This is a genomic window from Bradyrhizobium sp. 23AC, from assembly GCF_054863025.1.
The window spans coordinates 227517-342547 of sequence record NZ_JAVAYN010000003.1 but is presented as its reverse complement, the minus strand read 5'-3'; the positions used below and the strand labels follow the sequence as shown (position 1 = coordinate 342547).

Annotated in this window: 102 protein-coding genes (2 of these 102 cut by a window edge); 64 read left to right on the top strand and 38 right to left on the bottom strand. The window is 64.3% G+C overall.

Annotation, left to right across the window (positions count from 1 at the left end):
- On the bottom strand, positions 1-1146 hold the 5' portion of the coding sequence (locus RAD10_RS09930) for a serine hydrolase domain-containing protein (RefSeq protein WP_461617302.1). It extends 129 nt beyond the left edge of the window; only the first 1146 of its 1275 coding nucleotides appear in the window; it begins with the start codon at positions 1144-1146; its stop codon lies beyond the left edge, outside the window.
- A 158-nt stretch (positions 1147-1304) separates the two neighbouring features.
- On the opposite strand from RAD10_RS09930, the gene RAD10_RS09925 reads away from it, so the two are divergent.
- On the top strand, positions 1305-2222 hold the full coding sequence (locus RAD10_RS09925; protein ID WP_461617301.1) for an intradiol ring-cleavage dioxygenase: 918 nt from the start codon (positions 1305-1307) through the stop codon (positions 2220-2222).
- Positions 2223-3587: 1365 nt separating this feature from the next.
- Here RAD10_RS09925 and RAD10_RS09920 read toward each other — a convergent pair.
- A complete protein-coding gene (locus RAD10_RS09920) occupies positions 3588-5324 on the bottom strand; it encodes a bifunctional protein-serine/threonine kinase/phosphatase (protein ID WP_201759872.1) in 1737 nt (578 codons plus the stop codon).
- A 60-nt stretch (positions 5325-5384) separates the two neighbouring features.
- Entirely contained in the window at positions 5385-6224 is an 840-nt protein-coding gene (locus RAD10_RS09915; RefSeq protein ID WP_092259682.1) for a formate/nitrite transporter family protein, read from the bottom strand.
- A gap of 674 nt (positions 6225-6898) precedes the next feature.
- Between RAD10_RS09915 and RAD10_RS09910 the strand changes: the two genes are divergently transcribed.
- From RAD10_RS09910 to RAD10_RS09860, 11 genes are all read left to right on the top strand, one after another.
- The gene (locus RAD10_RS09910; protein ID WP_461617300.1) at positions 6899-8218 is read left to right on the top strand and encodes a CmpA/NrtA family ABC transporter substrate-binding protein; all 1320 of its coding nucleotides are present in this window, start codon (positions 6899-6901) and stop codon (positions 8216-8218) included.
- 60 nt (positions 8219-8278) lie between these two features.
- On the top strand, positions 8279-9175 hold the full coding sequence (gene ntrB, locus RAD10_RS09905) for a nitrate ABC transporter permease (RefSeq protein ID WP_461617299.1): 897 nt from the start codon (positions 8279-8281) through the stop codon (positions 9173-9175).
- A 13-nt stretch (positions 9176-9188) separates the two neighbouring features.
- On the top strand, positions 9189-9983 hold the full coding sequence (locus RAD10_RS09900; RefSeq protein ID WP_018322789.1) for an ABC transporter ATP-binding protein: 795 nt from the start codon (positions 9189-9191) through the stop codon (positions 9981-9983).
- Positions 9984-10319: 336 nt separating this feature from the next.
- Positions 10320-11699, top strand: a complete 1380-nt coding sequence (locus tag RAD10_RS09895; RefSeq protein ID WP_461617298.1) for an MFS transporter — start codon at positions 10320-10322, stop codon at positions 11697-11699.
- Between the two features lie 119 nt (positions 11700-11818).
- The gene (locus RAD10_RS09890) at positions 11819-12247 is read left to right on the top strand and encodes a globin family protein (RefSeq protein ID WP_461617297.1); all 429 of its coding nucleotides are present in this window, start codon (positions 11819-11821) and stop codon (positions 12245-12247) included.
- A 10-nt stretch (positions 12248-12257) separates the two neighbouring features.
- A complete protein-coding gene (locus RAD10_RS09885) occupies positions 12258-13475 on the top strand; it encodes an NAD(P)/FAD-dependent oxidoreductase (protein WP_461617296.1) in 1218 nt (405 codons plus the stop codon).
- A 28-nt stretch (positions 13476-13503) separates the two neighbouring features.
- On the top strand, positions 13504-16200 hold the full coding sequence (locus RAD10_RS09880; RefSeq protein WP_461617501.1) for a nitrate reductase: 2697 nt from the start codon (positions 13504-13506) through the stop codon (positions 16198-16200).
- A gap of 207 nt (positions 16201-16407) precedes the next feature.
- On the top strand, positions 16408-17310 hold the full coding sequence (locus tag RAD10_RS09875; RefSeq protein WP_461617500.1) for an SMP-30/gluconolactonase/LRE family protein: 903 nt from the start codon (positions 16408-16410) through the stop codon (positions 17308-17310).
- Positions 17311-17356: 46 nt separating this feature from the next.
- Positions 17357-18196: an aldo/keto reductase gene (locus RAD10_RS09870; RefSeq protein WP_461617295.1), complete on the top strand. Its 840-nt coding sequence runs from the start codon at positions 17357-17359 to the stop codon at positions 18194-18196.
- Positions 18197-18383: 187 nt separating this feature from the next.
- Positions 18384-19325: a DMT family transporter gene (locus tag RAD10_RS09865; RefSeq protein WP_461617499.1), complete on the top strand. Its 942-nt coding sequence runs from the start codon at positions 18384-18386 to the stop codon at positions 19323-19325.
- A gap of 60 nt (positions 19326-19385) precedes the next feature.
- Positions 19386-20465 (top strand): zinc-binding dehydrogenase, encoded by a 1080-nt coding sequence (locus tag RAD10_RS09860; RefSeq protein WP_461617294.1) that lies wholly within the window; start codon positions 19386-19388, stop codon positions 20463-20465.
- 148 nt (positions 20466-20613) lie between these two features.
- On the opposite strand, the gene ppk2 is transcribed toward RAD10_RS09860, so the two are convergent.
- Both ppk2 and RAD10_RS09850 read right to left on the bottom strand, forming a co-directional pair.
- The gene (gene ppk2 / locus RAD10_RS09855) at positions 20614-21534 is read right to left on the bottom strand and encodes a polyphosphate kinase 2 (RefSeq protein WP_461617293.1); all 921 of its coding nucleotides are present in this window, start codon (positions 21532-21534) and stop codon (positions 20614-20616) included.
- Between the two features lie 96 nt (positions 21535-21630).
- Complete coding sequence (locus tag RAD10_RS09850; protein ID WP_028144303.1) at positions 21631-22092, bottom strand: Lrp/AsnC family transcriptional regulator; 462 nt, start codon at positions 22090-22092, stop codon at positions 21631-21633.
- Between the two features lie 134 nt (positions 22093-22226).
- On the opposite strand from RAD10_RS09850, the gene RAD10_RS09845 reads away from it, so the two are divergent.
- Both RAD10_RS09845 and RAD10_RS09840 read left to right on the top strand, forming a co-directional pair.
- Complete coding sequence (locus RAD10_RS09845; protein WP_461617292.1) at positions 22227-24590, top strand: transketolase; 2364 nt, start codon at positions 22227-22229, stop codon at positions 24588-24590.
- Positions 24591-24914: 324 nt separating this feature from the next.
- Positions 24915-26345: an aldehyde dehydrogenase family protein gene (locus tag RAD10_RS09840; RefSeq protein WP_028144301.1), complete on the top strand. Its 1431-nt coding sequence runs from the start codon at positions 24915-24917 to the stop codon at positions 26343-26345.
- Between the two features lie 182 nt (positions 26346-26527).
- Here RAD10_RS09840 and RAD10_RS09835 read toward each other — a convergent pair whose 3' ends face one another.
- Complete coding sequence (locus tag RAD10_RS09835; protein WP_461617291.1) at positions 26528-27505, bottom strand: SMP-30/gluconolactonase/LRE family protein; 978 nt, start codon at positions 27503-27505, stop codon at positions 26528-26530.
- An 89-nt stretch (positions 27506-27594) separates the two neighbouring features.
- Here RAD10_RS09835 and RAD10_RS09830 point away from each other — a divergent pair, with 89 nt between their 5' ends.
- Positions 27595-28419: an NAD-dependent epimerase/dehydratase family protein gene (locus RAD10_RS09830; protein ID WP_461617290.1), complete on the top strand. Its 825-nt coding sequence runs from the start codon at positions 27595-27597 to the stop codon at positions 28417-28419.
- 219 nt (positions 28420-28638) lie between these two features.
- Entirely contained in the window at positions 28639-29052 is a 414-nt protein-coding gene (locus RAD10_RS09825; RefSeq protein ID WP_461617289.1) for a hypothetical protein, read from the top strand.
- 36 nt (positions 29053-29088) lie between these two features.
- Here the strand turns inward: RAD10_RS09825 and RAD10_RS09820 are convergent, their stop codons facing one another.
- From RAD10_RS09820 to RAD10_RS09810, 3 genes are all read right to left on the bottom strand, one after another.
- Positions 29089-29646, bottom strand: coding sequence for a hypothetical protein (locus RAD10_RS09820; RefSeq protein ID WP_091953754.1), 558 nt, complete (start codon positions 29644-29646; stop codon positions 29089-29091).
- 34 nt (positions 29647-29680) lie between these two features.
- Positions 29681-30844 carry a TAXI family TRAP transporter solute-binding subunit gene (locus tag RAD10_RS09815; protein ID WP_461617288.1) on the bottom strand — a complete coding sequence of 388 codons (1164 nt, stop codon included), beginning with the start codon at positions 30842-30844 and terminating at the stop codon, positions 29681-29683.
- 187 nt (positions 30845-31031) lie between these two features.
- Positions 31032-31715, bottom strand: a complete 684-nt coding sequence (locus RAD10_RS09810) for a GntR family transcriptional regulator (protein ID WP_461617287.1) — start codon at positions 31713-31715, stop codon at positions 31032-31034.
- Positions 31716-31889: 174 nt separating this feature from the next.
- Here RAD10_RS09810 and RAD10_RS09805 point away from each other — a divergent pair, with 174 nt between their 5' ends.
- The 4 genes from RAD10_RS09805 (at position 31890) to RAD10_RS09790 (ending at position 36759) form a co-directional block, all read left to right on the top strand.
- On the top strand, positions 31890-33605 hold the full coding sequence (locus tag RAD10_RS09805) for an IlvD/Edd family dehydratase (RefSeq protein WP_461617498.1): 1716 nt from the start codon (positions 31890-31892) through the stop codon (positions 33603-33605).
- A 55-nt stretch (positions 33606-33660) separates the two neighbouring features.
- Positions 33661-34656 (top strand): TRAP transporter substrate-binding protein, encoded by a 996-nt coding sequence (locus tag RAD10_RS09800; RefSeq protein WP_461617286.1) that lies wholly within the window; start codon positions 33661-33663, stop codon positions 34654-34656.
- 187 nt (positions 34657-34843) lie between these two features.
- Positions 34844-35422, top strand: a complete 579-nt coding sequence (locus tag RAD10_RS09795) for a TRAP transporter small permease (RefSeq protein WP_461617285.1) — start codon at positions 34844-34846, stop codon at positions 35420-35422.
- On the top strand, positions 35419-36759 hold the full coding sequence (locus tag RAD10_RS09790; protein WP_461617284.1) for a TRAP transporter large permease: 1341 nt from the start codon (positions 35419-35421) through the stop codon (positions 36757-36759). The genes RAD10_RS09795 and RAD10_RS09790 overlap by 4 nt, the downstream gene beginning before the upstream one ends.
- Here RAD10_RS09790 and RAD10_RS09785 read toward each other — a convergent pair.
- A complete protein-coding gene (locus tag RAD10_RS09785; RefSeq protein WP_461617283.1) occupies positions 36719-37327 on the bottom strand; it encodes a histidine phosphatase family protein in 609 nt (202 codons plus the stop codon). The genes RAD10_RS09790 and RAD10_RS09785 overlap by 41 nt on opposite strands.
- On the bottom strand, positions 37324-38118 hold the full coding sequence (locus RAD10_RS09780) for an enoyl-CoA hydratase/isomerase family protein (protein WP_461617282.1): 795 nt from the start codon (positions 38116-38118) through the stop codon (positions 37324-37326). Before RAD10_RS09780 ends, RAD10_RS09785 begins: the two co-directional genes overlap by 4 nt.
- A gap of 228 nt (positions 38119-38346) precedes the next feature.
- Here RAD10_RS09780 and RAD10_RS09775 point away from each other — a divergent pair, with 228 nt between their 5' ends.
- Complete coding sequence (locus RAD10_RS09775; protein ID WP_461617281.1) at positions 38347-39567, top strand: NAD(P)/FAD-dependent oxidoreductase; 1221 nt, start codon at positions 38347-38349, stop codon at positions 39565-39567.
- Here RAD10_RS09775 and rbsK read toward each other — a convergent pair whose 3' ends face one another.
- Both rbsK and RAD10_RS09765 read right to left on the bottom strand, forming a co-directional pair.
- Positions 39568-40482 (bottom strand): ribokinase, encoded by a 915-nt coding sequence (gene rbsK, locus RAD10_RS09770; RefSeq protein WP_461617280.1) that lies wholly within the window; start codon positions 40480-40482, stop codon positions 39568-39570.
- 6 nt (positions 40483-40488) lie between these two features.
- The gene (locus tag RAD10_RS09765) at positions 40489-41382 is read right to left on the bottom strand and encodes a sugar kinase (RefSeq protein WP_183258548.1); all 894 of its coding nucleotides are present in this window, start codon (positions 41380-41382) and stop codon (positions 40489-40491) included.
- A 223-nt stretch (positions 41383-41605) separates the two neighbouring features.
- On the opposite strand from RAD10_RS09765, the gene RAD10_RS09760 reads away from it, so the two are divergent.
- The 9 genes from RAD10_RS09760 to RAD10_RS09720 all read left to right on the top strand — a co-directional run bounded on the left by RAD10_RS09760 (position 41606) and on the right by RAD10_RS09720 (position 51248).
- The gene (locus RAD10_RS09760) at positions 41606-42454 is read left to right on the top strand and encodes a VOC family protein (RefSeq protein WP_461617279.1); all 849 of its coding nucleotides are present in this window, start codon (positions 41606-41608) and stop codon (positions 42452-42454) included.
- A gap of 209 nt (positions 42455-42663) precedes the next feature.
- The gene (locus RAD10_RS09755; protein WP_461617278.1) at positions 42664-43371 is read left to right on the top strand and encodes a TetR family transcriptional regulator; all 708 of its coding nucleotides are present in this window, start codon (positions 42664-42666) and stop codon (positions 43369-43371) included.
- 282 nt (positions 43372-43653) lie between these two features.
- Positions 43654-44463 carry an ABC transporter permease gene (locus RAD10_RS09750; RefSeq protein WP_461617277.1) on the top strand — a complete coding sequence of 270 codons (810 nt, stop codon included), beginning with the start codon at positions 43654-43656 and terminating at the stop codon, positions 44461-44463.
- Between the two features lie 53 nt (positions 44464-44516).
- Positions 44517-45509, top strand: a complete 993-nt coding sequence (locus RAD10_RS09745; protein WP_461617276.1) for an ABC transporter substrate-binding protein — start codon at positions 44517-44519, stop codon at positions 45507-45509.
- An 82-nt stretch (positions 45510-45591) separates the two neighbouring features.
- On the top strand, positions 45592-46434 hold the full coding sequence (locus RAD10_RS09740) for an ABC transporter ATP-binding protein (protein ID WP_461617275.1): 843 nt from the start codon (positions 45592-45594) through the stop codon (positions 46432-46434).
- 204 nt (positions 46435-46638) lie between these two features.
- The gene (locus RAD10_RS09735; RefSeq protein WP_461617274.1) at positions 46639-48036 is read left to right on the top strand and encodes an enolase-like domain-containing protein; all 1398 of its coding nucleotides are present in this window, start codon (positions 46639-46641) and stop codon (positions 48034-48036) included.
- Complete coding sequence (locus RAD10_RS09730) at positions 48033-49184, top strand: Gfo/Idh/MocA family protein (protein ID WP_461617273.1); 1152 nt, start codon at positions 48033-48035, stop codon at positions 49182-49184. The genes RAD10_RS09735 and RAD10_RS09730 overlap by 4 nt, the downstream gene beginning before the upstream one ends.
- A 10-nt stretch (positions 49185-49194) precedes the next feature.
- Positions 49195-50385, top strand: a complete 1191-nt coding sequence (locus RAD10_RS09725; protein WP_461617272.1) for a dihydrodipicolinate synthase family protein — start codon at positions 49195-49197, stop codon at positions 50383-50385.
- The gene (locus tag RAD10_RS09720; RefSeq protein ID WP_461617271.1) at positions 50385-51248 is read left to right on the top strand and encodes a sugar phosphate isomerase/epimerase family protein; all 864 of its coding nucleotides are present in this window, start codon (positions 50385-50387) and stop codon (positions 51246-51248) included. The genes RAD10_RS09725 and RAD10_RS09720 overlap by 1 nt, the downstream gene beginning before the upstream one ends.
- A 20-nt stretch (positions 51249-51268) precedes the next feature.
- Here the strand turns inward: RAD10_RS09720 and RAD10_RS09715 are convergent, their stop codons facing one another.
- Positions 51269-51415, bottom strand: coding sequence for a hypothetical protein (locus RAD10_RS09715; RefSeq protein WP_461617270.1), 147 nt, complete (start codon positions 51413-51415; stop codon positions 51269-51271).
- A 436-nt stretch (positions 51416-51851) separates the two neighbouring features.
- Here RAD10_RS09715 and RAD10_RS09710 point away from each other — a divergent pair, with 436 nt between their 5' ends.
- On the top strand, positions 51852-52025 hold the full coding sequence (locus RAD10_RS09710) for a hypothetical protein (protein ID WP_165637131.1): 174 nt from the start codon (positions 51852-51854) through the stop codon (positions 52023-52025).
- 190 nt (positions 52026-52215) lie between these two features.
- On the opposite strand, the gene RAD10_RS09705 is transcribed toward RAD10_RS09710, so the two are convergent.
- The 3 genes from RAD10_RS09705 to RAD10_RS09695 form a co-directional block, all read right to left on the bottom strand.
- On the bottom strand, positions 52216-53511 hold the full coding sequence (locus RAD10_RS09705; protein WP_461617269.1) for a Spy/CpxP family protein refolding chaperone: 1296 nt from the start codon (positions 53509-53511) through the stop codon (positions 52216-52218).
- 663 nt (positions 53512-54174) lie between these two features.
- The gene (rocD, locus tag RAD10_RS09700) at positions 54175-55389 is read right to left on the bottom strand and encodes an ornithine--oxo-acid transaminase (RefSeq protein ID WP_461617268.1); all 1215 of its coding nucleotides are present in this window, start codon (positions 55387-55389) and stop codon (positions 54175-54177) included.
- Between the two features lie 194 nt (positions 55390-55583).
- Entirely contained in the window at positions 55584-56804 is a 1221-nt protein-coding gene (locus RAD10_RS09695; RefSeq protein WP_461617267.1) for a cytochrome P450, read from the bottom strand.
- Positions 56805-56909: 105 nt separating this feature from the next.
- Between RAD10_RS09695 and RAD10_RS09690 the strand changes: the two genes are divergently transcribed.
- The 9 genes from RAD10_RS09690 (at position 56910) to cnbZ (ending at position 68376) form a co-directional block, all read left to right on the top strand.
- Entirely contained in the window at positions 56910-57452 is a 543-nt protein-coding gene (locus RAD10_RS09690) for a phosphonopyruvate decarboxylase (protein WP_028143453.1), read from the top strand.
- Positions 57449-58039, top strand: a complete 591-nt coding sequence (locus RAD10_RS09685) for a thiamine pyrophosphate-dependent enzyme (RefSeq protein ID WP_461617266.1) — start codon at positions 57449-57451, stop codon at positions 58037-58039. Before RAD10_RS09690 ends, RAD10_RS09685 begins: the two co-directional genes overlap by 4 nt.
- A gap of 161 nt (positions 58040-58200) precedes the next feature.
- The gene (locus RAD10_RS09680; protein WP_461617265.1) at positions 58201-58887 is read left to right on the top strand and encodes a TetR/AcrR family transcriptional regulator; all 687 of its coding nucleotides are present in this window, start codon (positions 58201-58203) and stop codon (positions 58885-58887) included.
- A 1-nt stretch (position 58888) separates the two neighbouring features.
- Positions 58889-60082: an efflux RND transporter periplasmic adaptor subunit gene (locus tag RAD10_RS09675; RefSeq protein WP_461617264.1), complete on the top strand. Its 1194-nt coding sequence runs from the start codon at positions 58889-58891 to the stop codon at positions 60080-60082.
- A 71-nt stretch (positions 60083-60153) separates the two neighbouring features.
- Positions 60154-63249, top strand: a complete 3096-nt coding sequence (locus RAD10_RS09670; protein WP_038972774.1) for a MexW/MexI family multidrug efflux RND transporter permease subunit — start codon at positions 60154-60156, stop codon at positions 63247-63249.
- Between the two features lie 155 nt (positions 63250-63404).
- On the top strand, positions 63405-65987 hold the full coding sequence (locus RAD10_RS09665; RefSeq protein ID WP_461617263.1) for a sensor histidine kinase: 2583 nt from the start codon (positions 63405-63407) through the stop codon (positions 65985-65987).
- Complete coding sequence (locus RAD10_RS09660) at positions 65984-66373, top strand: response regulator (RefSeq protein WP_018315558.1); 390 nt, start codon at positions 65984-65986, stop codon at positions 66371-66373. The genes RAD10_RS09665 and RAD10_RS09660 overlap by 4 nt, the downstream gene beginning before the upstream one ends.
- On the top strand, positions 66370-67620 hold the full coding sequence (locus RAD10_RS09655) for an adenylate/guanylate cyclase domain-containing protein (RefSeq protein ID WP_461617262.1): 1251 nt from the start codon (positions 66370-66372) through the stop codon (positions 67618-67620). The genes RAD10_RS09660 and RAD10_RS09655 overlap by 4 nt, the downstream gene beginning before the upstream one ends.
- A 9-nt stretch (positions 67621-67629) precedes the next feature.
- Complete coding sequence (cnbZ, locus tag RAD10_RS09650; RefSeq protein WP_461617261.1) at positions 67630-68376, top strand: 2-amino-5-chloromuconate deaminase CnbZ; 747 nt, start codon at positions 67630-67632, stop codon at positions 68374-68376.
- 217 nt (positions 68377-68593) lie between these two features.
- Here cnbZ and RAD10_RS09645 read toward each other — a convergent pair whose 3' ends face one another.
- The 12 genes from RAD10_RS09645 to RAD10_RS09590 form a co-directional block, all read right to left on the bottom strand.
- Complete coding sequence (locus RAD10_RS09645; protein ID WP_461617260.1) at positions 68594-69478, bottom strand: ABC transporter permease; 885 nt, start codon at positions 69476-69478, stop codon at positions 68594-68596.
- Positions 69479-69482: 4 nt separating this feature from the next.
- Positions 69483-70424: an ABC transporter permease gene (locus RAD10_RS09640; RefSeq protein ID WP_028143444.1), complete on the bottom strand. Its 942-nt coding sequence runs from the start codon at positions 70422-70424 to the stop codon at positions 69483-69485.
- A 10-nt stretch (positions 70425-70434) separates the two neighbouring features.
- The gene (locus RAD10_RS09635) at positions 70435-71943 is read right to left on the bottom strand and encodes an ABC transporter substrate-binding protein (RefSeq protein WP_461617259.1); all 1509 of its coding nucleotides are present in this window, start codon (positions 71941-71943) and stop codon (positions 70435-70437) included.
- A 22-nt stretch (positions 71944-71965) separates the two neighbouring features.
- The gene (locus RAD10_RS09630; RefSeq protein ID WP_461617258.1) at positions 71966-73072 is read right to left on the bottom strand and encodes an ABC transporter ATP-binding protein; all 1107 of its coding nucleotides are present in this window, start codon (positions 73070-73072) and stop codon (positions 71966-71968) included.
- A complete protein-coding gene (locus RAD10_RS09625) occupies positions 73072-74061 on the bottom strand; it encodes an ABC transporter ATP-binding protein (protein WP_461617257.1) in 990 nt (329 codons plus the stop codon). The genes RAD10_RS09630 and RAD10_RS09625 overlap by 1 nt, the downstream gene beginning before the upstream one ends.
- A complete protein-coding gene (locus RAD10_RS09620) occupies positions 74058-74768 on the bottom strand; it encodes a DUF1028 domain-containing protein (RefSeq protein WP_461617256.1) in 711 nt (236 codons plus the stop codon). The genes RAD10_RS09625 and RAD10_RS09620 overlap by 4 nt, the downstream gene beginning before the upstream one ends.
- Positions 74769-74777: 9 nt before the next feature.
- Positions 74778-76583, bottom strand: a complete 1806-nt coding sequence (locus tag RAD10_RS09615; RefSeq protein ID WP_461617255.1) for a gamma-glutamyltransferase family protein — start codon at positions 76581-76583, stop codon at positions 74778-74780.
- An 81-nt stretch (positions 76584-76664) separates the two neighbouring features.
- Positions 76665-77654 carry an ABC transporter ATP-binding protein gene (locus RAD10_RS09610; RefSeq protein ID WP_091953652.1) on the bottom strand — a complete coding sequence of 330 codons (990 nt, stop codon included), beginning with the start codon at positions 77652-77654 and terminating at the stop codon, positions 76665-76667.
- Positions 77651-78637 carry an ABC transporter ATP-binding protein gene (locus RAD10_RS09605; RefSeq protein ID WP_028143437.1) on the bottom strand — a complete coding sequence of 329 codons (987 nt, stop codon included), beginning with the start codon at positions 78635-78637 and terminating at the stop codon, positions 77651-77653. Before RAD10_RS09605 ends, RAD10_RS09610 begins: the two co-directional genes overlap by 4 nt.
- A gap of 28 nt (positions 78638-78665) precedes the next feature.
- A complete protein-coding gene (locus RAD10_RS09600; protein WP_091953649.1) occupies positions 78666-79637 on the bottom strand; it encodes an ABC transporter permease in 972 nt (323 codons plus the stop codon).
- 9 nt (positions 79638-79646) lie between these two features.
- Entirely contained in the window at positions 79647-80627 is a 981-nt protein-coding gene (locus RAD10_RS09595; protein WP_026201522.1) for an ABC transporter permease, read from the bottom strand.
- 104 nt (positions 80628-80731) lie between these two features.
- Positions 80732-82327 (bottom strand): ABC transporter substrate-binding protein, encoded by a 1596-nt coding sequence (locus tag RAD10_RS09590; RefSeq protein WP_038947053.1) that lies wholly within the window; start codon positions 82325-82327, stop codon positions 80732-80734.
- A gap of 305 nt (positions 82328-82632) precedes the next feature.
- Here RAD10_RS09590 and RAD10_RS09585 point away from each other — a divergent pair, with 305 nt between their 5' ends.
- The 6 genes from RAD10_RS09585 to RAD10_RS09560 all read left to right on the top strand — a co-directional run bounded on the left by RAD10_RS09585 (position 82633) and on the right by RAD10_RS09560 (position 90445).
- Positions 82633-82890, top strand: coding sequence for a DUF6489 family protein (locus tag RAD10_RS09585; protein ID WP_094975344.1), 258 nt, complete (start codon positions 82633-82635; stop codon positions 82888-82890).
- On the top strand, positions 82890-83690 hold the full coding sequence (locus RAD10_RS09580) for an esterase/lipase family protein (protein WP_461617254.1): 801 nt from the start codon (positions 82890-82892) through the stop codon (positions 83688-83690). Before RAD10_RS09585 ends, RAD10_RS09580 begins: the two co-directional genes overlap by 1 nt.
- 47 nt (positions 83691-83737) lie before the next feature.
- Positions 83738-85288 (top strand): WS/DGAT/MGAT family O-acyltransferase, encoded by a 1551-nt coding sequence (locus RAD10_RS09575; protein WP_461617253.1) that lies wholly within the window; start codon positions 83738-83740, stop codon positions 85286-85288.
- 10 nt (positions 85289-85298) lie between these two features.
- Positions 85299-86294, top strand: a complete 996-nt coding sequence (locus tag RAD10_RS09570) for an alpha/beta fold hydrolase (protein WP_461617252.1) — start codon at positions 85299-85301, stop codon at positions 86292-86294.
- Between the two features lie 120 nt (positions 86295-86414).
- Complete coding sequence (locus tag RAD10_RS09565) at positions 86415-89651, top strand: bifunctional cytochrome P450/NADPH--P450 reductase (protein ID WP_461617251.1); 3237 nt, start codon at positions 86415-86417, stop codon at positions 89649-89651.
- 119 nt (positions 89652-89770) lie between these two features.
- Positions 89771-90445, top strand: coding sequence for a spermidine synthase (locus RAD10_RS09560; RefSeq protein ID WP_461617250.1), 675 nt, complete (start codon positions 89771-89773; stop codon positions 90443-90445).
- On the opposite strand, the gene RAD10_RS09555 is transcribed toward RAD10_RS09560, so the two are convergent.
- On the bottom strand, positions 90442-91356 hold the full coding sequence (locus tag RAD10_RS09555; protein WP_461617249.1) for an alpha/beta fold hydrolase: 915 nt from the start codon (positions 91354-91356) through the stop codon (positions 90442-90444). The two genes, RAD10_RS09560 and RAD10_RS09555, sit on opposite strands and share 4 nt — an antisense overlap.
- Before the next feature lie 168 nt (positions 91357-91524).
- On the opposite strand from RAD10_RS09555, the gene RAD10_RS09550 reads away from it, so the two are divergent.
- From RAD10_RS09550 to RAD10_RS09475, 16 genes are all read left to right on the top strand, one after another.
- Complete coding sequence (locus RAD10_RS09550; RefSeq protein ID WP_026201523.1) at positions 91525-91908, top strand: hypothetical protein; 384 nt, start codon at positions 91525-91527, stop codon at positions 91906-91908.
- The gene (locus tag RAD10_RS09545) at positions 91905-92987 is read left to right on the top strand and encodes a PHA/PHB synthase family protein (RefSeq protein WP_461617248.1); all 1083 of its coding nucleotides are present in this window, start codon (positions 91905-91907) and stop codon (positions 92985-92987) included. The genes RAD10_RS09550 and RAD10_RS09545 overlap by 4 nt, the downstream gene beginning before the upstream one ends.
- Complete coding sequence (locus RAD10_RS09540) at positions 92984-93577, top strand: GNAT family N-acetyltransferase (RefSeq protein WP_161966493.1); 594 nt, start codon at positions 92984-92986, stop codon at positions 93575-93577. Before RAD10_RS09545 ends, RAD10_RS09540 begins: the two co-directional genes overlap by 4 nt.
- A gap of 222 nt (positions 93578-93799) precedes the next feature.
- Entirely contained in the window at positions 93800-94255 is a 456-nt protein-coding gene (locus tag RAD10_RS09535) for a phasin (RefSeq protein WP_212248064.1), read from the top strand.
- 220 nt (positions 94256-94475) lie between these two features.
- The gene (locus RAD10_RS09530) at positions 94476-95762 is read left to right on the top strand and encodes a DUF445 domain-containing protein (protein ID WP_461617247.1); all 1287 of its coding nucleotides are present in this window, start codon (positions 94476-94478) and stop codon (positions 95760-95762) included.
- Between the two features lie 188 nt (positions 95763-95950).
- The gene (locus RAD10_RS09525; protein ID WP_461617246.1) at positions 95951-96721 is read left to right on the top strand and encodes an esterase/lipase family protein; all 771 of its coding nucleotides are present in this window, start codon (positions 95951-95953) and stop codon (positions 96719-96721) included.
- A gap of 97 nt (positions 96722-96818) precedes the next feature.
- On the top strand, positions 96819-97685 hold the full coding sequence (gene paaX / locus RAD10_RS09520; protein WP_461617497.1) for a phenylacetic acid degradation operon negative regulatory protein PaaX: 867 nt from the start codon (positions 96819-96821) through the stop codon (positions 97683-97685).
- A 76-nt stretch (positions 97686-97761) separates the two neighbouring features.
- On the top strand, positions 97762-98754 hold the full coding sequence (gene paaA / locus RAD10_RS09515) for a 1,2-phenylacetyl-CoA epoxidase subunit PaaA (RefSeq protein WP_461617245.1): 993 nt from the start codon (positions 97762-97764) through the stop codon (positions 98752-98754).
- Positions 98755-98764: 10 nt separating this feature from the next.
- On the top strand, positions 98765-99052 hold the full coding sequence (paaB, locus tag RAD10_RS09510) for a 1,2-phenylacetyl-CoA epoxidase subunit PaaB (RefSeq protein WP_247496664.1): 288 nt from the start codon (positions 98765-98767) through the stop codon (positions 99050-99052).
- Complete coding sequence (gene paaC / locus RAD10_RS09505; protein WP_461617244.1) at positions 99052-99828, top strand: 1,2-phenylacetyl-CoA epoxidase subunit PaaC; 777 nt, start codon at positions 99052-99054, stop codon at positions 99826-99828. Before paaB ends, paaC begins: the two co-directional genes overlap by 1 nt.
- A complete protein-coding gene (paaD, locus tag RAD10_RS09500) occupies positions 99822-100325 on the top strand; it encodes a 1,2-phenylacetyl-CoA epoxidase subunit PaaD (protein ID WP_461617243.1) in 504 nt (167 codons plus the stop codon). The genes paaC and paaD overlap by 7 nt, the downstream gene beginning before the upstream one ends.
- Positions 100326-100327: 2 nt before the next feature.
- Entirely contained in the window at positions 100328-101410 is a 1083-nt protein-coding gene (gene paaE, locus RAD10_RS09495; RefSeq protein ID WP_461617242.1) for a 1,2-phenylacetyl-CoA epoxidase subunit PaaE, read from the top strand.
- 101 nt (positions 101411-101511) lie between these two features.
- Positions 101512-101961 carry a hydroxyphenylacetyl-CoA thioesterase PaaI gene (gene paaI, locus RAD10_RS09490; protein WP_461617241.1) on the top strand — a complete coding sequence of 150 codons (450 nt, stop codon included), beginning with the start codon at positions 101512-101514 and terminating at the stop codon, positions 101959-101961.
- Positions 101962-102001: 40 nt separating this feature from the next.
- Positions 102002-103333 carry a phenylacetate--CoA ligase PaaK gene (gene paaK, locus RAD10_RS09485; protein WP_461617240.1) on the top strand — a complete coding sequence of 444 codons (1332 nt, stop codon included), beginning with the start codon at positions 102002-102004 and terminating at the stop codon, positions 103331-103333.
- Between the two features lie 50 nt (positions 103334-103383).
- Complete coding sequence (locus RAD10_RS09480) at positions 103384-104388, top strand: quinone oxidoreductase family protein (RefSeq protein WP_461617239.1); 1005 nt, start codon at positions 103384-103386, stop codon at positions 104386-104388.
- Positions 104389-104390: 2 nt separating this feature from the next.
- Positions 104391-105449 (top strand): YeeE/YedE family protein, encoded by a 1059-nt coding sequence (locus RAD10_RS09475; RefSeq protein WP_461617238.1) that lies wholly within the window; start codon positions 104391-104393, stop codon positions 105447-105449.
- Here the strand turns inward: RAD10_RS09475 and RAD10_RS09470 are convergent.
- Positions 105428-106342 (bottom strand): DMT family transporter, encoded by a 915-nt coding sequence (locus RAD10_RS09470; RefSeq protein ID WP_461617237.1) that lies wholly within the window; start codon positions 106340-106342, stop codon positions 105428-105430. The two genes, RAD10_RS09475 and RAD10_RS09470, sit on opposite strands and share 22 nt — an antisense overlap.
- A gap of 100 nt (positions 106343-106442) precedes the next feature.
- Here RAD10_RS09470 and pdxR point away from each other — a divergent pair, with 100 nt between their 5' ends.
- On the top strand, positions 106443-107873 hold the full coding sequence (gene pdxR / locus RAD10_RS09465; protein WP_461617496.1) for a MocR-like pyridoxine biosynthesis transcription factor PdxR: 1431 nt from the start codon (positions 106443-106445) through the stop codon (positions 107871-107873).
- 10 nt (positions 107874-107883) lie between these two features.
- On the opposite strand, the gene RAD10_RS09460 is transcribed toward pdxR, so the two are convergent.
- The 5 genes from RAD10_RS09460 to RAD10_RS09440 are packed head-to-tail and all read right to left on the bottom strand — an operon-like array spanning position 107884 to position 112636.
- Positions 107884-109107 carry a bifunctional alpha/beta hydrolase/OsmC family protein gene (locus RAD10_RS09460; protein ID WP_461617236.1) on the bottom strand — a complete coding sequence of 408 codons (1224 nt, stop codon included), beginning with the start codon at positions 109105-109107 and terminating at the stop codon, positions 107884-107886.
- Between the two features lie 27 nt (positions 109108-109134).
- Positions 109135-109794: a sulfite oxidase-like oxidoreductase gene (locus RAD10_RS09455; protein ID WP_018315599.1), complete on the bottom strand. Its 660-nt coding sequence runs from the start codon at positions 109792-109794 to the stop codon at positions 109135-109137.
- A gap of 3 nt (positions 109795-109797) precedes the next feature.
- Entirely contained in the window at positions 109798-111120 is a 1323-nt protein-coding gene (locus RAD10_RS09450) for an MFS transporter (protein ID WP_461617235.1), read from the bottom strand.
- 28 nt (positions 111121-111148) lie between these two features.
- Positions 111149-112369 (bottom strand): cytochrome P450, encoded by a 1221-nt coding sequence (locus tag RAD10_RS09445; protein WP_461617234.1) that lies wholly within the window; start codon positions 112367-112369, stop codon positions 111149-111151.
- Positions 112370-112426: 57 nt separating this feature from the next.
- Entirely contained in the window at positions 112427-112636 is a 210-nt protein-coding gene (locus tag RAD10_RS09440) for a ferredoxin (protein WP_007607931.1), read from the bottom strand.
- 154 nt (positions 112637-112790) lie between these two features.
- Here RAD10_RS09440 and RAD10_RS09435 point away from each other — a divergent pair, with 154 nt between their 5' ends.
- The gene (locus RAD10_RS09435; RefSeq protein ID WP_461617233.1) at positions 112791-113438 is read left to right on the top strand and encodes a TetR/AcrR family transcriptional regulator; all 648 of its coding nucleotides are present in this window, start codon (positions 112791-112793) and stop codon (positions 113436-113438) included.
- Here the strand turns inward: RAD10_RS09435 and RAD10_RS09430 are convergent.
- Both RAD10_RS09430 and RAD10_RS09425 read right to left on the bottom strand, forming a co-directional pair.
- Complete coding sequence (locus RAD10_RS09430) at positions 113435-114085, bottom strand: aspartate/glutamate racemase family protein (RefSeq protein ID WP_461617232.1); 651 nt, start codon at positions 114083-114085, stop codon at positions 113435-113437. The two genes, RAD10_RS09435 and RAD10_RS09430, sit on opposite strands and share 4 nt — an antisense overlap.
- An 84-nt stretch (positions 114086-114169) precedes the next feature.
- Positions 114170-115031: the 3' portion of an amino acid ABC transporter substrate-binding protein gene (locus tag RAD10_RS09425; RefSeq protein ID WP_461617231.1), read on the bottom strand. The gene runs 152 nt beyond the window's last position; only the last 862 of its 1014 coding nucleotides appear in the window; its start codon lies off the right edge, out of view; the stop codon is at positions 114170-114172.

Sequence of the window (115031 nt, the reverse complement as noted above, 5' to 3'; positions counted from 1 at the left end):
CGAGGTCGTCGCCGCGCCGCCCCAATTGTATTCGCCGGGGCTGCCGGCGATCAGCGTCTCGGACGGGCGCATGGTCACCGCGAAGCCGAGGCCGAAGCCGATGCCGTTATAGGTGGCCTCGGAGAAGAGCGAGCGCGACACTTCGGGCAGGGCGCCGCCGCCCGGAATGTGGTTGCTCGTCATCAGCGCCAGCGTCTTTGGTCCGATCAGCCTGATACCGCCGAGCTCGCCGCCGTTGAGCAGCGCGCGGCAGAAGGTGAGATAGTCGGCGACCGTCGAACAGAGGCCGCCGCCGCCGGAGATGAAGGAGGGCGGAGACAGGAATGAGCTCGTTGCCGGATCGTCCTGGAGCGTCAGGCCCTCGCGCCGCTGGCCGGCATGGAAGGTCATGCCGCCGCCGGGGTCGGCCGAGTAGCAGGCGGCGAACCGGTGGGCCTTGGAAGCAGGCACGTGGAAATCGGTGTCGGTCATGCCGAGCGGGTCGAGAATGCGTTGCTTCAGGAATTGCTCGAAGGGGATTCCCGAGATCTTGCCGATGAGATAGCCTAGCACGTCGGTCGAGACCGAATAGTTCCAGGCCTCGCCCGGCGAGAACTCCAACGGGATTTTTGCGAGGCTCTCGATCATGGTCTGGAGCGTGCCCGACTTCTCGACCTCGCCGATTTTTTCAGTGCGGTAGGCGGCATCGACATTGGAGCGTTGCTGGAAGCCGTAAGTGAGGCCGGAGGTGTGGCGCAACAGATCCACGATCAGCATCGGCCGGGACGGCGGACGGGTCAGGAAGGCCGGCGAGTTGCCGGCGACGAACACGCCGAGATCCTTCCATTCCGGGATGAATTTGGCGACAGGCTCGTCGATCGCGACCAGGCCTTCCTCGACCAGCATCATGAAGGCGACGCTGGTGAGCGGCTTGGTCATGGAATAGATGCGGTAGATGGTGTCGTCCTTGACCGACAGCTTGCGCTCGACGTCGGCAAAGCCTTGAACCGAGCTGTGCGCGACCTTGCCGCGGCGGTAGACCAGAAGATGCGTGCCGGGGAAGCGGCCGGCATCGATGTACCGTTTCCTCAGATGCGCATCGATGCGGTCGAGCGCGGCCTTGGACATGCCGACGGATTCGGGCGAGGCGGGGGTGGGGGCGAGCATCAGTTCCTCCGGGCAGTTTTGTCGGTCCGTTGATAGCCAAATGACGGCCCCATTCCAAGCCGCTCGCGCTTAACGCGAGCGGGCCGACTGGTGTAGGCTGGCCCCTGGAACGCCTCCAGGCCCCCCGGGGCCAATGAGAAAACGCAGGGCAAACCATCATGACCCAGTTCAACGAGACTGATCTCACCCAGGCCGTCGTCAAAAGCTTCGACAGCACGCCCAATCCGCGCGCGAAATTCCTGCTCCAGGAATTGGTGAAGTCGCTGCACGATTACGTGAGCAAGACGGGTCTCACCTTCGAGGAATGGGACTACGCCATCGATTTCCTGACCCGCACCGGGCAGAAATGCACCGACACCCGCCAGGAGTTCATCCTGCTGTCCGACGTGCTCGGTGTCTCCATGCTGGTCGACGCGGTCAACCACCGCGACCGCGAGGGCGCCACCCAGACCACCGTGCTCGGCCCGTTCTATGTCGGCGAGCACAAGGTGACCGCGCATGGCACCGACATCTCGCCGAACAATCAAACCGGCGAGCGGATGTTCGTGCAGAGCCGCGTCACCGATCTCAATGGCAAGCCGCTGGCCAATGTCCCCGTCGACGTCTGGCATGCCGATGACGACGGCTTCTACGATTCCCAGAAGCCGAACTATGACGAGGTCGGCGCTTCGGCGCGGGCGCGCTTCATCACCGATAACGACGGCCGCTTCTTCTTCCGTACCATTTTGCCGTGCAGCTATCCGATTCCGACCGACGGCCCGGTCGGCGAGATGATCGTGCAGACCAAGCGTCATCCGATGCGCCCGGCGCATGTGCACTTCCTGGTCAACGCGAAGGGATACGAGCCGCTGATCACGCACGTCTTCATGGACGGCGACAAATATCTGGATTCCGACGTGGTGTTCGGGGTCAAGGATGATCTCGTCGCCAAGGTCGAGCCGCGCAACGATCCCGCGATGCCTGACGGCTCCAAGGCGAACGGTCGGTGGCATCTGATGACCTACGAATTCCACCTCAAGCCCGGTGGCGGCATGGCGCCGACGCCGCTCGGTGTGAAGGCTGTGGAGCGGGTCTGATGGTCCGCCGGGATGCCGCGGCACTCCGGGCGCGTACGACGTCCGCTGTGTTTCTGATAGCGGCACAATAACGGACCTCAGCGTTCGGAGTTGGAAGTCGTCAACCTACCAGCGATTAAACCGACACTTGGTCAACTGATCCCGAGTCACCACCCAAGTCTACCTAGGTATGGTCACTTCATACCTGCGCGCGATGGCGCCGACCATGCGCTCGGTGTTACCGATGCATCCAGAGTGAAAGCAACGGAACCGGCCCTGCGAGCCGGCAGTTGCGGGACAAGGCCGGCGGCGTAGCGCCCGCCGGCCCTTCTCCCGAACTAGCGGGCGCTTTGCCGCTCGATTGATGCTTATTGCCATGGTTGGTGCAGAGAGTACGCCATGAGAAACATCGCCGATCTCCTGATGCGGTTCTGGCAGGGAAGCCGACCCGCGTCCAATACTCGGATTGCGGCTATGGCTGAAAACCAGGATCGATCCAGCATGGCTGATTTTGTCAGGATCCTGCAGGCTTACGATCAAGCCCCGTAGGGCCGACTGCGTCTGTCCGTGATACGGATGTCAGGCAAACAAAAGTCAAGACGCGGCCTCACCGCTAGACGGGCCCGTCAGCGACGGGGCTCTTGAAGTCTCGGAATTCGGCCGGTGCGCGCACAATGCGTTGCACGATTACCGATCAGGGTTTGGGACCCATTCCTCTGCGGTGGAGTCCCAATGATGGGTGTCGTCAAACTGTTTCCAGAGCGGCCGCCTCGACTTACTTTCATCGCTCTGTCGGTTTGCATTCGGTGCACGGAGTTGGACGACGAGCGCCCCGGCCTTCATCACCCATTCGCGAGCGTTATATCGAGAGTTCCATTTGATTGCCGCGAGCATTGGATGCCTCCTTCGAAGTAAGAAGCCTTCGTCACTTTAGCCCGAGCCGAGCCCCCAAGGATGTAAACCACTTCACAGTTGGTCAACATCTTCGACATAGCCGCGGGCGATCTCACTACGCGGCGACCGCAAACTACGTTCGCTCGTTATTCCAGCCTCCGGCATGGGTCACGTTGCCGCGCGATCAAAACGCACGCGGCGAAACGCAGCATTGTACTTGCGCGCGAAGGCGCGTCCTTTTGAGGAGGTGTATTCTATCGCTGATGGGCGGCGCTCGATAGAGGTCAGCGCATGCTTGAGCTTTGGAACAGCTGGTACGACACCCTGGCCTCGGTGGAGGCGCTTGCCACTGTCATCATCATTGTCCTAGTGGCTGCAGGCGCTATTACGCTGGCGGATAGTCGACGCCGGTGAACGCGTCCGACAAAAGATTGATCCAGGGGAGACCTCGATAAAAGTTCCGCATGACCGTCAGAAGCTGACGCTTCGGCCCTAGCGGGCGTGCAGCAGCGCCAGCAGCACGACGACGGCGCAGGCGAGCGCGGCCGAGGTCAGCTTCCAGAACATCAGCGGGCTGCGCTCCAATAGCGGCGTGATCCGCGTGTCCAGATAGGCTGGATTGGGCGTGCGAAGCTCGAAGACGAATTCGGACAGGTCCTCGTGCCGCTTGTAGGGATCGGGATGCAGCGCGCGGCGGAGCGCGCCGTCGATCCAGGCCGGCACATTGCGGTCGTCGTCTGCGGAGCGATATTTGAGCCTCCGCACGTCCGCCTTGCGCCGGATCCTGGCAATTTGGGCGCCGTAGGGAAGCTTTCCCGTCAACATCTGGTAGCAGATCACCGCCAGCGAAAACATGTCGGAGCGCGGTGAGCCGCCTTGCCCGAGAAAATACTCCGGCGCCGTATACTGGACCGTGCCCAGGATTTCGTCGGCCTCGTCCCGTGGCGCAGCCTCCGCGACGCCCGCAACCCTGACCGATCCGAAGTCGATGATCTTCGCGGTGCCGGTCTTGTCGATCAGGATGTTGTCGGGCCTGAGGTCCTGATGCAGCATCTCCATGCGGTGGAAGGCGCGCAGGCCCGCGGCGATCTGTTCAATGATGCCTCGCACGGTTTCGAGATCGGGGCGCGGATTGTCGGTCATCCACTGCTTCAGGGTCTGCCCCTCGACGAATTCGGTCGCGACATAGAGATAATTGCGGCGCCGCGACTGCGACAGCGGCTTCAGCACGTGCGGGCTGTCGATCCGGCGCGCGATCCATTCCTCCATCAGGAAGCGCTTGAGATAGGCGGCGTTGTCGCGCAAATCGACCGACGGCAGCTTGAGTGCGACCGGCTCCTCGGTCTCGACATCGACGGCGAGATAGATGTGGCTGCGGCTGCTGCCGTGGATCTCGCGGACGATGCGGTAGCCGTCGAACATCGCGCGCGGCTCCGGCAGCGGAGGCAGCGGCAATTGTGAGGTCTGATTGAAGATGCCGGCCGGCTCGCGCTGCGGCACCGCGTCGATGCGGATAATCTGGACGGTGATGTTGTCGTCGCTGCCGCGCCGGTAGGCTTCCTCGACGATCGCCCTTGCCGCTCCGTCGAGCTCGCCTGCGTGCTCGTTCAGCGCGCTCGTGATGAAGCGCGCGTCGACGAATTCGTAGGCGCCGTCGGTCGCCAGCAGGAACGTGTCGCCGGCCTCGACCTCGAACGCCAGGTAGTCGATCTCGAGCTGCGGATTGATGCCGAGCGCGCGGCCGAGATAGGTCTGCTCCGACGACACGATGATCCGATGATCGTCGGTGAGCTGCTCGAGCGCCTTGCCGGCGACGCGGTAGATGCGGCAGTCGCCGACATGGAAGATGTGCGCGGTGGTCGCCTTGATGACCATGGCGCTCAGGGTGCAGACGTAGCCCTTGTCGCGGTCATAGGCGTACTGGCTCTTGCGCGTCTGCGCGTGCAGCCAGGAATTGGTCGCGTCGAGCACGCGGCGGGCGGAGGTCTTCACCGTCCAGGATTCCGACGTGCAGTAATAGTCCATCAGGAAGCTCTTGACCGCCGACTCGCTGGCGATCTGGCTCACCGTGCTGCTGGAGATGCCGTCGGCGAGAACCGCCGCAATGCCCTTCAGGCCGAGCAGCGGCTCCTCCGGAATCAGGACGCCGTGAAAATCCTGGTTGAGGGGCTTGCGACCCTTGTCGGAGTGCTGGCCGACCGAGATCAGGAGTCCGCGGGTCATCGTCATCACCAGGAGAGGGGAGCCTCACCCTGCTCGGGCGAGGCTCCCCTGTCGAGACGTATTCGATCAGGCGGCGACGCGGGGCTTTGCAGCCTTGTCGACCTGGCGCTTCGGCAGGGTCATGACGTGCGTGGCGTAGAGGGTCATGCCGGTGAAGGCGAGGCCGCCGACGAGGTTGCCGAGCACAGTCGGGATCTCGTTCCAGATCAGATAGTCAAGGATCGAGAATTTTGCGCCGAGCAGCAGGCCGGACGGGAACAGGAACATGTTCACGACGGAATGCTCGAACACCATGTAGAAGAACACCAGGATCGGCATCCACATCGCGATCACCTTGCCGGGGACCGAGGTCGAGATCATGGCGCCGACGACGCCGGTCGAGACCATCCAGTTGCAGAGCATGCCGCGCATGAACAGCGTCGCCATGCCGGCCGCACCGTGCGCGGCGTAGCCGAGCGTCCGGCTTTCGCCGATGATTCCGATGGCGGTGCCGACCTTGTCCGGCGGCTGCGTGAAGCCGAAGGTGGTGACGAACGCCATCATGAAGGCGACCGTGAACGCGCCGGCGAAATTACCGATGAACACGAGGCCCCAGTTGCGCAGCACGCCGCCGATCGTGACGCCCGGACGCTTATCGATCAGGGCAAGCGGCGAGAGCACGAACACGCCGGTCAGGAGGTCGAAGCCGAGGAGGTACAGCATGACGAAGCCGACCGGAAACAAGAGCGCGCCGACCAGCGGCTGACCCGTGTTGACGTTGATCGTGACGGCGAACCATGCGGCGAGCGTGAGGATGGCGCCGGCCATGTAGGCGCGGATGATGGTATCCCGGGTGGACATGAAGATCTTGGACTCGCCCGCATCCACCATCTTGGTGACGAATTCCGAAGGCGCGAGATACGACATCAATGGTTCCTTTTGCTTCGTAAGAGAGATCGACGCGCCCGGAAGCGCGGCTGCAACGTCATTGGCCGTGCGGGCTGGCCTGCCGCGCACGAGGGCTAGGAAATGTCTGGAAGCCGTGGGAATCGCGTCACGAGGACTAAAGCCGGGAAGGGCCGCGAGGCAGTTGAGCTTCCGGATGCAGCCGCCAGAGGCTGCAACAATGCGGCGAGCCGCAGTCTTCGTTGACGTCCATGGATAAGCAAGTTGCGTGCCGCGCCGTCTGGCAAGAAAGATATAGCAATATCAATGAGATGGATCTCGGTCCAATCCGGCGTCACAGCACTTGGCGGCCTGTTGCTTGATCTGTTGCACAAGGTTTGTGCGCCGCACAAGAATTGAGCAGGCCGCAACTTTCGCATGCGGGTTGGACCTGCGACAGTCACGCGCGGTCTCCTTAACATTCTGATTTATAATATGTTTTCGCGGTGGCGCGCTTGGCATGAAGCTTGAATAGTTCCATGCCGACGCCATTGAAGCCGTCCCGCGAGACTTCTCATCCGACTTGCCGACGCCACCAGACGGGGGTCTCCCCGTCGTGCGTTCGCATGCGCCAAAGACGGCGCCACCGGACGGACGGGCTGCTCGTGTGCACTGACGCCATCAATTCTGCAACGACGCAAAGGACGATACAGCCTATGACCAAGCGCACCCGCCGGCCCTCGGAGACTGGCCTCAGCCGCCGTCAATTGTTGAAGGCCACCGGCTCGACCGCCGCACTTCTCGCCGCCGCAAAACTGAATTTCCCCGCCGGCGCTTTCGCGCAGGATTCAGGCCCCGAGGTCAAGGGTGCCAAGCTCGGCTTCATCGCGCTGAGCGATGCCGGGCCGCTCTTCGTCGCCAAGGACAAGGGCCTGTTCGCCAAATACGGCATGCCCGACACCGACGTGCAGAAGCAGGCCTCCTGGGGCACCACGCGCGACAATCTCGTGCTCGGCTCCGAAGGCAATGGCATCGACGGCGCGCATATCCTGACCCCGATGCCGTATCTGATCTCGGCCGGCAAGGTGACGCAGAACAACCAGCCGACGCCGATGTACATCCTGGCGCGGCTCAATCTCGACAGCCAGTGCATCTCGGTCGCCAACGAATATGCCGACCTCAAGCTCGGCGTCGACGCATCGCCGTTCAAGGCCGCGCTGGAGAAGAAGAAGGCCTCCGGCAAGGCCATCAAAGCCGCGATGACCTTCCCCGGCGGCACGCACGACCTCTGGATCCGCTATTGGCTCGCTGCCGGCGGCATCGATCCCGACAAGGACATCGAGACCATCGTGGTGCCGCCACCGCAGATGGTGGCCAACATGAAGGTCGGCACCATGGACTGCTTCTGCGTCGGCGAGCCCTGGAATCTGCAGCTGATCAATCAGAAGATCGGCTACACCGCGGTCAACACCGGCGAGCTCTGGAATAAGCATCCGGAAAAGTCCTTCGGCATGCGCGCCGCCTTCGTCGACAAATATCCGAAGGCCGCCAAGGCGCTGCTGATGGCCGTGATGGAAGCCCAGCAATGGGCCGACAAGGCCGAGAACAAGGCCGAGCTCGCCGCCATCATGGGCAAACGGCAGTGGATGAACTGCCCGGTCGAGGATGTGCTCGATCGCAGCGCCGGCAAGTTCGACTACGGCATTCCCGGCAAGGTGGTCGAGAACTCGCCGCACATCATGAAGTACTGGCGCGACTTCGCTTCTTACCCCTTCCAGAGCCACGACCTCTGGTTCCTCACCGAGGACATCCGCTGGGGCAAGTATGAGCCTGGCTTCGACACCAAGGCGCTGATCGCCAAGGTCAATCGCGAGGACATGTGGCGCGATGCGGCCAAGACTCTGGGCATCGCCGCCGCAGAAATTCCAACCTCCACCTCGCGCGGCAAGGAGACCTTCTTCGACGGCAAGGTGTTCGATCCGGAAAATCCGGCAGCCTATCTGAAATCGCTCGCGATCAAGCGCGTCGAAGTCTGATGGAGCCTGCGGCCGCCGTCAGGCGGCCGCTTCGTCCTTTGAAGCCGGAGAGGGATTTCGATGAACATGCCTGCCACGAAGATTGAGCTTGAGACCGCGTCGCCTGCGGCCGTTGCCGCGCCGGTCGTCGCGCTGACACCGAAGCGTCCGCCGCGCACGGAAGCCTATGCACGGATGGCGCGGGAAACCGCCGTGCGCGTGATCCCGCCGCTGGTCGTGATCGCGCTTTTGACGCTGGTGTGGGAACTGGTCTGCCGTCGCGCCGGCTCGGCGCTGCCGCCGCCGTCGAAAGTGTTCAAGGACACCAAGGAGCTGATCCTCGATCCGTTCTTCGACCATGGCGGCATCGACAAGGGCCTGTTCTGGCATCTGTCCGCCAGTCTGCAGCGCGTTGCCCTGGGCTATTCGCTCTCGGCGATCGCCGGCATCGCGCTCGGCGTCCTGGTCGGACAGTCGGTCTGGGCCATGCGCGGGCTCGATCCGCTGTTCCAGGTGTTGCGCACGATTCCGCCGCTGGCCTGGCTGCCGCTGTCGCTCGCGGCCTTCCGCGACGGTCAGCCCTCGGCGATCTTCGTCATCTTCATCACCTCGATCTGGCCGATCATCATCAACACCGCGGTCGGCATCCGCAACATCCCGCAGGACTATCGCAACGTCGCCGCGGTGGTGCAGCTCAATCCGCTCGAATTCTTTGCCAAGATCATGATCCCGGCGGCCGCGCCCTACATCTTCACCGGCCTTCGCATCGGCATCGGCCTGTCGTGGCTGGCGATCGTCGCGGCGGAAATGCTGATCGGCGGTGTCGGCATCGGGTTCTTCATCTGGGACGCCTGGAACTCCTCGCATATCAGCGAGATCATCCTGGCGCTGTTCTATGTCGGCATCGTCGGCTTCGTGCTGGACCGCGTGATCGCTGGCCTCGGCAAGGTCGTCACCCGCGGCACCGCGCTGAACTGAGAGGAGAGGGTACATGACCGCCTATCTGAAGCTCGACCACATCGACAAGGTCTTTACCCGCGGCGCCGCCACCACGGAGGTGCTGAAGGAGATCAATCTCACGATCGAGAAGGGCGAATACGTCTCGATCATCGGCCATTCCGGCTGCGGCAAGTCGACCCTGCTCAACATCATCGCGGGGCTGACCAACGCCACCACCGGCGGCGTGCTGCTGGAAAACCGCGAGGTCAACTCGCCGGGGCCCGACCGCGCCGTGGTGTTCCAGAACCACAGCCTGTTGCCGTGGCTCACCGTGTACGAGAACGTCAGGCTCGGCGTCGACAAGGTCTTTGCCAGGACCAAGTCCCGCGCCGAGCGTGACGCCTGGGTCATGCACAATCTCAATCTGGTGCAGATGGCCCATGCCAAGGACAAGCGTCCTTCCGAAATCTCCGGCGGCATGAAACAGCGCGTCGGCATTGCGCGGGCGCTGGCGATGGAGCCGAAGGTGCTGCTGCTGGACGAGCCGTTCGGCGCGCTCGACGCACTGACCCGTGCTCACTTGCAGGACTCGGTGATGGCGCTGCATCAGAAGCTCGGCAATACCATTTTGATGATCACTCACGACGTCGACGAGGCCGTGCTGCTGTCCGACCGCATCGTGATGATGACCAATGGGCCGAGCGCGCGGATCGGCGAGGTGCTGGAGGTGCCGCTGGTTCGCCCGCGCAAGCGGCTCGAGCTCGCCACCAACACCACCTATCTGAAGTGCCGCCAGCGCGTGCTCGAATTCCTCTACGAGCGTCATCGCTTCGTCGAGGCCGCGTAACGAAGAGTTAACGCGAGCGGATGCCCGCGCACAAATAATCGACATCCCGCTCAATCCTTGTGCGTCGCACAAGGATTGAGCGAATCGCAAATTTAGCGTGCGGAAAAGCCCTGCAGAAATTTCTGGCAATACGAATAACGTCCTGAAATCCCTGTATTTCCAGCGTGCGCGCAATTGGCACGGAAATTGAAATGTCTTTGCGCGACGCCAACGACGACGTCCCTCAACATCATCAATCAGCATCGTGAACTCGCCACCGGGGTGAAGCCTCGGAGCGCGCCTCCATGTGAGGCAGAGCCTGCAACGACGCAGCGGTGAGCCTGGAAGGGATACTCAATGACGAAGAATCCTACTTGGATTTCAGACTGGCGCCCCGAAGATGAGGCGTTCTGGAATGCGACTGGCAAGACTATCGCGCGACGCAACCTGATCTGGTCGATCGTGGCCGAGCATATCGGCTTCTCGGTCTGGCTGATCTGGAGCATCGTCACCACCAAGCTGCCGCAGGCGGGCTTTTACTACTCAACCGACCAGCTGTTCCAGCTGATCGCGGTGCCGGGGCTGATCGGCGCCCTGATGCGCTTTCCCTACACTTTCGCGGTGACCACGTTCGGCGGCCGCAACTGGACCATCTTCAGCGCGGCGATCCTGTTCATTCCGACCTTGTCGCTTGCCTATTTCGTGAGCCAGCCCGACACGCCGTTCTGGCTGATGCTACTGATCGCCTCGACCGCGGGTCTCGGCGGCGGCAACTTCGCCTCCAGCATGACCAACATCTCCTTCTTCTTCCCCGACCGGATGAAGGGCTGGGCGCTCGGCCTGAACGCGGCCGGCGGCAATATCGGCGTCTCCAGCGTGCAGCTCCTGACCCCGATCCTGATGACGCTCGCCGTCTTCAACCTGTTCCAGGCGACGCCGGTCGACGGCATCTTCCTGCAGAATGCCGGCCTGATGTGGGTGCTGCCGATCGCGATCGCGGTGTTCGGTGCCGTGTTCTTCATGAACAACCTGACCACGGCGAAGTCGTCGGTGAAGAACCAGCTTGCGATCGTCAAGCGCAAGCACACCTGGATCATGGCGTATCTCTATATTGGAACGTTCGGCTCGTTCATCGGCTATTCGGCTGCGTTTCCGCTGCTGATCAAGACCCAGTTCCCACAAATCACGATTGCGATCGCGTTCCTGGGGCCGCTGGTCGGCTCGCTGTCGCGGCCGCTCGGCGGCTGGCTTGCCGACAAGATCGGTGGCTCGGTCATCACCTTCTGGAACTTCATGGTGATGGCGGGCGCAACGGTCGGCGTGCTCTACTTCGTCGGGCAGAAGGATTTCATCGGCTTCCTGTCGATGTTCCTGATCCTGTTCGTGACGACGGGTATCGGCAATGGGTCGACCTATCGCATGATCCCCTCGATCTTCCGCGAAGAGAACCTGTTCAAGGTGCGCGGCAAGGGCGATGCGGCGCGCGCGCTCGCGCTGAAGACGGCGAGCATCGAGAGCGGTGCGGCGGTCGGCTTCATCGGCGCGATCGGCGCCGTTGGTGGCTATCTGATCCCGACCGGTTTCGGCAAGTCGATCGCCCTGACCGGCGGCCCCCAGCTCGCGCTCGCGATCTATCTCGGCTTCTACGCCAGCTGCCTCGGCTTGACGTGGTGGTTCTACCTGCGTCGCGGCCCGCAGGGTGAGGGCGCGTCAAGCCTCGCGGAGGCGCGAGTCTGACACTTGGTACGAATCTCGCTTCTCCCCGTACGCGGGGAGAAGCATTGCCCGACAGTTTGACCATGAACCTGGTTCGCAATGGCGCGCACCAAGGCAAACCCAACAGGCAGGAGAACATCATGACGCCAGAACAGATCACCCTCATCCAGCAGAGCTTCGCCAAGGTCGCGCCGATTTCGCAAGCAGCCTCCGTGTTGTTCTACGATCGCCTGTTCGAGGTGGCGCCGTCCGTGCGCGCGATGTTCCCTGAAGATATGACCGAGCAGCGCAAGAAGCTGATGGGCATGCTCGCCGCCGTCGTCAGCGGCCTGTCGAACCTGGAGACGATTCTTCCCGCGGCCTCCGCGCTCGCCAAGCGTCACGTCGCTTACGGCGCCACGGCCGAGCACTACCCCGTGGTCGGTGCGACCTTGCTGTGGACCCTTGAGAAGGGCCTTGGCGAGGCCTGGACGCCCGAATTGGCAAAGGCCTGGACCGACGCTTACGGCGTGCTGTCCGGCTACATGATGTCCGAGGCCTATGGCGCGCAAGCGCAGGCCGCTGAATAGGAGATGCCTCGTGAGTGAACCGCTGGTCATCGTCGGTAACGGTATGGCAGCCGCGCGTCTGGTCGACGAGCTCGCCAAGACCGCACTCGGCCGCTACGCGGTCGCCGTGATCGGCGAGGAGCCGCGGCTCGCTTACAATCGCGTACTGCTTTCATCCGTGCTGGCCGGCGAGACCGGCTCGCACGAGATCGAGCTCCGGCCGGCCGATTGGTGGCGTCATCGCGGCGTCACGGTGCGCTACGGCTATCGCGTCACCGAGATCGACACCGGCCGCCGCGAGCTCAAGATCGAGGGCGAGGAGAGCATGGAATATTCCAAGCTCGTGCTCGCCACCGGATCGACGCCGCTGCGGCTCAATTTGCCGGGCGCCGATCTCGCCGGCGTGCACACGTTTCGCGATACGCGCGATGTCGACCTTTTGCTGACGCTGGCCGCTGCGAAGAAGCGCGTTGTCGTCGTCGGCGGCGGCCTGCTCGGACTCGAGGCAGCCTACGGCCTTGCCAAGGCCGGTGCGCCGGTGACGCTGCTGCACCTGATGGACCGGCTGATGGAGCGTCAGCTCGACGGGCCGGCTGCCGACCTGCTCAAGACGCTAGTCGAGCGCAAGGGCATCCGCATCCTGCTCAATGCCTCGACCGCCCGCATCCAAGGCGATGGTCATGTCGAGGCCGTCGAGCTTGCCGATGGCAGCCGCATCGAGGCCGATGCGGTGATCTTCGCCGCCGGCATCAAGCCGAACGTGGCGCTTGCCAAAGACGCCGGCATCGCGGTCAACCGCGGCATCGTCGTCAACGATTTGATGCAGACGGCATCACCCGACATCTTCGCGCTCGGCGAATGCGCCGAGCATCGCGGCACCTGCTATGGCCTGGTCGAGCCAGCCTATGAGCAGGCGCGGGTGCTGGCACGGCATCTGGCTGGCCGGCCCGCCGCCTACCAGGGCAGCGTGGTCTCGACCAATTTGAAGGTCTCCGGCGTCAGCGTGTTCTCCGCCGGCGACTTCATGGGCGGGGAGGGCAGCGAGAGCCTGGTGCTGACCGACCGCAGGCGCGGCACCTACAAGAAGCTCGTGATCGCCGACGGCCGGCTCACCGGCGCGGTGCTGATCGGCGATACCGTCGATGCGCTCTGGTATCTCGAGCTGATCCGCAATCGCGACAAGGTTGCGGCGATCCGCACCGACATGATGTTCGGCCGCGCGCTCGCGCGTCCTTCCAAGGCGGCTTGATAGAGCCGGCGTGACAAGGCAGCTTGATATGACGGCGATCGATCCCACGCTTCGTGCCACCAAGACGACCTGTCCCTATTGCGGCGTCGGCTGCGGCGTGTTGGCGACGCCGGATGGCAAGGGCGGTGCGGCGATCGCTGGCGATCCTGACCATCCCGCCAATTTCGGCCGGCTGTGCTCGAAAGGCTCAGCGCTCGGCGAGACCGTTGGCCTCGAAAGCCGTCTGCTCTATCCGATGATCCGCTGCAAGGGCGTGCTCGAGCGCGTCGCCTGGAGCGATGCGCTCGATCATGTTGCCCACCGCATGCAGCACATCGTGGCGCGAGATGGCGCCGATGCGGTCGCGTTCTATCTCTCCGGCCAGCTCCTCACCGAGGATTATTACGTCGCCAACAAGCTGATGAAGGGCTTTGTCGGCACGGCCAATGTCGACACCAATTCGCGGCTCTGCATGTCGTCCTCGGTCGCCGGCCATCGCCGCGCCTTTGGCGCCGACACAGTCCCCGGCTGCTATGAGGATCTCGACCAGGCCGATCTGCTGGTCTTCGTCGGCTCGAACGCGGCCTGGTGCCATCCGGTGCTATTCCAGCGCATGCTGAAGAACCGTGGGGAGCGTGGCGCGCGCATGATCGTGATCGATCCGCGCCGCACCGACACTGCAAGCGATGTCGATCTGTTCCTCGGCCTCAAGCCCGGCACCGATACCGCGCTGTTCTCCGGCCTGTTTGTCCATCTCGCCGACAATGGTGCGCTGGACCAGGACTACATCGCGCAGAACACGAGCGGTTTCGACGACGCGCTGGCGCGTGCGCGCAGCATCGCCGGCAGCGTCACTGCGACGGCGCTCGCGACGGGCCTCTCCGAGCAGGATGTCGCCACCTTCTTCAAGATGTTCCGCGACACGGACCGCGTCGTCACGCTGTATTCGCAGGGCGTCAACCAGTCGGCGCAGGGCACCGACAAGGTCAACGCGATCCTGAACTGCCATCTCGCGACGGGGCGCATCGGCAAGCCCGGTGCCTCGCCGTTCTCGCTCACCGGCCAGCCCAACGCGATGGGCGGCCGCGAGGTCGGCGGTCTCGCCAATATGCTCGCGGCCCATATGGGCTTCACGCCGCCCGACATCGATCGTGTCAGGCGGTTCTGGAAGGCGCCGCGCATCGCCACCCATGAGGGCTTGAAGGCGGTGCAGCTGTTCGAAGCCATCCATCGCGGCGAGGTCAAGGCGCTCTGGGTGATGGGCACCAATCCCGCGGTGTCGCTGCCCGATGCGGACTTCGTGCGCGAGGCGTTGAAGAAGCTCGAGCTGTTCGTGGTGTCCGAGAACGTGCTCTCCAACGACACGGTCGATGCCGGTCCGCATGTGCTGCTGCCGGCGCTCGCCTGGGGCGAGAAGTCGGGCACCGTGACCAATTCCGAGCGCCGCATCTCGCGCCAGCGCTCGTTTCTGCCGGCGCCGGGCGAGGCGCGGCCGGACTGGTGGATCCTGAGCGAGACGGCAAAGCGTCTCGGCTTCGGCGACAGCTTCAACTACAAATCCGCCGCGGAGATTTTCCGCGAGCACGCCGCGCTCTCGGCGTTCGAGAACGACGGTAGCCGCGATTTCGACATCGGCGCGCTGACCTCGCTTTCGGACGAAGGCTTCGATGCCCTAAAGCCGGTACAGTGGCCGGTGCGTGAAGGCGGAGTGCCGGGCGATCGCTTCTTCGCGAGCGGCGGCTTCTTCACCAATGACGGCAAGGGCCGCTTCATTGCGCCGGAGGTGCCGTCGCTGCGCGGCGAGACCGGCGCCTCGCGCCCCCTCAGGCTCAACACCGGACGTATCCGCGACCAGTGGCACACCATGACGCGCACGGGTCTCAGCCAGCGGCTTGGTGCGCATCTGCCGGAGCCCTTCGTCGAGATCCACCCTGATGATGCCGGCAAATACGGCATCGTTCACGACGGCTTTGCCCGCGTTACCACCGATTACGGTCAGTGCATCCTGAAGGTCGTCGTCAGTGACGGCACTCAGCGTGGCACGTTGTTCGCGCCGATCCACTGGAGCGCGATGAACGCCTCGCATGGCCGCGTCGGCGCGCTGGTGCAGTCCTTCACCGATCCGTTCTCGGGGCAGCCGGAATCCAAGGCGACGCCGGCTGCGATCGCGCCTTACGAATTCGTCTTCCGTGGCTTTGCGCTGTCGCGGAAGCAGCTCGATCTGCCGCCGAACCTGTTGTGGACCCGCGTCACGGTCACCGGCGGCTTCGGCTATCTCTTCGCCGACAACGCCGACCTTTCGCGCTGGCCGGCCTGGCTCGAGAGCGTCGCCGGCGAGGACGTTGCCGACTATCGCGACTTTGGCGGCGGCGTTTATCGCGCTGCGTCTTTCGCAGGCGACCGCATCGAGACCTGCTTGTTCGTCGGTCCGGCGCATGACGCCGGCGACTGGGAGGTGGTGAAGAGCCTGTTCGTGGCCGACCTCGTCACCGACGATCAGCGTCGCATGCTGCTGTCAGGCAAGTCCGGCGAGGGCGCCGCCTCGACCGGGCCGATCGTCTGCGCCTGCTTCGGCGTCGGCCGCGGCACCATCTGCGAGACCATCGCAGCCGGCGCGCGCTCGGCTGCCGAGATCGGCGCCAAGCTCAAGGCCGGCACCAATTGCGGCTCCTGCATTCCGGAACTGAAGCGCCTGATCGCGACGACGGACGTGGCGCCGGTGAAGCAGGCGAAGGTCGTCGCATAGGCTCGGCTGTTATCGCCCGGCTTGACCGGGCGATCCAGTACGCCGAGACATCTGTGATGAAGCGGTGAGGCCGCGGCGTACTGGATTCCCCGCTTTCGCGGGGAATGACAGTGAGGGCGAGGCGCCATGCCTCCGCCTCAATCGACGCGCCGTCGATTGTGCCCTATGCTGCGCGCTCCCCCCTCAACACGTCCAAAAACAACAATGATGTACCTGGAAACGCCGCCGCGCCTGATCGAGACGAAGATCTTTTCCGCCATGCCCGAAAAGTTCCGCCGCAAGGGCGTGCGGACCGATTGGGCTGATGCCAACCGGCCAAATGTGCCGACCGACAGCTTCATCGAGGGGCCCTCCTTCGACACGGACGGCAATCTCTACATCGTCGACATTCCCTTCGGCCGCATCTTCCGTATTGCGCCTGACGGTGAGTGGTCGCAGGTCCTCGAATATGAGGGTTGGCCGAACGGACTGAAGATCGCATCCGACGGCCGCATCCTGGTGGCCGACTACATGCACGGCATCATGGAGCTCGACCCCAAGGCCGGTCGCATCAAGCCCGTCCTGACCGCGCGCAATTCGGAATCGTTTCGCGGCTGCAACGATCTGCATCTTGCTTCGAACGGCGACATCTATTTCACCGATCAGGGCCAGACCGGCCTGCACGACCCCAGCGGTCGCGTGTATCGTCTCGCATCGAATGGCAGGCTCGATTGTCTGATCAACACCGGTATCAGCCCGAATGGCCTGGTGCTCGACCCAACAGAAACCGTGCTGTTCGTCGCGATGACGCGCGACAACGCGGTGTGGCGGTTGCCGTTCATGAAGGATGGCAGCGTGTCCAAGGTCGGCCGCTTCTGCTCGCTGTTTGGCACCAGCGGCCCCGATGGCTTGACCATGGACGCCAAGGGCCGCCTGTTCGTCGGTCATGCTTCGCTCGGCCACGTCTTCGTGTTCGCGCCGAACGGCGAATTGCTTGCGCGGATCAAGTCGTGCGCGGGGCCGAATTGCACGAATGTGGCGATCGGTGGCGCAAACAAGGATCGTCTCTATATCACGGAGTCATCGACCGGCAGCGTGCTGGTTGCTGATATCAGCGGATTGAACTCCTGAGCCTTGTGGCAGTTGCCCGAGCAGAGGAGCGACAGCGGAGACGAACATGAATGCAAAACTCTTCGGCAAGACCGACGCCAACGTCTCCGTCGTCGGGCAGGGCACCTGGTATCTCGACCATGGCGACCGCAAGCGGGCGATCGCGGCGCTCCAGCGCGGGCTCGATCTGGGCATGACCCACATCGACACCGCCGAGATGTATGGCGATGCGGAGCTCGTCATTGCCGATGCGATCGCGGGTCGCCGTGATGAAGTGTTCCTGGTCTCCAAGGTGTTGCCGAGTAACGCGTCGCGCCGCGGAACCATCACCGCCTGCGAGCGGTCCCTGAAGCGGCTCAAGACCGACCGTCTCGATTGCTATCTCCTGCACTGGCGTGGCTCCTATCCGCTGGAAGACACCGTGGCCGCGTTCGAGGAACTGGTGAAATCGGGCAAGATCAAATCCTGGGGCGTCTCCAATTTCGATGCTGACGATCTCGACGAAATTCTCGACGTCGCCGGCGAGGGTCGTATCGCCTGCGATCAGGTGCTTTATCATCTGAAGGAACGCGCGATCGAGCACGCGGTGATCCCCTGGTGCGAGCGGCATGGTGTCGCCGTGGTCGCCTACTCGCCGTTCGGTCACGACGATTTTCCGGATGCGCGCAGCAAGGGCGGCGCCGTGTTGGCACGCATTGCCGAAGAGCGTCGTGCGACACCGCGTCAGGTCGCGCTGAGCTTTCTCACCCGTGCGACTACGGTGTTCGCGATTCCGAAGGCGTCGTCCGCCGAACATGCCGGCGAGAATGCGGCGGCCGGTGATCTCGTGCTGACGAAAGACGAGATTTCGGCGCTTGATGCGGCGTTTCCGCGCGGTCCGAAGCCGCGTAGCCTGCCGATGCTGTAATGCACAAACGGCCATTATTAACGGAGCATTGACGCGCGCGGCGGCTCGCGCATATCGGCATCCTGTTTTCGGAAGTTGTGAACGCGGCGCAATTGTCGTTTTTTACGACCGTTCTCGATTCGCATTTTCCCGGGTTCCAGCCGTGACACCGCCGCCCGCCGCAGCCGCAAGGCTCGACAGTATCCCTATGCCCGTGCCGGAGAAGAAGCAGAAGGCTCGCCGCGCGCCCGCGCGCGTCGACCATCCCTTCAAGGGCATCGCGCTGGTGCTGCTGTCGACGATCTTCCTCGGCTGCTCCGACACCACCGCGAAATATCTCTCGACCAGCCTGCCGTCGATCGAGATCACCTGGATCCGCTTCGTCACCTTCGCGCTGATGTTCACGCCGGTGATGCTGCCGGGCTCGCCGCTGCATGCGATGCGCACCGAGCGGCTCGGCCTGCAGCTGATGCGCGGTGCCGCGCTGCTCGGCTCCTCGTTGTTCTTCATCACTGGCCTGAGTTTCCTGCCCATTGCGGAAGCTTCCGCCACCGGCTTCGTCTCGCCGCTGTTCGTTACCGCGCTCTCGATCGTCTTCCTGAGCGAGAAGGTTGGCCTGCGACGGTGGATCGCGACCGGGATCGGCCTGACGGGCGTGCTGATCATCCTGCGGCCAGGCACCAGCGCGTTCCACGCCGCCGCGTTCTTCCCGATCATCTCGGCGTTCTGCTGGGCGGCCGCGCTGATCCTGACGCGCATGATGAGCGGGCGTGAAGCCGTGCTCACCACGATGGCGTATTCCGCGCTCACGGGCGTTGCGATCCTTTCCGTGATGGTGCCGTTCGTCTGGGTCACGCCGACCTGGACCGCGATCGGGCTCGGCATCGTAATCGGCGTCGCCTCCACCGTCGGCCAGTGGATCATCGTGCTGGCCTATCGCTATGGCGATGCCTCGGTGCTGGCGCCGTTCTCCTACACGCAGCTGCTGTGGGTCAGCATTCTCGGCTTCTTCATCTTCGGTGAGGTCCCCGATCTCTGGACGGTCGTCGGCGCAGCCTTCATCGTCGCCAGCGGTCTCTACATCGCCCATCGAGAGCGTATCCGCCGCGCCCAGCTGCTGGTGCTGGAAGAGCGTTCCCCGAACCCCTGACGCAAGTTCGCGCGCCCTGTTACGTGCTATCAACGGCTCCAACAATACGGGAGGAGCCGGATGCGCGCTGCGATTTTCAGGAACGGTGAGATTGTCGTCGACAGGATGGCCGAGCCGAAGCCGGGCCCCGGCCAGGTGCTGGTCAAGACGCTCGCCTGCGGCATCTGCGGCTCCGACCTGCATGCGCGCCAGCACGCACCGCGGATGGTGGAGATGGCCAGGAAGACCGGCCGCACGCCGATGGATCTGTCGCGTGACGTCGTGTTCGGTCACGAATTCTGCTGCGAGATCGTCGATTACGGCCCCGGCACGGAACGCAAGTTCAAACCGGGGACGCATGTCTGCTCGCTGCCCGCGCTGGTGACGCCGGAAGGCATCAAGGGGATCGGCTATTCCAACGACTTCGTCGGTGGCTATGCGGAGCAGATGCTTTTGAGCGAGCCGCTCCTGCTCGAAGTGCCCAACGGTCTTGCGCCGGAACATGCGGCGTTGACCGAGCCGCTCGCAGTCGGCATTCACGCCGTGGCAAAGGCCAATATCCGGGGCGGCGAGGTGCCGCTCGTCATCGGTTGCGGCCCTGTCGGGCTCGCAGTGATCGCGGCGCTGAAGATCAAGGGGCTGCACCCGATCGTCGCCGCCGACTATTCGCCGGCGCGCCGCGCGCTCGCTGCAAGGCTCGGCGCCGACGTCGTCGTCGATCCCAGGGTGTCGCAGTCCTATGCGACCTGGGCCGAGCACGCGCAGATGTCGGATGCGGAGAAGGCCGCGCGGCCGCCGTTCCAGGCCATGCTGCCAGCGCTGAAGCCCGCGATCATCTTCGAATGCGTCGGCGTGCCCGGGCTGCTGCAGCAGGTGTTCGAAGGCGCACCGCGTGACGCGCGCATCGTGGTGGTCGGTGTCTGCATGGAGACCGACAAGAGCGAGCCGATGCTCGGCGTCATGAAGGAGCTCAACGTCCAATACGTGCTGGGCTACACGCCGGACGAATTCGCAGGCTCACTGCGCCTGATCGCGGAAGGGCAGGTGGATGCGGCGGCGATGGTCACGGCCGAGGTCGGCATCGACGGCGTCGCCAAGGCGTTCGCCGATCTCGCCAACCCTGAAGCCCACACCAAGATCATCGTGCAGCCGTGGCGGTGACGGTCTCGTAGGGTGGGCAAAGGCGCAAAGCGCCGTGCCCACCATCTTTCCCGATTCAAACGCAGGTGGTGGGCACGCTTCGCTTTGCCCACCCTACGAGACCTGAGTTTGCGGCCATACCCATGCAGGCCGAATTCGTTCGCCCCCGTCAATACTTCTCCGGCACGTACATCTCCGGCGGAACCGGGCCGCGCTGATAGTCGGGGTGGCGGACGCGCGGCGGCAGCATCACCGGCGCGCGAGCGACCTCCTGATACGGGATCTGGCTGAGGAGATGCGCGATGCAGTTGAGCCGCGCCCGCTTCTTGTCGACGGCATCGACGATCCACCATGGCGAGTCCGGCAGGTGCGTGTGTTCGAGCATCGTCTCCTTGGCCTTGGTGTATGCCTCCCAGCGGCTGCGCGCCTCGACGTCCATCGGGCTCAGCTTCCACTGCTTGAGCGGATCCTTGATGCGCATGGTGAAGCGGAACTGCTGCTCGTCGTCGGTGATCGAGAACCAGTATTTGACCAGGATGATGCCGGAGCGGATCAGCATGCGCTCGAACTCGGGCACCGTCTTGAAGAATTCCTGGTACTCCTCCTCCGAGCAGAAGCCCATCACGCGCTCGACGCCGGCGCGGTTGTACCAGCTGCGGTCGAACAGCACGATCTCGCCGCCGGCCGGCAGGTGCGACACGTAGCGCTGGAAGTACCATTGCGTGCGCTCGCGCTCGCTCGGGGCGGGAAGCGCCGCGACGCGGCAGATGCGCGGATTGAGGCGCTGGGTAATGCGCTTGATGACGCCGCCCTTGCCGGCGGAGTCGCGGCCCTCGAACAGCACGACAACCTTCTTCCGCTCGCTTTGCACCCAGTCCTGCAGCTTGACCAGCTCGCCCTGGAGCCGCAGCAGCTCCCGGAAATAGAGCTTGCGATCGACCGTCGGACCCGGTGTGTCGGTTTCTTCCAGGAGCTCGTCGAGCCTCGTGTCATCGAGCTCCATCTCCAGCTCCTCGTCGAGGTCGTCGGCCATCTCCTGAATGATGCGCTCGCGCTTGGCGGTTTGGAAGGTGCGGTCGGATGCGGTCATGGGCTTCTTCTCTCGGCTAGGGTGCCAGTGTTACCAACGACCATCGGCGGGGTTTGTTGCGTCCATGTGACAGCCGCTCTGTCACGCTGAGGCAGGTCACACCGGCAGCGCGATCGAGTATTTCACCTGGCTCAGTGCAAAGCTCGACTCGATCGAGGCGATGCCGTCGAGCCGGGTCAGCTTGGTCTTGAGAAACGTCTCGTAGGAGGCGAGGTCGGCCGCGACGACGCGCAGGAGGTAGTCGCGGTTGCCGGTCATCAGATAGCACTCCAGCACCTCGTCCCATTTCGAGATCGCGCGCGCGAAGCGGTTGAGATCCTCCTCCTTCTGCCGCGCCAGCTTGATCGAGATGAAGACGCTGACATGCAGGCCGAGCGCCTTCTGGTCCACGGTCGCAACGTAGCGGCTGATGACGCCGCGCTCCTCCAGCAGCTTGACCCGGCGATGGCAGGGCGAGACCGAGAGCCCGACCTTGTCGGCGAGTTCCTGCATGGTCAGCCGGCTGTCGGCCTGAAGCAACGCGAGGATTTTGCGGTCGATGGCGTCGAGCTCTGGCATTGGGATGAAACCTGTATATTCGGGGTAATCATTAGTATGGTATCCCAATATCGGGCGGTATTGCGCGAAAAATTGAGAAGTTTGGCGCCTCCCGCGGGCGTATCATCGCGCCACCTGTTCTCGGGAGCATTGCCATGCCCGTCGATACCGCTCGCCTCGACACCTTGACCGCGCTTAGCCGCAAGGCGCTGTGGCTCTCGTCCTGGACCATCCACCACGCCAACCACATCCGCCCCAATGCCGACGGCCTCAAGGTCGGGGGACATCAGGCCTCGTCCGCCTCGCTCGCCACCATCATGTCGGCGCTGTATTTCCACGTGCTGCGCCCCGAGGATCGCGTCGCGGTGAAGCCGCATGCGAGCCCGGTGTTCCACGCCATCCAGTATCTGTTCGGCCGGCAGAGCCGCGAGAAGCTTGAGAACTTTCGCGGCTTCAAGGGCGCGCAGTCCTATCCCTCGCGCACCAAGGACGTCGACGACGTCGATTTCTCCACCGGCTCGGTCGGCCTCGGCGTCGCGCAGACGCTGTTCGCCTCGCTGGTGCAGGATTACGTCAAGGCGCATGGCTGGATGAAGGATCGCCGCGAAGGGCGGATGATTGCGCTGGTCGGCGATGCCGAGATGGACGAGGGCAACATCTGGGAGGCGCTTGCCGAAGGGTGGAAGCACGGCCTGCGCAACACCTGGTGGGTGGTCGACTATAACCGCCAGTCGCTCGATGCCGTCGTGCGCGAAGGGCTCTGGGAAAAGTTCGAGACCATGTTCCGCAATTTCGGTTGGGACGTCGTCATCGTGAAATACGGACGCCTGATGCGCGAGGCCTTCGCCGAGCCCGGCGGCGAGGCGCTGAAGCGCTGGATCGACAATTGCCCGAACGCGCTCTACGCCGCGCTCTGCTTCCAGGGCGGCGCCGCGTTCCGCAAGCACCTGCACGATGAGATCGGCGACCAGGGCCCGATCACGAAACTGATCGACAGGCGCAGCGACGAGGAATTGCTGGCACTGATGTCGAACCTCGGCGGCCACGACATGGCGAGCATGCTGGAGGCGTTCGAATCCATCGATCACGATCGCCCGGTCTGCTTCATCGCCTACACCATCAAGGGCGTCGGCCTGCCGTTCCAGGGTCACAAGGACAATCACGCCGGCCTGATGACGGTCGCGCAGATGGAGAAATATCGCGACAGCCAGGACATCCGGCCCGGGCATGAATGGGAGAAGTACGAAGGCCTCGCGCAATCCGCCGCCGAGCTCGATGCCTTCCTCGCGCGCGTGCCGTTCAACCAGGACGGCCGCCGGCTGACCGCACCGGTCGTCGAGGTGCCCCCGCAGCTCGCCTTCAAGCCGTCACCGCAGATGTCGACCCAGCAGGGCTTTGGCCTCGCGCTGAACGAGATCGCCCGCGGCGACAGTGAATTGGCGAGGCGCATCGTCACCACCTCACCCGACGTCACGGTCTCGACCAATCTCGGCCCCTGGGTGAACCGGCGCGGTCTGTTCGCGCGCGCCGAAAAGGCGGATTTATTCCGCAGCGAGAAAATTCCGTCCACCTTCAACTGGGACTTTTCGCCCAAGGGCCAGCATCTCGAGCTTGGAATCGCCGAGATGAACCTGTTCATCATGCTCTCGGCGCTCGGGCTGTCGCACCAGATCAACGGCGAGCGGCTGCTGCCGGTCGGCACGCTCTACGATCCCTTCATCGAGCGCGGGCTCGATGCGCTGAACTACGCCTGCTACCAGGACGCGCGCTTCATGGTGGCGGCGACGCCGTCAGGCATCACGCTCGCGCCGGAGGGCGGCGCGCACCAGTCGATTGCAACGCCCCTGATCGGCATGGCACAGGACGGGCTCGCCTCGTTCGAGCCCGCTTTCGTCGACGAACTCGCCGTGATCATGGCTTTCGGTTTTGAGCACATGCAGCGCGAAGCGGGCGAGGGCGGCTCGGTGTACTTGCGTCTCTCGACGCGCAGCATCGAGCAGGCGCAGCGGATCATGACACCGGAGCTGCAGCAGGACATCACCGACGGCGCCTATTGGCTGCGCAAGCCGGGCCCGAATGCCGAAGTCGTGATCGCCTATACCGGCGCGGTGGCACCTGAGGCGATCGAGGCGACCGGCTTCATCGGCGAGAGCCGGCGCGATATCGGCCTGCTCGCTATTACCTCGGCGGACCGCCTCCATGCGGGCTGGACCGCCGCACGGAAATTGCGGCGGGATCGCCGCGGCGTGCAGCATCTCAGCCACATCGAAAAACTGCTGGCGCCGCTGCCGCGCGACTGCGGCATCGTGACCGTGATCGACGGCCATCCTTCCGCACTCGGCTGGCTCGGCAGCGTCCGCGGCCACCGCGTCGAGGCGCTCGGCGTCGAGCAGTTCGGCCAGACCGGCACGATCGCGGACCTTTATCGGCACTACGGCATCGACGCCAACGCCATCATCGATGCGGCCGAAAGCCTCACCACCGGCGCGCCGGTGCTGCATCGGAAGATGGCGGTGTAGTAGAGGTAACCGGTCGCATGGGCCCCGGCTCTGCAACGCACCGCTGCTCTGGACGATGCTTCGCATCGCCAGGATAGCGCTGCGCTGCGTCCGGGGCACGAGCCTGGTTGGACTCACTCCAATCTCGTGTCCTGGACAAGGCGCGACATGAAATGTCGCGACGGAGAGCCGGGACCCAGGCCGCTTGCCTCGCTTCAAATCGCGTCCCATATTCCGCGCGTCCGCCGCAACGCTGGCCCCGCATATGGCGGGTTCAATTGCCGGCGCTTTCGTGCAAGGATGCCTGCCGAAACGCCCCCACATGCCCCCAAGAAGAGGTTAACGATGGTCAATCGCATGCAATTCTACATCGACGGCGCCTGGGTCGATCCCGCCGTCAAGAAGTCCACCGCCGTGGTCAATCCCGCGACGGAAGAGGCGATGTACGAGGTTGCGCTGGGCTCCAAGGCCGACGTGGACAAGGCGGTTGCCGCCGCCAAGCGCGCCTTCGCAACCTTCTCCCAGACCAGCCGTGATGAGCGCGTCGCGCTGCTCACCAAGGTCATCGAGGTCTACAAGGGCCGCCTCAAGGAGATCGGCGCCGCCGTGTCCGACGAGATGGGCGCCCCGCTGCCGATGGCGGAGAAGCTCCAGGCCGGCGCCGGCCTGGGCCATCTCATGACCACGCTCGACGTGCTCAAGAACTATCATTTCGAGGAGCCGGTCGGCACCGCCATGGTGCTGCGCGAGCCGATCGGCGTGGTCGGCATGATCACGCCCTGGAACTGGCCGCTCAACCAGATTGCCTGCAAGGTCGCACCCGCGCTCGCCGCCGGCTGCACCATGATCCTGAAGCCCAGTGAGTTCACCCCGACCTCGGCGCTGATCTTTGCGGAAATCCTCCATGAAGCCGGCGTGCCCAAGGGCGTGTTCAACCTCGTCAACGGCCTCGGCCCCGAGGTCGGCGCCGCCATGAGCGAGCACCCCGACATCGACATGATCTCCTTCACCGGCTCGACCCGCGCCGGCATCGACGTGGCCAAGCGCGCCGCGCCGACCGTGAAGCGCGTCAGCCAGGAGCTCGGCGGCAAGTCGCCGAACGTCATCCTCGAAGGCGCCGACCTCACGAAGGCGGTGACCGGCGGCGTGATGCACATGTTCAACAATTCCGGCCAGTCCTGCAACGCGCCCTCGCGCATGATCGTGCCGCTGTCCAAGATGAAGGACGTCGCCGCGATCGCGAAGGCGGTCGCCGACAAGACCAAGGCCGGTGATCCCCGCGCCGAAGGCACCACCATCGGTCCGGTCGTCAACCGCGGCCAGTGGGACAAGATCCAGGGCCTGATCAAGAAGGGCATCGACGAGGGCGCAACGCTCGTCGCCGGCGGCCCGGGCCTGCCCGAAGGCGTCAACAAGGGCTTCTATGTCCGTCCGACCATCTTCGCCGACGTCACGCCCGACATGACGATCGCCCGCGAGGAGATCTTCGGACCGGTGCTGACCATCATCGGCGCCAAGGACGAAGCCGAGGCGGTGCAGATCGCCAACGACACGCCGTATGGCCTCGCCGGCTACGTCACGGGTGCCTCGGTCGAAGACGCCAAGCGCGTCGGCCGCCAGATCCGTGCCGGCAACGTCAATCTCCAGGGCGTGCCCAACGACCGCACCGCGCCGTTCGGCGGCTACAAGCAGTCGGGCAACGGACGCGAGTGGGGCAAGTACGGCCTCGAGGACTTCCTCGAAGTGAAGGCCGTCGCCGGCTTCAACGCGGCGTAAGTTTTAGCGCGTGAGCAAATGACGCCGGAGCGGGCAACCGCTCCGGCGTTTTTTGTTTCGTCATTGCGAGGAGAGATCTCGTAGGGTGGGCAAAGGCGCGCTCTTCGCGCGACGTGCCCACCATTCAGAAGTGGTGGGCACGCTTCGCTTTGCCCACCCTACGAGATCATCGCTTGCAGCGACTAACCCCCGAGCGCACCCTGTGTATTCACATACAACGCGTAGATCGACTGGCTCGCCGCCATGAACAGGCGGTTGCGCTTGACGCCGCCGAAGCAGAGATTGGCGCAGCGCTCGGGCAGCGCAATGCGGCCGATCATGACGCCGTCGGGCGCGAACACCACGACGCCGTCGAGCTCGGGATCGCCCATGCCCCAGCCGCACCAGAGATTGCCGTCGATGTCGCAGCGCATGCCGTCCGGCGTGCCAGGACCCGCATCGATGTGGACGCGCTTGTTGGAAATCTTGGTGCCATCAGCCGAGACGTCATAGGCGAGGATTTTTCGGTTCGGCACGCCGCGGGATTCCACGACATAGAGGATCTTCTCGTCCGGCGAGAAGCACAGCCCGTTCGGCCCGAGCACGCCCTCTGCGACGATGGTCGCCTTGCCGGTCGCGGGATCAAGCCGGTAGACGTTCGGGTCGATCTCGGGCTCGGCCTTGTAGCCCTCGTAATTGCCGAGCAGGCCGAAGGTCGGATCGGTGAACCAGACCGAGCCGTCCGATTTAACAATAACATCGTTTGGCGAGTTCAATCGCTTGCCGTTGAATTGATCCATCAGCACGGTGATGCTGCCGTCGTATTCGGTGCGCACCACGCGCCGCCCGCCATGTTCGCAGGTGACGAGCCGGCCCTGGCGGTCGCGCGTGTTGCCGTTGGCGAAATTGGAGGGCTTGCGGAACACGGAGACCGCGCCGGTCTCTTCCTCCCATTTGATGATGCGCTGGTTCGGGATGTCGCTGCACAAGAGATAGCGCCCGTCGCCGAACCACACCGGACCCTCGGCCCAGCGCAGGCCGGTCGCCAGCCGCTCCACTGCGGACAATTTCAGCCAGTATTTTTCGAAGCGGGGATCGAGTGCACGAATGGCCGGGTCGGGGTAATACGTCGCCGGCTGCCAGCCTGGCCGCTCCTGGGTGTGGGACGATGCCTCATTCATGTCGGTTCTCTCGTTTCGTTCCCTCTGGACAATCCTGCTATCATTAGAGACATGTGACCGCAAATCGGTCACCACAGGCGAGGGAAGACATGCCGCGTATTTTGATGACGGGAGCTTCGGGCGGAATCGGCACGAGCCTGCGAAGACTGCTGCCGCCGATCTATTCGGATCTCCTGCTGTCCGACATCAAGCCGCCCGCCGATCTCGGCGCGAACGAGAAGTTCAAGGCAGCGGACCTCGCCGATCTCGCGCAGTGCGAGGCGATCTGCGAGGGCGTCGACGGCATCATTCATTTCGGCGGCTATTCGGTCGAAGGCAGCTGGGATCAGATCCTCCAGGCCAACATCATCGGTGGCTATAATCTGTTCGAGGCGGCCTACCGCAAGGGCGTCAAGCGCGTGGTGTTCGCCTCGTCGAACCACGCCGTCGGGTTCTATCCGCGACACCACAAGATCGGCACCGACGTGACCCCGCGCCCCGACGGGCGCTACGGCGTCAGCAAGGTGTTCGGCGAAGCCGTCGGCGCTCTCTACGCCGACAAGCACGGGCTGAAGGTGACGTGCCTGCGCATCGGCAATTTCGGCGACATGCCGCTCGACCAGCGCCGGCTCTCGATCTGGCTCAAGCCCGATGATCTCGTGCAGCTCTGCCGCATCGGGCTCGAGCATCCCGACATCCATTTTGAAATCTTCTACGGTGCATCCCTCAACGAGCGCGCCTGGTGGGACAACAGCCGCGCCTACGAACTCGGCTATCGCCCCACGGGCCGCGCCGAGGATTTCCGCGAGCACGCGATGGCCGAGCAGGCCAAGCTGAAGCCGGATCCGATCGGGGATTATTTCCAGGGCGGCACGTTCTGCAGCATGGAGTTCGATGCGGATCCGGACCGGATCATCGACTGGAAGACGCGGTAGGGCCTGTCGTCATGGCCGGGCTTGTCCTGGCCATCTACGCCCTGCCACGCGGCCCAAAGAACGTGGGTGCCCGGGCCTCGCGTTGCCGAAGCGGCTTCGGCCGCGCAGGCGGACAAGCCCGGGCATGACGGTCCGTTGATCTAGATCAACCTTGCTCTCATCGTCTGGTTCTCGATCTGTACGATCATAGTTCGGCCATCGCCAGCGAGACCCACGACAATGCAAATCAAATTGTCAGTCATCGCGGTTTTCGCGATGACAGTGTCTAGTTCAGCGCTAGCCGTACCCCTCACCGAGGCCGAGGCGGCATTCCTCGACCAGCTTGTCACCGCATCAGTGGTGCTCGAACAGCGATGCGACGGTTACGAGGTCGATGGCAGCGGCAGCGTTCAGCTCGGCGCCCGGCTGCTCGGCAGTCCCGACGTCGCGATGGCCATGATCGACGCCTATGCCGCTGCCATCAAGGCTCGCGACGGAGAGAGCTACGATCCCCGCAAATTCCGTCCTGAAGTGTCCGACGCGGCCCGCAAAACGTTCAGGCGGGTCCGAACGGACCTGATCCAAAACCCGAAAAGGGCCTGCGCCGATTATGGCGAGACCAGCGTGGAGCGTGGCCTGCTGAGGCGGTACTGACGTCGTCAGTGACGTGATCGCATGACCTGTCGTACGTCATTTGGCAACGCGCGCTTCCTGTTTCTTGGTCACGTGCCAGAGCACCACATGGTAATGCGGCACATCCACGCCGGGGTGACCTGGGTTGAAGTAGAAGCTGACGTGGTCAACTGGTCCTGCTGACCCCGCCCCCTCCAAACTTTTGTGATCGTCGATGTCCTTGTTCGGGACCATGTAGACGGTCGCGACCAGACGGTCCCTGCGATCGAAGGTCAGGAACGGCCCCAGCGGCAAGGTGTCGGGCTTGACGAATATGATGCCGAGGCCCGGAAAGAACTTCGGAAAGTTCACGAGATCGCTGACCCGCTGGTATCCGTTTTTTTCCGCGACCTCCCGCTGGTTTGGCGGTGGACGAACGACTTTGTGCTTTCTATGTGCCTTCTTTCGGTGAGGGGCTGTCCTGGTTTTTTCGACCTCGTCGGCCGGTGGCGCTGTGCCCGGGAGCAGCTGCGGCGCTTGTGGCCAGAAGGGAGCAAATTGGGCGGCGGGGCGCCTCACATCGGCGATCAAGGCGAGCAACGCAACAAGGGCTGCGCCCACCACGGTTTTGCGCATCGATACCTCCCGAGGTTTGTTTGCCCAAGTTTGCTCACTTGGCCGGATTGCGTTCTCTCCAGCGCAGGAAATCCCGAAACAGTTCTTCGCGATCAGGTAGATCGGCAGTGGGCTTTCCCTCGAGGAACCGGCCGAACGCCTTGCGAAGCGCGGCTTCCCCTCCCGATTGCTGCTGGAGCCAGCGCTCTGCCGGTCGGAATCGTCGCCATCCGGGGAGTTGTGCGGCCAGGTTTACTTCGCGCCACTTAGGATGATGGGCATCGCCGAGAAATTCGGGAAAGCGCGTGAACAATGTCTGGACGAAGAATTCCAGCAACCGAAATCGCTCGTTGCCGCTCGGCCAGTTGTAGGCGAAGAGGGCGGATTTGATCGCGATCGTGTCAACGCTCGCTTCGGCGGCGATCAGATTCGGGTAGTCCTTGTGGCGGAACGTCGATGGCAGATAATCTTGTTGCAGCAGCTCCTTGAAGTAGGGGATCGGCAGGAGGTGAATACCATCGAGTTGCGAGACCTGCGTCAGGAAGCTGAGCGGTTTTCCTGAGACCAGCAGAGCGGCAGAGAGATCTCCCTTCCTCAGACCATCCAGCGCGGCCTCCGGTCCCAGGTTCGACTCCATGATCTTGACGCCCAGACGGTTCAACACTTCGCGGCCGAGAATGGCGCCGGCACTGCCGTCGTCCCCGAGATTGACCCTCTTTCCCGAAAGCTCCGTCAGGCTGCCGATTTCCGCCCGTGCGAGAAGATGGAACTCTTCGATATGGAGCGGGGCAATGTAGGTCAGCCTGTCAGAAATATCCCCGAAGGTCCTTGTCTCCCGGAGCCGGTCGACGAGGACGACGGGCGAAATCGCCACGTCGGCACCTGCGAGGGTGAGCACATCAAGGACGTTGCGGACACCACCGTCTCCCACAATGGGCAGGACCCGCAATGCGACCTGGCCATGAGGACCGGTCTCCTGACCGCCGGCGAGCGTGGTCGCAATGTCCCGAGCGATCGCGAATTCAGTGCATTGCGGCGAACCGGTTACAAATCCCACCGTAAACGGGTCCGCAGGTCGTCCCGTTTCCTTCTTGGGGGTGCCTTCCTTTCTCGGAGACACCTTCGTGGATTCGCTCGGAGAAGCCGACGGCCGCTTTTGCGCGAAAGAATCCTGGACCTGTCCGCCGAGCCAGGCCGCCGCAATCAATGCGATGAACAAACCGGTCCGCATCGCTCCGCAGACCCTCATTGTTCAACCTGCTCGGTCAGTCCTCCCTTGGGCGTGACATGCTGCGAGAAACTGCCACCCGCGGCATCCGAACCAAGACCGAGCCTTATGCTTGGCCTTCCAACGCGCCCGGGGCACCGGCGTTCCGTGATGGATGCCTGCAGCAGAAGTTTGCCGACTAGCGCCCGGCCTCGTCCGCAATCCGCGCCAGATAGTCCTTCTTGCTGAACTGCATATGATCCACACACAGCTGCGCCAGCGCCCAGCTGTCGCGCCCCCTCAACAGCTCGATCATCATCTCATGCTGCCGCCGCGATTGCGCGAGCCCTTCGCGGTCGGCGAGGTTCTTCGCGCGCATCGGCAGGGTCAGGTTCATGTAGTCCTGGAGCGAGCGGACCAGATAGGGATTGCCGCAGGCCGAGAACAGCGCGAGGTGGAAAGCGTCATTGGCTTCGTGGATGCCGCGCAGATCCTGCGCATCGGCTCTCGCGCAATATTGCCGTTGCAGCGCGGAGAGCTCGTCGATCAGCACTCGCGGCGCGGGCAGCGGGATCATCAGCGCGGCCTGCCGCGTCAGCATCTCCCGGACCTCGTAGATCTGCCGGACCTCCTCGGCCGAGTAGAACCGCACGGTGGCGCCGACGTTCTTCTCGCGGCGGACGATGCCGCGGCGCTCGGCATCCACCAAGGCTTGGCGCACGAAGTGGCGGGAGGTGCCGTAGCGCGACATCAGCGCGTCCTCGGTGAGGCGCGCGCCGGGCGGCAGGCGGCCGAAGATGATGTCCTCCTCCAGCCGCGCGACAATGTCGTCCGGATCGTCGTGCCGGACCGGCATGCTGTCTGCGGTGCGAATGTCGGACATGCCCTCGGCCTCCCGGCGTCTGGCCGGCTCGCCCTGTGGAGCAGGGAAGGGACGGATTGTCAATAATTTGTGCCGAAGAGGGTGCCTACCGGCCGAAAATGCGACAATATGGACCAAGCTTATTGACAATCGAGGTTCAGGCTGTACCACAATGGCAAGTGAAGGAGTGGCATGATGACGAGTGGTTTGCGCAAGGGTCTGACGAGCTATGGCGATGCCGGCTTCTCGCTGTTCCTGCGCAAGGCGTTCATCAAGGCCATGGGCTATTCCGACGACGCGCTGGAGCGTCCGATCGTCGGCATCACCAACACCTATAGCGACTACAATCCCTGCCACGGCAACGTCCCGCAGATCATCGAGGCCGCCAAGCGCGGCGTGATGCTGTCGGGCGCGATGCCGTTCGTGTTCCCGACCATCTCGATCGCCGAGAGCTTTGCGCATCCGACCTCGATGTATCTGCGCAATCTGATGGCGATGGACACCGAGGAGATGATCCGGGCCCAGCCGATGGATTCGGTAATCGTGATCGGCGGCTGCGACAAGACCCTTCCCGCGCAGGTGATGGCCGCGATCAGCGCCGACCTGCCGACCGTGGTCATTCCGGTCGGTCCGATGGTGGTCGGCCATCACAAGGGCGAGGTGCTGGGCGCCTGCACCGATTGCCGCCGTCTCTGGGGCAAGTATCGCGCCGGCGAAATCGACGATGTCGAAATCGAAGCAGTGAACGGCCGCCTCGCGCCGTCTGTCGGCACCTGCATGGTGATGGGCACGGCCTCGACCATGGCCTGCATGATCGAAGCCATGGGCCTGTCGCTGCCGATGAGCGCGACGATCCCGGCGCCGCATGCCGAACGTTTCCGTTTGGCGGAAGCGAGCGGCAAGGTTGCCGCCGAAATGGCCAAGTCCAAGGGGCCGAAGCCGAGCGAGCTTCTGACACCCGCGTCTTTCAAGAACGCGCAGGTCGTGCTCCAGGCGATTGGCGGCTCCACCAACGGCCTGATCCATCTGACCGCGATGGCGCATCGCTCGCCGCATCGGCTCGATCTCGAAGTGTTCGACCAGATCGGCCGCGAGGTGCCGGTGCTGGTCGACCTCAAGCCGTCGGGCGAACACTATATGGAGCATTTCCATCACGCCGGCGGCGTGCCGAAGCTGCTGGCGCAGCTCGGCGACCTCGTCGATCTCGACGCCAAGACGATCTCGGGCCAGACACTGCGCGACGTCGTCGCCGATGCGGAGGACGTGCCGGGCCAGGATGCGATCCGTCCGCGCGACAATCCGATCAAGACGGAAGGCGGCCTCGCCGTCCTGCACGGCAATCTCGCGCCGCGCGGCGCGGTGATCAAGCAATCGGCCGCGAGCCCGAAGCTGTTGAAGCATACCGGGCGGGCCGTCGTGTTCGAATCCGTCGAGGACATGACCTTGCGGGTCGACGATCCCGATCTCGACGTGACCGCCGACGACGTGCTGGTGCTGCGCAATGCCGGCCCGAAGGGCGCGCCGGGCATGCCGGAGGCGGGCTACCTGCCGATCCCGAAAAAGCTGGCGCGCGGCGGCACCAAGGACATGGTGCGCATTTCGGACGCGCGCATGAGCGGCACCGCGTTCGGCACCATCGTTCTGCACATCACCCCGGAATCCGCGGTGGGCGGGCCGCTGGCGCTAGTGAAGAACGGCGACATGATCAGCCTGGATGTGGCCAAGCGCAGCATCGAGCTACTGGTCGACGCGGCCGAGCTGGAGCGCCGGCGCGCTGCATTGAAGCCGGCCGCCGCGCCCGATGAAGCGCGGCGCGGCTATGCCTGGCTGTTCAACGAAACCATTATGCAGGCCGACGAGGGCTGCGACTTCGATTTCATGCAGAGGACTGGGAAGACCGAGACAAGCTGACCGAACGACGACTGCTCAGACCGCAGAAGCGGCGGGCATAACACAGGGGGAAACGATGATTGCACGATCCATGCGTGGGTTGGCGGCTGCGGCCGCCGTGCTGTTCGTGACCGGGGCGGGGGCGCAGGAGGTGAAGCATTATCGCTTCGCCTACGACCAGCCGCGCAACACCGGCTATTCCATCGCGGGCGACATCTTTGCCGAAAAGCTCAAGGAGTTGAGCAAAGGCACCATGATCATCGACCAGTATCCGGGCGCCCAGCTCGGGCAGGAGCCGCAAGTGCTCCAGCTCGTGAAAGCCGGAGACGTCGAATTCTCCATCATCTCCTCCGCGAACACCGCGACGATCTCGCCGCAAGCCGGCGTGATGTCGCTGCACTATCTGTTCCGCGACGAGAACCACGTGGTCAAGGGCCTCGCGGATCCCCGCGTGTTCGAAGCGCTCAAGGCCATGATCGACGAGACCACCCAGGGCCTGCATGTGATCGCGACCGGCTCGCAGGGCGTGCGCCACATGTACGCGAAGCGGGAGATCCGCAATGTGGCTGATATCAAGGGCGCAAAGGTCCGCGTGCAGGCGACCGCGACCGAGGACACCATGTTCCCGGCCTACGGTGCCCAGACCGTGCACATGCCGTTCGGCAGCGTCTACACGAGCCTGCAGACTGGCGTCGTCGACGTCGCCGAGAACAGCATCAACGTCTACCTCGTCAACAAGCATTACGAGGTCGCGCCGGTCCTCAACATCACCGAGCACGAGGCCAACAACGCGCTGGTGTTCATCTCCGACAAGCTCTGGCAGAGCCTCTCGGCCGAGCAAAAGGGCTGGGTGCAGGCCGCGGCCAACGAGATCAGCACCAAGGAGCCGGCGAAGGCGTTCGAGCTGGAGCGCACCGCGGCCGAGAAGCTGAAGAAGATGGGCGTGAAGATCGTCGACAACGTCGACAAGAAGAGCTTCACGGCGGTCGCCGATCCCTATCTCGACAAGCTCGCCAAGGAGCTCGGCCCGCACGCCGAGAAGGTCAAGGATCTGATCCGGTCGATCAATTAGGTCGCTTGCGGCCATCCTTCGAGACGCCCGCCTTGCGGCGGGCCCTCAGGATGAGGTCTCGTTTCGCGGCGAGATTTTAGACCCTCATGGTGAGGAGCCCGCGAAGCGGGCGTCTCGAACCATGCAGGCCAAGCGTGATCGGCAGCTTCCCAGCCGTCACATCCGATAGCTTTGGGAGGGGGGACTAATGGCCATCGCCGACAAACTGCTCGTGCATCGCCAACGCCACCTGAAATGGCGCTGGCTCGACTGGCTCGAGCTCGCGCTGATGATCCTCTGCGGCGTGCTCTGCTTCGGCTTCTCGCTGTCGGTCACCGCCGACATCGTCACCCGGACCATCGGTCATCCCTGGCTGTGGCTCCAGGAGGTCACCTCGACGCTGTTCATCTACGCGATCTTCGTCGGCACGGCGGCCGCGACCCGGCGCAACGACCACCTCTATCTCACCGCGATCTCCGAGGCCTTGCACGGCACCTCGCGGCTGATCGTCGAGCTGATCATCCGCCTCGTCGTGCTCGGCGTCGCCTTCTGCCTGATCTGGTACGGCTATCAGAATTATCTGCGCGGCTTCGGCAGCTTTCGGTTGCCGTCCGGCACCCCGATCGCTTCGCTCTACGCGATCATTCCATTGTCGGGCGTGCTGATCGGCTTGTTCACCATCGAGCAGCTCGTCAACGGCCTGCGCAACGGCTTCGACCATCCCGAGCCGCCCGAGGAGGATGGAACGCCCATCGTCACCGACGCGCAGGCGAGGGCGCAGCTATGAGCGCACCTGTTGTTCTGGCGTTGATGACGATCTGCTTCCTGTCATTCGGCTATCTCGGCGTGCCCGTGCCGTTCTCGCTGATGGCCGGCGTCTTCATCGGCGCTCTCCTGTCCGACGTTTCGCTCGCCGCCATCATCCAGAAGATCTTTGACGGTGTCGATTCCGAGGCGCTGCTGGCGATCCCGTTCTTCCTGCTGGTCGGCGAGCTCATGAGCTCGGCGAACGTGGTGGTGCGAATAGCCAATCTCTCGGTATCGCTGGTCGGGCATATCAGGGGCGGGCTGTCGCAGGTCGTGGTTGTCTTCAGCATGTTCTTCTCGGAAATGTCGGGCTCGACCACCGCCGACGTCGCCGTGATGAGCCGGGCGCTTGGCGGGCCGATGAAGCGCGAAGGCTATGATCCGGCTTTCATCGCCGCTATCATCGCCTCGGCCTCCACAATTGCCGCGCTGGTGCCGCCGAGCATTACCGCCGTAGTCTATGGCGCGGTCGGCAACGTCTCGATCGCGGGCCTGTTCATGGCGGGCGTGGTGCCCGGCCTGATGATCGGCTTCGGTCTGATGCTTTATTGCTACTTCTTCGGCCCCTCGGGCCTGCGCAAGCCGCGCGCGCCGCTGCGGCAGGTTGTGTTCGCCGCCGGCGATGCGGCCTTGCCGCTGATGATCCCGGTGATCCTGCTCGGTGGCATCCTGACCGGCTGGTTCACGCCGACCGAAGCCGGCGTGGTCGCCGTGGTCTGGATCGTCCTGGTCGTGATCCCCGCGCTCAATCGCGGGCACATCAAGAATATCCCTTACGATTTCTGCATTGCCGGACTGATCTTCTCGCTGCCGCTGGTCACCATCGGCGCAGCCAATGCCTTCGGCTGGATGCTCGCTTATCTCAGGGGCGCGAGCTACATCGCCGAAATCATCACCTCGATGGCAGGTAACGATCCGCATCTGATCATGCTGCTGATGGTGCTGCTCTTCACAGTCGTCGGCGACTTCATCGAACCGGTGCCGACCATCATCATCTTCATGCCGCTGGTCAACACACTGACGGAGGCGGGTGACATCAATAGCGTCCATATGGGCGTGGTGCTGATCGCGACGCTGGCCTTCGGCCTGATCACGCCGCCTTACGGGCTGGTGCTGCTGATGGCGTCGAAATTCGTCGGCATAAGTTTCGCGAAAGCGCTACGCGCTGCGTTGCCGATCTATCTGGTGTTCCTGGGGACGATCGCATTCGCGATCTACTTCCCGAGCGTGGTGCTGTGGCTGCCGCAGAAGGTGCTGCCGGAATCGGTCGGCTGCTTCAAGTCGCCGGCGGGGACGGGCTATATCTGTCCAAAGTAACGACTTGCTCGACCCGCCAATGCGCGCCGTCGCAGACGTAGCGAAACGGCGTGCCATGGCTATTCTTGAAGTAGCTGCCGCACAGCGCGTTGGCCATCCCCTGCATCACGGCGTCGTGGCAGACGAACAGCAAATTATCACCGGGATGACGGCCGAGCCACGCGGAGACGCAAGCCAGCGACCGTTCCGTCATGGCGTCCCAGCTCTCGCCGTCGGCCGGCAGGATCGAGACGAGGCCCGTCGCTGACGTGACGCCGTGCTTGATCATGAGGTCGCGAACGGGCAGGCCTTCAAAGCTCCCGAAGTCGAACTCGATGATGCCGTCGTCGATCGCGAGCGGCACCGAGATCGCGGCCGCGATGATCTCGGCCGTGCGCGCCGCGCGGGCCAAGGGACTTGCGACGATACGGCTGATGCCGGCATCGCGCAGCATGTCCACGGCCTCGTGCGCCTGCCTGAGGCCGTCCTCGTTCAGCGGATTGTCGGTCCGCCCCTGGAATCGTCCCTCGCGATTCCAGTCGGTTGCGCCGTGACGCAGGCCGTAGAACGTACGCGCTGGCGTCGTCACTTCGACTTGCTCGTGAATTTCTTCACGGCGCTGCGAAATTCCTCCGTGTTCATCGCCATGATGATCTTGTGCTCCTCGGCATCGAGCTGCTGCTTCACCGGCGTGGTGGCGGCCTGATAGACCAGCGATTTGGTGCCGGCGATTGCGGCCGGCGGGTTCTGCGCCAGACGCTCGGCGAGTTTTCGCGTGGCCGCCTTCAGTTCGGCGGCCGGAACGGTCTTGGCGACGAGGCCCCATTCATAGGCCTGCTGCGCGGTAAAATTGTCCTCGGACAGGAAGATCTGCAGCGCGCGGCGGGAGCCGACCGTGCCGACGATGCCGACCGTCGAACCGCCGTCCGGCGACACGCCGATCTTGGCATAGGCAGGTGTGAACTTGGCATCATCGGCGGCGATGCAGAGATCGGTGACGAAGGCGAGGCCCATGCCGGCGCCGGCGGCCGAGCCGTGCACGCTGGACAACGAAATTTTCGGCATGCGCCTGACGATCTCGATGAAGGCGTGATAGTGCTTCAAGAGCTCGCCGACCACGGGGGTCACCGTGCCCGCTTCGGCGGCGGCACCAATCGTCTGCAGATCGCCGCCGGCCGAGAACGCTCGGCCCTCGCCTTCGAGCACGACGACCCTGATGGCGTCGTCGCCTTCGAGATAGGCCGCGAGCTGCTCGAGCTTCTGCGCGATGGCGAGGTTGATGGAGTTGTACGCTGTGGGGCGGTTGAGCGTGATGGTCGCGATCGGGCCGTCGATCCGCAGCAGGGCGGGATCATCGGGCTGGGAGATGGGATCTGGCATCTGAGAAGGTCTCCGGCAGGAGGTGGTTGCTGCAACTAAATCGCAGAAGCGGAGGAGTGACAATCCCCGACCGCCGCCCTTGCGCGGGGCGAAACGATAGGCTCAAATGGGGCCGCCTTCGCCAAGGGACGGACACGAGCGCCGGCTCCTCGTAAGGCCAGCAACCAAAATCAGCGAGAGAGGAGACGACATGGGTCAAGCTCGTGTCTTCCGGAAATGGGCTGTCCAATGAGCGACGGTCCGGTGATCATCGTCGGTGCCGGCCATGGCGGCTATCAGGTCGCGGCATCGCTGCGCCAGGCGGGCTTTTCCGAGCGCATCTGCCTGATCAATGACGAGGCGCATCTGCCCTATCAGCGGCCGCCTTTGTCCAAGGCCTATATCAAGGGATCGGCCGGGCCGGAGAGCCTGATGTTCCGCCCCGAAAAATTCTACCAGGACCAGAAGATCGAGCTGATCGCGGGGCGCGCGGTGTCGATCGATCGTGCCGGCCACAAGGTGCTGCTCGCCTCGGGCGAGACGCTGGCATACGCTCACCTCGTGCTGGCGACCGGCGCGCGCAACCGGCTGCTCGACCTGCCCAACGCCAATCTGCCCGACGTGAAATATTTGCGCATCCTCGACGAGAGCGATGCGCTGCGTGCGATCATGCCCTCGAAGACACGGGTCGTGGTGATCGGCGCCGGCTTCATTGGTCTCGAATTCGCGGCCACCGCCCGGATCAAGGGCCTCGAGGTCGACGTGCTCGAGCTTGCCCCGCGCGTGATGGCGCGTGCGGTGACGGCGGAGGTGTCGGAGTATTTTCAGGAGCGCCATCGCGAGGCCGGTATCCGCGTCCATCTCGGCGTGCAGGCGACCTCGATCGAGGCAGAAGGCGGCAAGGTCACCGGGGTCTCCCTGAGCGACGGACGGCATCTGCCCGCCGACCTCGTCGTGGTCGGCGTCGGCGTGCTGCCGAACATCGAGCTTGCAGCTGAAGCCGGGCTGCCGGTCGCCGCCGGCATCATCGTCGACGAATATCTGTCGACGGCTGACCCTGACATTTCCGCGATCGGCGATTGCGCGCTGTTCGCAAGCCCGCGCTTCGGCGGCTCGCTGCGGCTGGAATCGGTGCAGAACGCGACCGACCACGCCCGCTGCCTCGCCGCGCGGCTGACCGGCGACAAGAAGCCCTACGACAGCCATCCCTGGTTCTGGAGCGACCAGGGCGACGACAAGCTCCAGATCTCAGGCCTCACCACTGGCTACGACCGCGTCGTGCTGCGTGGCAGCGCCGCGAACAAGGCGTTCTCCGCGTTCTGCTACAAGGGTGAGACGCTGCTCGGCATCGAATCCATCAACCGCGCCGGCGACCACATGTTCGGCCGCAGGCTGCAGGGCATGAATCGCTCGATCACGCCGGCGCAGGCTGCGGACGATAGCTTTGACCTGAAGAGCGCGCTGGCGTGATCAGCCAGCGCGGAGCACAGCCGCCACTTCCGCGGCCGTCGGCATCGACGGCCCCGCGCCCATGCGCTGCACGCTGATCGAGGCGGCGGCGTTGGCGAAGGCGAGGGCGGCACGTAAGGGCACACCGTCAGCCAGCTTCGCGGCGAGCGCGCCGACAAAACAATCGCCGGCGCCGGTGGTATCGACCGCCTTTACGGCATGCCCGGGCACGGCGACCTCTTCGCGCCCCGCAAGCGCAAGCACGCCGCGCTTGCCGAGTGTGATGCAGATGGTCTGGTCCGCGCGCGCCTGAAGTTTTCGCGCGACGTCGAAGATTTTCGCGGGCTCGTCGCTGTCGGAGAGTTCGGCGCCGGCGAGGAAGCCGAGCTCGGTCTCGTTCAGCACGAGGATGTCGACCAGCGTGAGCAGCTCGCTCGACATCTTTTGCGCCGGCGCCGGGTTGAGCACGGTCACGACGCCGGCCTCGCGCGCGCGCCGGAAGAACGCGGCGATCGTCGGCAGCGGGATCTCGAACTGGCTGACCGCGACATCGCCCTTCGCCAGCGGCACGTCCGCCACATCATCCGCGCCGACCTGCGCATTGCTGCCGGGGATGACGACAATCGTATTGTCGGAGGCGGCGACGGTGATGATCGCGGTGCCAGTATGCGTGTCGGCGTCGCGCACCGAGCCGAGGTCGATACCCTGCGCGCCGAGGAACGTCTTCAGCTCAGCGCCAAATGAATCCTTCCCCAATCGCCCGATCAACGTGGTTTTCGCGCCAAGCCGTGACGCGGCCACCGCCTGGTTCGCCCCCTTGCCGCCTGGAAAATACAGCACCTCCCGGCCGGCGACGGTCTCGCCGACGCGCGGGTGGCGATCGGCGGTCGCCACCACATCCATGTTGATGCTGCCGGCGACGAAAACGCGCCCCATCTGGATCTAAACCCTGACCTCGAACTCGTGCCGGACCTTGGCGATATCGACGAGCGTCGGCAAGCCGGCCTCGTTGCCGAGGCGCTGGATCTTGAAGGTCGAGGCGGCCCGGGCAAAATCAAAGTGCTCGCGCCAGCTTTTGCCGGGATGAGCGAGGTAGGAATAGACATAGGCGCCGTGGAAAACGTCGCCGGCGCCATTGGTGTCGATCACGCGCTCGCGCGGGATCGGCATCGCCGGCATCACCTGCACCGTCCCTGTTTCGTCGTACCAGAGCAGGCCCTTCTCGCCCATGGTGATGCCGCCGATCCTGCAGCCGCGGCTCTTGAGATAGTCGAGCATCTTCTCCGGCGTCAGGTCCATCTGCTCGCAGAGGCGCTCGGCGACGATGGCGACGTCGATATATTCCAGCAGCTCATGGGTGTTGGTGCGCAGGCCGCCGCCGTCGAGTGAGGTCAGAATGCCGGCCTCGCGGCAGACCTTGGCGTAGTGGATCGCGGCATCGGGCTGATGACCATCCACGTGCAGCGCGCGGCAGCCGCCGAGATTGAGCATCGGAAAGGGATGGATGTGCTCGTCGTCGCGGCAGCGGACGATGGCGCGCTTGCCGTCCTTGGGCATGATGAAGGAGAGCGAGGACTGGTTGACCTTCCGCCCGTGCAGCGAGATCGCGTATTTCGCGCACATGTCCTGGAACATGCGCCCCAGCCAGTCATTGGCCGCGGTGGCGATGAGATCCGGCACGATGCCGAGCTTGGCGCAGCAGAACGCCGCCGTCACCGCGTTGCCGCCGAAGGAGACCGCGTAGTCCGAGGCCACGTGCTTCTCGTCCCCGGTCGGCATGTGGTCGGTGATGAAGACGACGTCGATATAGGTCTGTCCGATGAAGAGAGCCTGCATTGCTTGTCCGTCATGCGCTTTGTGGTCCAGGCCGGCGCGCTTACTGTAGCACCGGTTCCGCTCAGGGATCGCTGAAATTATTCGCAAATCTGCCGCCCCAAGCGCTTGAGGTCAGCATGAGGCCGGAATACGACCATCACCGGGCGATGCCAAGCCCGGACAAGCGCCGTGTTTCGGTGCATTGGTTCCAGGTCAATATAAGGGTCGATCAAAAGGGGGACATATGATCACCGGCCTCGATCACGTCGTCGCTCTGGTCAGGGATATCGGTGCAGCCAAGGCGGCCTACCAGACGCTGCTCGCCCGCGCGCCGGCATGGCAGAATTCCGGCGAGGGCGCCGATCGCGTGCTGTTCACCCTCGAGAACATGACGATCGAATTGATGGCGCCGAGCGGTTTCAGCGTGACGGCCGATCGCATGCGCGCGCTGCTCGACGACCAGGAGGGCGTGCTCGCCAGCCTGTGCTTTCGTGTCGCAGACATGAGCAGGATGCATCGGCGGCTGCAGCGGGTGGCCTTGAGCCCGGATCCGGTCGCCGAGGTCGAAAGCAGCGATTCGGAAACCGGCAACGTCCTGCACTGGAAGCGCACGCGCGCCGCCACGGAACTCACGCGCGGCGTACGCATGTTCTTCCTCGAGCTGGCCGACGAGCGCCCGCTTTCAGTCGCGACCGACGTCGCACCGATCGACGCGCTCGACCATGTCGTGGTCACCACCGAGGATTCCGAACGCGCTGCCGCGCTCTATGGCGCACGGCTCAGGCTCGATTTGGCGCTCGACCGCTCGCACCAGGATTGGGGCCAGCTGATGTTCTTCCGCTGCGGCGATCTGATCGTCGAGGTGGTGCGCCGGCCAGTCGCCGGCGGTGACCTCGCGCATGACCGTCTGTGGGGCCTGAGCTGGCGGGTCGCCGACATCGACGCCACGCGCGCCCGCCTGATCGCCGCCGGCCTCGACGTCACCGAGGTTCGCAACGGCCGCAAGCCGGGCACGCGAATCATGACGGTGCGCAACGGCACCTGCGGCATTCCGACGGTTCTGCTGGAGCGCTCGCCCAAGCCGGTGGAGTGAAAGCGGTCTTTCCACTCGAAGACTCTCGTAGGGTAGGAAAAGCGAAGCGTGCCCACGTCATGCCCAATGATGGGATGACGTGGGCACGGCGCAAGAGCGCCTTTGCCCACCCTACGAAACCGGCTTGCTTGGCTTTCACTGTCGCGAAACTATGCGGCGGGCTGCCCGCGTGTTACACGCGTATCCCGAGCACCCAGCGAGCACCCGGTTTGGCGAAGGCAAAGCGAACCCTGAAATGGCAGCGCGATCCCGAGGGGATGCGGCTGCGCATTCTCGAAGCCGCCAAGCAGGAGTTTTCCGCTCACGGGCTCGCCGGCGCGCGCGTCGACCGCATTGCGGCCAAGGCCGGCGCCAACAAGCGCATGCTGTACTACCACGTCGGCAACAAGGACGAGCTTTACCTTGCGGTGCTCGAAGGCGCCTATGACAAGATCCGCAGCGAGGAGCGGGGGCTCGATCTCGAGCATCTCGAGCCGCCCGAGGCCATCAGGCGGCTGATCGAGTTCACCTGGAACTACTTCCTGCGCAATCCCGAATTCCTGTCGCTGCTCCAGACCGAGAACCTCGCGCGCGCAAAGCACCTGAAGAAATCGACCAAGGTCAAGTCGATGCACTCGCCCTTCGTCGAGATGATCCGCACCGTGGTGCGGCGCGGCGTCGACAGCGGCGACTTCCAGGTCGCAGTCGATCCGGTGCAGCTCTACATCTCGATCGCAGGGCTCTGCTTCTTCTACCTCTCGAACTCGGCGACGCTTAGCGTGATCTTCGGCCGCGACCTCCTGGACAAAAAGGCCAAGGACGAGCGGTTGGCCCACATGGTCGGCCTGGTGCTGGCCGCGCTGACCGGGCAGTCCGTGGCGCTGTTCGAGATCGCGAAGGCGCCGAAGTCGCGCGCCGCGGTGGCGCAGACGGTGTAGCGGCGTACAGCGCGCTGGTAGACGGCCCGACCGTTCCCACAATTTCAGTGTCATCGCCCGCGAAAGCGGGCGATCCAGTATTCCAGAGAGCGTGAGGGCGCCCCGGAGAGGCCGCGGCGTACCGGATTCCCCGCTTTCGCGGGGAATGACACCGAGGATTGGGCGCGCTCTTCGAAACCATCCGGAACCGCCGCCGCAAAACGTCACAGGGAAAGCTCTGGACAGTATTTATCCAACGGGTTAATTTCTCCCCACAACGAAGAAGACTGCCGGGAGTGAAAATTGGCCGAGCCGAAGCCGCAGAATGCGATCTCCAAGGTGCTGAATGCGGCCTGGGTTCGGCCGTTCTTGTTCCTCGTCTTCATCGTCGTTGCCTGGGATCTGGCCATCCGGCTGTTCAGAATCCCTGCCTACCAGATCCCGTCGCCTCTCGACGTTGTTGCGGTGCTGCGTACCGACTGGCCGGAATTGCTGCGCCAGTCCTGGCCGACGACCTATGCGACGGTCTGCGGTTTCGCGCTGTCGGCGCTGTTCGGCATTCCCGTCGCGATGCTGATCGCAGGCTCGAAGACGGTGGAGAGCTACGTCTATCCGCTGCTGGTGTTCTCGCAATCCGTGCCCAAGATCGCGATCGCGCCGCTGTTCGTGGTCTGGTTCGGCTTCGGCATCATTCCAAAGGTGATCTCGGCGTTCCTGCTCGGCTTCTTCCCGGTGGTGGTCTCGGCCGTGCAGGGCTTCAAATCGGTCGATCCTGACATGGTCGACCTCGCCCGCGCCATGCAGGGCAGCCGCTTCCAGGTGTTTTGTGCGGTGAATCTGCCGCACGCGCTGCCTGCGATCTTCTCGGGTCTCAAAGTGTCGGTGACGCTCGCGGTGGTCGGCGCCGTCGTCGGCGAGTTCGTGGGGTCCAATTCCGGCATCGGCTACGTGATGCAGCGCTCGATCGGCACTTTCGACCTGCCGACCATGTTCGCGGCCCTCGTCATTCTCGCGCTGCTCGGCGTGATCCTGTTCTGGATCGTGGACCGGATCGAGAAGCTGGTCATTCCATGGCATGTCAGCCAGCGCGAGGACGTGATTTTCGCTTCTTAACTAGCACAAACGGCCACCAGCGGCCGAAACAACAACGGCAAGGGAGAGTGACGATGAAGCGGTTGATTGGGGCTGTCTCAGCGGTGCTGATGGTGTTTGCGGCCATGCCGGCGCAAGCGGCCGACAAGGTCGTGCTGATGTTGAACTGGTACGTCTACGGCGAGCACGCGCCGTTCTATTACGGCAAGGCCAAGGGCATCTACGCCGCCGAAGGCATCGATCTCGAGATCCAGGAAGGCCGCGGCTCAGCTGCGACCACGCAAGCCGTCGCTGCCAAGACCGCCGATTTCGGCTATGTCGACGTTCCCACCATGATGCGCGCCGCGATCAAGGGCGCGCCCGTGGTTGCGACCGGTGTGCTGCTGCAGACCTCACCGATGTCCGCCATGGGTTTTGCTGACAAGAACATCAAAAAGCCCGAAGACATCAAAGGCAAGACGGTGGCGATCACGCCGGCCGATTCCATGACCCAGATCTGGCCGCTGTTCCTGAAGAAGACGGGTCTGAAGGAGAGCGACTTCCAGACCGTTGCCGGCGACGGCCAGACCAAGCTCAACGCGGTCATCAACGGCCAGGCTGATCTGCTGCTCGGCTATGTCATGGACCAGTCGATGAAGATCAAGGACGCCACCGGCAAGGACGTCTACCCGATCAAGTTTGCCGACTATGGCATCAACATGGTCTCCTCCGGCATCATCGCCAATGCCGACTATGTGAAGGCCAATGCCGATCTGGTCCGCCGCTTCATGTCGGCGACGACCAAGGCGGTCGAAGCCGGCGAGAAGGAGCCGAAGGCGGCCGCGCAGTCGATTCTCGATGCCAACCCCAAGGGCGGCAAGATCGACACGCTGACGCAGGGCTTTGAGCTGACCATTCCGCTGTACCGGACCGCGGAGACCAAGAGCAAGCGGCCGTTCCAGGTCACCGACCAGAACATGACGGACTCCGTCAATCTGATGGTCGAATATGGCGGACTGGATGCCAAGGCCAAGGACAACCCGAAAGCCTTCTACACCAACGACTATCTGCCGAAGAGTGGCTCGTGAAAGCAACCAACACCGTCATTCCGGGTTCGCCCCTACGGGCGCCCCGGAATGACGATTCATATCGCCGTGTGGACTTGATCGGATGAAAGCAGCAGAAGCGATATCTCCCGTCCAGCCCACCGCACATCTGAGACTGGTGAGCGACCGGGCCGGTGATGCCTCGGGTATCAAGCTCTCAGGCGTGTCGAAGACCTACCGGACGCGCGACGGCGATGTGCCGTCGCTGCGGCCGCTCGACTTCCACATCAATGACGGCGAGTTCTTCGTCGTGGTCGGGCCATCCGGCTGTGGCAAGTCCACGCTGCTCAAGCTGATCTCGGGCTTGCTGCCGCCGACATCGGGCGAGATCCTGGTCGAAGGCGAGAAGGTGACGACCCCGCACGGCAATGTCGGCATCGTCTTCCAGAATGCGCTGCTGCTGCCCTGGCGCAACATCCTGTCCAACGTCATGCTGCCGATCGACATGAAGCGGCTGCCGCGGGACGAATATCTTGCCCGTGCCAAGGCGCTGTTGAAGCTGGTCGGGCTCGAAGGCTTCGAGAAGAAGCTGCCCTGGCAGCTTTCCGGCGGCATGCAGCAACGTGCCTCGATCTGCCGCGCGCTGGTGCACGATCCCAAGATCATGCTGATGGACGAGCCGTTCGGCGCGCTGGACGCACTGACGCGCGAGCGGATGAATGTCGAGCTGATGCGGATCCAGCGCGAGACCAGGAAGACGGTGCTGCTGATCACGCATTCGATTCCGGAAGCCGTGTTCCTCGCCGACCGCGTCCTCGTCATGACCGAGCGTCCCGGCGCGGTCGCCGCGATCTACGACGTACCGCTGCCGCGCCCGCGCTCGCTCGACGTAATGGCCGACCCGGTTTTCACCGAACTCGTGCAGCGCATCCGCAAGCATTTCTTCTCGCAAGGGGCATTGGACTGAGGCAATGCGATTGATCTCGGCTGCAACCACGACGACGGTGCGCTCCCTCTCCCGCTTGCGGGGGAGGGTTGGGGAGGGGGTGTCTCCGCTCGCGAGGACCCCTAAGAGGAGAAAAACCCTCACCCGGCGCGTTGCGCCGACCTCTCCCGCAAGCGGGAGAGGTGCACCGCCGCCGTGGCGAAATCGTCGGGACTAACTAGCACTATGTCACCCCGCTTGAAGCTGCGAGACATCGCCTTCTTCGAACGTCCCGTGCAGTTCGCGCGACCGTTCCGCTTCGGCGCGATCACGATCAACGCGGCGCCGCAGCTGTTCGTGCGCGCCGAGATCGAGGTCGAGGGCAGGGGCGTTGCGGTCGGTGCCAGTGCCGAGCTGCTGGTGCCAAAGTGGTTTGACAAGCGGCCGGAGCTCTCACCGGCGCAGACGGTGGATGGGCTGCGACGATCGCTCGAGATTGCGCGGGGGCTCTATCTGGCGCGCACCGGATACCAGACCGCGTTCGATCTGCATGCCTCGTGCATCGGTGCCCAGGTCGCGACCTGCGCGAAGAAGAACATTCCGCCGCTCGCCGCGGCTTACGGTCCGGCGGAAATCGACAAGGCCATCCTCGACGCGTTGCTGCGCGCCGCCGAAACCAGCTTCTTCGATGGAATGGCCGGCAACATCGCCGGCATCGATGCGCGACTCTCGCCTGACCTCGTGGGATTGGACATCACCACCTTTCTCTCCGGCCGGGTACCGCTGGAGCGTGTTGCCATCAGGCATACCGTAGGCCTTGATGATGCCGTCGAAGGCGAGGGCGGCGTCGCCGATGCCCGCGAGAACTCCGCTGCAAGATACTTCAAGCTGAAGCTGTCGGGCGATCCCGCAGCCGACGCGGCGCGGCTCGCCCGCATCGGCAAGGAGCTCGCTACGTTGGGACACGACTACAAGGTGACGCTCGACGCCAACGAGCAATATGCCGACCTCGCTGCGTTGCAGGCGCTGATGGGCCGGCTCGATCACGACGCAGCGCTACGCCCGATCGCCACGCGCTTGCTCTATGTCGAGCAGCCGATGCCGCGCGACATCACGAGGCAATCGCCGCTTGGCGCATTGGTCGCGCACGGTTTCATCATCGACGAGGCCGACGATTCTTACGATGCGTTCCCGGCAGCGCGGGCGCTCGGCTATTGCGGCATTTCCTCGAAATCCTGCAAGGGACTCTACAAGTCCATCATTAACGCGACGCGCGCCGCGAAGTGGAGCGCGGACGGCGAGAGGTTCTTCGTCACCGGCGAGGACCTCACCTGCCAGGCCGGCCTCGCCGTGCAGCAGGACCTCGCACTGGGGGCCTTCCTTGGCGTCACCCATGCCGAACGCAACGGCCATCACTATGTCGACGGCTTTGGCGAGACGCCTCTCGCCGAAGCGCGGGCCTTCGCCGCGGCGCATCCCGATCTCTATGCCGATTCCGGGCAGGGCATCCGGCTTTCCATTCACGACGGCGATCTCCTGACGGGATCGCTCAACACGGTGGGCTTTGCGACGTCGGTCCATCCGGACTGGTCGGCGCTCCGCCCGCTCGAACAGCCAAGATCACTTCAGGAGCATTTGACATGACCACCCAACGCCTCGGCCTCATCATGAACGGCGTCACCGGCCGCATGGGGCTCAACCAGCATCTGATCCGCTCGATCGTCGCGATCCGCGAGCAGGGCGGTGTACGGCTGAAGAACGGCGACCGCGTGATGCCCGATCCGATCCTGGTCGGCCGCAGCGCCGAGAAGGTCGAGGCGCTCGCCAAGCGCTACAACATCACACGCTGGACCACGGATCTCGATGCGGCGCTCGCCGACAAGAACGACACCATGTTCTTTGATGCCGCGACCACGCAGGCGCGCCCGGGTTTGCTGACCCAGGCGATCAATGCCGGCAAGCACGTCTATTGCGAAAAGCCGATCGCGACGAACTTCGAGGAAGCGCTCGAGGTCGTGAAGCTTGCGAACGCCAAGGGCGTCAAGCACGGCACGGTGCAGGACAAGCTGTTCCTGCCCGGCCTGAAGAAGATCGCGTTCCTCCGCGATAGCGGCTTCTTCGGCCGCATCCTCTCGGTGCGCGGCGAGTTCGGCTACTGGGTGTTCGAAGGTGGTTGGCAGGAAGCGCAGCGGCCGTCCTGGAATTATCGCGACGAGGACGGCGGCGGCATCATCCTCGACATGGTCTGCCACTGGCGCTACGTGCTCGACAACCTCTTCGGCGAGGTCGAGAGCGTGAGCTGCATCGGAAACACCGATATCCCCGAGCGCTATGACGAGCAGGGCAAGAAGTACAAGGCGACCGCCGACGACTCGGCTTATGCGACGTTCCAGCTCAAGGGCGGCGCCATCGCCCATATCAACATGTCCTGGGTGACGCGTGTCTATCGCGACGACCTCGTCACCTTCCAGGTCGACGGCACGCTCGGCTCGGCCGTCGCGGGGCTCACCGACTGCATGATCCAGGCGCGACAGGCTACCCCGAGGCCGGTGTGGAATCCCGACGAGAAGCGGCTGCATGATTTCTACGGCGACTGGCAGAAGCTGCCTGACAACGTCAGCTACGACAACGGCTTCAAAGAGCAGTGGGAGATGTTCATCCGCCACGTCTACGAGGATGCGTCCTACAAGTTCACGCTGCTCGAAGGCGTCAAGGGCGTGCAACTCGCCGAATGCGCGCTGAAGAGCTGGAAGGAGCGGCGCTGGATCGACGTCGCGCCGATTAAGGTCTGAGGAGGGATCAATGAACAAGCCCGTCCTGCCGATGTCGTCATTGTCGCTGAAGCTGCCGAAGGCCGATCGGTCCATCGAGACCTACCGCCTTGCGGCCTCACGTACGTTTCCCGCTAAGCTCGAAGGCCCCTTGAACCGCATCGCCTTCTCGGCCGTGCACACGGTCGTCGATCCCTTCGCGGACAACGATCCCTGGCTGTCGGCTGCCGTCGACTGGGACAAGACCATCGCCTTCCGCGAGCACGTCTGGGACCTTGGTCTTGGCGTTGCCGAAGCCATGGACACCGCTCAGCGCGGCATGGGGCTGGACTGGCCGACTTCGCTGGAGCTGATCACGCGCTCGGTCGCCGCCGCCAAGCGCCGCAACGCGCTGGTGTTCTCCGGCGCCGGCACGGACCATCTCGCGGTCGAGGATGCCAGGAGCCTCGACGACGTGATCCGCACCTATGAGGAGCAGATCTCGGCGGTGGAGAAGGTCGGTGGCCGCATCATCCTGATGGCATCGCGCGCGCTGGCGAAACTCGGCCGCAACGCCGATGACTACGCCAAGGTCTATGATCGCGTGCTGTCGCAGGTCCGCGAGCCCGTGATCATCCACTGGCTCGGCGACATGTTCGATCCGGCGCTGACGGGTTATTGGGGCACCGGGGATCTCGACGAGGCGATGGACACTGCGGTCGCCATCATCAACGGCAACGCCGCCAAGGTCGACGGCGTCAAAGTGTCGCTGCTCGACAAGCAGCGCGAGATCGACATGCGCCGTCGCCTCGACAAGCGCATCAAGATGTACACCGGCGATGACTTCAATTATGCGGAGCTGATCGCCGGCGACGAGCAGGGTTTTTCACACGCGCTGCTTGGTATTTTTGACGCCATTGCGCCGGCGGCATCCTACGCACTGTCACGACTGGCGGCCGGCGACGAAGCCGGATTCCACGACGTGCTGGGGCCGACAGTGCCGCTGTCGCGCCACATCTTCAAGGCGCCGACGCGGTTCTACAAGACCGGCGTGGTGTTCATGGCGTATCTCAATGGCCACCAGGACCATTTCACCATGGTCGGGGGACAGGAGAGCACGCGCTCCACGTTGCATCTGGCCGAGCTGTTCCGTCTGGCCGACAAGGCCGGCCTGCTCGCCAACCCTGAACTCGCGACGCAGCGGATGAAGACCGTGCTCGCCACCCACGGTATCGAATCCTGATGCGCGATTTTTCGTCCGACCACCGCTGGTTGTCGCTGAACACGGCGACCGTCCGCAAACAGGGTGACCTCGTCGAGATCATCAACGCCTGTGCAAAGCAAGGCATCCGTGCGATCGATCCCTGGCGCGATCAGGTCGCATCCGTCGGTATCGAGCGCGCCGCGCGCGCGGTGCGCGATGCCGGCCTCGAGCTCTCAGGCTATTGCCGCGGCGGCATGTTCACCTCGGACGCATCGCGCCGAGGCGAGGTGCGCGACGACAACAGGCGCTGCGTCGATGAAGCCAAGGCGCTGGGCGCGCCCTGCATCGTCCTCGTCGTCGGCGGCCTGCCGCAATATTCGCGGCCGGGCAGCGAGGTGTCGAAGGACATCGCGGCGGCGCGCGGGCAGGTCGAGGAGGCTCTCGCCGATATGCTCGACTATGCCAGGCAGGCAAACCTGCCGCTGGCCATCGAGCCGCTACATCCGGCCTATGCGGCTGACCGCGCCTGTGTGAACACCACGAAGCAGGCACTCGATATCTGCGACCGGCTCGATCCTGCTCGCAGCGGCATGCTCGGCGTCGCGCTCGACGTCTATCACATCTGGTGGGACCCGGAGCTGATGAGGCAGATCGCGCGCGCCGGCAAGGATCGCCTGCTCGCGTTCCATGTCTGCGACTGGCTGGTGCCGACAAAGGACATCCTCAACGACCGCGGCATGATGGGCGACGGCGTCATCGACATCAAATCAGTGCGTGCGGCGGTCGAGGCGGAGGGCTTTGCTGGCTATTCCGAGATCGAGATCTTCTCCAACGCCTGGTGGAGCAGGCCAATGGGCGAGGTGCTGCAGACCTGCATCGCGCGTCATAAGACGGTGGTGTAGAGTTACCACGAGTGCGGCCCCTACGGGCTTGCGAGCTGTTGCTGCGTGTTGAAGCGGGCCTTCTGCTCGCTGTTCGGCGTCGCATAGAACTCGTCCAGCGCAAGTTCGCCCCGCTGGTGAAGCAGCGAGCTGGTCGGAGTACCACCAAAGATGTGGTGGACTACCATCAGCTTTCAGGCAGAATGTCATCATGCCGATGCCGCAGCCTCGCCACAGTCTGTGCCAGATCGGATGCGGTAATCAGTGGCATCAACGATCAGCAGGGGCGGCGGATGTACCCATGCCTGTTGATCTTGAATGGCCCCGACGTGCAACCGTCGGGGCCATTGCCGTGATCGGCGTGACATAGCTGGTAGCTTTGCCGAAGGCACCAGCGTGCTTTATTGCGGCGAAAGACCGCCAAGGACGATCTGCAATTCAATGCGCGGGGCCAAACTGGTTTGCGATTCGAATTTGCCGGGCACGGCCATCCGCTGAAAAGTCGGGCGATTGCGCTATCATTGATTCACCGTCAAACACCGGACTATCACCCGTCAATTCGATCTGCGAAGCTGTGACAACACAAATGCGCTTGCAAACAAGCAAGCGTGAAGGAGGGTCGCAGTGGATAAGGTGCAGCGTTTGCGTGCGATGAGCTCACTGTGCCGCCAACAGGCAGCGTACAACAGCATGAACAAATGGAAGCTGCTCGCGGAAGCGGAATACTGGGATCATCTGGCTAATCTCGAGTTGTCTTCTCACTTCGAGCAATGCAACGCGATCCCAAGCGCGAATTAGGCTGGGCGGAAGACGATTTCCTCGTGAGGTCGGAAACGAGGCAGTCGCTTGCGTTACGTGCCGCCGCACTCTCGCAGAGAGTGCGCGCAGGGACATGCATGGTCTCGTCGAGCTTTGAAGCAGGACGATTAACGTCACCCCGCTTCGTTCGACCGCGGCGCAAATTGCAGCGAGAGAACGCGATGCATCCTCACGGCCCCGCGACCTGTTGCAGCGTGTTGAAGCGCGCCTTCTGCTCGCTGCTCAGCGTGGCATAGAACTCGTCCAGCGCAGGCTCTACCAGCTTGGCGGCCGTCAGCATCGCCTCAAGCCGGTGCTGCATCGCCTCCAGCCGTCCGACCGGCGTCAGCGGCACATCGTTCGGGCAAGCCGCTTGCAAGCCTTCAACGCCTTTGGCTGTCGCTTCACTGAGGCGGTCGAGCGCCTCTTTCTGCTTGCCGGCGGGGTGGAGCACGGCCTCGATCCTTTGCATCGGCAGCTGGGTCAGGCCGGATTTCGGATCGCCGCAGCCCTCGACGTTGGCTTGCTGCTGCGGCGAGCGCTCGCCGATATTCGGACCGAGCGCATTGAAGCCGGCCTGCTGCTCGTCACTGAGCGAGTTGTAAAAATTCTCCAGTGCCGGTCGCACGATCTTGACGGCTTCAAGCGTCGCGCTGATGCGGTTCATCATCGCGCGCAGGCGGCCAGGGGGAGTCAGTGCATAAGTCTCCGCGCAGGAGTCCTTGAACACGCCGGCAGCGTTGGCCGCCGCGGTCTTCAATTCGTCGAGCAGTGCGCGTTGCTCCGGCGCCGGCCGCACCGCTTTCGCGATATCGGCAAGCGGCCAGGCGGTGACGCCCTTGTCCGGTGTGCCGCACAATTGCTGTAGCGTTTGCGGGCTCACGCTCGCGCGCGGACGGGCGCGGCTGCTGCCACCGGCTTGCGGATAGTCATAAGGGTTGGTGCTGGCATAGGCGGAATAGGGGCCGTCACCACCCCAGAACACGGTGTCGACGAAGTCGTCATAGGCGTATGCCCAATAGCCGGGCTCGTAGCCATAGGACCAGAACGTGTAATTGAAAATGTCGGAATAAGCGTAAGGCCAGAACACGGGCCCAAGCCACGCCACGAACACCGCGGGATGGCGGTGTCGCCAGGCCTGTCGGGGAGCCCAGCCGCTCTGGCGGGCGGTGAGCGCTGCCTGCGCTTGCGCGGGGGCCTGCTCGCGGAAGCGCTCGGCAAATCGCCCGCGCTCGGCCGCCTGCACGGCGGCGGCAGTGGCAGCTCGCCCAACTGTGGTGGACTCGGGGGCCAACCGCTGCAGGCGCGCCTGATCGCGCTGCTGCATGCTCTGTTCGCGCTGGAGCAGGCGGTTCTGCGTCTGCAGCGTCCGCTCCTGTGCACGTTGCGCCCGCACGCCTTCCGGCTTCTGCGACTGCAATTGCTGCACGCGCTGTTGCATCCGATCGATGCGGCTCTGCCGTTCCGAGCTCTGACGTGTGAGCATCTCGCGCTGCCGCTGCTGCACGATTTGCTGTCGCTGCTGGATCTGCTGCTGATGTTGCTGCGCGCGCTGCTCAATCCGCTCCTGTCGCGACGGCCGCGCGCTCACAGCCGGTGGCGCGCTTGGGCGCGATGGGGCGGCGATATGCGGCGTCGGCCGCGGGGCCATGGCCGGACGTTGCGGCGCTGCCGGCGCCCGGTGGAATTCAGGTCGCGGCGCCGCCACGTGCGGGGCCGCTCGCGGCGGTGGTGCTGCAAAGCGGGGGGCCGGACGCGGCGGCGGTGCGGCGATGTGGGGCGCCGGGCGGTGCGGCGCCATGGCCGGTCGCTGCGGCATGGCCGGTGGATGGAACGCCGGGGCGGCGGGACGTGCCATGGCTGGCGGTGCCGCCGGACGGGCCATGGCCGGTGGTGCTGCCGGCCGTGCTGCCGGCGCTGCGGCTGGACCGGCAGGTCCGCCCCTTCCATGTCCATGGCCGGGTCCTTGGGCGAGCGCGCCGACGCTCGTCAGCATCGAGACACCAACTAAAGCAGCCGTAAGGCAAGCGCCATGCGGAAGCATGATTGTCGCTCCCAGCTCGTAATCGCCCACGACGTTCAACGCGCAGCTGGCGGAATCGTTCGTTGCTGGCCGCGGCCGGCATTGCGATCTTCCGACGCAGGCAGCTCAGGAGAAATCCTGCGTCAGGGCGGTGGTGAGCCGCTCCAGCGCCCAGTCGACCTGGTCGCTTGTGATCACCAGCGGCGGAGCGATGCGGATCGTTTGCTCGTGAGTATCCTTGGCGAGGATGCCCATGCCCTGAAGCGCCTCGCAGTAGCGGCGGGCGCGGCCGGCCTCGGGATGCAGCTCGACCGCCAGCATCAAGCCGCGTCCGCGCACCTCGCGGATCGTGTTGGCACGAATGTCTTTCAAGCCTTCCAGAAAGCGCGCGCCCTGCCTGGCCGCGTTCTCGATCATGCCTTCCTCGGTCAGCACGCGCAGCGCCGCGCGCGCCACCGCGCAGGCAAGCGGATTGCCGCCAAACGTCGAACCGTGCTGGCCGGGCCTCAATGTCCCGAGCACGTCGTTGTTCGAGAGCACGGCCGACACCGGATAGAAGCCGCCGGACAAGGCCTTGCCGAGCAGCGTCACGTCCGCCTCGATTCCCTCGTGCTGTTCGGCGAGAAGCTTGCCGGTGCGGCCGAGCCCGGTCTGGATCTCGTCGAGCACCAGCATCAAATTGTTGGCGGTGCAGAGCTCCCGCACCTCAGTGAAATAGCCGGCTGGAGGAAGGATGACACCGGCTTCGCCCTGGATCGGCTCGACCAGAAAGGCGACCGTGTTTGGGGTGATTGCCTCCGCCAGCGCCGCGGCGTCGCCGAACGGGATGATCTTGAAGCCCGGCGCGAACGGTCCGAAATGTGTGCGTGTGTCGGGGTCGGTTGAAAAGCCGACGATACCCAACGTGCGTCCGTGGAAATTATTGGCACAGACGATGATCTCGGCCTGGCCGTCCGGCACGCCCTTCACCTCATAGCCCCATTTGCGCACCGACTTGATCGCGCTTTCGACCGCCTCGGCGCCGCTGTTCATCGGCAGCACCTTGTGGGAGCCGGTGAGCGCCGCGATCTCTTCGTAGAAGGGGGCGAGCTGGTCGTTGTGGAAGGCGCGCGAGGTCAGCGTCAGCCTGTGCGCCTGTTCCACCATCGCCGCCAGGATCTTGGGGTGGCAGTGGCCCTGGCTGACCGCCGAATAGGCCGAGAGGCAATCGAGATAGCGGTTGCCTTCGGTATCCCAGACCCAGACACCTTCGCCGCGCGACAGGACGACCCCGATCGGCTCGTAATTGTGGGCCCCAAAGCGTGCTTCCGTTGCGACGAAATCAATGACCGACGCGCTCATCTGTCGTCACTCCATTGCTGCGCGCGGCGGTGCCAACCGACTGCACCGCCGGCCCTCAGCTTGATCTGGGTATCAACTTGCCGCCTTGGAAGTCTTCATCCTTCCGATGGTGTAGCCCGATCTGATTTGCTTAAAGTATCAGAGGGTTCTCTACTGTGCATGGGGTTGTTTTCGCAGTTTTTAGTGTCGAGCCCTCAGCGAAGCGCACACGGCACGCTCAAGAAGCCACGAAACCGCACCCGTCCGCCCCGCACCGGCTGGCCGCTCACGGCATAGTTCGGGAAGCGCGCCAGGAAGCGCGAGATCGCAATCGCGCCTTCGAGCCGCGCCAGCGCCATGCCGGCGCATTGATGCGCGCCGGTGGCGAAGGCGAGATGCCGGTTCGGCGTGCGCGCGATGTCGAAGCTCTCGGGGTCCGGAAACTGCGCGGGATCGCGGTTGGCCGCCCCGATGCACAGCGTCACCGACGTGCCGGAATCGAGCGTGACGCCGCCGAGCTCGACCTTCTCCGTGGTCATGCGGTTGCCGAGTTGGTTCGAGCTCTCGTAGCGCAGCATCTCTTCGACGGCGGTCTTGATCATGTCGGGATTGCCGATCAGGCGCTGCTTCTGGTCGCGATTGCGGTCCAGCGCCACGAGGCCGTTGCCGATCAGATTGGTGGTGGTCTCGTGGCCGGCATTGAGCAGGAAGATGCAATTGTGCAGCAGTTCCTTCTCGGTCAGCCGCTCGCCGTTTTCCTCACCCTGGATCAGGCGCGTCAGCACATCGCGCTCGGGATTGCCCGGCTTGTCGCGCCGGCGTGCCACCAGCGTCTGGAGATAGCTGAGAAAATCCGTCACCGCCTTGTTGCCGCGCGCGGCGACCTCGGGCGACACCACAGGTTCGAGCGCACCAAGGATCGCCAGCGACCAGTCGCGCAGCGGTCCGCGTTCCTCATGAGGCACGTCGAGCAGATTGCCGATCACCTCGATGGGAATGGACGCGGCGAAATCCTCGATCAGCTCGCAAGCGCCTTTGGCCGCGATGGCGTCGAGCAAGCCGTCCACCAGCTTGACGATGTCAGACTCCATGCCGGCGATCGCCCGCGGCGACAGCGCGCCCATGATCAGGCGGCGCACGCGGGTATGCGCCGGCGGATCGTTGAAGACGAGACTGGTGGTGTGATGCTCGTAGAGCGGGGTGTCGCCGTATTTCGGCGCGAACTCACGCTTCTTGTCCGAGCTGAACGACTTGGTGTTCTTGTAGGTGGTGACGAGATCGTCATAGCGGGTCAGGAACACGGTGCCGTTCGGCAGGCGCTTGACCGGCTCGTTCTCCCGCAGTGCACGATAGGTCGGGTAAGGGTCGTCGTAAAACTCCGGCGTCAGCTTCTCAAGGTCGAAGCTTGCCGCCAGCGCCTTCGCATCTGCGTTCATCCCGTTATACTCGCCGGTTAAAGCCGTTATGCCGTTTTTGTTGTTCTGGTCGGCGCATTCATGCGTCTACAGTCTTCCCACCTTGCTAGCCGACCGGACAGGAAAATGCACGCACGCGCTGACGCTGCCGACACGGCGCCGAATTGGCCCGACGATATTTTCGCGACCCTGCAACGCTTCGATATCCGGCAGGTGCCTTACGTGCCGGATGCCGGCCATTCGAGGCTGATCCAGCGCGTGCTGGCCTCCTCCACCATGCGCGGCATTCCGCTCACGACGGAGGAGGAGGGCGTGGCGCTTCTCGCCGGCGCCTGGGCCGGTGGACAACGCGGCGTCTTGCTGATGCAGTCGAGCGGCGTCGGCAATTGCATCAACATGCTGTCGCTGATCCCGATCCTGCGCTTTCCGTTCCTGACGCTGGTGACCATGCGCGGCGAGTGGGGCGAGTTCAATCCGTGGCAGGTACCGATGGGTTCGACCACGCAGGGCGTGTTCGAACTGTCGGGTGTCCAGGTGCTGCGGGCCTCGAACGCAGCCGAGGTGCCGGCCGTGCTCGAAGCCGCTGCGTCGCAAGCCTACAACGCGCTCACGCCCACCGCCGTCCTTCTGTCGCAGCGCCTGATCGGCGCCAAGGTTTTCACCAAATGAGCAAGGCCAATCTCCTCGACCGTCGGCAGGTGGTGTCCACGCTGCTTGCGAACCGCAAGGACGTCGTCGCGATCGGCGGCCTCGGGGCCTCGACCAACGACATGTGCGCGGCCGGCGACCACGCCCGCAATTTCTACCTTTGGGGTGGCATGGGCGGCGCCGCGATGATCGGGCTCGGCCTCGCCCTGGCGCAGCCAAAATTGCCGGTGCTGGTCATCACCGGCGACGGCGAGATGCTGATGGGCATGGGCAGCCTTGCCACCATCGGGTTGCAAAAGCCGTCCAACCTCTCGATCGCAGTGCTCGACAACGAGGCCTATGGCGAAACGGGCGGCCAGACCAGCCACACCTCGGCCGCCGCGGACCTCGTCGGCGTCGCCAGGGCCTGCGGCATCGGGGATAGCCGGGCCGTCACGACCATGGCGGAGGTCGAGGCCTTCGCCCAAGCCGTCCACGACGTCTCTGCGGGGCCTCGCTTTGCCAATATGAAGATCGACAGCGCCAGCCTGGAGCGGATTTTGCCAAGCCGGGACGGGACGTACATCCTCAACCGGATCCGCGGCGACCTAGGCTTCCAGCCAATCTAGGGCGGGCCTGTCCATTCCCCACCGGCGCCCAGGTCCTGCACGGAAGCCGTGCAGGCGGGGCCAATTTCCACTGAATTAACGACGCACTCAGGTTGCGATGCAACATAGTGCTTGACTTTTGCGTGGGTGAGTGCTTACTCACTAGCATGAGCTCATTGCGTATGACGAGCGACCTGAGGCGTCAATTGATCCTCGGAGCCGCGAAACGCTGCTTTGCCCGACATGGCTATACCGGCACCACGACCAAGAGCGTGGCGGCCGCCGCTGCCATTTCCGAGGCGTTGCTGTTCAAGCATTTCCCGTCCAAGGCCGCCCTCTACGCCGAAATCCTCAGCGACGAATGCGAGGCGGACCCGGCACTCACCGAGCTTCTCGAGCGGGAGCCTTCGACCGCCACGCTGGTCGAGGTGATCCGCGGCATGGTCGAGCATTTCCTGCACATCGCTGATGGTCCCGATCAGGAAGAGGCCCAGCGCCTGCGGCTGATGGCCACCAGCCATTTGGATGATGGCGAATTCGCCCGTTTGCTGTATGCCAAGATCGAGACGCTGATCGGGGCGATCTTCGTCTCCTCGCTCGAACGTGCCGTTGCCGCCGGGGACGCGCGGCTATGCAGCGGCGATCCGCTCAATCTGTTCTGGTTTGCGCATCACTCGGTGATGACTGCGGCGCTGACCAGGCTGCCGGCCACGCCTTGCCTCGCTTACGGCAAGGCTGACGATCTCGAGCGGCAGCTGTGTGAGTTTCTCCTGAGGGGTATCGGACTTAACGACGCCGCAATTGCTTCGCATCTGGGCCACAATCAGGCCGCGGATGCCGGCAAGGCGGCGATTGCAGAGAGTGCATGACATGAACATCGTAACCGAACACAAGATTTCGGGCGAACCGATCGACAACAAGGCTCCCAAGCGTCCGGTCCGGCCGGTGCTCTGGTTCATCATCGTCGGCACGCTCCTGGCGGTGCTGGTCGGCGGCCTCGTCTGGTTCAATTATTTCCGCGGCCAGATGATCAAGCAGTTCTTCGCCAACAACAAGCCCCCGCCGACCGCGGTCAGCGCGGCAGAGGCCAAGTCCGAGGTGGTGCCGAACTTGCTCACCGCGGTCGGCGGCCTCGTCGCCGTGCACCAGGTCGACGTCAGCGCCGACGTCAACGGCCGCGTCACCGAGATCAAGTTCGCGCCGGGCACGCGGGTCGAAGCCGGCACGCCGCTGGTCCAGCTGTTCGACGCACCGGAGCAGGGCGATCTTGCCAATTACAAGGCCCAGGCGACCGTGGCGCAGCTGTCACTCGATCGCGCCAAGCAGCTGGCCTCGCGCCAGTTCGGTCCGCAGGCGACCGTCGATAACGCGCAGGCCGCCTACGACCAGGCGCAAGCCGGTATCGCCAAGACCGAAGCGCTGATCTCGCAGAAGCTGGTGCGCGCGCCGTTCTCCGGTGATCTCGGCATGCGCAAGGTCGAGGTCGGTCAATATCTGACGGCGGGTACGGCGATCGTGTCGCTGACCGACCTTTCCGAGCTGTGGGCCAACTTCACCGTGACGGAAAAGGATTCCGGCAGCCTCAAGGTCGGCCAGACGGTCAGGTTGAAGGTCGATGCCTATCCGGGCCGCATCTTCGAAGGCAAGATCACCACGATCGAACCGCAAATCTCGACCGACACCCGCAATATCCGCGTGCAGGCGACGATCGCCAATCCGGAGAAGATCCTGAAGCCCGGCATGTTCGTGACCACCACGGTGGTGCTGCCGGACAAGCCGGCCGTGATCACCGTTCCGGAGACGGCGGTCGACTACACGCTGTACGGCGACTCGGTGTTCGTGATCACCGAGAAGAAGGAAGCCGACGGCAAGACCAGCCTGTCCGCGGTGCGCACCTTCGTGCAGACCGGCAATCGGGTCGAAGGTCGCGTCGAAATCATCAAGGGCGTGAAGGCGGGCGACAAGGTCGTTGCCGTCGGCCAGCTCAAGCTGCAATCGGGTGCAGCGGTGTCGATTTCGACCGACCCGGCTCCGCAGATCCCGGCGCAGCCGCCGCGCTACTGATCCATTGGCACTCAAGTGATCCGGCTCGGCCGGATCACTTTTCTTGAGACATATAAATCGAGATCGCCGCGATGCGCTTTACCGACATTTTCATCAAACGCCCGGTTCTGTCGGTCGTCGTCAGCCTGTTGATCCTGCTGATCGGCCTGCGCGCGGCGATGGTGCTGCCGATCCGGCAATATCCCAAGCTGTCGAACACGGTCATCAACATCACGACCGTCTATCCGGGTGCGTCCGCGGACCTGATCCAGGGCTTCATCACGACGCCGATCGAGCAGGCGGTCGCGTCCGCCGAGGGCGTCGACTACATCACCTCGTCCTCGGTGCTCGGCACCTCGACGATCCAGGTCTACATCAAGCTGAACTTCGATCCGAACCAGGCTCTCACCGAGGTGCTGGCGAAGACGAATTCGGTCAAATACCTGATCCCGAAGGAATCCAACGACCCGATCGTCACCAAGACCACTGGCCAGACCACGGCCGTGATGTATCTCGGCTTCTCGTCCGAGGAGCTCTCGGGCTCGGCGATCTCGGATTATCTGACGCGCGTGGTGCAGCCGGTGCTGTCGACCGTCGACGGCGTGGCTTCCGCCGACATTCTCGGCGGCCAGACCTTCGCGATGCGGCTGTGGCTCGATCCCGAGAAGATGGCCGGCCGCAACGTGTCGCCGGCTGACGTCGCTGCGGCGATCACCGCCAACAACTTCCAGTCCGCGGCGGGCCAGACCAAGGGCTATCTCATCGTCTCGAACGTCTCGACGAACACGGGCCTGACCGACGTCAACCAGTTCAAGAAGATGATCGTCAAGGCCAAGGACGGCGGCTTCGTGCGGATGGAGGACATCGGCACTGTCGAGCTTGCCGCCCAAAGCACGGACGCGAGCGTCGCCTTCAACGGCGAGCACGCGATCTTCATCGGTGTGCAGGCAACCCCGCAGGGCAATCCGCTGACACTGGTCAAGGGCGTGCGCGCGCTGTTCCCCGAGCTCGAGCGCAATCTGCCGCCGTCGATGAAGATGAAGGTCGCCTATGATTCGACCAAGTTCATCCAATCCTCGATCGACGAGGTGGAGAAGACGCTCGGCGAAGCCGTGATCATCGTGATCGTGGTGATCTTCCTGTTCCTGGCGTCGCTGCGGTCGGTCATCATTCCCGTCGTCACCATCCCGCTGTCGATGATCGGCGTCTGCACCCTGATGCTGGCGCTGGGATTCAGCTTCAACCTTTTGACCCTGCTTGCGATGGTGCTCGCGATCGGCCTCGTGGTCGACGACGCCATCGTCGTGGTGGAAAACATCCATCGCCATCTGGAGGAGGGCAAGACGCCAGTCCAGGCGTCGCTGCAAGGCGCGCGTGAAATCGTCGGCCCGGTCATCTCGATGACCATCACGCTCGCCGCGGTGTACGCGCCGATCGGCTTCCTTGGCGGCCTCACCGGTTCGCTGTTCCGCGAATTCGCCTTTACGCTGGCGGGCTCGGTGATCGTGTCGGGCGTGATCGCGCTGACATTGTCGCCGATGATGTGCTCGGTGCTGCTGAAGAACACCGAAGAGGGCCGCTTCGCCAAGGCCGTCAACAAGGTGTTCGGTGCGCTGACGCGCTGGTATGGCCGCAGGCTCGACCGCTCGCTCGACTACAAGGCGATCACGGGCCTGTTCGCGGTGACGATCCTCGGACTCGTCGGCTTCCTCTACATGCACACGTCGAAGGAGCTGGCGCCCGAGGAAGACCAGGGCATCGTGTTCGCGGTGACCAAGGCGCCGAAATACGCCAACATCGACTATGTCGATTTCTACGGCGACAAGCTCGACCACGAATTTTCGAAATTTCCCGAGACCGATCTGCGTTTCGTGCTGAACGGCATCAACGGCCCGCAGGGCGGCATCGCCGGCATGCTGCTCAAGCCCTGGGAGGAGCGCAAGCGCTCGTCGATCCAGTTGAAGCCGCTGGTGCAGGCCGAGCTCTCCAAGATCGAGGGCGTGCAGGCCTTCGCATTCAACCTGCCGCCGCTGCCGGGCGGGCCTGGCGGTCTTCCAGTGCAGATGGTGATCAATTCCACCGCCGGGTTCCAGACGGTCTATGAGCAGATGGAGAAGCTGAAGGACGCTGCGCGCAAGAGCGGCATGTTCATCGTCTCCGACAGCGATCTTGCCTACAACCAGCCGAACGTGAAGGTGACGATCGACCGTACCAAGGCACAAGATCTCGGCGTCAACATGCAGAACCTCGGCGCCACGCTCGCGGTCCTGTTGGGTGGCAACTACGTCAATCGCTTCAATCTGGAGGGCCGGTCCTACCAGGTGATCCCGCAGGTTCCGCGCGCCAAGCGGCTCTCGCCGGAATCGCTCGGCGGCTTCTATGTGACGACCAACACCGGCCAACAGCTTCCGCTGTCGACGGTGGTGTCGATCGAGACCAAGACCGATCCGAACTCGCTGACGCACTACAATCAGCTCAATTCGGCGACGTTCTCGGCCGTGCCGATGCCCGGCGTGACCGTCGGTGCGGCGGTCGACTTCCTCGAAAGCGAGGCCAAGAAGCTGCCGCAAGGTTTCAGCCACGACTATCTCGCGGACTCCAGGCAGTACGTGCAGGAAGGCAATCAGCTCGCGATCACCTTCGGCTTCGCGCTGATCATCATCTTCCTGGTGCTGGCCGCGCAGTTCGAGAGCTTGCGTGACCCGTTGGTGATCATGATCTCGGTGCCGATGGCGATCGTCGGTGCGCTGATCCCGCTGTTCTTCGGCGTGGCGACCATGAACATCTACACCCAGGTCGGTCTGCTCACCCTGGTCGGCCTGATCACCAAGCACGGCATCCTGATGGTGGAGTTCGCCAACGAGCTCCAGGTCAACGAGCGGCTCGACCGCCGCTCGGCCATCGAAATGTCGGCCCGCATCCGCCTGCGGCCGATCCTGATGACGACGGCCGCGATGGTGACTGGCCTGATCCCGCTGCTGACCGCGACCGGCGCGGGCGCGGCCAGCCGCTTCTCGATCGGCCTGGTCGTCGTGGCCGGGATGTCGATCGGCACGCTGTTCACGCTGTTCGTGCTGCCCGCGGTCTACGTGGTGCTGGCGACCGACCATCGCGCGGCGGCCGATTCCGAGCGGAACAAGCAGGTCAACGAGCTCGACCTCGGCTCCAAGGCGCTGCGGCCGACCTGACGCCGTTAACTAGCAAGCGAACCAGAGGGCGGCAGCGGTCATTCCGCTGCCGCCTTTTTCGTTGTGCCCGGGGCGCTGGCGCGGGGTCCAATGGACAGGGCCTTGTCCCGTGCTAGCGAAAGACAAGGTGCCGCCTTCTTGCTAGATTTGGGGGCATGAGCCTTTCCCTTCATCCCGACGCCCCGCAAGCCAGGACGCTGCCGAGCGCGGCTACGGCTGGCGCTGCCTCCGGCGCGGCCGCGGGGCGGGGGATCAGGACCCGGCTGTTCACCAAATATGTCGCTCTGTTCGTGGCCGTCGTGGCCATCGCGCTGCTGGCCAACGGCCTATTCGAGGTCTTCTTTTATTATCGCGAGCACAAGGCTTCGCTGATCCGGGTCCAGCATGAGCAGGCCGAGGCGGCCGCGGCGAAGATCGGCCAGTTCGTCAAGGAGATCGAAAGCCAGCTCGGCTGGACCACGCAACTGCCGTGGTCGGCGGGCTCGATCGAGCAGCGCCGGTTCGACGCGCTGCGGCTGCTGCGCCAGGTCCCCGGGATCACCGAGCTTGCCCAGGTGGACTCGACCGGCAAGGAACGGTTGCGGGTCTCGCGGCTGGCGATGGACGCGATCGAGAGCGGGATCGACCTATCCAATGATCCGAAGTTCACCGCGGCGGTCGCGCACAAGGTCTATTACGGCCCGGTCTATTTCCGCCGGGAGTCCGAGCCCTACATGACGCTGGCGCTAGCCGGCGCGCGCAGGGATGCCGGCGTCAGCATTGCCGAGGTCAATCTCAAGCTGATCTGGGACGTGGTCTCGCAGATCAAGGTCGGGCAGCACGGGCATGCCTATGTGGTCGGCCCGGAAGGGCGCCTAATCGCGCATCCCGATATCAGTCTCGTGCTGCGCAATACCGACATGTCCGGCCTCGCGCAGGTGCGCGCCGCGCAGGCTGCTGGCGGCACCATGCCGGACGCGCTCGAGGAAGCGCGCAACATCCAGGGCCAGAAGGTCTTGACCGCATCGGCGCCGATCGAGCCGCTGCACTGGACCATGTTCGTCGAGCTGCCGGTCGAGGAGGCCTATGCCTCGCTCTACGCCTCGCTGCAGCGGCTTGCGATCGTGCTGCTCGGGGCGTCGATCTTCGCGGTGCTTGCGGGGATATTCCTTGCGCGCCGCATGGTCGGGCCGATCCAGGCGCTGCGCAGCGGCGCCGAACGGATCGGCGGTGGCGACTTCTCCCAGCGCATCTCGATCCGGACGGGCGACGAGCTCGAAGGGCTCGCCGACCAGTTCAACGACATGGGCGCGCGCTTGCAGGAATCCTATGCCGACCTCGAAAACAAGGTCGAACGGCGAACAGCGGAATTGAGCGAGTCTCTCCAGCAGCAGACGGCGACCGCCGACGTGCTGAAGGTCATCAGCCGCTCGGCGTTCGATCTGCAAACCGTGCTGAATACGCTCGTCGGATCGGCCGCCCGCTTGTGTGACGCCGACGAGGGAACGATCTTTCGACCGCGCGATGGCGTTTTCTATTTGGCGGCAAGCTGCGGCCTCGATGCGGAGCAGGAAAGCAAGCTTCGGACCTTTGCTTCTTTACCAGAACGGGGAAGTGTGGTCGGGCGTACGCTGCTCGAAGCCAAGACGGTTCACGTCCCCGATGTGCAGGCCGATCCGGACTATGCACCCTCATCCGCGCGAAGGCGGTCCAATGTGCGTACGATGCTCGGTGTCCCCCTGCTTCGAGAAGGATCGCCAATCGGCGTGTTCGTCTTGACGCGACATATGGTGCGTCCCTTCAGCGAGAAGCAAATCGAACTCGCCACGACCTTTGCAGACCAAGCCCTTATCGCGATCGAAAATGTTCGATTGTTCGAGGAGGTTCAGGAACGCACGACAGAGTTGTCGCGATCTCTCGACGACCTGCGCGCCGCTCAGGATCGCCTGATCCAGACCGAGAAGCTTGCCTCGCTCGGTCAGCTCACCGCCGGCATCGCTCACGAGATCAAGAATCCGCTCAACTTCGTCAACAATTTCTCCGCGGTCTCCACCGAGCTGATCGACGAGCTCAAGGAGGCCCTGCAATCGGCTGCGCTCGACGGTAAGACCAGGGAGGAGGTCGACGAGCTGACCGGCATACTCAGGAGCAATCTCGAGAAGGTGGTGCTGCACGGCAAGCGCGCCGATTCCATCGTCAGGAACATGCTGTTGCATTCGCGCGAGGGCTCCGGCGAGCATCGGGCGGTCGACATCAATGCGGTCGTGGAGGAGAGCCTCAATCTCGCCTATCACGGCGCGCGGGCCGAACGTCCCTCCTTCAACGTCACGCTCCAGCGCACGTTCGATCCCGCTGCCGGCATGGTCGACATCTATCCGCAGGAGATCACGCGCGTCTTCCTCAACCTGATCTCGAACGGCTTCTATGCCACGGCAAAACGCAAGGAGAGCGCGGATGAGACCTTCGAGCCGACCTTGAGCGCGGCAACCAAGGATCTCGGCGGCAGGGTCGAGATCCGAATCCGTGACAATGGCACCGGAATTCCGCCCGAGGTGAAGGAGAAGATGTTCAATCCCTTCTTCACCACCAAGCCGGTCGGCGAGGGCACCGGGCTCGGGCTGTCCATGAGCCATGACATCGTCGTGAAGCAGCACGGCGGCACCATCGACGTGAACACCACACAAGGTGTATTCACCGAATTCATCATCACCCTGCCGCGCACGATGGCGGCGGACGGCACTTCCGGAGGCAAGTCGTGAACGTTTACATCCTGGTCGTCGATGACGAGCCCGACGTCGAGGCGCTGTTCCGGCAGCAATTCCGGCGCGAGCTGCGCGCCGGCCGCTTCCAGATGGAGTTTGCCTCCTCCGCGCCAGATGCCCTGAAGCGGGCCGCCGAGGTTCGCGATCCCTCGCTGATCCTGATCCTGTCCGACATCAACATGCCCGGCATGAGCGGGCTCGACATGCTGCCGAAGGTGCGTGCCGCGCATCCGGACGTTCCCGTCATCATGATCACGGCCTATGGCGACGCCGAGACGCGGCGAAAGGCGATCGAGCGCGGCGCCGTCGGCCTCCTCACCAAGCCGATCGACTTTGCCTTGCTGCGGCAGGAGATCGACACGAGGCTCGAGCAAGCCGCATGAGCGCGACCATCCTCTTCGTCGACGACGAGCCGGATCTCGAAGCGCTCGTCCTGCAAAAGTTTCGCAGGCAGATCCGCGACGGACAGGTCGCCATCATATTCGCCCGCGACGGTCTCGAGGCGCTGGCCTCGCTCGAGCAGAATCCGCAGGTCGACATGGTGGTCTCCGATATCAACATGCCCAGGATGGACGGGCTATCGCTGCTCGCGAAACTCCAGGAGGCCGAGGACAAGAAATCGACCATCATCGTCTCGGCCTATGGTGACATGAGCAACATCCGCACCGCCATGAACCGCGGCGCGTTCGACTTCCTGACCAAGCCGATCGACTTTGCCGATCTGGAAGCCACGATCGGGAAGACCATCCGCCATATCGAGATGCTGCGCGAGGTGCGGCGGCGCCAGATGGAAGCCGAGCGCGCCCACGCCGCGCTGTCACGCCATTTCTCGCCCGAGCTTGCCAAGCGTTTGGCCGCCAGCGGCGACGGCGAGGGCATCGAAGTACAGTGGCGCGATGTCGCCACCATCTTCACCGATATTACCGGCTTCACCTCGTTGGTCGAGAGCGCGCCACCCGAGACGTTGGGTAAGTTGCTCAACGAGTATGTCGGCGGCATGACCGAAGTCGTTTTCGTCCATGAGGGCACGGTCGCGAAGATCATCGGCGATGCGATCCAGGTGCTCTTCAACGCGCCCGGCGATCAGCCGGATTATGCCACGCGTGCGGTCGCCTGCGCCCATGAGCTCGACGCCTGGGCGCAGGACTTTCGCAGGCGCCAGAGCGCCATGGGGGTGACCTTCGGTGCCACCCGCATCGGCATTCACGCCGGTCCCGCGCTGGTCGGCAATTTCGGCGGCAATCGCTTCTTCGACTACACCGCCTATGGGGATTCCATCAACATTGCGGCGCGGTTGGAGGCCGCCAACAAGCATCTGGGCACCCGCATTTGCGTCAGCGCCAGCGTCGCCGAGGCGGCCGAGAATTTTCAGGGCCGCCCCGTGGGGGAGCTGATGCTGCGCGGACGCAGCGAGCCGTTGCGCGCCTTCGAGCCGCTGCCACCGGGCAAGTTCGAAGCGCCGGAAACGGCGCTGTATTCGGAGGCTTTCGCCAAGATGGAGGCCGGCGATGCCGCAGCCATGCCGGCCTTTGCCGCGCTGGTCGGCATGCACGCCGACGATTCCCTGGCCGGCTTTCACCTGAAGCGCCTGCTCAACGGCGCCAAGGGCATTCGCATGCAACTGGAATAGGGGTTCGACATGATGCGTGACTTCTCCGCCGGCAATTATCGTTTCATTCCGTCCGTGTTCCAGTATTCGGCAGGCGCGGCCGCGGATGACGGCTACGAAATCGAACGCGTCCGCTTCGACCGTGTGGTCCCGCTCGCGGAAGGGTTTGCGCTGGCGGCTAAATTCATCCAGGAGGCAGGGCGTCCGCTGACGGCGTTCTGTGCCTGCGAGCTGCGTTCACCGGCAGCCTTCAGCGAAGAGGGCTTTCGCGCCTTCAACCTGCACTACGTGAAGACGCTGTCCGAATGGGGCATCTTCGACGGCACCACCAATCCGGTGGCGCGCAGCAATGTCTGTCCCGAGATCGATCCGCCGTCCGAGCCGTCGTTCTATGCGTTCTCGTTCACGCGTCCGACCCGCTCGAAAGCGCCGTCCTTCGTGATATCAGGCGGTGCCGAGGCGCGCGAGGGCAGCGGCACCTATGTCGAGCGCACCGTGCGCTATCGCGACCTCAGCCCGGAGGGGCTGCGGGAGAAGGTGCGCTTCACGACGACGTCGCAGATGGAAAACCGGATGGCGGCTTTCGGCTTCGGCTGGAGCGACACCACCGCGGTGCAGGCCTATTCCGTGCACGACTTCCACCATGCGCTCGTCGACGAACTGGTGCGCCGTGGCGCGTTGCGCTCCGGCCTGACCTGGCATTTCGCCCGCCCGCCCGTGGTCGATCTCGAATACGAGATGGATTGCCGTCGGGTATTGCGGGAAGTGGTGATCTAGAGTTTCTGACGGCAACGCTCTCTCCGTTCCCTCCCCCCTTGTGGGAGAGGGGCAGGGAGGGGGTGCCACACGGGGATTCCCTCCGTGGCGCAGCCGTCCTCCGCGCGCAATCAACCGGCGCCTTTTCCTGGGCTACCCCTCTCCCTAGCCCTCCCCACAAGGGGGGAGGGAACGCTACCTCCGTCGGCGCGCCAGGCGAGGTCTCTTTCTTTAGATCTCAGCGCTGCCGCGGATCGAGCGCGTCGCGCAGGCCGTCGCCGAGCAGGTTCAGCGACAGCACCACGAGGAAGATCGCAAGGCCCGGCCAGATCGCCATCCACGGTGCCTGGGTCAGGAAGCGTTGCGCGGCATTGAGCATGCTGCCCCAGGACGGCGCCGGCGGCTGCTGGCCGAGGCCGAGGAACGACAGCGCGGCTTCGGCGATGATGGCGGCGGCGATCGAGAGCGTCGCCTGCACCAGCAGCGCGGGCAGGATGTTCGGCAGAATATGCGACAGCGCGATCCGCCACGGCGGGTTGCCGAGCGCGCGCGCGGCCTCGACATAGTCCTCGGCCTTGACGACGAGCACCTGGCCGCGGGTCAGGCGGATGAAGATCGGTGTTGCGGAGATGCCGATCGCAATCATGGCATTGCCCAGGCTCGGCCCGAGGAACGCCGCCAGCGCGATCGCCAGGATCAGGAACGGGCAGGCCAGCATCGCATCCGTGATCCGGCTGATCAGCGCATCGATAAAGCCGCCGCGATAGCCGGCGACGAGACCGAGCGGCACGCCGATGCCGAGCGCGATCGCCACCGAGATGAGGCCCGCGAGCAGCGAGGCGCGCGCGCCGTAGACGATCCGGCTGAAGATGTCACGGCCGAGCTCATCGGTGCCGAACCAATGCGCCGAGGTGGGCGGCTTGCGCACCAGGCTCCAGCTCGTCGCGATGGGATCATAGGGCACGATCAGCGGAGCCAGCATTGCGAGTACGATGAACATCGTGAGCACGACGAGCCCGAACACCGCCGCCTTGCGCTTGAACAGCCGTCGACGCGCGCGGCGGGCCGGGCTATCCAGCTCGTCGGCTTGCGTGAGAGGGCCCGGCAGCGCGGCGTCGGTCATGGATCTAGCCCCGAAGCCGCGGATTGACGAGGATATAGGCGATGTCGGCAACGAGATTCAGCGTGATGTAGATCGTGGCCGTCACCAGCACCACGCCTTGCACGACGGCGTAGTCGCGGTTGAAGACGGCATCCACGATCAGCTTGCCGAAGCCGGGAATGGAGAAGATCTGCTCGGTCAGGACGGCACCGGACAACAGCGTACCGAGCTCGAGCGCGCCGAGCGTGATGACGGGCGTCAGCGCATTGCGCATGGCGTGCTTCAGGATCACCGAGCGCTCCAACAGTCCCTTGGCCCGGGCGGTGCGGACGTAGTCGCTTTCCAGCACCTGCAGCATGGCGCTCCGGGTATGCCGCATCAGGACCGCGGCAATGGCATTGCCGAGCACGAAAGCCGGCATGATGGTGGCCGCCAGGCTCGCGCGCCAGTTCTCGGTGAGCGGCACGTAGCCGGACGCCGGCAGCCAGCCGAGCTCGATCGAGAACAGGAAGATCAGCATGATCCCGAGCCAGAAATTCGGCGTCGAGATGCCCCACAGCGCAAACAGGTTCGCGCCGTAGTCCCAGGCCGAGCCCTTCTTCACGGCGGCGACGATGCCGGCGGGGATGCCGATCAGGAACGCGATCACGATCGCCATGCCGCCGAGCTGCAGCGTCACCGGCAGCTTCTGAGCGATCAGCTCGCGCACCGGCATCTTGTTGCGCAGCGACTCGCCGAAATCGCCCGAGAGCACGCCCTTGATCCAGTAGGCGTACTGCACCGGGACCGGCTGATCGAGCCGGTACTGGTGGCGGATCTGCTCGATCACGGCCGGATCGCGCTCCTCGCCCGCCATCACCAGCGCGGGATCGCCCGGCAGCAATTGCTGCAGCGAGAAGATCAGCACCGAGACGAAGAACAGTGTCGGCACGATCTGCGCAAGACGGCGGGCGAGGAAGTTCAGCATTCTGGCGGCGTCACTTCAGCTTGAGCCCGATCACGCGCACGAGGCCGTCGGGCATCTGCTTGTAGCCTTCGAGCTTGGTCGTGTGCGCGATGATGATGCGGCGGTGGTAGAGGTACAGCAGCGGCTCCTCGTCCTGGACCAGCTTGGCCAGGGCCTCATAGCTGGCCTTGCGCTTGGTGGGATCGGTGACCGATCGCGCGTCCTCCAGCGCCTTGTCGGCCTGCGGGTTGTTCCACGCGCCGTAATTCTGCGGCGCACCGCTGTGCAGGAATACAAAGGTGTTGCCGTCGGGATCGACGCGCCCGCTCCAGGCAAGCATATAGGCCTGGTAATCGCCGGACTCCGCCTGCTTCAGCCCGGTCGCGAATTCGGTGAGGCGGATCTTCATGTCGAACCCGGCCTCGGCTGCCATTGACTGGATCACTTGCGCCGGCGTCTCGGTCTCCGCGCCCTTGGGCACCAGGAAATCGACGCTGACCGGCGGTGTCACGCCGGCTTCCTTCAGCAGCGCCTTGGCCTTCTCGACGTTGCGGGGACGGACCGGAAGGGATTTCTGGTAGTAGGGATGATCAGGGTTGACCCATTGATTGCCGACCTGAAACTCGCCGTTGAACACGACCTGGTTGATGGCGTCGCGGTCGATCGCGAGGTCGAGCGCCTGGCGCACCTTGGCGGACTGGCTGAGCGGCCCCTTGGCCTTGTCCTTGCCGATATTGAGCGTGACGCCCTGATAGCCGAGCTCGATGGCGGTCGCGACCTTCAGCCGTGAATCCGCGCGCACCTCCTTCAGATCGGTGGCGAGCACGCGCTCGATCAAATCGAGGCCGCCGGATTTCAAGTTCGCAAGCCGCACGGTGGCATCGACGATCGGCTGGAACACGATCTTGTCGATGAAGACGTTGTCCTTGTTCCAATAGTCCGCAAATTTCTCGAACACGATGCGGTCCTGCTGCACGCGCTCGACGAATTTATAGGGGCCGGCGCAGACCGGGCGCAGGCCGAACTTGTCGCCGGCCTCTTTCGCCGCCTTCGGCGACACCATCATCCCGGCGCGGTCGGTGAGTTGAGCGAGCAGCGGCGAGAACGGCGACTTCAGCACCAGCTTGACCGTGAGGGGATCGACGATGTCGATGTGATCGACCGAGGCAAGCTCGGGCTTGCGGAAGGATCCCGGGAACGTCAGATGGCGCTCAAGCGAGAACTTGGCGGCTTCCGCGTCGAACGGTTCGCCGTCGTGGAATTTCACGCCGGGCCGGAGCTTGATGACCAGCGCCTTGCCGTCGTCGGCGGTTTCGCTCGACAGCGCGAGCTGCGGCACGATGTTGAGCTTCTCGTCGATGTCGAACAGCTTGTCGCAGAAGGCGGAGAACACGATGCGGCCGACATAGGTGCGCGCCATCGTGGGATCGAGGATGTCAGGGTCCTCGGCGAGGCCGATGCGCAGCGTGGTCTGAGCCTGCGCGGCTCCAAGCGACAGCAGGACAGCGGCGGCCGTTGCGGCCAGGCGAAACATCTTCATCGGACAATCCCCATTACTTCGGCTATGTCGTTGTGGGCGCGGCGCCTTGTATACCAACCCCGGCGGTGGCAGCGCCTTCCGTCTTTCGGCTGAAGGCCGCGACCAATTTTGCAAGCGCCGGCGAAAACCCGCCGGCTGCCGGCAGGATGCCGTCGGCAGACGGCAGCTCCGCCGTGCGGTGACAGGCGGTGGCGTGGCCCGAGCCGTCGGCCAAGAGCGCCGGCGCCTCGTTGCGGCAGCGCTCGATCACGAACGGGCAGCGGGTGTGGAAGCGGCAGCCAGCGGGCGGATTGAGCGCGCTCGGAATCTCGCCCTCCAGCAGGACGGTCGCGCGCTTCGCCTTCGGCTGTGGCAGCGGGATCGCGGACAGCAGCGCCCGGCTATAAGGATGGCGCGGCGAGGCGAACAGCGCATCCGCCTCCGCCGTCTCGACGATCTGGCCGAGATTCATCACCGCGACGTGGTCGGCGATGTGCTTGACCACGGCGAGGTCGTGCGAGACGAAAATATAGGCGAGGCCGAGCCGGTCCTGGAGCTCGCGCAGCAGATTGAGGATCTGCGAGCGGATCGAGACGTCGAGCGCCGAGACCGGCTCGTCGCAGATGATCAGCTTCGGCTCGACCGCGAGCGCGCGGGCAATGGCGATGCGCTGGCGCTGGCCGCCGGAGAATTCGTGCGGATAACGCCGCGCCAGCCTCGGCTCGAGGCCGACCAGCCGCAGCAGCTCCGCGACGCGCGCGCGCCGCTGCGCAGGTGGCACGAGATCGTGCAGTGCCAGCGGTTCGGTCAGGATCTGGCCGACCGTCATGCGCGGATTGAGCGAGGCATAGGGGTCCTGAAAGATGATCTGAGCTTCGCGGCGGAAGGCCCGGAGCGCATTGGGATCAAGCGAGAGGAGATCGCGCCCGTCGAACCGGATCATGCCCGCATCCGGCTCGATCAGCCGCAGCACGAGGCGGCTGACGGTGGATTTGCCGCAACCGGATTCGCCGACCAGGGCCAGCGTCTTGCCGGCCTCGAGCGAGAAGCTGACGCCATCGACCGCCTTGACGTGCGCCAGTGCCCGGCCGAACAGCGAGCGCTCGGCGACGAAATGCTTGACCAGGCCTGTGACCTCGAGCAGCGCCATCACGACACCAGGCGTTCGAGCGGCGCGCGGACGCAGCGCGAGAGGTGGCCGGGCCTGACTTCGATCAGCGGTGGCGGCGCCGTGGTGCAGGCGTCCAGCACGAACGGGCAGCGCGCGGCGAAGCGGCAGCCTGCCGGCGGCTGCGCCATGTTCGGCACCATACCCTCGATCGTCGCAAGCTGTTCGGCCCGGTGGTCGAGCCGCGGGATCGAGCCTAGCAGGCCGACGGTGTAGGGGTGCTGTGGCGCCGAGAACAATTCGTCCACCGGCGCGCGCTCGACGATCTCGCCGGCATACATCACCGCGACCTCGTCGCAGACCTCGGCGACGACGCCAAGATCGTGGGTGATCAGGATGATGGCGGCGCCGCTTGCCGCCTTCAACTCCCGCATCAGCTCGAGGATCTGCGCCTGCAAGGTGACGTCGAGCGCAGTGGTCGGCTCATCGGCGATCAGCAGGCGCGGGTCGCAGGCCAGCGCCATCGCGATCATCACGCGCTGGCGCATGCCGCCGGAGAGCTTGTGCGGATATTCGTCGACGCGCCGCTCGGGCGAGGGGATGTGGACCCGGCGCAGCAGCTCGATCGCCCGCTCGCGCGCACTTTTCCGCGAGCCGCCGCGGTGGCGCAAAATGGTCTCGATGATCTGGTCGCCGATGGTGAAGCTCGGATTGAGCGAGGTCATCGGCTCCTGGAAGATCATCGCGAGCCGGTTGCCGCGCAAATTGCGCAGGGTCTGGTCCGGAGTCTGCAGGAGGTCGAGGCCGTCGAAGCGGATCGCGCCCGATATCTCCGCGCTTTGTTTCGGCAGCAGGCCCATGATGGCCAGCGACGTCACGCTCTTGCCGCAGCCGGATTCGCCGACGAGGCCGAGCGTCGCGCCGTTGGCGACACTGAGGTCGACACTGTCGACCGCGTGGGTGATGCGGCCGTCGTCGCCGTGGAAGCGGATGCGGAGGTCCCTGATCTCGATGAGAGGGCTCGCGCTCATGATTGCCTTGCACGCGCGGCGGCGATGCTGGCGTCGATGACGCTGCGATCGGTGTTGCCGGCCGGGTTCTGCCGCGTCGGCATGGATGTGCGAAAATGCACCCAGAGCTCGTGGCTGACCTGCTCAAGCCGTTCGAGCTCGCCGAGCGGATCGGGATGGTCGTCGGCGCGAATGTCCAGCGCCGGCCATTCCTCCTCGCCGTGGATCAACAGCGCGGCGGACTGCTTGCCGCGCTTGTCGCCGCCGGCGGCTTCCCCGGCGCGCATCGCGGCGAGCAGACGGCGCGGGAAAGGCAGGCTGTCGTTGGCGATGTAGGTCTTCGCGGTCTCATCGATTACGTCGGCGCCCGCCAGCATGTTGCCGGCGATGGAAAAGCCGCTACCTGCGATGTGCCCGCACCAGTCGACGCAGTCACGCCCGGTATGTGCGGCGATCTCGCCGCTCGCACCCATGATGTGGATCTGACGGCTCTCGCGGCCATCGTCGGTCGCGAGCAGCGCGGCCAGCACGTCGTGCGCATTGAGGCCTTCACGCAGCAGCCTGACGCCGTCGATGCCGTAATAGGGATTGACGAAGGCCTGCGTGGCGATGGCGCCGAGCCCGGCGGCAATATACGGCACGCGTGCGCCGACGGCGAAGAAGCGTGTCGCAACAGCGATGCCGAACTGGCCGGTGGAAGGGTCTCGCGCGATGATCGACCAGGTCATGTGCTGCCTTCAGCGTCCCGCGGCGTAACCTTGCATGCCGCGCGGATTGGCGGCGGCGCGCCGACGCCGACCCACGCGCGAGGCCGCGGTGAGGCGGCCTTCGGACCAGTCGGGGCCGACTTCCACGATGTGTCCGCGCTCACGAAGGTTCTCGATCGTCGCCCTGGGCACGCGATTCTCGACCACGAGCACGCCGGGGCGCGCGGTACGCGGCCAGAACGAGATCGGGAAATGCTCGGAATGCCAGGCCGGCGCGTCGATCGCCTCCTGGAGATTGAGGTTGCAATGGACGTGGCGCAGGAAGAACTGCGTGATCCACTGGTCCTGCTGGTCGCCGCCGGGCGAACCCCAGGCGAGATACGGCTCGCCGTCGCGCAGCGCCATGGTCGGCGACAGCGTGGTCCGCGGCCGCTTGCCCGGCGCGAGCGAACCGGGTTGGTTCTCCTCCAAATCGAACATCTGTGCGCGGCTGCCGAGGCAGAAACCCAGCTCGGGAATGACAGGCGAGGATTGCAGCCAGCCTCCCGACGGCGTCGAGGACACCATGTTGCCGGCTTTGTCGATAATGTCGAAATGCACGGTGTCGCCGCGCACCTCGCCGAAGCGCCCCACGGTTGGTTCACCGGCGCCGAGCGCGCCAACGGCCTCGCGTTGGCCTTCAGCGCGGCGCAGCTTGACGACGCCGCCAAAGCCCTCGATCGCGCCGGGCCGGAGATCGAGCGAAGCCTTCTCGGTAACCAGCTTACGTCGTTCGTCGTTATAGGCGTCCGATAGCAGCGTCGCGATCGGGATCTCGCTGAACTTGGGGTCGCCGTAGAATTTCTCGCGGTCGGCAAAGGCGAGTTTTGCGCATTCGATCTGGAGGTGGATGAACTCAGGCCCGGTCGGGTCGAGCCCGTCGAGGGCAAAGCCCTTCAGCAGCGCGAGCTGTTGCAGCGTCACCGGACCCTGGCTCCAGACGCCGGCCTTGCAGACGGTATAGCGGCCATAGTCGTAGGTGAGCGGCGCTTCGATCGTCGGTTGCCAGCGCGCCATGTCGTCAGCAGAGAGCACGCCGCGATGCGGCGAGCCGCTGACGTCCATCACTTCTTGGGTCCGGCAGAACTTGTCGATGGCCTCCGCGACAAAACCTTGCGACCAGGCTTTTCGCGCGCGCTCGATTTCGGCATCGCGGCCACCGCCGCCGCTCTCGGCCTCGCTGAGAATTCGTGCGTAGGTCGCGGCCAGCGTCTTGTTGGTAAAGAGCGTGCCGGGCTTCGGCACCTCGCCGTTCGGCAGGTAGACGGCGGCCGACGTTGGCCAATGCTTGCGGAATAGTTGTTCGACGGTCTGGATCGTGGCGCAGGCGCGTTCCACCAGCGGGTAGCCGTCGCGCGCATAGGAGATCGCGGGCTCCAGCACGTCGCGCACGCGCATCGTACCGTAGTCGCGCAACAGCATCATCCAGGATTCGAAGGTGCCGGGGACGCAGGCCGCGAGCAGGCCGGTGCCGGGCACCATGTCGAGGCCTTCGCTCTTGTAATGCGCGATGGTGGCGCGTGCCGGTGCCGGGCCCTGGCCGCAGATCACCTCGGTGCGGCCGCGCTTCACGTCGTGCACGATGACAGGCACGTCGCCGCCGGGGCCGTTGAGATGCGGCTCGACCACCTGCAGCGTGAAGGCGGTGGCGACACCGGCATCGAAGGCATTGCCACCCTTTTCCAGGATGGCCATGCCGACGGCGGTCGCGATCCAGTGCGTTGTGGCGACGACCCCGAACGTGCCCTCGATCTCGGGGCGGGTCGTGAACGGATCGGGATTGACATTGCTGGCCATGGATTACCTCATTTGCGGCGCGCGCAATTGATCACAGGCGATGCCGCGCCGCCAATGCGCTGCCAGCATGGCACGCGCGCGTCACGCCGGGACCGGCGCGGTGTTGACGGCGTGGCAGGCGACGCCGTCAATCAGTTCCGGCGTCTCCTTGCGGCAGAGATCGAACGCCAGCGGGCAGCGCGGATTGAAGGCGCAGCCGGGCGGCGGGTTGATCGGGTTCGGGATCTCGCCCTTCACCGGAATGCGCTGGCGGCCGCTCATGGCGAGGTCGGGCACGGCGCCCAGCAGCATCTTGGTGTAGGGCATACGTGGACGGGCGAACAGCTCGCGTCCCTCCGCGATCTCGACGATGCGGCCGAGATACATCACGCCGACGCGGCTCGCCATGTGGCGGACCACGGCAAGGTTGTGGCTGATGAACATGTAGGTCAGGCCGAACTTGTCCTGCAGGTCGCGCATCAGGTTCAGGATCTGCGCCTGCACCGAGACGTCGAGCGCCGAAGTCGGCTCGTCGCAGACGATGAACTCGGCATCCGATGCGAGCGCCCGGGCGATCGCGATGCGCTGGCGCTGGCCGCCGGAGAATTCGTGCGGAAACTTCAGCCGGTCGTCGGGATGCAGGCCGACCAGGCTGAGCAGCTCGCCGACGCGCGCCTGGATGTCGCGCTCGCCCTGGATCAGGTCGAAAGCGCGGATCGGCTCGGAGATGATGGCATCGACGCGGAAGCGCGGGTTCAGGCTCGCATAGGGATCCTGGAAGATCATCTGAATGCGGCGGCGCAGCTTCCTGCGCGCCGGCGCCTGCCGCGGATCCGTCATCGAGACGCCGTCGATCAAGACATCGCCGGAGCTCGGCGGCAACAGGCCGACGACCATCCGCGCCACCGTGGTCTTGCCCGAGCCGGACTCGCCGACCAGCGCAAACGTCTCGCCCTTCCTGATATCGAAGGTGACGTGATCGACCGCCTTTAGATATTCGAGATGCCCGCCTTCGAGCACGCGGTTGAGCCAGGGCTTCGAGACGTCGAACACCCGGCGCAGATTTGTGGCCTGGACGAAGGAAGCGCTCATGCCGCGCTCTCCGCCGGCACGCTGTCATAGAGATGGCAGGCGACCGATTGCGCACCGCGCGGCAGCGGCTCCGGTCGATCAACGCGACAACGGTCGAACGCGAACGCGCAGCGCGGATTGAACGAGCAGCCGCGCGGGATCGCCGACAGCCGCGGCATCGAGCCGGGAATCTGCATGAGACGCTTGTCGTCGCCGGCCAGCGTCGGGATCGCGCCCATCAGGCCCTTGGCATAGGGATGCAGTGGATTTCTGACGACATCCTGGACCGGACCGATCTCGGCGACACGGCCGGCATACATCACGGCGACGCGGTCGGAGGTCTCCGCGATCACGCCCATGTCGTGCGTCACCAGCATCACGGCGGTGCCGTGGTCGCGGCCGAGCCGCTTGATCAGCGAGATGATCTGCGCCTGCACGGAGACGTCGAGCGCGGTGGTCGGCTCGTCCGCGATGATCAGCTCGGGCTCGGCGCAGATCGCGAGCGCAATCACGACACGCTGGCGCATGCCGCCGGAGAATTCGTGCGGATAGCCGTCGATGCGCTTTTCCGGCGCGGGAATGCCGACCTCGGCAAGCAGGTCGATGGCGCGGCGGCGGGCGGCCGTCTCGGACAGGTTCAGGTGGGTTCGGATCGTCTCGATGATCTGGTCACCGACCCGGTAGAGCGGATTGAGCGAGGTGAGGGGGTCCTGGAAGATCATGCCGATCCGTTTGCCACGGATGCGGCGCATCTCCTCGGGCGGCAGATTGTCGATGCGCAGGCCGGCCAGGCGAACCTCGCCGCCGGCGATGCGGCCGGGCGGGTCGATCAGGCCGATCACGGCGAGGCCGGTGACGGATTTGCCGGCGCCGGATTCGCCGACCACGCCCAGCACTTCGCCCTTGGCGATGTCGAAGGAGACGCCGTCGATGGCGCGCAGCGTGCCGCGGCGGGAGGCGAACTCCACCTGAAGGTTGCGGACGGAGAGGATGGGCTCGGTCATGAGTGAGGCGCTCTTGTCGAGGTTTTGCTCATCGGAGCTTCGGGTTGAGCGCGTCGCGCAGCCAGTCGCCGAGAAGGTTGATCGACAGGATCAGCCCGGCCAGCGCGAGGCCGGGGAAAGCGACGATCCACCATTCGCCCGCGAACAGATAATTGTTGCCGATGCGGATCAGCGTGCCCAGCGAGGGCATGGTGTCAGGCAGGCCGACGCCGAGGAAGGACAGCGTTGCCTCGGTGATGATGGCCAGCGCGAGGTTGATGGTGGCGATGACCAGGATCGGGCCCATCGTGTTCGGCAGCACGTGCCGCAGCATGATCTTTGGCGCGGGCAGGCCGATCAGCTGCGCGGCGGCCACGTAGTCCTTGTTCTTCTCGACCATCACGGAGCCGCGCACCGTCCTTGCATATCCGACCCAGAAACTGAGGCCGATCGAGATCACCAGCACCACGAGCATGCTGGTGGCATCAAGGCGGTTGCCGAGGATCGATTTCGCGATGCCATTGACCAGCAGCGCGATCAGAATGGCGGGAAAGGTCAGTTGCACGTCGGCGATCCGCATGATCACGCCATCGATCGCGCCGCCGAAATAGCCGGCGATCAGGCCGAGTGCAATGCCGAGCGCGCCGGCGAAGATCACACCGGCCACGCCCACGGCGAGCGAGATGCGCATCCCGTAGAGAATGGCGGAGAACACGTCGCGACCCTGCTCGTCGGTGCCGAGCAGGAACGGGCTTTGGCCGTCGGCGGTCCAGAGCGGCGAGATGCGCGAGTTCATCAACTGGAGCTGCGCCGGATCGAATGGGTTCTGCACCGCGAGCGCGGATGCAAAGATCGCGAGCAGGAAAAGCAGCACGGTAATGGCCGCCGCCACCATGGTCAGCTTGGAACGGCGGAATGAATAGAAGATGTCGCTGTCGAGGGCGCGGCTGAGCCAGCTGCGACCGGCATGCGCGGGCGGCGCGCTCTGCTTGTCGGAATTGGAGGCGACGGCGTCAGACATGCAGGGGCCTTATGTAGCGCGGCCGACGGTCGCGCGCAGGCGCGGATCGACTACGGTGTAGAGAATGTCGACCACCAGATTGATGGTGACGAAGATCAGCGAGACCATCAGCAGGTAGGCCGCCATGATCGGGATATCGACGTTTTGCACCGCCTGCACGAACAGCAGTCCCATCCCCGGCCATTGGAACACGGTTTCGGTGATGATCGAAAATGCAATAACCGAGCCGAACTGAAGGCCGGCCACGGTGATGACGGGAATGAGCGTGTTCTTCAGCGCGTGGCCGAAATGGATGGCGCGAGTGGTCAGCCCGCGGGCGCGGGCGAAACGAATATAGTCGGTTCGCAGCACTTCCAGCATCTCCGCGCGCACCAGCCGCATGATCAGGGTCATCTGGAACAGGCCGAGCGTGATCGAGGGCATGATCAATGCCTTCAGTCCCGACAGCGTGAGCAGGCCTGTGCTCCACCAGCCGAGCTTGACCACCTCGCCGCGGCCGAACGAGGGCAACCAGCCCAATGTCACCGCGAATAAATAGATCAGGAGAATGCCGATCAGGAAAGTCGGCAACGAGATGCCGATCAGCGAAACCGCCTGGAATAATTTGGCGAGCACGGTGTCGCGCCTCAGCGCCGAATAGACGCCCATCAGAATGCCGAAAACCATCGCAAATACGGTGGCGCAGATCGCAAGTTCCAGCGTGGCGGGCATACGCTCCATCAACAGCGTCGAGACCGGCTGGCGGAACTGGTAGGAGACGCCGAACTTGAATTGCGCGGCGTCGGCGAAATAACGCACGAACTGCACCGGCACGGGATCGTCGAGGCCGAGCGACTTGCGCACGGCTTCGCGTTCGGCCGCCGACGTGTCGATCGAGACGATCTGATTGACGGGGTCGCCGGCGAAACGGAACATCGAGAAGGCGATGATGCCGACGGCGAACATGACGCCGATGGCCTGAACGGCGCGGCGAAGAGTGAAAGCGAGCATGCCTTCCACTATCCTTGGGTGTGCGTGCGGTCGACGTCTTTGTCAGCCGGAAAAGGAAAGGTCCCGGATGCCTGACGCCGCCGGGACCTCGTGTTCAACTGGTGCTATTCCTTCTTGGTCGCCCAATGGAACATAACCAGATTGTCGGCGCGCTGCGGCAGGTTGACCTTCTTCGACACGCCCCAGGCTAGCGCCTGCTGGTGCAGCGGGATGTAGGACCAGTCCTTGTTGCCGATTTCGTAGGCCTGCTTGATCAGCTGGTTGCGCTTGGCGGTATCGGTTTCGACCAGCACCTTGTCGGTGATGGCGTCGAACTCCTTGTTGCAGTAGCCGCCGAGATTGGCCTCGCCGCGTGAGGATTTCGCATCGTCGCGGCAGCCCATGATGTCGTAGAGCACGTTGTGGGAGTCCATCGTGCTCGGCGTCCAGCCCAGGAGGTAGAACGAGGTCTGGTAGCCGCCCTGCTTCAGCACCTTGGCGAAGTACTGCGCCTTCGGCTGCGCCAGCAGGTTGATCTTGACGCCGATGCGGGCAAGCATGCCGACGACGGCCTGGCAGATCGCGGCGTCGTTGACGTAACGGTCGTTCGGACAATCCATCGTGACCTCGAAGCCATCGGGATAGCCGGCTTCGGTCAGGAGCTTCTTGGCTCCATCAGGGTCGAATTTTGGCCGCGTGAACTCCTTGGACAGCACGAACAACTCCGGAGCGATCATCAGCGCCGACGGCGTCGACAGCTCGCGCATCACGCGTTTCTTGATCAGCTCGATGTCGATCGCCTTGTAGAAAGCCTCGCGGACGCGGACGTCCTTGAACGGGTTCTTGCCCTTGATGTTGGAGTAGAGCAGCTCATCGCGCATCTGATCGAAGCCGATGAAGATGGTGCGCAGCTCCGGCCCCTTCAGCACCTGGGCGTTCGGGCTGGAATCGACGCGGGAGATGTCCTGGATCGGCACCGGCTCGATGACATCGACTTCGCCCGAGAGCAGCGCAGCGACACGGGTGGCGTCCGAAGCGATCGGGGTGAAGACGATCTCCTTCAGGTTACCCTCGACCTTGCCCCAGTAGTTGGGGTTGGCCTTGAAAACCGTCTTCACGCCGGGCTGATGGCTTTCGATGGTGAACGGACCGGTGCCGTTCTCGTGGAGCGAGGCGTAGCTCGGCGTGGTCGCCGCCACCGGCGTCGGATCGACGACGTTGTTCTCCTCGGCCCATTTCTTGTCCATGATGTACCAGACATCCCACGAGTTATGCAGGATGGGATTGGGCGAAGGCAGGACGAAGTCGACGGTGTAGTCGTCGACCTTGACGACCTTGACGTCGGGCGCAAGGCGGGTCTGCATATTGGACCCTTTCTTGCGGACGCGATCGGCGGAGAATACGACGTCGTCGGCGGTGAAGGGGTCGCCGTTGTGGAATTTCACGCCCTTGCGCAAATGGAAACGCCAGCGGGTCGGCTCCGGAGTTTCCCAGCTTTCCGCCAGCGCCGGAATGATCTTGAGGTCCTTGTCGCGCGCAGTGAGGCCTTGATAGACGTGACCGAGATGGGCGTGGGTGGTGCTTTCGTTGAGCGTATAGGGATCGAGGGATTTCAGGTCACCCTGGTTGGCATAACGCAGCGTCTGGCTCGACGCCGGCGCGACCGTCAACGCAAGCGTACCGGCGAGCGTCGCCGCAAACAGACTTCGACCGACTGACATTCTTGACCCTCTCCACTCTGCCGTGCCGATGATTTTTGATTGTTCGGCAGGGCTGATTGATCCATGTTGCCCAGAGTTCTCGACCGGTGCAAGCGCCATTCCAGCAAGGAACGCGCCAAGTTGCACCGCTGTGCAGCAATGCTGACCGTGCCGCCTGGCATGGACGACGGTGTCTTTCGACTTTGGTTGACTATATCGACCGATTGCGGGACGGGGCATGTCGCGCCTGCATCAGGTCGCTTGCGTCGCACCACAACTCGCGGCGATACTGCCGACAGGCCGCTCGAATCTCATCCGGAGGGGACATGAAAGTTAATATTGAAATCGACTGCACCCCCCTCGAGGCCCGCCAGTTCTTCGGACTGCCCGACGTGATGCCGATGCAGACCGCCGTGATGGATAAGCTGCAGCAGCAGATGATGTCCAATATTGACAAGGTCTCGCCGGAATCGCTGATCCAGAGCTGGTTCACCTTCGATCCCAAGATCGCCGAGCGGTTTCAGGACATGTTCGTCACGATGGCGGGCCTCGGCGGCACGCGCAGCAGCGACAAGAAGAAATAATGTCGTCCGGGCCGGACGGGCGGCAGGCGCCGGGCGGGCTTCGTCCGCCGGGCCTTGTCCTGCTGCTTGCAGAAGCGCGCGGCCTGTTCGAATTCAATGCAAGCCTGCTGCTGTCGCCAGTCCTGATGCGCGCGCCCAGGGGCGACGGTCATCCGGTGCTGGCGCTGCCGGGCTTTCTGGCCAGTGACCTCTCGATGGCCCCGATGCGGCGCTATCTCGCCGAGCTCGGCTATGAGGCACATGCCTGGCGGATGGGCCGCAATCTCGGCGGGCTGGGGCGGATGCGGGAGTCGCTGCGCGCCCGTCTTGCCGAAATCCATGCTGCGAGCGGACGCAAGGTCAGCCTGGTCGGATGGAGCCTCGGCGGCGTCTATGCCCGCGATCTCGCGCTCCAGGCGCCCCACATGGTCCGTTATGTCGTCACGCTCGGCAGCCCTTTTGCCAATGACGTGCGGGCGACCAACGCCACGCGGCTCTACGAGGCGCTGTCCGGCGAACGGGTCGAGGATTTCGCCGAACTGCGCGAAGCGATCGCCGGCGATCTTCCGGTGCCGGCGACGTCGATCTATTCGCGGGCCGACGGTGTCGTGAATTGGAGGACCTGTCTGTTGCGCCCCTCCGACCGTGCCGAGAACATCGAGGTGCACCTGGCGAGCCATATCGGGCTCGGGGTGAACCCCGCGGCATTGTGGGCCGTGGCCGACCGCCTGGCGCAACCGGAGGGGGAATTCTCGCCATTTGACCGGGCCGGGCCGTTTGCCATTGCATATGCCCCGCCGGAACAGGCAGTATCGGCCTGACGAGAAGCGCCGGCCAAGGCGCCAGTCAAATTTTGCGGGAGGGAACTATGGCTGACGGTAAGAAGCTGTCGTCGCTGGATGCGTCGTTTCTCTATCTGGAAACGCCGGAAATGCCGATGCATGTCGGGAGCATGGCGATCTTTCGCCTGCCCGACGACTATAAGGGCGACTTCTTCGAAGACTTCAAGGCGATGATCGTCTCGCGCCTGCACATCGCGCCGATCCTGAAGGCGCGGCTGGAGAAGGCACCGCTCGACATCGATCATCCCTCCTGGGTCGAGGACGATCAGTTCGACATCGACCGACACATCTTCCGTGCCAGCCTGCCGCAGCCGCGTGACCGCGCCACACTGGAGCGCATCGTCGGCTGGATGCACGCCAAGCTCTTGAACCGGGCTCGCCCGCTTTGGGAGTTCTACGTGTTCGAGGGCATGAAGGACAACGAGGTCGGGCTTTATTCCAAGATGCACCATGCCGCCATCGACGGCGGTGCTGGTGCGGCGCTGACCAACATGATCTACGACATCTCGCCGATCCCGCGGAAGGTCGATCCGCCGGCTGCGGGAGCCAAGCCTGGACAGGAGCCGCGCGACATCGCCGCGAACCTGCTCGATTCCTATCAGCAGCTGTTCAACCAGCCGCTCGACGCCGGCAAGGCCGCCCAGAACCTGCAATTGCCGCGCACCGGCAAGAGCGACATCGGCTCGATTCTGTTCGACAACGCGATGTATCAGATCGAGAGCGCGGTGCGCTTCGCGGGCAATATCCCGACCATGGTCAAGAGCGTCTCCGAGGTGCTTGGCAAGGTTGCCGATCCCAAGTCGCGCGAGAGTCTCGCCAGCATGGTGTCGCCGCCGACCATGCTCAACAAGACGATTTCGTCGGAGCGGAGCTTCGCCGGCGTGTCGATCCCGCTGTCGCGGGCGAAGGCGCTGGCGAAGCTCGCCGGCGGCAAGCTCAACGACGTCGTGCTGGCGCTGGCCTCCGGCGTGGTCCGGCGTTACCTGAAGGAGTACAGCACGCTGCCGGCGAAATCGCTGACCGCGGCGGTGCCGATCTCGCTGCGCGAGGAGGGCAACACCGAAGCCAATAACCAGGTGTTCGGCATGATCTGCGCCATCGCGACCAACATCGACGATCCCAAGGCGCGGCTGGAAGCCATCATCGCGCAATCGACCAAGTCCAAGGAGATGTCGCACCCCTTGCGCGCACTGATGCCCCAGGTCTCCAACATCTCGATGCTGGGCGCGCCGATCATGGTGCAGATCCTGGCGCTGCTCTACAGCCGCTCGAACCTGTCGGACGTGCTGCCGCCAGCCGCCAACATCACCGTGTCGAACGTGCCGGGGCCGCGGCAGACGCTTTACGCTGCCGGTGCGGAGCTATTGCACATCTTCCCGGTGTCGATCTCGACGCATGGGCAGGCGCTCAACATCACCGTGCAGAGCTATCGCGACCAGCTCGATTTCGGTTTCATCGTCGGCGCCAACATCATTCCGCATGTGCAGGTGATGTGCGACATGCTGCCGGAGGAGTTCGCCGCGCTGGAGGCGGCCTACGCGCCGCCGGCGACCGACATCAAGGGTGCCGCTGAGTAGGAATGGTTCGATGATTGAAATGCCACCGCTCAAGTTCGTGCAGACGAACGGAATCCGCATGGGCTATTACGAGGCTGGCCCGATCACGGACACGCCGCCGATCGTGCTGTGCCACGGCTGGCCCGAGCTCGCCTTCTCCTGGCGCCACCAGATCAAAGCGCTGAGCGAGGCCGGCATCCGCGTGATCGCGCCCGACCAACGCGGCTATGGCGCGACCGACCGGCCCGAGGCGGTCGAGGATTACGACATCGAGCACCTGACCGGTGATCTCGTCGGGCTGCTCGACCATTTGCAGATCGACAAGGCAGTCTTCGTCGGACACGACTGGGGCGGCTTCATCGTCTGGCAGATGCCGTTGCGGCACATCGACCGGGTGGCGGGCGTGGTCGGGATCAACACGCCGCATACCAACCGTGCATGGGCCGATCCGATCGAGCTCTTGCGCGCGCGCTTCGGCGACAAGATGTACATCGTGCAGTTCCAGGACCCGGCGCGTGAGCCCGACAGGATTTTCGGAAGTCGCGTCGAACAGACTTTTGACGCGTTCATGCGCAAGCCGGCACCGCGCCCGGCCGACGCGCCGGCAGAGGAGGTGGTTGCCGGCGTCGGCGCTTCTCCGCGGGTCAATCTGGCGTTTCCGCAGATGATCGCCAGCTATGACGCAAAGCATGATCCGCGTACGCCGATCCTGTCGCCGGAAGAGAAGAAGGTGTTCGTCGACAATTTCACCAGAACCGGCTTTACCGGAGGCATCAACTGGTACCGCAACATGTCGCGCAACTGGACGCGCGCCGAAGGGCTCGATCATACGGTGCGGGTGCCGTCGTTGATGATCATGGCCGAGAACGACGCGGTGTTGCCGCCGTCTTCCGCCGATGGCATGGACAAGCTGATCCCCGACCTCGAGAAGTATCTGGTGAAGGACAGCGGCCATTGGACGCAGCAGGAGAAGCCGGAAGAGGTCAGCGCCAAGCTGATCGAATGGCGTAGAAGGCGGTTTGGCTAGCGCTCGTCATTGCGAGCGGAGCGAAGCAATCCAGAAATGTATCCGCAGAGGCAATCTGGATTGCTTCGTCGCAAGGGCTCCTCGCAATGACGAGGGTTACTGAGGGGGAAACGCACGTCAATGTCATCCAAGAACCGTCTGGATCCGATTCCGCATCCGCCGACCAAGCCGGTGGTCGGCAACATGCTGTCGCTGGACTCGGCCGCCCCCGTGCAGCATTTGACGCGGCTCGCCAAGGAGCTCGGTCCGATCTTCTGGCTCGACATGATGGGCTCGCCGATCGTGGTCGTCTCAGGCCACGATCTCGTCGATGAACTCTCCGACGAGAAGCGCTTCGACAAGACGGTGCGCGGTGCATTGCGGCGCGTACGCGCGGTCGGCGGCGACGGGCTGTTCACGGCCGACACCCGCGAGCCGAACTGGAGCAAGGCGCACAACATCCTGCTCCAGCCGTTCGGCAACCGAGCCATGCAGTCCTATCATCCGAGCATGGTCGATATCGCCGAGCAGCTCGTCCAGAAGTGGGAGCGGCTCAACGCCGACGACGAGATCGACGTCGTCCACGACATGACGGCGCTGACGCTGGATACGATCGGCCTGTGCGGTTTCGAGTATCGCTTCAATTCGTTCTACCGGCGCGACTACCATCCCTTCGTCGAGTCGCTGGTGCGCTCGCTCGAAACCATCATGATGACACGCGGCCTGCCGTTCGAGCAGATCTGGATGCAGAAGCGGCGCAAGACGCTCGCCGAAGACGTCGCCTTCATGAACAAGATGGTCGACGAGATTATTGCCGAGCGCCGCAAGAGCGCGGAAGGGATCGACGACAAGAAGGACATGCTGGCCGCGATGATGACCGGCGTCGATCGTTCGACCGGCGAGCAGCTCGACGACGTCAACATCCGCTACCAGATCAACACCTTCCTGATCGCGGGCCACGAGACCACCAGCGGCCTGTTGTCCTACACGCTCTATGCGCTGCTCAAGCATCCGGAGATCCTGAAGAAGGCCTATGACGAGGTCGATCGTGTCTTCGGCCCCGACGTCAACGCGAAGCCGACCTACCAGCAGGTGACGCAGCTCACCTACATCACGCAGATTCTGAAAGAGGCGCTGCGGCTGTGGCCGCCGGCGCCGGCCTATGGCATCTCGCCGCTCAAGGACGAGACGCTCGGCGGCGGCAAGTACAAGCTCCGCAAGGGCACCTTCACCACCATCCTGGTGACGGCGCTGCATCGCGATCCCAGCGTCTGGGGGCCAAATCCGGATGCGTTCGATCCCGAGAATTTCAGCCGTGAGGCGGAGGCCAAGCGGCCGGTCAATGCCTGGAAGCCGTTCGGCAACGGCCAGCGCGCCTGCATCGGCCGCGGCTTTGCCATGCACGAGGCCGCGCTCGCGCTCGGCATGATCCTGCAGCGCTTCAAGCTGGTCGATCACCAGCGCTACCAGATGCACCTGAAGGAAACCCTGACGATGAAGCCGGAAGGCTTCAAGATCAGGGTGCGTCCGCGCGCCGATCGCGAGCGTGGTGCCTATGGTGGACCCATCGCGGCTGCGTCCTCGGCGCCGAAGGCGCCGCGCCAGCCGACCGCGCGGCTCGGCCATAATACGCCGATGCTGGTGCTCTACGGCTCCAATCTCGGCACGGCCGAGGAACTGGCGACGCGCATGGCTGATCTCGCCGAGATCAATGGCTTTGCCGTGCATCTCGGCCCGCTCGACGATTACGTCGGCAAGCTGCCGCAGGAGGGCGGGGTGCTGATCATCTGCGCCTCCTACAACGGCGCGCCGCCGGATAACGCGACGCAGTTCGTCAAATGGCTCGGCGGCGATCTGCCGAAGGATGCGTTTGCCAATGTCCGCTACGCCGTGTTCGGCTGCGGCAACAGCGACTGGGCCGCGACCTATCAATCGGTGCCGCGTTTGATCGACGAGCAGTTGTCGGCGCATGGCGCGCGCGCGGTCTATCCGCGCGGCGAGGGCGATGCGCGCAGCGATCTCGACGGCCAGTTCCAGAAATGGTTCCCGGCGGCGGCCCAGGTCGCGACCAAGGAATTCGGCATCGACTGGAATTTCACCCGCACGGCCGAGGACGATCCGCTCTATGCGATTGAGCCGGTGGCGATGACCGCCGTCAACACCATCGTGGCCCAGGGCGGTGCTGTCGCGATGAAGGTGCTCGCCAACGACGAGCTTCAAAACAAGGGTGGGTCCAATCCGTCGGAGCGTTCGACGCGCCACATCGAGGTGCAGCTGCCGTCCAACGTCACTTACCGCGTCGGCGATCATTTGAGTGTCGTGCCACGCAACGATCCCACGCTGGTAGATTCGGTCGCGCGCCGCTTCGGCTTCCTGCCCGCCGACCAGATCAGACTGCAGGTCGCCGAGGGCCGCCGTGCGCAATTGCCGGTAGGGGATGCCGTGTCAGTCGGCCGCCTGCTCAGCGAGTTCGTCGAGCTGCAGCAGGTCGCGACGCGCAAGCAGATCCAGATCATGGCCGAGCACACCCGATGCCCGGTCACCAAGCCGAAGCTGCTCGCCTTCGTCGGCGAGGAGGCTGAGCCGCTCGAGCGTTACCGCAGCGAGATCCTGGCCAGGCGCAAATCAGTGTTCGACCTGCTGCTCGAATATCCGGCCTGCGAATTGCCGTTTCATGTCTATCTGGAAATGCTCTCGCTGCTGGCGCCGCGCTATTACTCGATCTCGTCCTCGCCGTCGGTCGAGCCGGCGCGCTGCAGTGTCACGGTCGGTGTGGTCGAAGGGCCGGCCGCCTCCGGCCGCGGCACCTACAAGGGTATCTGCTCGAACTATCTCGCCAACCGGCGCGCCGGCGATGCGATCTACGCCACCGTGCGCGAGACCAAGGCCGGCTTCCGGCTCCCGGACGATCCCTCGGTGCCCATCATCATGATCGGCCCCGGCACGGGCCTCGCGCCGTTCCGCGGCTTCCTTCAGGAACGCGCCGCGCGCAAGGCGAAGGGCGCCAGCCTCGGACCCGCGATGCTGTTCTTCGGCTGTCGTCATCCTGACCAGGATTTTCTCTACGGGGACGAACTGAAGGCGTTGGCGGCGAGCGGCATCACGGAACTCTTCACTGCGTTCTCGCGCGCGGACGGACCGAAGACCTATGTGCAGCACCTGCTCGCCGCGCAGAAGGACAAGGTCTGGCCGCTGATCGAGCAGGGCGCGATCATCTATATCTGCGGCGACGGCGGCAAGATGGAGCCCGATGTGAAGGCGGCGCTGGTCGCAATCCATCGCGAGAAGAGCGGCAGCGACGCGGCCGCAGCTGCGCGCTGGATCGAGGTGATGGGGACGAAGAACCGGTATGTGCTTGACGTCTGGGCGGGAGGGTAGGCAGAGATCACCCTTGCAGCCCGGATGAGCGAAGCGACATCCGGGATCTCGCGGCACGAGCGGTCCCGGGTATCGCTTCGCTCACCCGGGCTACGAATTATTCATGCTAAACGTCAGGGATGATTCCCTGGGAAAAAATCGACACCGCCAAAATCCCCGGCTCCGACGAAGAGCTCCGCCTGATGCGGCGGGGCAAGGAGTTTTCCATCAAGCTCGGCACCAACGAGCTGATGAACAACCGCCTGTCGGGCTCGGAAGCCGCGCTCGCAACGCTCGCGGCGAAGCAGATCGAGACGGTCGCCAAGCCCGTTGTCCTGATCGGCGGATTGGGCATGGGCTTTACGCTGCGTGCAGCGCTTACCGTGCTTGGAGCCAAGTCGAAGATCGTGGTCTCCGAGCTGGTCCCCGCGGTGGTCACGTGGGCGCGGGGCCCGATGGCGGAGGTCTTCGGCGACAGCCTCGATGATGCCAGGGTGAGCATCCGGGAAACCGACGTCGGCGACGTCATCCGTACCAAGAGCGCAGCCTTCGACGCTATCCTGCTCGATGTCGACAACGGGCCGGAGGGGCTGACCCGCAAAGGCAATGATGCGCTCTACAGCGCAAGCGGGCTGGCGGCGGCGAAGACAGCACTGCGGCCGGGCGGCGTGCTCGCCGTCTGGTCGTCGGGACCCAACCCCGCCTTCACCAAGCGCCTTAAGCGCGCGGGCTTCGACGTCAATGAAGTCGCCGTCCGCGCCACCGGCAGAGGCGGCGGCGCGCGCCACGTAATCTGGATGGCGAAGAAGAGTTAAGCCGCCTGCGCGGCCGCACCGTGCGCGTGCTTGTCGATGGCGCCGATGATCTCGGGCCAGAACCGCATCGGTAGCGCGTGGCCCATGCCGTCGATCATCAGCAGTTTTGCGCCCGGAATTGACTCGGCGGTGTCCTTGCCGCCCTCCGGCCGCACCAGGGGGTCGACGGTGCCGTGGATCACGAGCGTCGGCGTCTGCACGGCGTGCAGCCGCTCCTTGCGGCTGCCGGATGCCAGCACGGCGCGGAGCTGGCGGCCGACGCCGGCCGGATTGAGCCCGCGCGCGAACACGCGCTCGGCGCGTTCCGGGTCGAGCGCTTCCTCCTCCGGAAAATGTCCGGCGCGCAACACCTTCCAGGTCTGGCCGTAACGGACAATGAACTCTTCCTTGCTGCGCGGCGGCGGCGCCATCAGCATTGCGGCGGCCTCGCGCGTCGGCGGCGGCACGCGCGGATTGCCTGTCGTCGACATGATCGAGGTCAGCGAGCGCACGCGCTGCGGGAACGACAGCGTCACCTCCTGCGCGATCATGCCGCCCATGGAGGCACCGACAAGATGCGCCGATTTGATGCCGAGCGCATCCATCAGCCCGACCGTGTCTTTCGCCATGTCGATCAGCCTGTAGGTTGCCGCGACGGGAATCTTGAAGAAGCGCAGCTTCAGTAGCTCGAGTGGCGTCAACCGCTTGCCGCCCGTCAGATGGCTCGACTTGCCGATGTCGCGATTGTCGAAGCGGATCACGCGGAAGCCGCGTGCGGCAAGCTGCTCGCAGAACGCATCGTCCCAATGGATCATCTGCGCCCCGAGCCCCATGATCAGCAGCAGCGGTTCGGCATTGTCGCTGCCGAAGATCTCGTAGCAGATGTCGATGCCGTTGGCGCGGACGGTCTGAGGCGGCTGATGGGCGTTCACGGGCGCGTTCCCTTGGCTTTTGCTCGATTGTGTATCGCACGGTTTCCCGTTGCAATGAAAGCCGCACGCGGCACCGAGCTGCTGCTTGCCGGTTGACCGGCACGGCGCAACGGTGTGGTATGGCGAAAAAGGAAGGGCATCGAAGCTCTCGACATCTGGAGGACGCCGATGACCGACAAGACCAATGACCCGGTCGCCATGTGGCAAAAGATGGTTGGTGAGATGGAGAAGGGGTTCAACTCCTTCGCCAACCAGGCCATGTCGTCGCCCGAGTTTTCGCAGGCGATGAACCGAGCGGGGGGAGTTGCTGCAGGTGCTCAGAAGCAGCTCGGCGAACTCATGGAGAAGTACCTGGTCTCCATGAACCTGCCGAGCCGGGAGCAGGTCACAGGCCTTGCCGAAAGGCTGCAAGCTATCGAAGGCCAGATAGGTGAGATCAAGTCGCTGCTGAGCCAGATGGCTGCAAGTGCCGGCGTGTCTCAAGGGGCCGATTCCGCATTGCGGCCGCCGCGCACTAAGCGTCCGCCGTCTGAGGGCGGAGAGCAGGCATGAATGCAGCTCCCGGACTTGATTTCGCATCTATCCCGGAACGCATCCAGAGCGAGGTGCAGCGCGCCATCCAGCGCAGCATCAAGGGCGTTGAATATTTTTCGACCTCGGGCCCGTCGCTCGGGTCGACGCCGAAGGACGTGCTGCATTCGCGCGGCACGATGAGCCTCTATCACTACAGGCCGATGTCGGACGAAATCTACCGCGTGCCGGTGCTGATCGTCATGGCCACCACCAACCGCGGCTACATCCTCGACCTCGTGCCCGGCCAGAGCTTTATCGAATTCCTGCTCAAGCGCGGTTACGACGTTTATATGCTCGACTGGAGCGCGCCCCGGCCGGAGGAGAAGAGCCTGCGGATGGAAGACTATGTCCTCGACTTCATCCCGGACTGCGTTCGCCGGGTGCAAGCTGATTCCGGCGAGCAGGACGTCTCCGTCATCGGCTATTGCTTCGGCGGCGTGCTGTCACTGCTCTACGGCGCGATCCACAAGGATGGGCCGATGAAGAATTTGATCTGCTTCACCACGCCGATTGACTTCCGCGAGATGAAGCTGTTCTCGAATTTCTCCGACCGTCGCTATTTCGACGTCGACCGACTCGTCGACAGTGTCGGCAACGTGCCGCCGGAGATGATCCTGTCCTCGTTCGAGATGCTGCGTCCGGCCTCGCGCACGGTGAGCCAGATCCAGCTCTGGGAAAACATCTGGAACGACGAGTTCGTCAAGTCCTACCGCATGTTCGATCGTTGGGCGACCGACACGCTGCCGCTGGCGGGCGAGTATTTCCGCGCCATCACCAAAGACCTGATGTGGGACAACAAGCTGTTCAACGACACCATGTCGGTCGGCGGCCGCGCCGCCAAGCTCGACAACATCAAGGTGCCGATCCTGCATGCGGTCGCCGAGCATGATCACATCGTGCCGTATGACGCCGCCAAGCACCTGATCGCGAAGATTGGATCAGCGGACAAGGAAGAGGTGATGCTGAAGGGCGGTCACGTCTCGCTCGTCGCGGGAGCCAACGCCGTCAAGCGGCTATGGCCGAAACTGGATTCCTGGCTAGGGAAGAGATCGACATGAGCGAGCAGCGTTCCTATCCGCGCCACGTCAAGACCGACGCCGGCGATATCGAGATTCGCCTGATGTCGCCCGCGGATGAAGCCGCGGTGCTCGCCTTCGGCAAAGGCCTGCCGACCCACGACCTGTTGTTTCTGCCGCGCAACATCAGCGAGCCGAAGGTGCTGTCGGCCTGGGTCAAGGAGATCGAGCGTGGCGCGATTACGAGCCTGCTTGCGGTCAGGGACGGCAAGGTCGTCGGCTGCGGCACGCTGGTGCGCGATCCGCACTCCTGGTCGCCCCATGTCGGCGAGATCCGCATGGTGGTCTCGCTCGACGTTCGCGGGAAGGGGGTAGGGCGGGCGCTGTCGCAGGAGACCTTCGCCCTCGCGCTCGGCGCCGGCCTGGAAAAACTCTCGGTTCAGATGACGGTCGACCAGCAGGCCGCGATCGCCGTGTTCGAGAGCCTCGGTTTCAAGGCCGAGGCGCTGCTGCGCGACCATGTCCGGGACGTCGACGGCAAGACCCACGACATCGTTGTGCTCGGCCACAACATCGCGCAGGTCCAGGCCCAGATGGAGGCCTACGGGCTGCCAGGCGCCGTCCAGCACTAGGACCGCCGTCCAGCACCGGGAAAGGTCCCAACCGCTTTCCGGGAACCTGCTTGGCCATGGAGGCATCATATTGCCTCCTGTTAAGGCTGTTCACAGTTTCGTGATATCGCAGTGCAATAAGAATATTGCATCGCACAATTAACTATGCCATATAGGCCGTGCCTCGGGCCAATGCGGACGGGGTGAGCCCATAGCTCAAACAATGAGGATGGAGAGAACCCCATGACCACTGAAACCAACACCGCTTTCGAGGGCTTCAAGGACGCTTTCAAGAACATCCAGAACCTGGAAGTTCCGGAGGCCGCCCGCGAGTTCGTCAAGAAGACCGCCAACACCGCCAAGGACCGTGCTGCCGAAGTGTTCGCTGGCTCCGAGCGCGTGACCGCCGCCGTCGAGAACGCGGTGACCGAGTCCGTCACCGAGGCCGGCAAGATCAGCCGCAACATCCAGCAGGCGATCTACGACGACGCGCAGGCGTTCTTCGCCGGCATCGACAAGCTTGCTTCTGCCAAGTCGGTCAGCGAAGCCGTCGAGATCCAGTCGAGCCTGCTCCGCGCCCGCGGCGAAGTGTTCGTCTCGCGTGCCAAGGCGACCGCCGACTATTTCGGCCAGCTCGCCGCCAACGGTGCGAAGTCCGCTCAGGACAATTTTGCCAAGGTCTACAACAAGACCGCCTGATCCGGCGCCCTGAGTGAAAACTGAAATTTGAGGCCCGCTTCGGCGGGCCTTTTGTTTCTACGCTGCCGTCATCGTGTCTGACCGTCATTCCGGGGCGCCCGAAGGGCGAACTCTGGTGCGCAATTGCGCACCAGAGAATCTCGAGCTTCTCAGGTGCGCAAGAGCGCACCATAGTTCGATGCTTCGCATCGCCCCGGAATGACGTAATCTCCCATCCGTCATGAATGCACCCGCCACCTTCTCCTTCGACACCCCCGGCGATGCCGAACGTGCGGCCGAGCTGCGCCGTGTGAAAGCGCTGGCGACACTGGTCTTGGCCGCGACGCTTCTGCTCTTCATCGTCGCGAAATGGCTGCTGCCGGTGCATCCCGTGTTCGGCTTCATCGCCGCCTTCGCGGAAGCCGCGACCATCGGCGGGCTTGCCGACTGGTATGCCGTGGTCGCGCTGTTCAAGCGGCCGCTCGGCCTGCCGATTCCGCATACTGCGATCATCCAGAGCAACCAGGCCCGGATCGCCGACAAGCTCGGCGAATTCATCCAGGTGCATTTCCTCGAGGCGGGTCCGGTCGAGGCCAAGCTGAAGGAGATCGATTTCGGCTCCTTCGTCGCCGACTGGCTGCGCGACCGCAAGCGCAGCGACGATCTCGCGCGTTTCGCGCTCCGCCTGTTGCCGGAGGCCGTCTCGGCGACGGAGAGCTCGGGCTTGATGACCTTCATCATCCGCCGCATGTCATCGCAGCTCCAGGCGATCGACCTTGCGCCACTCGCCGCGGGCACGCTGCGCGGTTTCGTGGCGGAGGGGCGCCATCAGATCCTGTTCGACGATCTCCTGCGCGTGATGCACGAGACGCTGAACCAGAAAGAGACGATGGGGATGATCCGCGACAAGGTGCGCGCGGAATTGCCGACCCTGCTGCGGCTCTATCGCGCGGACAAGTTTCTGGTGAACAAGATCGTGGCATCCGCCACCGCCTTCTTCAATGAAGTGCGCAGCGATCCCAAGCATCCGTTCCGCGGCGAGTTCGATCGCATGGTGCTGAGCTTCGTCGACCGGCTCGGCACCGACCAGGCCTATATCGACCGGATCGACGGGCTGAAGCGCGATCTGCTTGCGCGGCCCGAGCTCGCCGATCTCGCCCGCACCGTATGGGCCAACACGCGCTCCTTCATCGAACGCAGTGCGAGCGGTGAGACACAGGTGCTTCAGCATCACCTCGCCGGCATGTTCGCCGCTGCTGGAGAAGCCCTCGCCGGCGATGCCGAGCTGCGCGACGAGATCAACAAGGGTCTGGTGACGGTGTTGCGCAGCTTCGTCGCCGACCAGAAGAGCGGCGTCTCCATCTTCATCTCCGACCAGGTCAAGGCGTGGGACATGGCTCAGTTGATTTCGCTGATCGAAATCAACATCGGGCGCGACCTGCAATACATCCGTTTCAACGGTTCGCTGATCGGTGGGCTCGCTGGGCTGGTGCTCTACTCCGTAGAATTCCTGCTCCGATTGCTGTGACTTTTGCGTCACGGACGTTAGCATTAACGCGCGGGCCTATTGTCGCCCCGCGACTCTCCCGCTTGAATGTCGGGAACCGGCCGCCTAGCTGATTCATGCTGCGCTGCGGAACGATCAAGAAGCCGGCGTATTGGAATTCATGCCCATTTGCCGGCATCGCGCCCGGCGTCTTCTCAGGGGAAACATTGATGACCGCTACTGCCCAGACGCTGCGTCCGCCGTCCCGAACTCTGATGTTTATGGAAGGGCGCGCGATCCACGAGTTCGGCGCATTTCTCGGCGCACTGCCGCTGCTGAGCCTTGCGCCGCGCGGCGATGGGCATCCGGTGCTGGTGCTGCCGGGCCTCGTGGCCTCCGATGCATCCACGCGTGCGCTGCGCACGTTTCTGACCAGCAAGGGATATGCGGTGAGCGGCTGGCGCCAGGGCCGCAACTATGGCCTGCGCGAGGGCGTGCAGCATGCGATGGTCGATCTGGTCGAGGAGCTCAGCGACACCCATGGCCGCAAGATCAGCCTGGTCGGCTGGAGCCTCGGCGGCCTCTATGCGCGCCAGCTCGCCAAGATGATGCCCGAGCGCGTGCGGCAGGTGATTACGCTCGGCAGTCCCTTTGCCGGCAATCCCCGTTCGACCAATGCCTGGCGCGTCTATGAATGGGCGAGCGGGCGGAAGTCCGACGAGGTCGATCCGCGGTTCGGCGGCGAGCTCGCTGTCCCGCCGCCGGTGCCGACCACCGCCATCTTCAGCCGCACCGACGGCGTCTGCGCCTGGCAGGGCTGCATGGAAAAGACGGGCGCCCAGACCGAGAGCATCGAGGTCGAAAGCAGCCATTGCGGCATGGGTCATCATCCCGCCGTGGTCTACGCGGTCGCCGACCGGCTCGCACAAAAGGAAGGCCAGTGGCGGCCGTTCGACCGCAGCGGTTGGCGCAGCTTGGCATATCCCGATCCGCACCGGTAGTTTTCTTCGCCTCTCCCCGTAAGAACGGGGAGAGGGAGAGCAAGAGCGTCGCTCCCATCCATTGTCGCGCCTGCACAAAACGCGCTATGCCTCGCGCATGGCGCATCCGCTCTCCCGCATCGTCGATCAGCTCAAGCGTGAACCGTCGCGCACCGGCTCCATCGTCATCACCGTGTTCGGCGATGCCATCGTGCCGCGCGGCGGTTCGGTGTGGCTCGGTACGCTGCTGGAGTTCTTTCAAGGGCTCGACATCGACAGCGGGGTTGTGCGCACGGCGATGTCGCGGCTCGCCGCCGACGGATGGCTGACGCGCGAGAAGGTCGGCCGCAACAGCTTCTATCGGCTGGCCGACAAGGGGCGCCAGACGTTCGAGGCCGCGACGCGCCACATCTACGATCCGCCGCCATCCGACTGGACCGGCCGCTTCGAGCTGCTGCTGATCGGCAATGGCGAGGATCGCGACGCCTCGCGCGAGGCGCTGCGCAATGCCGGCTTTGGCAGTCCGCTGCCGGGCGTCTGGGTCGCGCCGTCAGGGGTGCCGGTGCCGGATGAAGCCGCAGGCGCGATCCGTCTCGAAGTCTCTGCGGAAGACGACAGCGGGCGTCGCCTGCTCAGTGCGAGCTGGCCGCTGGATCGCACCGCGGATGCCTATCTGAAATTCATGAAGACGTTCGAGCCGCTGCGCGCCGCGATCGGGCGCGGCACGGACTTGTCCGAGGCCGACGCCTTCACCGCGCGCATCCTCTTGATCCACCACTACCGCCGCGTCGTGCTGCGCGATCCGCTGCTGCCCGAAAGCCTGCTGCCGACGAGTTGGCCGGGCAGGGCCGCACGGGAGCTGTGCGGCGAAATCTATCGCGCGCTGCTTGCCCCCTCCGAACAATGGCTCGATGGACATGGAACCAACGAGAAAGGGCCACTGTCGCCGGCGCGGAAGCTGCTGGAAAGGAGGTTCGGGGTCTGAGTTTTATGTTACAGAAATATCTTGCATGACGTAATTTTTGTTATATATTGCCTCCCAATAAATCGGGAGGATGCGCATGTATACCCAGGCGCTGAATACGGCCGAGACCGACGACCGCGGTCTTGAGGACGCAGGCCGAGCTGCGCAGTTCCAGGCCCGCATCGATGCCGAGGAGCGCATCGAGCCGAACGACTGGATGCCGGCGGCCTATCGCAAGACGCTCACACGCCAGATTTCCCAGCACGCCCATTCCGAAATCGTCGGCATGCTGCCTGAGGGCAACTGGATCACCCGTGCGCCGACCCTGCGCCGCAAGGCCGCGCTGCTCGCCAAGGTGCAGGACGAGTGCGGCCACGGGCTCTATCTTTATGCCGCGGCCGAGACACTCGGCTCATCGCGCGAGGAGCTGGTCGATGCCATGCTCGCGGGCAAAGCCAAGTACTCCTCGATCTTCAACTATCCGACGCTGACCTGGGCCGATATCGGCACCATCGGCTGGCTGGTCGACGGCGCTGCGATCATGAACCAGATCCCGCTGTGCCGCTGCTCCTACGGCCCCTATGCGCGCGCGATGATCCGGGTCTGCAAGGAGGAGTCGTTCCATCAGCGTCAGGGCTACGAGATCATGCTGACGTTGTGCCGCGGCTCGGACGAGCAGAAGGCGATGGCGCAGGACGCGCTGAACCGCTGGTGGTGGCCGGTGCTGATGATGTTCGGCCCGCCAGATAGCACCAGCCAGCATAGCGACACCTCGACCAAGTGGAAGATCAAGCGCTTCTCCAACGACGAGCTGCGCCAGAAATTCGTCGATGCCACGGTGCCGCAGGCGCAATATCTCGGCCTCACCATCCCCGATCCCGGCATGACGCAGGATGCCGACGGGCACTGGCGTTACAGCGAGATCGACTGGACCGAGTTCAAGCAGGTGCTCGCCGGCAACGGCCCGTGCAATCGCGACCGCATAGCCGCGCGTCGCAAGGCGCATGCAGACGGCGCCTGGGTGCGCGAGGCCGCAGCTAGCTATGCCGCCAAACGTGCGCATCGCCAGACTGCGCAAGCCGCGGAATAGGGAGATCAATATGGCCACGCCGAACACGCCGCTGTGGGAAGTCTTCATTCGCAGCCGCAACGGGCTCGCGCACAAGCATGTGGGATCGCTGCATGCGAGCGATGCCACCATGGCGCTGCAAGCCGCCCGCGACCTCTACACCCGCCGCGGCGAGGGCCTGTCGATCTGGGTCGTGCCGTCGACCGCGATCACCGCGAGCGATCCCGCCGAAAAAGGCATGATGTTCGAGCCGGCGGAATCGAAGATCTACCGGCATCCGACCTTTTACGAGGTGCCCGAGGAAGTGGGGCATATGTGATGCCCGTCGCCAACATCCAGGTCTCCGAAACGCCGCTGGTGCTTTATGCGCTGCGCCGCGCCGACGATGCGCTGATCCTCGGCCACAGGCTGTCGGAATGGTGCGGTCACGCGCCGATGCTGGAAGAGGATATGGCCCTCTCCAACATCGCGCTCGATCTGATCGGCCAAGCGCGCGAGCTTTACAGCTATGCCGCCAAGGCTGAAGGCAAGGACAACGACGAGGACAAGCTCGCTTATCTGCGCGACGTCAGGCAGTACCGAAACCTCCTTCTGGTCGAGCAGCCGAACGGCGATTTTGCCCAGACTTTGGTGCGGCAGTTCTTCTATTCGGCCTTCGCCGACCTCTACTGGCGCGCGATGATGAATTCGCGCGACACGACGCTGGCAGCGATTGCCGCCAAGTCGGAGAAGGAGAGCGCCTATCATCTGCGCCACGCCTCCGAATGGATCATCCGGCTCGGCGACGGCACCGATGAGAGCCACGCCCGCGCGCAAGCCGCGATCGATCAGCTCTGGGCCTTCACCGGCGAGATGTTTGCCGTCGATGACGGCGAGCGCGCGCTGATCCATGCCGGTATCGCGATCGATCCCGGCACCTTGCGTGGTCGCTGGTTGCAGACGCTTTCCGATGTCGTCAGCGAAGCCACGCTGGTCTTGCCGCACAACGACTGGATGCAGCAGGGCGGCCGCGTGGGCCGGCACAGCGAACATCTCGGCCATCTCCTGTCCGAGCTGCAATCGATGCAGCGCACCTTTCCGGGGCTGACGTGGTGAGCCTGCTCGACCGTGACAGCGAGCTGCGCCGGCGCGCCTGGGACGCTGCGGCGAGCGTGGTCGATCCCGAAATTCCGGTGCTGACCATCGCCGACCTCGGCGTGCTGCGCGAGGTTGCGCTCGACGGCGATCACGTCGAGGTCGCGATCACCCCGACCTATTCCGGCTGTCCGGCGATGAACATGATCGCGCTGGAGATCGAGCTGGCGCTGGAGCGCGCCGGTTTTCGCCGGTCAAAAGTCCGCACCGTGCTGTCGCCGGCCTGGACCACCGACTGGATGAGCGAGGAGGGCCGCCAGAAGCTGCGCGCCTACGGCATCGCGCCGCCGCAGGCATCAAGCTCACGCCGGGCGCTGTTTGGCGAACAGGCGGTGGGCTGCCCTCAATGCGGCTCGGAAAATACCGAGCTCTTGTCTGAATTCGGCTCGACCTCCTGCAAGGCGCTGTGGCGCTGCAGGGCCTGCCGCGAACCCTTCGACTATTTCAAGTGTCATTGATCATGTCAGCAGCCGCACCGCGCTTCCATCGCCTGGCCGTCAGCGACCTTCGCCGCGAGGCGTCCGACGCCGTCTCGATGACCTTCGCCATCCCCGGCGAACTCGCTCGCGATTACGCTTTCACGCCCGGCCAATACCTCACGCTTCGCACCACGCTGGACGGAGAGGAGGTGCGCCGCTCTTATTCGATCTGTTCCGGCCCTGATGACGGCGAGATTCGTATCGCCGTGAAGAAGATCGACGGCGGCGCGTTTTCGAACTGGGCGGCGGACGAGCTGAAATGCGGCGACCAGCTCGACGTGATGACGCCGACCGGGCGCTTCGGTGCAGTCCCGCCGGCGGATAGCGCACGCATCCATGTCGGCTTTGCCGCGGGCTCCGGCATCACGCCGATCCTGTCGATCGTCAAGGGCACGCTCGCGCGTGAGCCAGGCAGTCGCTTCTTCCTGTTCTACGGCAACCGCACGACCGATAACATCATGTTTCTCGAGGCATTGGAGGAACTGAAGGACCGCTTCATCGACCGCCTCTCCATCTTCCACGTTATCTCCGGCGAAGAGCAGGACATCCCGATCCTGCATGGCCGGCTCGACGGCGACAAGGTGAGGGTGCTGCTGCGCTCGCTGGTGCCGGCGGGAAGCGTCGATCATGTCTACATTTGCGGGCCCCTCGGCATGAGCGAGGATATCGAGGTGACCTGCCGCGAGCTCGGCATCGTGCAAGAACGCATCCACGTTGAGCGCTTCGTCTCGGAGTTCGGCGGCAAGCCGCGGCCGAAGAAGGTGGTCGCGCCCGACGCGCCGCCGAAGGCAATCGCCTCGCTGATCATCGATGGCAAGCGCCGCGACGTTCCGGTTGCCGAGGACGAGGCGATCCTCGATGCGGCGCTACGCGCCGGCGTTGATCTGCCCTTCGCCTGCAAGGGCGGCATGTGCTCGACCTGCCGCGCCAAGCTGGTCGAAGGTGAGGCGCCGATGGACATCAACTATTCGCTGGAGCCCTGGGAGCTGAAGGCGGGCTTCGTTCTGACGTGCCAAGCCAAGCCGTCGTCGGAGCGCGTCGTGGTCGATTATGACCATGTCTGAGCTGGCACATCAGACGCTGACGTTGCAAATGCGTCGCATTATTTGACAGTTTTGGCCAACCAGCAGAACATCATGGGCAACCATCTGGCCGGGAGAAGCGCGTGAACGTCAAAGCTGCCCTGTCGCCCGAGGATATTTCCCGCGCCTGCGCCGAGGCGATGTGGGCTGAGGACGATGCCTCCAAAGGGCTCGGCATGGAGATCGTCGAGATCGGCCCCGGCTTCGCGACGCTCGCGATGACGGTGCGGCCGGACATGGTCAACGGCCAACGCATTGCCCATGGCGGCTTCATCTTCACACTCGCCGATTCCGCCTTCGCCTTTGCCTGCAACTCGCACAACGAACGCGTGGTCGCCGCACAGGGGCAGATCACCTTCATCAAGCCGGGCAAGCTCGGCGACCGCCTTGTTGCGAAGGCGTGCGAGGTCACCCGCGGCGGCCGCTCCGGCATCTATGACGTGCGAGTTACCGCAGGCGATACCGTTATCGCCGAGTTCCGCGGGCACTCGCGTGTCATTCCCGGCACGTGGCTGCCGACGCAGGACCAATAAATCAAATCAAGAAAAAACTGATCAATGATGGGAAACGAGGATGGCTCTGACGAGACTCAAGGAAGGCGGCGGCGCCTATAGCGCCGAGATGGACGCGCATGAGCGCGCCTCGCGCGACGAGATCATGGCGCTGCAGAAGCAGCGGCTGTCCTGGTCGCTGAAGCACGCCTATGACAACGTCGCGCATTATCGCAGGGCCTTCGACGGGGCCGGCGTACATCCGTCCGATTTTCGCGAGCTCTCCGATCTCGCGAAATTCCCGTTCACGGTGAAGACGGATCTGCGCGACAACTATCCCTTCAACATGTTCGCCGTGCCGCGCGAAAAGCTGGTGCGCGTGCATGCCTCCTCCGGCACGACCGGCAAGCCGATCGTGGTGGGGTATACGCAAGGAGACATCGACACCTGGTCGGACGTGATGGCGCGCTCGATCCGCGCGGCCGGCGGCCGTACCGGCATGATCATCCACAACGCTTATGGCTACGGCCTCTTCACCGGCGGCCTTGGCGTGCACTACGGTGCCGAAAAACTCGGCTGCACCGTGGTGCCGATCTCGGGCGGCATGACCGAGCGGCAGGTGCAGCTGATCAACGATTTCCGGCCCGACATCATCACGGTGACGCCGAGCTACATGCTGGCGATCCTGGACGAGTTCAAGCGTCAGAAACTCGATCCGCGCCAGTGCTCGCTCAAGGTCGGCATCTTCGGCGCCGAGCCCTGGACCAATGCGATGCGCGGCGAGATCGAGGACGCCTTCGATATGGATGCGACCGACATCTACGGTCTTTCCGAGGTGATCGGCCCCGGCGTCGCCCAGGAATGCATCGAGACCAAGGATGGCCTGCACATCTGGGAGGATCATTTTTATCCCGAAGTGATCGATCCTGAAACGGGCGCGGTACTGCCCGACGGCGAGAAGGGCGAGTTGGTCTTCACCTCACTCACCAAGGAAGCTTTTCCGGTGATCCGCTATCGCACCCGCGACCTGACGCGGCTGCTGCCGGGCACGGCGCGGCCAGGCATGCGGCGGATGGAGAAGGTGACGGGCCGCTCGGACGACATGATCATCCTGCGCGGTGTCAATCTGTTCCCGACCCAGATCGAGGAGGTGCTGCTCGCGACCGACTGGTGCGGTGGGCACTTCATTCTGGAACTCACCCGCGAAGGCCGTATGGACGAGCTCACCATCATCGCGGAGGCGCGATCCGAAAGCTGGGACGGCCGGGGTCTTCTCGACCATGCCGACCGGATTTCGACCCACATCAAGAACACCATCGGCATCAGCTCCAGGGTGCAGGTGGTCGCGCCCGCCACGCTGGAACGCTCGCTGGGCAAGGCCAAGCGCCTCTACGACAAGCGGCCCAAGGATTGACTTGACCGGCCCCAAAGGCGACAAGGCCGGCGAGAAGTCGCGGGTCTTTCATGTCGCCAGCCGATACCAAAACCATCGAAGCGCGCTGCGTGCGCCTCAATGCCAAGGCCGAGAACGGCGCCGCGGTTGCGCCGGTGGTCGAGCGTCACACGCTGACGCGCGGTCCAAACGATGTCCTGATCGAGGTGAAGGCCGCCGCCGTCAATCCCTCCGACGTCAAGGCCGCGACTGGCTTGATGCCCTATGCCGTGTTCCCGCGCACGCCGGGCCGCGACTATTCCGGTGTGGTGATCGACGGACCGGCCGGCACGGTCGGTCGCGAGGTGTTCGGCTCTTCCGGCGATCTCGGCATCCGCCGCGACGGCACCCACGCAACCCATCTCGTGGTCGAAGCTGACGCCGTCGTCGATAAGCCGAAGACGGTGTCGTGGGAGGAGGCCGCCGGCATCGGCGTGCCCTTCGTCACCGCGATGGAAGGCTTTCGCCGCGCGGGCGTGCCGAAGAACGGTGAGACCGTTTTGGTGTTCGGCGTCAATGGCAAGGTGGGGCAGGCCGCGGTGCAGATCGCGACCTGGCAGGGCGCGCGCGTCATCGGCGTGGTGCGCAAGGCGGAAGCTTACGAAGGCCACACCAACGCCCCCATCGAGGTCGTCGACGCCTCCGCGACCGACGTCGCCAAGCGCGTGCGCGAACTGACCGGTGGCAAGGGAGCCGACATCGTCTTCAATACCGTCGGCGATCCCTACTTCCAGGCCGCGCACAAGTCGCTCGCATTGCGTGGCCGTCAGATCCTGATCGCCGCGATCGACCGCATCGTGCAGTTCAACATCCTCGAATTCTACCGGGGCCAGCACACCTATGTCGGCATCGACACGCTCGGCCTGTCGTCTGCCGCGACAGGCGCAGTGCTGCGCGATCTCGGCCCCGGCTTTGCGAGCGGGCAGCTGAAACCGTTCCCGATCAAAGCGAATGCCGTCTATCCGCTGGAGCGCGCCAAGGAGGCCTATGTCGCGGTTGCCGGCTCCTCGCGCGATCGCGTGGTCCTGAAGCCGTAATCATGGACTCGTCCGCAGCAATCGTCATCTTCGCTGGCCTTGCCATCGGCCTTGTCTACGGAGCCGTCGGCCTGCTCAGCGGCTTCTGCCTGATGAGCAGCATGCGCGGCTGGCTCGCGGAAGGAGACGGGCGGCTGGTGCGGACCTATGCGCTGGCGATCGCCGTTGCGATCGCCGCCAGCCAGTTCCTTGCCGGCAACGGCATGGCCGATTTGGGCAAGTCGATCTACCTGCAGCAGACGTTCTCGGTGCCGGTGCTGTTCCTCGGCGGAGTGCTGTTTGGTTACGGCATGGTGCTGTCGAACGGCTGCGGCTCGCGCGCCCTGGTGCTGCTCGGCCGCGGCAATCTCCGATCCTTCGTCGTGGTGATTGTGCTCGCCATCGCAGCGCAGATGACGCTCAAGGGGCTGGTCGCGCCGGCGCGCATCGCGTTGGTTCAGGCCTCGCAAACCACCGTCAATGTCAATTCGCTGCCTTCGTTGCTGGCATCGCTTGGCCCCGGTGAAGCGCTCTCGCGTGCGCTGGCGGCGGCCGTGATCGTCGTCGCGCTGATCCTGTTTGCCTTCGCGCATCCGATGTTCCGGCGCTCGCCGGGCCAGATCGCGGCGGGCGTCGTCGTCGGCCTGCTCGTCGCCGTCGGCTGGTTCGTGACCGGCTATCTCGGTGCCGACGACTTCAATCCGGTGCCGGTGACCTCGCTCACTTTCATCGCGCCGATCGCGGACGCGCTGCAATACGCCATGCTCTCGACCGGCCTGACGCTCAATTTCGGCATTGCGACGGTCGCCGGCGTGTTCGCCGGCAGCCTGATCACCGCACTCGCCACGGGCCGCTTCAAGCTCGAAGGCTATTCCTCGCCGCGCCACATGCTGCGCTCGGGCAGCGGCGCCGCGCTGATGGGCATCGGCGGCGTGATGGCGTTCGGCTGTTCGATCGGGCAGGGGCTCACGGGCGCGTCGACGCTGGCGCTGGGCTCGTTCGTCGCGCTCGCCGGCATCCTGCTCGGCACGACCGCAGGTTTGCGTGGCGTGCTGCGGGTTCAACCGCTCGCGGTGGCCTGACTGCGCAACAGCCGGTCGCCGAGCGTCGCAAGTCCGATGCCGGCGACGATCAATCCGGCCGCGACGGCGAGGCTCATGTCGATGGGCTCGCCCAGCAGGATCGCGGCACTGGCGATGCCGACGAGCGGCGTCCCGGTGGTACCAAGCGACGTCGTCAGCGCCGAGATGCTCTTGTTGACCATCGACATCGCCCAATAGGCCAGCGCGCTTCCGATCAGGCCGGAGTACAGGAACAGCATAGCCAGCCTCCACGACCATTCCACATGTGGTAGTCCGTCGATGACCATCGCAAGGGTCGAGAGCACGCCCGTGGCCACGAGCAGCTGCCAGAACAGGAGCTGGAGCGGGGAGGCGATCCAGCGATGCGCGCGGATATAGATGATGTTCGCTGCCCAGGAGATCGCGGCCAGGATAACCATGCCGGCGCCGAGCACGACGTTGGCATTGCTCCAATCGATTGAGGACGGATTCAGGATCACGGCAAGGCCGATCAGTCCGAGCAGGGCGCCGGCAAGCTTGGGTGCGGTCAGCGTGTCCTTCCCGAGCAGGGGGGCCGCAATCGCGACCCAGAGCGGCGTGGTGTAGCCGAGCACGATGCCCTTGCTTGCGGGCAGGAAGCGCAGGCCAGCCGCGACCAGAATGGAGAAGAGCGTCATGTGCAGCAGCGCGACGCTGAGGACCACCGGCACGTCGCGCCGCTCCGGAATCACGAGATTGTTGCTCAGCCCGAGGATCACAAACAATCCTGCCAGCGCGATCCAGCTCCGGATCGCCGAGCTCCACAGCGGCGGGACGAGCTGCACCAATTGCTTCGTCACCGACCAGTTCACGCCCCAGGCCAGCACGACGATGAGGAACAGGCCGACGGCGGCGCGGGGTGACAGGGAGTTCATCGCAAGATCCTTGAAGCAGTCCGGTCCGGCAGATAGCATTCGCGCTGGTACCCACAAAAGCACCAGATCAGAAAGGAACAAGGTGCCAGTTTCGGATGATATGATCTCGGCCCTGATCGACCTGAAGCGGACCGGCGACGAAGGGCTGGTGGCTCAACTGACGAGCCAGCTCCGAGGCTTGATCGCGACCGGCCGCCTCGGCAAAGGCCGCACGCTCCCGTCAAGCCGCCGGCTCGCCAGCGATCTCGGCGTTTCCCGCAACACCGTCACCTATGCGTTCGAGCAACTCGCCGCGGAGGGATACCTCGAGGCCTCGCACGGCCGCCGTCCAATCGTCACCGTCGACGGTGGCGAACGACGCGAAGGAGCGGATACCGTTGCGGCGCGCGTGCGCTCCGGCAAGCTGCGGCTTTCACCCTGGGCCTCGCAGCTCAAGCAGACCGACTGGCCGATGTCCTATCAGGTGCCGCTCAGACCGTTGCGACCAGGGCTTGGAGATGCGCGGGAGTTTCCGAACGAGATCTGGGCGCGCTGCCTGCGCCGCAGCGCCGTGCGTGCGGCCAAACGCGAACTCGGACCGGTCAACCGAACGCGCCTGCGCGAGGCGCTCGCGCATTATCTGGCCGCGAGCAGAGGCGTTCGCGCCACGCCAGAGCAGATCATGATCCTGCCGAGCGCGCAGGCCGCGCTGACCTTGATCGCGGCTGTTCTCATCTCCCCCGGTGACGAGGTCTGGGTCGAGGACCCCGGCTATCCCGGCGCAGCCGCAGCCCTCCGCGCCTCCGGCGCGCGCGTGACCGGCATGAGGCTGGACGCGCAGGGCATGCAGCGGATGCCGGGTCTCGCGGCCCCGAAATTGATCTTCATGACACCATCGCACCAGCATCCCACTGGACGGCTGATGTCGCTGGCGCGCCGCACCGAATTTCTTGGTGTGTGCAGGCCCGGCAAGACCTGGATCGTGGAGGACGATTACGACGGCGAATTCCACTATGACAGCCGGCCGGTGCCGGCCTTGCAAGGGCTCGATGCCCATGGCCGCGTGTTCTATGTCGGTACCTTCTCGAAGGTGATGACGTCGGATATCCGGCTCGGCTATCTCGTCGTGCCGCCGGCGCTGGTCAGCACCTTCGAGATCGCACAGCGGCACATCGGGCTGATCGCGTCCAGCCACATCCAGGAAGCGCTGGCCGAGTTCATCGCCGACGGGCATTTCCTCGCGCATCTGCGCCGGATGCGCCGGCTCTATCACGCGCGACGCGATCACCTCGTCGCAGGACTGGAGCGCCATCTGGGCGCGATGCTCGCGGTCGAAGTGCCCGCGGGCGGCATCCAGCTCGTCGCTCGTCTCAAACGCGGTAGCCCCGATCGGGCGGCGGTCAAGCGACTGGCTGCGGCGGGCGTTGAAACGCGGGCACTCTCCAGCCTGGCACTGGACCGGCCGCGGGATCATGGCCTGCTGCTCGGTTTTGCGGCCTGGCGCGAGAATGAGATCAGCGCGGCATTACGGACGATGGCATCATGCTTCTAGCGCAGTCGCGCTAGTCCACGGCCTTCGTCACGATGTGGATCTCCGACGTCAATGTCCGGTGCACCGGGCACTTGTCGGCGATCTCCATCAATTTCCTGCGCTGCTCGGCATCGAGCGCACCGTCGATTACGATGTCGCGCTCGATCTGGTCGAGCATGCCGTCGCGTGTCTCGCACTCCGCGCAGTCTTTGGCGTAGATCTTGGAATGCTTCAATCTGACGGTGACGCGGTCGAGCGGCAGCGATTTGCGGTCGGCATAAAGACGCATGGTCATGGCGGTACAGGCGCCGAGACCAGCGAGCAGGAAATCATAGGGCCCAGGACCGGCATCCTCACCGCCGGCGGCGACGGGTTCGTCCGCCACCAGACGATGTGGTCCGACCGTGACGATCTGGTTGAACTTGCTCTTGCGGGTCTCCTGCACCACGACCTGGCGCGGCGCCTCGGGCAGATCCATCGCCTTCGCGGGTTTCGCGGCGTCGATGTAGCGGCTGGACCAGGCCGCGATCAGATCGGCCGCATAGAGCGCGTCGGCGGGCTTGGCGAGCAGATGATCGGCATGGTCGAGCGAGACGAAACTCTTGGGGTGCCTGGCTGCAACGAAGATCTTGGTCGCATTGTCGATGCCGACGGTGTCGTCGACCGGCGAGTGCATCACCAGCAGCGCCTTGTGCAGCCCCGTGATGTCCTTCATCAACTCGTGCTCAGCGATGTCGTCGAGGAACTCGCGCTTGATCCGGAACGGGCGTCCTGCGAGCGAGACCTCGACCTCGCCGTGCGCGCGGATGGTGTCGAGATGCTCCCTGAAGAGGCCGGTCACGTGCGCCGGATCGGATGGCGCCGCGATGGTCACAACTGCCCTGGCTTCTGGGATATGTCCGGCTGCCGCGAGGATCGCGGCGCCGCCGAGGCTGTGGCCGATCAGGATCGACGGCGCCTTGCGGGCGTTGCGCAGATGGTCGGCTGCGCGGACGAGATCGGCGACGTTGGACGAAAACGTCGAATTGGCGAAATCGCCTTCGCTCGAGCCGAGCCCGGTGAAGTCGAAGCGCAGGACCGCGATGCCCTTGGCTGCCAGCGCGACCGAGATGCGCTTGGCGGCCAGCGTGTCCTTGCCGCAAGTGAAGCAGTGCGCAAACAGCGCGTAGGCCGCGGGCTCGCCGTCCGGCAACTCCAGCGCGGCGGCAAGCTGATGTCCGCCTTCGCCCGTGAATTGAAAGCGCTCCGTCGACATGGGCTTCCCCTCGTTCCTGCTTGAATTCTAATCGTCGGAATAGCGTTGCTCGGCCCAGGGGTCGCCGCGATTATGATAGCCGCGGACTTCCCAGAAGCCCGGCGCGTCCTCGGTCAGGAATTCGATGGCCTGGAGCCATTTCGCGCTCTTCCAGAAATAGAGATGCGGCACGACCAGCCGCACCGGGCCGCCATGCTCCTCCGTCAGCGGCTGGCCGGACCAGCTATGGGCGAGCAGCGCATCCTCGGCGGCAAAGTCTTCCAGCGCGAGGTTGGTGGTGTAGCCGTCATGGGAATGCAGCGTCACGAAGCGTGCATCCTCGCGCGGCTGGCAGGCCGCGAGCAGCTCGCGCGTGGCAAGCCCTTCCCACTCATTGTCGTAGCGCGACCAGGTGGTGACGCAATGGATGTCGGAGGTGAACCGGGCCTGCTTCTGCGCGATGAATTCGGCGAAGGTCCAGAACACGGGGCTCTCGATCGCGCCATAGACGTCGAGCCGCCAGCGCTCGCGTGACACCGGCGGCACGACTCCGAGATCGAGCACAGGCCAGTCCTTGGTGAGGTGCTGGCCGGGCGGCAGCCGTTGGTCCTCCGGCCGCGTGATCTTCCCCGTGAGGAAGCGGCCCTCGCGCGCCCATTTCTCCTTGGTGCGCGTCAGCTTGCTGTCGGATGGCGTCTCGTCAGCCATGGTCTACTCGTGCCGATGCATTGCCGAAGTGTGCTTGGTGTCGCGCATGGTAGCATAGATCACCAGGGACAGGCAGATGATGCCGCTGAGGTAGAAGTAGAACCATTCCTCGTGCCCGATGCTCTTGAAATAGAGCGCGATCGCCGGCGCGGTGCCGCCGAAGACCGACACCGTGATGGCATAGGGCAGGCCGACGCCGAGCGCGCGGACATTGGTCGGGAACAGCTCGGCCTTCACCACCGCGTTGATCGAGGTGTAACCGGCGACGAACAGCCAGGCACAGCAGATCAGGACGAACGCGACGAAGGGCGACTTGGTTTCCTTCAGGGTCATCAACAGCGGCACCGTCGCGAGCGTGCCGGCGACGCCGAAGAAGATCAAGAGCGGCTTGCGGCCAATCTTGTCGGAGATCGCGCCGTAGATCGGCTGGAGGATGGTCGCGAAGACCAAGGTGCCGAAGATCACGAAAGTGGTCTGGTCCTCGGTCAGCCCGACCGAAAGCTTGACGAAGGTCTGCATGTAGGTGGTGAAGGTGTAGAACGCCGCGGTGCCCCCGGCGGTGAGGCCGACCACCAGCAGGAGCTCGCGCGGATAACGCAGCAAATTGGTGATCGAACCGGTCGGCTTCACCACCTTCTTGGCTTCCTCGAACGCCTCCGTCTCGTGCAGGCCGCGCCGCATCACCGCTGCGAAGATCGCGAGCGCCGCGCCGATCGCGAAGGGGATACGCCACCCCCAGTCCTTCAGCTCCTGCGGCGTGAGGAAGACCTTTTGCAGGAGCAGCAGCACGATGATCGCGGTGAGCTGGCCGCCGATCAGGGTGACGTATTGAAAGCTCGAATAGAAGCCGCGGTGCTTGGGATCGGCGACCTCGCTGAGATAGGTCGCGCTGGCGCCGTATTCGCCGCCGAGGCTCAGGCCTTCGATCACGCGGGCGAGCGCCAGGATCACCGGCGCGGCGAATCCGATCGTGGCATAGGTCGGCGTCAGCGCGATGATCAGCGAACCAAAGCACATGAAGACGACAGAGAGCGTGAGCGAGATGCGCCGTCCGAAATGGTCGGCGAGATAGCCGAAGAACCAGCCGCCCAGCGGCCGCATCAGGAACGTCGCCGCAAAGACGACGGCGACGTTCAATTGCTGCACGACGGGGTCGTTGCCGGGGAAGAAGGCGGGAGCGAAATAGAGCGCGAACGCCGTATAGGCGTAGAAATCGTACCACTCGACCAGATTGCCGATGGAGCCGATGAAGATCGCCTTGATCCGCCGCTTGGCGTCGGCGATGTCGATGTGGTCGGAGGCCGCTTGAATTGCTTGTTCAGTCACGTCCGGCCTCTCCGTTGTCTGGAAAGGCCTACATCGCCTTTCCGAGCAAGAATGGCAACTGGCGGGGGCCCCGCACCGTGCCCTGTGACCAGGTCACGGCGCCTGCCGGATCGAGCCGGAAATCTGGAATGCGTTTCAGCCATTCCTCCAGCGCAACCTGCATCTCCATGCGCGCCAGGTTGGAACCGACGCAGCGGTGAATGCCGAGGCCGAAGGCGGCGTGCCGGTTTTCGCGACGGTCGATCACGACTTTGTCAGCGTCGGGAAACATCTTGGGATCGCGATTTGCGGCCGGGAAGGACAGCAGCACCATGTTGCCCGCCTTGACCGGGCAGCCCGAGATCGTGGTCTCCTTGACCACCTCGCGGGCCATCGTCACCGGAGAATAGGCGCGCAGCAGCTCCTCAACGGCGGTCGGGATCAGTCCTGGCTCGGCGATCAGTCGCTCGCGGTCGCCCGGCGTCTTCGCGAGGTGCCAGAGCGAGGAACCGATCGCGCTCCAGGTGGTGTCGATGCCGGCGATCAGGAGCAGGCGCAGCGAGCCCAGGACGTGCGAGTCTTCGAGCGGGTTGCCCTCCTTGTCCTTGGCGTTCATCAGGTAGGAGATGAGATCGTCGGTCGGCTTGTCCTTGCGCGCCTCGATATGCGCGCTGAAATAGGCACTCATCTCCTGCACGGCCTGCAGCAGCTTGCTCTCGTCCTTGATGCCGAGCTCGAGGATCATGTGGATCCAGTTGATGAAGAGATCGCTGTCGCTCTCGGGGATGCCGAGCATGTGGGCGATGGCCCGAACCGGGATATATTTGGCGTAGCGTACGGCGGCGTCGACCTTGCCATCGGCGATGAAGCCGTCGATCAGCTCGTTGCAGATCGCGCGCATCCGCGGTTCCAGCTTCTTCATCGCGTCCGGCGTGAAGGGCGGCAGCAACAGCTGCTTGGCCGGCTTGTGCACGGGCGGATCTGAAGTGATCGGCGGGGCGGCGTTCCTCGCGATCTCGGGACGGACGTCGCGCACGATGATGCGGCGCGAGGAGAAATGCTCGGTGTCGTTGGCGATCTCGCGCACAGCTTCATAGGTCGTCGGCATGTAACAGCCGAGGAACCGCTCGGTGTGCACAACCGGGCTCGCTGCGCGCAGCTCATCCCAGATCGGGAAGGGATCCTCCGTCCATTGCGGATCGGTATGGTCGAAATCATGGACCCAGTCGGTGACGGGCGGATGGGCGGCGGGCGGACTGGCGTCGGACATGGCTGGGAATCCTTTGGCTCGTGTTCGCTGAAAGGACGCGGGGCGGCACAGGCCGCACTACTCCTCGATCACATCGATCGCGATTTCCGGGCAGTTGGATTTGGCGAGCCACGCCTTGTCCTCGAGCCCCGGCGGGACCGTGCCGTCGCCGGCTTCGTGGGCGTTGCCGTATTCGTCCAGCTCGAAAAGTTCCGGCGCGAGTGCCTTGCAGCGCGCGTGGCCCTGGCATTTGTCGGGATCCACGTGAACCCTCAGTCGCTCTGTCATGGCGGCATCCTCGGTCGTATGCGCGGGGCCCGCAGGGCGGCGCGTTCCTCATGTCGATTTTATCCGCGGCATTTGCCGCGGGCTTTAAGTTATATGCTATTACATTCGCGGCAGGCTTTCCCTGTCAAGCGCAAACTTATAGGTTCGCCAAACCATGCGCTCACAATTCGCCCGCAAGCCTGCGAACACCTACCACCATGGCGATCTTCGCGATGCCTTGGTCAAGGCCGCTTTGCGCGAGGCGGAACAGGGCGGCGCCGAGGCCATCAGCATCAAGGCGCTGGCAAAGCAGCTCGGCGTGTCGCAGCCGGCGCCCTACCGCCATTTTGCCGACCGCGAGGCGCTGCTTGCAGCGGTGACGGCGGAGGCGTTCAGGCAGCTCAGCGCGATCTTGCGTGAGGCCATGGCGAGGCCGTCGAAGCAATCAAAGCTGTCGCGGCTGGCGCAGGCGACGCTCGAGTTCGGCCTGCGCCGCAACGGCATCTATCGCCTGATGTTCGCGTCACGTACCGTGTCATGTGCCGCCAAGGGCGGCGAGCTGCACGAGGCCACGCGCGAGACCTTCTCGCTCGTGATCGAAGCCCTGGAAGCGCCTGCCGTCGGCTATTTGCGCGAACGTCAGGCGCTCAAGATCTGGGCGGCGTTGCACGGCGTGGTGATGCTGGCCGAGCAGGGCCTGTTCACCGGCGAGGCCGCGCATACCACCCGCGAGGAGCTGGTCGAGGATTTCGTCAGCGAAACGAAGGCCGCGCTCGCGGCTGCGATCAAGGGCGCGCGGCGTCGGAAAGCGACAGGTGCCTAAGCCTTCGCTTTCAGCAGTGTCATCAGCTTGTCGACGGCGCTGTCAGGCGTGGTCACGACAGCACGGCCGGTGGCTTCCGCCACCAGAGGCGCCGTCGCGGCGATGCTGAACTGCGCCAGCGCGATGACGTCGCAATCGCGCAGGTCCTTAGACGCTTCGACAATCAGCCGGTCGTGCATAGCGCGGTCGCCGCGATCGAGCGCCGTCAGGGCCCCTTCGGCAAGCTTCGGCACGACCTGGACCGAGGCCGGAAACTCCGGCGGCATCGACACAAGGGTCGGCGGAAAGGTGGACAGCAGGCCGATGCGCCTGCCCATCGTCACCGCCCGCGCTATCATCGCTTCGTTGGGCTTGAGCACCGGCATCGGCGCATGCGCGCGTGCGACCGCCTCGATGCAGGGGCCGAAGGCCGAGCAGGTGAACAGGATCCCGTTCGCCCCGGTCGCCGCCGCATAATCGCCGAGTGCGAGGAAGCGCTCGGTCATGGCATCGTTGAGTGCGCCGTCGCGGGCCAGATCCGCCGACAGGCTGTCGTCGAGCAGGTTCATCAGCCGCGCCTCTGGCCAGGCCTTGGCGAACGCCGCTTCGATCGGGGCGATGGAGTGCTTGAGGGCGTGGATCAGGGCGATGCGAGGGGACGTCGTCATCTAAGGTGGCTATCCATGGGTCTCGTGCCCCGGGCGCAGCGCAATGCGCAGTATTGCGCTGCAGAGCCGGGGCACGGCAGTCGTTTACTTGAACGGCACCGCGTACATCAAGCCGCCCTTGCTCCAGAGGCCGTTGAGGCCGCGATCGAGCTTGAGCGGGCTCGCCTCGCCGACATTGCGCTCGTAGATCTCGCCGTAATTTCCGGTGACCTTGATCGCGGTGACCAGCCATTTGTTGTCGAGCCCGAGCCGGGAGCCGAGGTCGCCGGAGGCGCCGAGCAGGCGCTGGATCGCGGGCGTCTGCGACTTCGCCATCTCCTCGACATTGGCCTGCGTCACGCCGAGCTCCTCGGCCTCGATCAGGCCGTAATGCAGCCAGGTGATGATGTCGCTCCAGACCTCGTCGCCGTTGCGGGTGAAGGGCCCAAGGGGCTCCTTGCTGATGGTCTGCGGCAGCACGACGTAATCGGCCGGGTTCGGCGCGGCGGTCGTCACCGCGCCCGCGAGCGCGGAGGCGTCCTGGGTCATGGCATCGCAGCGGCCGCCGAAGAAGGTCTGGTACATGGTGTCGACGCGGTCGAACACCAGCGGCTTCCAGTCGATGCCATTGGCGCGGCCGTAATCGCCGAGCGTCACCTCGTGCGTGGTGCCCTGCGCCACGCAGACGGTGGCGCCTTTGAGGTCCTTGATGTCCTTGACGCCCAGATCCTTCTTCACGACAAAGCCCTGGCCGTCGTAGAAGTTGATCGGACCCTGGCGCAGGCCGAGCGTCACACCGCGCAGATAGGTCTGCGTCGAGTTGCGGTAGAGCACGTCGATCTCGCCCGATTGCAGCGCGGTGAAGCGGTTCTGCGCGGTCAGCGAGACGTAGCGCACCTTGCTGGCATCGCCGAGCACGCCGGCCGCGAGCGCGCGGCAATAATCGACGTCGAGACCTTTGTAATTG

Bases quoted from the DNA above. Each gene is read 5' to 3' on its own strand.
- RAD10_RS09925 (WP_461617301.1), top strand. From the start codon at position 1,305: ATGACCCAGTTCAACGAGACTGATCTCACCCAGGCCGTCGTCAAAAGC.
- RAD10_RS09920 (WP_201759872.1), bottom strand. From the start codon at position 5,324: ATGACGATGACCCGCGGACTCCTGATCTCGGTCGGCCAGCACTCCGAC.
- RAD10_RS09915 (WP_092259682.1), bottom strand. From the start codon at position 6,224: ATGTCGTATCTCGCGCCTTCGGAATTCGTCACCAAGATGGTGGATGCG.
- RAD10_RS09910 (WP_461617300.1), top strand. From the start codon at position 6,899: ATGACCAAGCGCACCCGCCGGCCCTCGGAGACTGGCCTCAGCCGCCGT.
- ntrB (WP_461617299.1), top strand. From the start codon at position 8,279: ATGAACATGCCTGCCACGAAGATTGAGCTTGAGACCGCGTCGCCTGCG.
- RAD10_RS09900 (WP_018322789.1), top strand. From the start codon at position 9,189: ATGACCGCCTATCTGAAGCTCGACCACATCGACAAGGTCTTTACCCGC.
- RAD10_RS09895 (WP_461617298.1), top strand. From the start codon at position 10,320: ATGACGAAGAATCCTACTTGGATTTCAGACTGGCGCCCCGAAGATGAG.
- RAD10_RS09890 (WP_461617297.1), top strand. From the start codon at position 11,819: ATGACGCCAGAACAGATCACCCTCATCCAGCAGAGCTTCGCCAAGGTC.
- RAD10_RS09880 (WP_461617501.1), top strand. From the start codon at position 13,504: ATGACGGCGATCGATCCCACGCTTCGTGCCACCAAGACGACCTGTCCC.
- RAD10_RS09875 (WP_461617500.1), top strand. From the start codon at position 16,408: ATGTACCTGGAAACGCCGCCGCGCCTGATCGAGACGAAGATCTTTTCC.
- RAD10_RS09870 (WP_461617295.1), top strand. From the start codon at position 17,357: ATGAATGCAAAACTCTTCGGCAAGACCGACGCCAACGTCTCCGTCGTC.
- RAD10_RS09865 (WP_461617499.1), top strand. From the start codon at position 18,384: ATGCCCGTGCCGGAGAAGAAGCAGAAGGCTCGCCGCGCGCCCGCGCGC.
- RAD10_RS09860 (WP_461617294.1), top strand. From the start codon at position 19,386: ATGCGCGCTGCGATTTTCAGGAACGGTGAGATTGTCGTCGACAGGATG.
- ppk2 (WP_461617293.1), bottom strand. From the start codon at position 21,534: ATGACCGCATCCGACCGCACCTTCCAAACCGCCAAGCGCGAGCGCATC.
- RAD10_RS09850 (WP_028144303.1), bottom strand. From the start codon at position 22,092: ATGCCAGAGCTCGACGCCATCGACCGCAAAATCCTCGCGTTGCTTCAG.
- RAD10_RS09845 (WP_461617292.1), top strand. From the start codon at position 22,227: ATGCCCGTCGATACCGCTCGCCTCGACACCTTGACCGCGCTTAGCCGC.
- RAD10_RS09840 (WP_028144301.1), top strand. From the start codon at position 24,915: ATGGTCAATCGCATGCAATTCTACATCGACGGCGCCTGGGTCGATCCC.
- RAD10_RS09835 (WP_461617291.1), bottom strand. From the start codon at position 27,505: ATGAATGAGGCATCGTCCCACACCCAGGAGCGGCCAGGCTGGCAGCCG.
- RAD10_RS09830 (WP_461617290.1), top strand. From the start codon at position 27,595: ATGCCGCGTATTTTGATGACGGGAGCTTCGGGCGGAATCGGCACGAGC.
- RAD10_RS09825 (WP_461617289.1), top strand. From the start codon at position 28,639: ATGCAAATCAAATTGTCAGTCATCGCGGTTTTCGCGATGACAGTGTCT.
- RAD10_RS09820 (WP_091953754.1), bottom strand. From the start codon at position 29,646: ATGCGCAAAACCGTGGTGGGCGCAGCCCTTGTTGCGTTGCTCGCCTTG.
- RAD10_RS09810 (WP_461617287.1), bottom strand. From the start codon at position 31,715: ATGTCCGACATTCGCACCGCAGACAGCATGCCGGTCCGGCACGACGAT.
- RAD10_RS09805 (WP_461617498.1), top strand. From the start codon at position 31,890: ATGACGAGTGGTTTGCGCAAGGGTCTGACGAGCTATGGCGATGCCGGC.
- RAD10_RS09800 (WP_461617286.1), top strand. From the start codon at position 33,661: ATGATTGCACGATCCATGCGTGGGTTGGCGGCTGCGGCCGCCGTGCTG.
- RAD10_RS09795 (WP_461617285.1), top strand. From the start codon at position 34,844: ATGGCCATCGCCGACAAACTGCTCGTGCATCGCCAACGCCACCTGAAA.
- RAD10_RS09790 (WP_461617284.1), top strand. From the start codon at position 35,419: ATGAGCGCACCTGTTGTTCTGGCGTTGATGACGATCTGCTTCCTGTCA.
- RAD10_RS09780 (WP_461617282.1), bottom strand. From the start codon at position 38,118: ATGCCAGATCCCATCTCCCAGCCCGATGATCCCGCCCTGCTGCGGATC.
- RAD10_RS09775 (WP_461617281.1), top strand. From the start codon at position 38,347: ATGAGCGACGGTCCGGTGATCATCGTCGGTGCCGGCCATGGCGGCTAT.
- rbsK (WP_461617280.1), bottom strand. From the start codon at position 40,482: ATGGGGCGCGTTTTCGTCGCCGGCAGCATCAACATGGATGTGGTGGCG.
- RAD10_RS09765 (WP_183258548.1), bottom strand. From the start codon at position 41,382: ATGCAGGCTCTCTTCATCGGACAGACCTATATCGACGTCGTCTTCATC.
- RAD10_RS09760 (WP_461617279.1), top strand. From the start codon at position 41,606: ATGATCACCGGCCTCGATCACGTCGTCGCTCTGGTCAGGGATATCGGT.
- RAD10_RS09745 (WP_461617276.1), top strand. From the start codon at position 44,517: ATGAAGCGGTTGATTGGGGCTGTCTCAGCGGTGCTGATGGTGTTTGCG.
- RAD10_RS09740 (WP_461617275.1), top strand. From the start codon at position 45,592: ATGAAAGCAGCAGAAGCGATATCTCCCGTCCAGCCCACCGCACATCTG.
- RAD10_RS09735 (WP_461617274.1), top strand. From the start codon at position 46,639: ATGTCACCCCGCTTGAAGCTGCGAGACATCGCCTTCTTCGAACGTCCC.
- RAD10_RS09730 (WP_461617273.1), top strand. From the start codon at position 48,033: ATGACCACCCAACGCCTCGGCCTCATCATGAACGGCGTCACCGGCCGC.
- RAD10_RS09725 (WP_461617272.1), top strand. From the start codon at position 49,195: ATGAACAAGCCCGTCCTGCCGATGTCGTCATTGTCGCTGAAGCTGCCG.
- RAD10_RS09720 (WP_461617271.1), top strand. From the start codon at position 50,385: ATGCGCGATTTTTCGTCCGACCACCGCTGGTTGTCGCTGAACACGGCG.
- RAD10_RS09715 (WP_461617270.1), bottom strand. From the start codon at position 51,415: ATGGTAGTCCACCACATCTTTGGTGGTACTCCGACCAGCTCGCTGCTT.
- RAD10_RS09705 (WP_461617269.1), bottom strand. From the start codon at position 53,511: ATGCTCACACGTCAGAGCTCGGAACGGCAGAGCCGCATCGATCGGATG.
- rocD (WP_461617268.1), bottom strand. From the start codon at position 55,389: ATGAGCGCGTCGGTCATTGATTTCGTCGCAACGGAAGCACGCTTTGGG.
- RAD10_RS09695 (WP_461617267.1), bottom strand. From the start codon at position 56,804: ATGAACGCAGATGCGAAGGCGCTGGCGGCAAGCTTCGACCTTGAGAAG.
- RAD10_RS09690 (WP_028143453.1), top strand. From the start codon at position 56,910: ATGCACGCACGCGCTGACGCTGCCGACACGGCGCCGAATTGGCCCGAC.
- RAD10_RS09685 (WP_461617266.1), top strand. From the start codon at position 57,449: ATGAGCAAGGCCAATCTCCTCGACCGTCGGCAGGTGGTGTCCACGCTG.
- RAD10_RS09680 (WP_461617265.1), top strand. From the start codon at position 58,201: ATGACGAGCGACCTGAGGCGTCAATTGATCCTCGGAGCCGCGAAACGC.
- RAD10_RS09675 (WP_461617264.1), top strand. From the start codon at position 58,889: ATGAACATCGTAACCGAACACAAGATTTCGGGCGAACCGATCGACAAC.
- RAD10_RS09670 (WP_038972774.1), top strand. From the start codon at position 60,154: ATGCGCTTTACCGACATTTTCATCAAACGCCCGGTTCTGTCGGTCGTC.
- RAD10_RS09665 (WP_461617263.1), top strand. From the start codon at position 63,405: ATGAGCCTTTCCCTTCATCCCGACGCCCCGCAAGCCAGGACGCTGCCG.
- RAD10_RS09655 (WP_461617262.1), top strand. From the start codon at position 66,370: ATGAGCGCGACCATCCTCTTCGTCGACGACGAGCCGGATCTCGAAGCG.
- cnbZ (WP_461617261.1), top strand. From the start codon at position 67,630: ATGATGCGTGACTTCTCCGCCGGCAATTATCGTTTCATTCCGTCCGTG.
- RAD10_RS09645 (WP_461617260.1), bottom strand. From the start codon at position 69,478: ATGACCGACGCCGCGCTGCCGGGCCCTCTCACGCAAGCCGACGAGCTG.
- RAD10_RS09640 (WP_028143444.1), bottom strand. From the start codon at position 70,424: ATGCTGAACTTCCTCGCCCGCCGTCTTGCGCAGATCGTGCCGACACTG.
- RAD10_RS09635 (WP_461617259.1), bottom strand. From the start codon at position 71,943: ATGAAGATGTTTCGCCTGGCCGCAACGGCCGCCGCTGTCCTGCTGTCG.
- RAD10_RS09630 (WP_461617258.1), bottom strand. From the start codon at position 73,072: ATGGCGCTGCTCGAGGTCACAGGCCTGGTCAAGCATTTCGTCGCCGAG.
- RAD10_RS09625 (WP_461617257.1), bottom strand. From the start codon at position 74,061: ATGAGCGCGAGCCCTCTCATCGAGATCAGGGACCTCCGCATCCGCTTC.
- RAD10_RS09620 (WP_461617256.1), bottom strand. From the start codon at position 74,768: ATGACCTGGTCGATCATCGCGCGAGACCCTTCCACCGGCCAGTTCGGC.
- RAD10_RS09615 (WP_461617255.1), bottom strand. From the start codon at position 76,583: ATGGCCAGCAATGTCAATCCCGATCCGTTCACGACCCGCCCCGAGATC.
- RAD10_RS09610 (WP_091953652.1), bottom strand. From the start codon at position 77,654: ATGAGCGCTTCCTTCGTCCAGGCCACAAATCTGCGCCGGGTGTTCGAC.
- RAD10_RS09605 (WP_028143437.1), bottom strand. From the start codon at position 78,637: ATGACCGAGCCCATCCTCTCCGTCCGCAACCTTCAGGTGGAGTTCGCC.
- RAD10_RS09600 (WP_091953649.1), bottom strand. From the start codon at position 79,637: ATGTCTGACGCCGTCGCCTCCAATTCCGACAAGCAGAGCGCGCCGCCC.
- RAD10_RS09595 (WP_026201522.1), bottom strand. From the start codon at position 80,627: ATGCTCGCTTTCACTCTTCGCCGCGCCGTTCAGGCCATCGGCGTCATG.
- RAD10_RS09590 (WP_038947053.1), bottom strand. From the start codon at position 82,327: ATGTCAGTCGGTCGAAGTCTGTTTGCGGCGACGCTCGCCGGTACGCTT.
- RAD10_RS09585 (WP_094975344.1), top strand. From the start codon at position 82,633: ATGAAAGTTAATATTGAAATCGACTGCACCCCCCTCGAGGCCCGCCAG.
- RAD10_RS09580 (WP_461617254.1), top strand. From the start codon at position 82,890: ATGTCGTCCGGGCCGGACGGGCGGCAGGCGCCGGGCGGGCTTCGTCCG.
- RAD10_RS09575 (WP_461617253.1), top strand. From the start codon at position 83,738: ATGGCTGACGGTAAGAAGCTGTCGTCGCTGGATGCGTCGTTTCTCTAT.
- RAD10_RS09570 (WP_461617252.1), top strand. From the start codon at position 85,299: ATGATTGAAATGCCACCGCTCAAGTTCGTGCAGACGAACGGAATCCGC.
- RAD10_RS09565 (WP_461617251.1), top strand. From the start codon at position 86,415: ATGTCATCCAAGAACCGTCTGGATCCGATTCCGCATCCGCCGACCAAG.
- RAD10_RS09560 (WP_461617250.1), top strand. From the start codon at position 89,771: ATGATTCCCTGGGAAAAAATCGACACCGCCAAAATCCCCGGCTCCGAC.
- RAD10_RS09550 (WP_026201523.1), top strand. From the start codon at position 91,525: ATGACCGACAAGACCAATGACCCGGTCGCCATGTGGCAAAAGATGGTT.
- RAD10_RS09545 (WP_461617248.1), top strand. From the start codon at position 91,905: ATGAATGCAGCTCCCGGACTTGATTTCGCATCTATCCCGGAACGCATC.
- RAD10_RS09540 (WP_161966493.1), top strand. From the start codon at position 92,984: ATGAGCGAGCAGCGTTCCTATCCGCGCCACGTCAAGACCGACGCCGGC.
- RAD10_RS09535 (WP_212248064.1), top strand. From the start codon at position 93,800: ATGACCACTGAAACCAACACCGCTTTCGAGGGCTTCAAGGACGCTTTC.
- RAD10_RS09530 (WP_461617247.1), top strand. From the start codon at position 94,476: ATGAATGCACCCGCCACCTTCTCCTTCGACACCCCCGGCGATGCCGAA.
- RAD10_RS09525 (WP_461617246.1), top strand. From the start codon at position 95,951: ATGACCGCTACTGCCCAGACGCTGCGTCCGCCGTCCCGAACTCTGATG.
- paaX (WP_461617497.1), top strand. From the start codon at position 96,819: ATGGCGCATCCGCTCTCCCGCATCGTCGATCAGCTCAAGCGTGAACCG.
- paaA (WP_461617245.1), top strand. From the start codon at position 97,762: ATGTATACCCAGGCGCTGAATACGGCCGAGACCGACGACCGCGGTCTT.
- paaB (WP_247496664.1), top strand. From the start codon at position 98,765: ATGGCCACGCCGAACACGCCGCTGTGGGAAGTCTTCATTCGCAGCCGC.
- paaC (WP_461617244.1), top strand. From the start codon at position 99,052: ATGCCCGTCGCCAACATCCAGGTCTCCGAAACGCCGCTGGTGCTTTAT.
- paaE (WP_461617242.1), top strand. From the start codon at position 100,328: ATGTCAGCAGCCGCACCGCGCTTCCATCGCCTGGCCGTCAGCGACCTT.
- paaK (WP_461617240.1), top strand. From the start codon at position 102,002: ATGGCTCTGACGAGACTCAAGGAAGGCGGCGGCGCCTATAGCGCCGAG.
- RAD10_RS09480 (WP_461617239.1), top strand. From the start codon at position 103,384: ATGTCGCCAGCCGATACCAAAACCATCGAAGCGCGCTGCGTGCGCCTC.
- RAD10_RS09475 (WP_461617238.1), top strand. From the start codon at position 104,391: ATGGACTCGTCCGCAGCAATCGTCATCTTCGCTGGCCTTGCCATCGGC.
- RAD10_RS09470 (WP_461617237.1), bottom strand. From the start codon at position 106,342: ATGAACTCCCTGTCACCCCGCGCCGCCGTCGGCCTGTTCCTCATCGTC.
- pdxR (WP_461617496.1), top strand. From the start codon at position 106,443: ATGATCTCGGCCCTGATCGACCTGAAGCGGACCGGCGACGAAGGGCTG.
- RAD10_RS09460 (WP_461617236.1), bottom strand. From the start codon at position 109,107: ATGTCGACGGAGCGCTTTCAATTCACGGGCGAAGGCGGACATCAGCTT.
- RAD10_RS09455 (WP_018315599.1), bottom strand. From the start codon at position 109,794: ATGGCTGACGAGACGCCATCCGACAGCAAGCTGACGCGCACCAAGGAG.
- RAD10_RS09445 (WP_461617234.1), bottom strand. From the start codon at position 112,369: ATGTCCGACGCCAGTCCGCCCGCCGCCCATCCGCCCGTCACCGACTGG.
- RAD10_RS09440 (WP_007607931.1), bottom strand. From the start codon at position 112,636: ATGACAGAGCGACTGAGGGTTCACGTGGATCCCGACAAATGCCAGGGC.
- RAD10_RS09435 (WP_461617233.1), top strand. From the start codon at position 112,791: ATGCGCTCACAATTCGCCCGCAAGCCTGCGAACACCTACCACCATGGC.
- RAD10_RS09430 (WP_461617232.1), bottom strand. From the start codon at position 114,085: ATGACGACGTCCCCTCGCATCGCCCTGATCCACGCCCTCAAGCACTCC.